This window comes from Nocardia sp. NPDC059229 (genome assembly GCF_042754165.1).
Classification (GTDB): domain Bacteria; phylum Actinomycetota; class Actinomycetes; order Mycobacteriales; family Mycobacteriaceae; genus Nocardia.
Genome location: NZ_JBHZAK010000008.1, coordinates 223,573 through 335,490 on the forward strand (window position 1 = coordinate 223,573; position 111,918 = coordinate 335,490).

108 protein-coding genes and 5 pseudogenes (2 of these 113 cut by a window edge) are annotated in these 111,918 nt (G+C 68.1%); 58 read left to right on the top strand and 55 right to left on the bottom strand.

Translation table 11 applies throughout. The features are described from left to right. From ACFXHE_RS20435 to ACFXHE_RS20445, 3 genes and pseudogenes are all read left to right on the top strand, one after another. Positions 1-625, top strand: a pseudogene (locus ACFXHE_RS20435) (flavin-containing monooxygenase) (it extends 912 nt beyond the left edge of the window). A gap of 28 nt (positions 626-653) precedes the next feature. Then, positions 654-3,251, top strand: coding sequence for an SDR family NAD(P)-dependent oxidoreductase (locus ACFXHE_RS20440; protein WP_379385173.1), 2,598 nt, complete (start codon positions 654-656; stop codon positions 3,249-3,251). A gap of 10 nt (positions 3,252-3,261) precedes the next feature. After that, on the top strand, positions 3,262-4,812 hold the full coding sequence (locus tag ACFXHE_RS20445) for a flavin-containing monooxygenase (RefSeq protein ID WP_379385175.1): 1,551 nt from the start codon (positions 3,262-3,264) through the stop codon (positions 4,810-4,812). A gap of 25 nt (positions 4,813-4,837) precedes the next feature. Here the strand turns inward: ACFXHE_RS20445 and ACFXHE_RS20450 are convergent, their stop codons facing one another. After that, a complete protein-coding gene (locus ACFXHE_RS20450) occupies positions 4,838-5,296 on the bottom strand; it encodes an SRPBCC family protein (protein WP_379385177.1) in 459 nt (152 codons plus the stop codon). Between the two features lie 54 nt (positions 5,297-5,350). Further along, complete coding sequence (locus ACFXHE_RS20455) at positions 5,351-6,367, bottom strand: MFS transporter (protein ID WP_379385179.1); 1,017 nt, start codon at positions 6,365-6,367, stop codon at positions 5,351-5,353. Here ACFXHE_RS20455 and ACFXHE_RS20460 point away from each other — a divergent pair. The 3 genes and pseudogenes from ACFXHE_RS20460 to ACFXHE_RS20470 all read left to right on the top strand — a co-directional run. After that, a pseudogene (locus ACFXHE_RS20460) lies at positions 6,327-6,506 on the top strand (hypothetical protein); the annotation flags it as partial. The gene ACFXHE_RS20455 and the pseudogene ACFXHE_RS20460 overlap by 41 nt on opposite strands. 140 nt (positions 6,507-6,646) lie before the next feature. Next, complete coding sequence (locus ACFXHE_RS20465; protein WP_379385409.1) at positions 6,647-7,261, top strand: hypothetical protein; 615 nt, start codon at positions 6,647-6,649, stop codon at positions 7,259-7,261. Positions 7,262-7,347: 86 nt separating this feature from the next. Then, a complete protein-coding gene (locus ACFXHE_RS20470) occupies positions 7,348-7,737 on the top strand; it encodes a RidA family protein (protein ID WP_379385181.1) in 390 nt (129 codons plus the stop codon). A 29-nt stretch (positions 7,738-7,766) separates the two neighbouring features. Here the strand turns inward: ACFXHE_RS20470 and ACFXHE_RS20475 are convergent, their stop codons facing one another. Beyond that, positions 7,767-8,423: a hypothetical protein gene (locus ACFXHE_RS20475; protein ID WP_379385183.1), complete on the bottom strand. Its 657-nt coding sequence runs from the start codon at positions 8,421-8,423 to the stop codon at positions 7,767-7,769. A 19-nt stretch (positions 8,424-8,442) separates the two neighbouring features. Beyond that, positions 8,443-9,105: a lysophospholipid acyltransferase family protein gene (locus ACFXHE_RS20480; protein ID WP_379385185.1), complete on the bottom strand. Its 663-nt coding sequence runs from the start codon at positions 9,103-9,105 to the stop codon at positions 8,443-8,445. A 263-nt stretch (positions 9,106-9,368) separates the two neighbouring features. Between ACFXHE_RS20480 and ACFXHE_RS20485 the strand changes: the two genes are divergently transcribed. Continuing rightward, the gene (locus tag ACFXHE_RS20485; RefSeq protein WP_379385187.1) at positions 9,369-9,581 is read left to right on the top strand and encodes a hypothetical protein; all 213 of its coding nucleotides are present in this window, start codon (positions 9,369-9,371) and stop codon (positions 9,579-9,581) included. Between the two features lie 240 nt (positions 9,582-9,821). Continuing rightward, positions 9,822-11,546: an amidohydrolase family protein gene (locus ACFXHE_RS20490; protein WP_379385389.1), complete on the top strand. Its 1,725-nt coding sequence runs from the start codon at positions 9,822-9,824 to the stop codon at positions 11,544-11,546. A gap of 15 nt (positions 11,547-11,561) precedes the next feature. Here ACFXHE_RS20490 and ACFXHE_RS20495 read toward each other — a convergent pair whose 3' ends face one another. After that, positions 11,562-12,518, bottom strand: coding sequence for an AraC family transcriptional regulator (locus ACFXHE_RS20495; RefSeq protein WP_379385188.1), 957 nt, complete (start codon positions 12,516-12,518; stop codon positions 11,562-11,564). A 510-nt stretch (positions 12,519-13,028) separates the two neighbouring features. Here ACFXHE_RS20495 and ACFXHE_RS20500 point away from each other — a divergent pair. Beyond that, positions 13,029-13,844 carry an SDR family oxidoreductase gene (locus tag ACFXHE_RS20500; RefSeq protein ID WP_379385190.1) on the top strand — a complete coding sequence of 272 codons (816 nt, stop codon included), beginning with the start codon at positions 13,029-13,031 and terminating at the stop codon, positions 13,842-13,844. Positions 13,845-14,161: 317 nt separating this feature from the next. Here ACFXHE_RS20500 and ACFXHE_RS20505 read toward each other — a convergent pair whose 3' ends face one another. The 8 genes from ACFXHE_RS20505 to ACFXHE_RS20540 all read right to left on the bottom strand — a co-directional run bounded on the left by ACFXHE_RS20505 (position 14,162) and on the right by ACFXHE_RS20540 (position 22,882). Next, entirely contained in the window at positions 14,162-14,338 is a 177-nt protein-coding gene (locus tag ACFXHE_RS20505; RefSeq protein ID WP_379385192.1) for a hypothetical protein, read from the bottom strand. A 170-nt stretch (positions 14,339-14,508) separates the two neighbouring features. Continuing rightward, on the bottom strand, positions 14,509-15,429 hold the full coding sequence (locus ACFXHE_RS20510) for a hypothetical protein (RefSeq protein WP_379385194.1): 921 nt from the start codon (positions 15,427-15,429) through the stop codon (positions 14,509-14,511). 64 nt (positions 15,430-15,493) lie between these two features. Then, entirely contained in the window at positions 15,494-16,783 is a 1,290-nt protein-coding gene (locus tag ACFXHE_RS20515; RefSeq protein ID WP_379385196.1) for a DUF222 domain-containing protein, read from the bottom strand. An 82-nt stretch (positions 16,784-16,865) separates the two neighbouring features. Beyond that, on the bottom strand, positions 16,866-18,029 hold the full coding sequence (locus tag ACFXHE_RS20520; RefSeq protein WP_379385198.1) for an acyl-CoA dehydrogenase family protein: 1,164 nt from the start codon (positions 18,027-18,029) through the stop codon (positions 16,866-16,868). Positions 18,030-18,107: 78 nt separating this feature from the next. Further along, positions 18,108-19,283 carry an elongation factor Tu gene (tuf, locus tag ACFXHE_RS20525; RefSeq protein ID WP_379385200.1) on the bottom strand — a complete coding sequence of 392 codons (1,176 nt, stop codon included), beginning with the start codon at positions 19,281-19,283 and terminating at the stop codon, positions 18,108-18,110. A 93-nt stretch (positions 19,284-19,376) separates the two neighbouring features. Beyond that, positions 19,377-19,526: a hypothetical protein gene (locus ACFXHE_RS20530; RefSeq protein WP_379385202.1), complete on the bottom strand. Its 150-nt coding sequence runs from the start codon at positions 19,524-19,526 to the stop codon at positions 19,377-19,379. Between the two features lie 15 nt (positions 19,527-19,541). Beyond that, the gene (locus ACFXHE_RS20535) at positions 19,542-22,037 is read right to left on the bottom strand and encodes an MFS transporter (RefSeq protein WP_379385204.1); all 2,496 of its coding nucleotides are present in this window, start codon (positions 22,035-22,037) and stop codon (positions 19,542-19,544) included. A 71-nt stretch (positions 22,038-22,108) separates the two neighbouring features. Further along, the gene (locus ACFXHE_RS20540) at positions 22,109-22,882 is read right to left on the bottom strand and encodes an RsiV family protein (protein ID WP_379385206.1); all 774 of its coding nucleotides are present in this window, start codon (positions 22,880-22,882) and stop codon (positions 22,109-22,111) included. Between the two features lie 231 nt (positions 22,883-23,113). Here ACFXHE_RS20540 and ACFXHE_RS20545 point away from each other — a divergent pair, with 231 nt between their 5' ends. Beyond that, a complete protein-coding gene (locus tag ACFXHE_RS20545) occupies positions 23,114-26,011 on the top strand; it encodes a BTAD domain-containing putative transcriptional regulator (RefSeq protein WP_379385208.1) in 2,898 nt (965 codons plus the stop codon). Positions 26,012-26,208: 197 nt separating this feature from the next. Here ACFXHE_RS20545 and ACFXHE_RS20550 read toward each other — a convergent pair whose 3' ends face one another. Together ACFXHE_RS20550 and ACFXHE_RS20555 are read right to left on the bottom strand one after the other, a co-directional pair. After that, positions 26,209-27,288: an acyl-CoA dehydrogenase family protein gene (locus ACFXHE_RS20550; RefSeq protein ID WP_379385210.1), complete on the bottom strand. Its 1,080-nt coding sequence runs from the start codon at positions 27,286-27,288 to the stop codon at positions 26,209-26,211. Between the two features lie 16 nt (positions 27,289-27,304). Further along, on the bottom strand, positions 27,305-28,489 hold the full coding sequence (locus tag ACFXHE_RS20555) for an acyl-CoA dehydrogenase family protein (protein WP_379385212.1): 1,185 nt from the start codon (positions 28,487-28,489) through the stop codon (positions 27,305-27,307). Between the two features lie 99 nt (positions 28,490-28,588). Between ACFXHE_RS20555 and ACFXHE_RS20560 the strand changes: the two genes are divergently transcribed. The 6 genes from ACFXHE_RS20560 (at position 28,589) to ACFXHE_RS20585 (ending at position 35,038) form a co-directional block, all read left to right on the top strand. After that, entirely contained in the window at positions 28,589-29,293 is a 705-nt protein-coding gene (locus ACFXHE_RS20560; RefSeq protein WP_379385213.1) for a hypothetical protein, read from the top strand. 133 nt (positions 29,294-29,426) lie between these two features. Beyond that, the gene (locus ACFXHE_RS20565) at positions 29,427-30,425 is read left to right on the top strand and encodes an LLM class flavin-dependent oxidoreductase (RefSeq protein WP_379385215.1); all 999 of its coding nucleotides are present in this window, start codon (positions 29,427-29,429) and stop codon (positions 30,423-30,425) included. Between the two features lie 73 nt (positions 30,426-30,498). Further along, positions 30,499-31,770: a condensation domain-containing protein gene (locus ACFXHE_RS20570; protein ID WP_379385217.1), complete on the top strand. Its 1,272-nt coding sequence runs from the start codon at positions 30,499-30,501 to the stop codon at positions 31,768-31,770. Beyond that, positions 31,767-33,017: a glycosyltransferase gene (locus ACFXHE_RS20575; protein ID WP_379385219.1), complete on the top strand. Its 1,251-nt coding sequence runs from the start codon at positions 31,767-31,769 to the stop codon at positions 33,015-33,017. The genes ACFXHE_RS20570 and ACFXHE_RS20575 overlap by 4 nt, the downstream gene beginning before the upstream one ends. A 162-nt stretch (positions 33,018-33,179) precedes the next feature. After that, entirely contained in the window at positions 33,180-34,343 is a 1,164-nt protein-coding gene (locus ACFXHE_RS20580) for an MlaD family protein (RefSeq protein WP_379385391.1), read from the top strand. Between the two features lie 179 nt (positions 34,344-34,522). Further along, positions 34,523-35,038, top strand: coding sequence for a L,D-transpeptidase (locus tag ACFXHE_RS20585; protein ID WP_379385221.1), 516 nt, complete (start codon positions 34,523-34,525; stop codon positions 35,036-35,038). Between the two features lie 88 nt (positions 35,039-35,126). Here ACFXHE_RS20585 and ACFXHE_RS20590 read toward each other — a convergent pair whose 3' ends face one another. After that, entirely contained in the window at positions 35,127-35,525 is a 399-nt protein-coding gene (locus ACFXHE_RS20590) for an SgcJ/EcaC family oxidoreductase (protein ID WP_379385223.1), read from the bottom strand. Positions 35,526-35,625: 100 nt separating this feature from the next. Between ACFXHE_RS20590 and ACFXHE_RS20595 the strand changes: the two genes are divergently transcribed. Further along, positions 35,626-36,615, top strand: a complete 990-nt coding sequence (locus tag ACFXHE_RS20595) for a sigma-70 family RNA polymerase sigma factor (protein ID WP_379385393.1) — start codon at positions 35,626-35,628, stop codon at positions 36,613-36,615. Between the two features lie 3 nt (positions 36,616-36,618). Here the strand turns inward: ACFXHE_RS20595 and ACFXHE_RS20600 are convergent, their stop codons facing one another. Continuing rightward, on the bottom strand, positions 36,619-39,636 hold the full coding sequence (locus ACFXHE_RS20600) for a helix-turn-helix transcriptional regulator (RefSeq protein WP_379385225.1): 3,018 nt from the start codon (positions 39,634-39,636) through the stop codon (positions 36,619-36,621). A gap of 130 nt (positions 39,637-39,766) precedes the next feature. Between ACFXHE_RS20600 and ACFXHE_RS20605 the strand changes: the two genes are divergently transcribed. Further along, positions 39,767-40,960 (top strand): hypothetical protein, encoded by a 1,194-nt coding sequence (locus ACFXHE_RS20605; protein WP_379385227.1) that lies wholly within the window; start codon positions 39,767-39,769, stop codon positions 40,958-40,960. 40 nt (positions 40,961-41,000) lie between these two features. Here the strand turns inward: ACFXHE_RS20605 and ACFXHE_RS20610 are convergent, their stop codons facing one another. Beyond that, entirely contained in the window at positions 41,001-41,630 is a 630-nt protein-coding gene (locus ACFXHE_RS20610) for a TetR/AcrR family transcriptional regulator (RefSeq protein ID WP_379385229.1), read from the bottom strand. Between the two features lie 159 nt (positions 41,631-41,789). Between ACFXHE_RS20610 and ACFXHE_RS20615 the strand changes: the two genes are divergently transcribed. Continuing rightward, the gene (locus ACFXHE_RS20615) at positions 41,790-43,049 is read left to right on the top strand and encodes a PucR family transcriptional regulator (protein WP_379385231.1); all 1,260 of its coding nucleotides are present in this window, start codon (positions 41,790-41,792) and stop codon (positions 43,047-43,049) included. Here the strand turns inward: ACFXHE_RS20615 and ACFXHE_RS20620 are convergent. The 7 genes from ACFXHE_RS20620 to ACFXHE_RS20650 form a co-directional block, all read right to left on the bottom strand. After that, the gene (locus ACFXHE_RS20620; protein WP_379385233.1) at positions 42,980-44,305 is read right to left on the bottom strand and encodes a lipase family protein; all 1,326 of its coding nucleotides are present in this window, start codon (positions 44,303-44,305) and stop codon (positions 42,980-42,982) included. The two genes, ACFXHE_RS20615 and ACFXHE_RS20620, sit on opposite strands and share 70 nt — an antisense overlap. 92 nt (positions 44,306-44,397) lie before the next feature. Further along, positions 44,398-45,459: an esterase/lipase family protein gene (locus tag ACFXHE_RS20625; RefSeq protein ID WP_379385235.1), complete on the bottom strand. Its 1,062-nt coding sequence runs from the start codon at positions 45,457-45,459 to the stop codon at positions 44,398-44,400. A 150-nt stretch (positions 45,460-45,609) separates the two neighbouring features. Further along, positions 45,610-46,266 carry a TetR/AcrR family transcriptional regulator gene (locus tag ACFXHE_RS20630; protein ID WP_379385237.1) on the bottom strand — a complete coding sequence of 219 codons (657 nt, stop codon included), beginning with the start codon at positions 46,264-46,266 and terminating at the stop codon, positions 45,610-45,612. Between the two features lie 33 nt (positions 46,267-46,299). Next, positions 46,300-47,424 (bottom strand): AAA family ATPase, encoded by a 1,125-nt coding sequence (locus ACFXHE_RS20635; protein WP_379385239.1) that lies wholly within the window; start codon positions 47,422-47,424, stop codon positions 46,300-46,302. Between the two features lie 34 nt (positions 47,425-47,458). Next, a complete protein-coding gene (locus ACFXHE_RS20640; RefSeq protein ID WP_379385241.1) occupies positions 47,459-47,716 on the bottom strand; it encodes an Ada metal-binding domain-containing protein in 258 nt (85 codons plus the stop codon). 12 nt (positions 47,717-47,728) lie between these two features. Further along, positions 47,729-48,454 (bottom strand): 2OG-Fe(II) oxygenase, encoded by a 726-nt coding sequence (locus ACFXHE_RS20645; RefSeq protein WP_379385243.1) that lies wholly within the window; start codon positions 48,452-48,454, stop codon positions 47,729-47,731. Beyond that, positions 48,451-48,936, bottom strand: coding sequence for a methylated-DNA--[protein]-cysteine S-methyltransferase (locus tag ACFXHE_RS20650; protein ID WP_379385245.1), 486 nt, complete (start codon positions 48,934-48,936; stop codon positions 48,451-48,453). Before ACFXHE_RS20650 ends, ACFXHE_RS20645 begins: the two co-directional genes overlap by 4 nt. Before the next feature lie 137 nt (positions 48,937-49,073). Between ACFXHE_RS20650 and ACFXHE_RS20655 the strand changes: the two genes are divergently transcribed. The 5 genes from ACFXHE_RS20655 (at position 49,074) to ACFXHE_RS20675 (ending at position 52,931) form a co-directional block, all read left to right on the top strand. Beyond that, a complete protein-coding gene (locus ACFXHE_RS20655) occupies positions 49,074-50,147 on the top strand; it encodes an alpha/beta hydrolase (protein ID WP_379385246.1) in 1,074 nt (357 codons plus the stop codon). Between the two features lie 24 nt (positions 50,148-50,171). Then, positions 50,172-50,624 (top strand): MarR family winged helix-turn-helix transcriptional regulator, encoded by a 453-nt coding sequence (locus ACFXHE_RS20660; protein WP_379385248.1) that lies wholly within the window; start codon positions 50,172-50,174, stop codon positions 50,622-50,624. A 33-nt stretch (positions 50,625-50,657) separates the two neighbouring features. Next, a complete protein-coding gene (locus ACFXHE_RS20665; RefSeq protein ID WP_379385250.1) occupies positions 50,658-51,236 on the top strand; it encodes a hydrolase in 579 nt (192 codons plus the stop codon). Positions 51,237-51,414: 178 nt separating this feature from the next. Further along, positions 51,415-52,587: a hypothetical protein gene (locus ACFXHE_RS20670; protein ID WP_379385252.1), complete on the top strand. Its 1,173-nt coding sequence runs from the start codon at positions 51,415-51,417 to the stop codon at positions 52,585-52,587. Further along, the gene (locus tag ACFXHE_RS20675; RefSeq protein ID WP_379385254.1) at positions 52,584-52,931 is read left to right on the top strand and encodes a hypothetical protein; all 348 of its coding nucleotides are present in this window, start codon (positions 52,584-52,586) and stop codon (positions 52,929-52,931) included. Before ACFXHE_RS20670 ends, ACFXHE_RS20675 begins: the two co-directional genes overlap by 4 nt. A 33-nt stretch (positions 52,932-52,964) precedes the next feature. Here the strand turns inward: ACFXHE_RS20675 and ACFXHE_RS20680 are convergent, their stop codons facing one another. The 3 genes from ACFXHE_RS20680 to ACFXHE_RS20690 all read right to left on the bottom strand — a co-directional run bounded on the left by ACFXHE_RS20680 (position 52,965) and on the right by ACFXHE_RS20690 (position 57,695). Then, positions 52,965-55,796, bottom strand: coding sequence for a hypothetical protein (locus ACFXHE_RS20680; protein WP_379385256.1), 2,832 nt, complete (start codon positions 55,794-55,796; stop codon positions 52,965-52,967). 109 nt (positions 55,797-55,905) lie between these two features. After that, a complete protein-coding gene (locus ACFXHE_RS20685) occupies positions 55,906-56,274 on the bottom strand; it encodes a hypothetical protein (protein WP_379385258.1) in 369 nt (122 codons plus the stop codon). Beyond that, positions 56,274-57,695, bottom strand: coding sequence for an ammonium transporter (locus ACFXHE_RS20690; RefSeq protein ID WP_354846267.1), 1,422 nt, complete (start codon positions 57,693-57,695; stop codon positions 56,274-56,276). The genes ACFXHE_RS20685 and ACFXHE_RS20690 overlap by 1 nt, the downstream gene beginning before the upstream one ends. Positions 57,696-58,055: 360 nt before the next feature. On the opposite strand from ACFXHE_RS20690, the gene ACFXHE_RS20695 reads away from it, so the two are divergent. From ACFXHE_RS20695 to ACFXHE_RS20730, 8 genes are read left to right on the top strand one after another with little or no spacing between them, the layout of a single operon-like run. Next, entirely contained in the window at positions 58,056-59,282 is a 1,227-nt protein-coding gene (locus tag ACFXHE_RS20695; RefSeq protein WP_379385260.1) for a hypothetical protein, read from the top strand. 5 nt (positions 59,283-59,287) lie between these two features. Next, on the top strand, positions 59,288-60,247 hold the full coding sequence (locus tag ACFXHE_RS20700) for a glutamate ABC transporter substrate-binding protein (protein WP_379385395.1): 960 nt from the start codon (positions 59,288-59,290) through the stop codon (positions 60,245-60,247). A gap of 7 nt (positions 60,248-60,254) precedes the next feature. Then, positions 60,255-61,436 (top strand): hypothetical protein, encoded by a 1,182-nt coding sequence (locus ACFXHE_RS20705; RefSeq protein WP_379385262.1) that lies wholly within the window; start codon positions 60,255-60,257, stop codon positions 61,434-61,436. Continuing rightward, positions 61,433-63,856, top strand: coding sequence for a tetratricopeptide repeat protein (locus ACFXHE_RS20710; protein ID WP_379385264.1), 2,424 nt, complete (start codon positions 61,433-61,435; stop codon positions 63,854-63,856). The genes ACFXHE_RS20705 and ACFXHE_RS20710 overlap by 4 nt, the downstream gene beginning before the upstream one ends. Next, on the top strand, positions 63,853-64,956 hold the full coding sequence (locus tag ACFXHE_RS20715; protein ID WP_379385266.1) for a phosphatase: 1,104 nt from the start codon (positions 63,853-63,855) through the stop codon (positions 64,954-64,956). The genes ACFXHE_RS20710 and ACFXHE_RS20715 overlap by 4 nt, the downstream gene beginning before the upstream one ends. After that, positions 64,953-66,242: a VWA domain-containing protein gene (locus ACFXHE_RS20720; RefSeq protein WP_379385268.1), complete on the top strand. Its 1,290-nt coding sequence runs from the start codon at positions 64,953-64,955 to the stop codon at positions 66,240-66,242. The genes ACFXHE_RS20715 and ACFXHE_RS20720 overlap by 4 nt, the downstream gene beginning before the upstream one ends. Beyond that, positions 66,242-66,931 (top strand): FHA domain-containing protein, encoded by a 690-nt coding sequence (locus ACFXHE_RS20725; protein WP_379385269.1) that lies wholly within the window; start codon positions 66,242-66,244, stop codon positions 66,929-66,931. Before ACFXHE_RS20720 ends, ACFXHE_RS20725 begins: the two co-directional genes overlap by 1 nt. Before the next feature lie 60 nt (positions 66,932-66,991). Further along, entirely contained in the window at positions 66,992-67,990 is a 999-nt protein-coding gene (locus tag ACFXHE_RS20730; RefSeq protein WP_379385270.1) for a phosphatidylinositol-specific phospholipase C, read from the top strand. Between the two features lie 360 nt (positions 67,991-68,350). Here ACFXHE_RS20730 and ACFXHE_RS20735 read toward each other — a convergent pair whose 3' ends face one another. Next, complete coding sequence (locus tag ACFXHE_RS20735) at positions 68,351-69,097, bottom strand: TetR/AcrR family transcriptional regulator (RefSeq protein ID WP_379385271.1); 747 nt, start codon at positions 69,095-69,097, stop codon at positions 68,351-68,353. Positions 69,098-69,184: 87 nt separating this feature from the next. On the opposite strand from ACFXHE_RS20735, the gene ACFXHE_RS20740 reads away from it, so the two are divergent. The 3 genes from ACFXHE_RS20740 to ACFXHE_RS20750 all read left to right on the top strand — a co-directional run bounded on the left by ACFXHE_RS20740 (position 69,185) and on the right by ACFXHE_RS20750 (position 72,336). After that, positions 69,185-70,048 carry an NAD(P)H-binding protein gene (locus tag ACFXHE_RS20740; protein WP_379385272.1) on the top strand — a complete coding sequence of 288 codons (864 nt, stop codon included), beginning with the start codon at positions 69,185-69,187 and terminating at the stop codon, positions 70,046-70,048. Positions 70,049-70,168: 120 nt separating this feature from the next. Next, the gene (locus ACFXHE_RS20745; protein WP_379385273.1) at positions 70,169-71,452 is read left to right on the top strand and encodes a GDSL-type esterase/lipase family protein; all 1,284 of its coding nucleotides are present in this window, start codon (positions 70,169-70,171) and stop codon (positions 71,450-71,452) included. Between the two features lie 164 nt (positions 71,453-71,616). Next, positions 71,617-72,336 carry a hypothetical protein gene (locus tag ACFXHE_RS20750; protein WP_379385274.1) on the top strand — a complete coding sequence of 240 codons (720 nt, stop codon included), beginning with the start codon at positions 71,617-71,619 and terminating at the stop codon, positions 72,334-72,336. A gap of 203 nt (positions 72,337-72,539) precedes the next feature. On the opposite strand, the gene ACFXHE_RS20755 is transcribed toward ACFXHE_RS20750, so the two are convergent. The 4 genes from ACFXHE_RS20755 to ACFXHE_RS20770 form a co-directional block, all read right to left on the bottom strand. After that, a complete protein-coding gene (locus tag ACFXHE_RS20755) occupies positions 72,540-73,406 on the bottom strand; it encodes a MinD/ParA family protein (RefSeq protein ID WP_379385275.1) in 867 nt (288 codons plus the stop codon). A gap of 542 nt (positions 73,407-73,948) precedes the next feature. Then, positions 73,949-74,116 carry a hypothetical protein gene (locus tag ACFXHE_RS20760; protein WP_379385276.1) on the bottom strand — a complete coding sequence of 56 codons (168 nt, stop codon included), beginning with the start codon at positions 74,114-74,116 and terminating at the stop codon, positions 73,949-73,951. Between the two features lie 45 nt (positions 74,117-74,161). Then, complete coding sequence (locus ACFXHE_RS20765) at positions 74,162-76,537, bottom strand: beta-glucosidase (protein ID WP_379385278.1); 2,376 nt, start codon at positions 76,535-76,537, stop codon at positions 74,162-74,164. Then, a complete protein-coding gene (locus ACFXHE_RS20770; RefSeq protein WP_379385280.1) occupies positions 76,534-77,379 on the bottom strand; it encodes an alpha/beta fold hydrolase in 846 nt (281 codons plus the stop codon). Before ACFXHE_RS20770 ends, ACFXHE_RS20765 begins: the two co-directional genes overlap by 4 nt. 150 nt (positions 77,380-77,529) lie before the next feature. Here ACFXHE_RS20770 and ACFXHE_RS20775 point away from each other — a divergent pair, with 150 nt between their 5' ends. Next, positions 77,530-78,129 (top strand): TetR/AcrR family transcriptional regulator, encoded by a 600-nt coding sequence (locus tag ACFXHE_RS20775; RefSeq protein ID WP_354843674.1) that lies wholly within the window; start codon positions 77,530-77,532, stop codon positions 78,127-78,129. Between the two features lie 48 nt (positions 78,130-78,177). Here ACFXHE_RS20775 and ACFXHE_RS20780 read toward each other — a convergent pair whose 3' ends face one another. Further along, on the bottom strand, positions 78,178-78,570 hold the full coding sequence (locus ACFXHE_RS20780) for an NUDIX hydrolase (protein ID WP_379385282.1): 393 nt from the start codon (positions 78,568-78,570) through the stop codon (positions 78,178-78,180). A 32-nt stretch (positions 78,571-78,602) separates the two neighbouring features. Then, entirely contained in the window at positions 78,603-79,097 is a 495-nt protein-coding gene (locus ACFXHE_RS20785) for a hypothetical protein (RefSeq protein ID WP_379385284.1), read from the bottom strand. A gap of 135 nt (positions 79,098-79,232) precedes the next feature. Here ACFXHE_RS20785 and ACFXHE_RS20790 point away from each other — a divergent pair. Next, a pseudogene (locus ACFXHE_RS20790) lies at positions 79,233-80,354 on the top strand (serine/threonine-protein kinase). Between the two features lie 133 nt (positions 80,355-80,487). After that, positions 80,488-80,691: a PASTA domain-containing protein gene (locus ACFXHE_RS20795; RefSeq protein ID WP_379385397.1), complete on the top strand. Its 204-nt coding sequence runs from the start codon at positions 80,488-80,490 to the stop codon at positions 80,689-80,691. An 83-nt stretch (positions 80,692-80,774) separates the two neighbouring features. On the opposite strand, the gene ACFXHE_RS20800 is transcribed toward ACFXHE_RS20795, so the two are convergent. Further along, on the bottom strand, positions 80,775-81,227 hold the full coding sequence (locus ACFXHE_RS20800) for a winged helix-turn-helix transcriptional regulator (protein ID WP_379385285.1): 453 nt from the start codon (positions 81,225-81,227) through the stop codon (positions 80,775-80,777). 88 nt (positions 81,228-81,315) lie between these two features. Between ACFXHE_RS20800 and ACFXHE_RS20805 the strand changes: the two genes are divergently transcribed. Continuing rightward, the gene (locus ACFXHE_RS20805) at positions 81,316-82,665 is read left to right on the top strand and encodes an MFS transporter (protein ID WP_379385287.1); all 1,350 of its coding nucleotides are present in this window, start codon (positions 81,316-81,318) and stop codon (positions 82,663-82,665) included. Between the two features lie 218 nt (positions 82,666-82,883). On the opposite strand, the gene ACFXHE_RS20810 is transcribed toward ACFXHE_RS20805, so the two are convergent. Next, positions 82,884-83,117: a hypothetical protein gene (locus tag ACFXHE_RS20810; RefSeq protein WP_379385288.1), complete on the bottom strand. Its 234-nt coding sequence runs from the start codon at positions 83,115-83,117 to the stop codon at positions 82,884-82,886. A 31-nt stretch (positions 83,118-83,148) separates the two neighbouring features. Here ACFXHE_RS20810 and ACFXHE_RS20815 point away from each other — a divergent pair, with 31 nt between their 5' ends. Continuing rightward, positions 83,149-83,631: a hypothetical protein gene (locus ACFXHE_RS20815; protein WP_379385290.1), complete on the top strand. Its 483-nt coding sequence runs from the start codon at positions 83,149-83,151 to the stop codon at positions 83,629-83,631. A gap of 346 nt (positions 83,632-83,977) precedes the next feature. On the opposite strand, the gene ACFXHE_RS20820 is transcribed toward ACFXHE_RS20815, so the two are convergent. After that, a complete protein-coding gene (locus tag ACFXHE_RS20820) occupies positions 83,978-84,430 on the bottom strand; it encodes a GbsR/MarR family transcriptional regulator (protein ID WP_379385399.1) in 453 nt (150 codons plus the stop codon). Between the two features lie 141 nt (positions 84,431-84,571). Further along, positions 84,572-84,694 (bottom strand): annotated as a pseudogene (locus ACFXHE_RS20825) (helix-turn-helix domain-containing protein); the annotation flags it as partial. A gap of 226 nt (positions 84,695-84,920) precedes the next feature. Here ACFXHE_RS20825 and ACFXHE_RS20830 point away from each other — a divergent pair. Continuing rightward, a complete protein-coding gene (locus ACFXHE_RS20830) occupies positions 84,921-85,820 on the top strand; it encodes an alpha/beta fold hydrolase (protein WP_379385291.1) in 900 nt (299 codons plus the stop codon). Between the two features lie 225 nt (positions 85,821-86,045). Here ACFXHE_RS20830 and ACFXHE_RS20835 read toward each other — a convergent pair whose 3' ends face one another. Then, on the bottom strand, positions 86,046-86,519 hold the full coding sequence (locus ACFXHE_RS20835) for a hypothetical protein (RefSeq protein ID WP_379385293.1): 474 nt from the start codon (positions 86,517-86,519) through the stop codon (positions 86,046-86,048). Positions 86,520-86,887: 368 nt separating this feature from the next. Continuing rightward, positions 86,888-87,760: an aldo/keto reductase family oxidoreductase gene (locus tag ACFXHE_RS20840; RefSeq protein WP_379385295.1), complete on the bottom strand. Its 873-nt coding sequence runs from the start codon at positions 87,758-87,760 to the stop codon at positions 86,888-86,890. Between the two features lie 128 nt (positions 87,761-87,888). On the opposite strand from ACFXHE_RS20840, the gene ACFXHE_RS20845 reads away from it, so the two are divergent. Then, positions 87,889-88,332, top strand: coding sequence for a winged helix-turn-helix transcriptional regulator (locus tag ACFXHE_RS20845; RefSeq protein ID WP_379385297.1), 444 nt, complete (start codon positions 87,889-87,891; stop codon positions 88,330-88,332). Between the two features lie 221 nt (positions 88,333-88,553). On the opposite strand, the gene ACFXHE_RS20850 is transcribed toward ACFXHE_RS20845, so the two are convergent. Both ACFXHE_RS20850 and ACFXHE_RS20855 read right to left on the bottom strand, forming a co-directional pair. After that, positions 88,554-88,937, bottom strand: a complete 384-nt coding sequence (locus tag ACFXHE_RS20850; protein ID WP_379385298.1) for a hypothetical protein — start codon at positions 88,935-88,937, stop codon at positions 88,554-88,556. 182 nt (positions 88,938-89,119) lie between these two features. Continuing rightward, a complete protein-coding gene (locus tag ACFXHE_RS20855; protein ID WP_379385299.1) occupies positions 89,120-89,491 on the bottom strand; it encodes a winged helix-turn-helix transcriptional regulator in 372 nt (123 codons plus the stop codon). A gap of 49 nt (positions 89,492-89,540) precedes the next feature. On the opposite strand from ACFXHE_RS20855, the gene ACFXHE_RS20860 reads away from it, so the two are divergent. Next, the gene (locus ACFXHE_RS20860; protein WP_379385300.1) at positions 89,541-89,897 is read left to right on the top strand and encodes a DoxX family protein; all 357 of its coding nucleotides are present in this window, start codon (positions 89,541-89,543) and stop codon (positions 89,895-89,897) included. Between the two features lie 648 nt (positions 89,898-90,545). Here the strand turns inward: ACFXHE_RS20860 and ACFXHE_RS20865 are convergent. The 6 genes from ACFXHE_RS20865 to ACFXHE_RS20890 all read right to left on the bottom strand — a co-directional run bounded on the left by ACFXHE_RS20865 (position 90,546) and on the right by ACFXHE_RS20890 (position 96,307). Continuing rightward, positions 90,546-90,734 carry a hypothetical protein gene (locus tag ACFXHE_RS20865; RefSeq protein ID WP_379385301.1) on the bottom strand — a complete coding sequence of 63 codons (189 nt, stop codon included), beginning with the start codon at positions 90,732-90,734 and terminating at the stop codon, positions 90,546-90,548. 135 nt (positions 90,735-90,869) lie between these two features. Next, on the bottom strand, positions 90,870-91,388 hold the full coding sequence (locus tag ACFXHE_RS20870; RefSeq protein ID WP_379385303.1) for a hypothetical protein: 519 nt from the start codon (positions 91,386-91,388) through the stop codon (positions 90,870-90,872). Between the two features lie 346 nt (positions 91,389-91,734). Next, positions 91,735-92,109 carry an inositol monophosphatase family protein gene (locus tag ACFXHE_RS20875; RefSeq protein ID WP_379385305.1) on the bottom strand — a complete coding sequence of 125 codons (375 nt, stop codon included), beginning with the start codon at positions 92,107-92,109 and terminating at the stop codon, positions 91,735-91,737. A gap of 78 nt (positions 92,110-92,187) precedes the next feature. Beyond that, positions 92,188-94,152 carry an acetoacetate--CoA ligase gene (locus ACFXHE_RS20880; RefSeq protein WP_379385307.1) on the bottom strand — a complete coding sequence of 655 codons (1,965 nt, stop codon included), beginning with the start codon at positions 94,150-94,152 and terminating at the stop codon, positions 92,188-92,190. Continuing rightward, positions 94,149-94,895, bottom strand: coding sequence for a 3-hydroxybutyrate dehydrogenase (locus ACFXHE_RS20885; protein ID WP_379385401.1), 747 nt, complete (start codon positions 94,893-94,895; stop codon positions 94,149-94,151). Before ACFXHE_RS20885 ends, ACFXHE_RS20880 begins: the two co-directional genes overlap by 4 nt. 17 nt (positions 94,896-94,912) lie before the next feature. After that, positions 94,913-96,307: an MFS transporter gene (locus tag ACFXHE_RS20890; RefSeq protein ID WP_379385309.1), complete on the bottom strand. Its 1,395-nt coding sequence runs from the start codon at positions 96,305-96,307 to the stop codon at positions 94,913-94,915. 140 nt (positions 96,308-96,447) lie between these two features. On the opposite strand from ACFXHE_RS20890, the gene ACFXHE_RS20895 reads away from it, so the two are divergent. From ACFXHE_RS20895 to ACFXHE_RS20905, 3 genes are all read left to right on the top strand, one after another. Beyond that, a complete protein-coding gene (locus ACFXHE_RS20895) occupies positions 96,448-97,368 on the top strand; it encodes a LysR family transcriptional regulator (RefSeq protein ID WP_379385311.1) in 921 nt (306 codons plus the stop codon). Positions 97,369-97,612: 244 nt separating this feature from the next. Further along, positions 97,613-98,029 carry a nuclear transport factor 2 family protein gene (locus ACFXHE_RS20900; RefSeq protein ID WP_379385313.1) on the top strand — a complete coding sequence of 139 codons (417 nt, stop codon included), beginning with the start codon at positions 97,613-97,615 and terminating at the stop codon, positions 98,027-98,029. 155 nt (positions 98,030-98,184) lie between these two features. Next, positions 98,185-98,799: a class I SAM-dependent methyltransferase gene (locus ACFXHE_RS20905; protein ID WP_379385315.1), complete on the top strand. Its 615-nt coding sequence runs from the start codon at positions 98,185-98,187 to the stop codon at positions 98,797-98,799. Positions 98,800-99,066: 267 nt separating this feature from the next. Here the strand turns inward: ACFXHE_RS20905 and ACFXHE_RS20910 are convergent, their stop codons facing one another. Both ACFXHE_RS20910 and ACFXHE_RS20915 read right to left on the bottom strand, forming a co-directional pair. Continuing rightward, the gene (locus tag ACFXHE_RS20910) at positions 99,067-99,483 is read right to left on the bottom strand and encodes a DoxX family protein (protein ID WP_379385317.1); all 417 of its coding nucleotides are present in this window, start codon (positions 99,481-99,483) and stop codon (positions 99,067-99,069) included. Positions 99,484-99,550: 67 nt separating this feature from the next. Then, the gene (locus tag ACFXHE_RS20915; RefSeq protein ID WP_379385319.1) at positions 99,551-100,141 is read right to left on the bottom strand and encodes a TIGR03086 family metal-binding protein; all 591 of its coding nucleotides are present in this window, start codon (positions 100,139-100,141) and stop codon (positions 99,551-99,553) included. Positions 100,142-100,474: 333 nt separating this feature from the next. Between ACFXHE_RS20915 and ACFXHE_RS20920 the strand changes: the two genes are divergently transcribed. From ACFXHE_RS20920 to ACFXHE_RS20950, 7 genes are all read left to right on the top strand, one after another. Next, on the top strand, positions 100,475-101,248 hold the full coding sequence (locus ACFXHE_RS20920; RefSeq protein ID WP_379385321.1) for an SDR family NAD(P)-dependent oxidoreductase: 774 nt from the start codon (positions 100,475-100,477) through the stop codon (positions 101,246-101,248). Between the two features lie 332 nt (positions 101,249-101,580). Then, positions 101,581-102,366: a class I SAM-dependent methyltransferase gene (locus ACFXHE_RS20925; RefSeq protein WP_379385403.1), complete on the top strand. Its 786-nt coding sequence runs from the start codon at positions 101,581-101,583 to the stop codon at positions 102,364-102,366. An 86-nt stretch (positions 102,367-102,452) separates the two neighbouring features. After that, positions 102,453-103,367 (top strand): D-alanyl-D-alanine carboxypeptidase family protein, encoded by a 915-nt coding sequence (locus ACFXHE_RS20930; protein ID WP_379385323.1) that lies wholly within the window; start codon positions 102,453-102,455, stop codon positions 103,365-103,367. Between the two features lie 229 nt (positions 103,368-103,596). Then, positions 103,597-103,884: a thioredoxin family protein gene (locus tag ACFXHE_RS20935; protein WP_379385325.1), complete on the top strand. Its 288-nt coding sequence runs from the start codon at positions 103,597-103,599 to the stop codon at positions 103,882-103,884. Next, positions 103,811-103,984: a thioredoxin family protein gene (locus ACFXHE_RS20940; RefSeq protein ID WP_379385411.1), complete on the top strand. Its 174-nt coding sequence runs from the start codon at positions 103,811-103,813 to the stop codon at positions 103,982-103,984. Before ACFXHE_RS20935 ends, ACFXHE_RS20940 begins: the two co-directional genes overlap by 74 nt. A gap of 47 nt (positions 103,985-104,031) precedes the next feature. After that, the gene (locus ACFXHE_RS20945) at positions 104,032-104,589 is read left to right on the top strand and encodes a hypothetical protein (RefSeq protein WP_379385327.1); all 558 of its coding nucleotides are present in this window, start codon (positions 104,032-104,034) and stop codon (positions 104,587-104,589) included. Next, the gene (locus ACFXHE_RS20950; RefSeq protein ID WP_379385328.1) at positions 104,590-105,264 is read left to right on the top strand and encodes a cytochrome P450; all 675 of its coding nucleotides are present in this window, start codon (positions 104,590-104,592) and stop codon (positions 105,262-105,264) included. Between the two features lie 17 nt (positions 105,265-105,281). Here ACFXHE_RS20950 and ACFXHE_RS20955 read toward each other — a convergent pair whose 3' ends face one another. From ACFXHE_RS20955 to ACFXHE_RS20965, 3 genes are all read right to left on the bottom strand, one after another. Beyond that, complete coding sequence (locus tag ACFXHE_RS20955) at positions 105,282-105,899, bottom strand: nuclear transport factor 2 family protein (protein ID WP_379385330.1); 618 nt, start codon at positions 105,897-105,899, stop codon at positions 105,282-105,284. Positions 105,900-105,979: 80 nt separating this feature from the next. Beyond that, positions 105,980-106,696: a cation transporter gene (locus ACFXHE_RS20960; protein ID WP_379385405.1), complete on the bottom strand. Its 717-nt coding sequence runs from the start codon at positions 106,694-106,696 to the stop codon at positions 105,980-105,982. Then, entirely contained in the window at positions 106,696-107,025 is a 330-nt protein-coding gene (locus ACFXHE_RS20965; protein WP_379385332.1) for an ArsR/SmtB family transcription factor, read from the bottom strand. Before ACFXHE_RS20965 ends, ACFXHE_RS20960 begins: the two co-directional genes overlap by 1 nt. A 242-nt stretch (positions 107,026-107,267) precedes the next feature. Between ACFXHE_RS20965 and ACFXHE_RS20970 the strand changes: the two genes are divergently transcribed. The 5 genes and pseudogenes from ACFXHE_RS20970 to ACFXHE_RS20990 all read left to right on the top strand — a co-directional run bounded on the left by ACFXHE_RS20970 (position 107,268) and on the right by ACFXHE_RS20990 (position 111,492). Further along, positions 107,268-107,636: a nuclear transport factor 2 family protein gene (locus ACFXHE_RS20970; protein WP_379385334.1), complete on the top strand. Its 369-nt coding sequence runs from the start codon at positions 107,268-107,270 to the stop codon at positions 107,634-107,636. Between the two features lie 91 nt (positions 107,637-107,727). Next, a complete protein-coding gene (locus tag ACFXHE_RS20975) occupies positions 107,728-109,170 on the top strand; it encodes an MFS transporter (RefSeq protein WP_379385336.1) in 1,443 nt (480 codons plus the stop codon). A gap of 227 nt (positions 109,171-109,397) precedes the next feature. Next, positions 109,398-109,895 carry a pyridoxamine 5'-phosphate oxidase family protein gene (locus ACFXHE_RS20980; RefSeq protein WP_379385338.1) on the top strand — a complete coding sequence of 166 codons (498 nt, stop codon included), beginning with the start codon at positions 109,398-109,400 and terminating at the stop codon, positions 109,893-109,895. 48 nt (positions 109,896-109,943) lie between these two features. Continuing rightward, entirely contained in the window at positions 109,944-110,351 is a 408-nt protein-coding gene (locus tag ACFXHE_RS20985) for a YciI family protein (RefSeq protein WP_379385339.1), read from the top strand. After that, positions 110,348-111,492: pseudogene (locus ACFXHE_RS20990) on the top strand (RNA polymerase sigma factor). The gene ACFXHE_RS20985 and the pseudogene ACFXHE_RS20990 overlap by 4 nt, the downstream one beginning before the upstream one ends. Positions 111,493-111,851: 359 nt before the next feature. On the opposite strand, the gene ACFXHE_RS20995 reads toward ACFXHE_RS20990, so the two are convergent. Beyond that, positions 111,852-111,918 carry the 3' portion of a hypothetical protein gene (locus ACFXHE_RS20995; RefSeq protein WP_379385341.1) on the bottom strand. Its footprint extends 125 nt past the window's final position, so 67 of the gene's 192 nt are visible here — the last part of the coding sequence; the start codon falls outside the window, past its right edge; its stop codon occupies positions 111,852-111,854.

The window sequence follows — 111,918 nt, forward strand, 5'->3', positions numbered from 1 at the left end:
GACCTTGAACACCGGGTATCTGCTGGCGTTCAACCGGGACAATGTCGACCTGGTGGCCACGCCCATCGAACGATTCACCGCGCACGGCATCCGCACCACCGACGGCGTCGAGCGCGAATTCGACATGATCGTGCTGGCCACCGGCTATCACGTGTTCTCCGACCCGGAGACCTACACGCCCGGGATGGTGGTCGGCCGCAACGGTGTCGATCTCGGAAAGTATTTCACCGAGCAGGGATTGCAGGCCTACGAAAGCGTCTCGCTGCCCGCGCTGCCCAATCGGTGGACGCTGGTCGGACCGTATTCGTGGACCGGCAGCGGCTGGCACGCCTTCGTGGAGATGACCGCCGACCATGCGGTGCGCGCCATTTCGGAGGCGCGGCGACGCGGGGCGACGTTCGTGGCCATCCGCCAGGACGTGCACGACGCCTATCACCGCCGCATCTACCGGCAGGGCGCGGCCATGCGCTACTACCTGGCCGAATTGAATGCGCACGTGCCCACCTACTACCGCAATTCGCAGGGCGACAGCACCTATATCCGGCCCACCGGATTCTTCTCGGCGCAGCGGGCGCATCGTCACTTCCCGTTCGCCGACTACGAATTCGAGCGGTTGCCCGCCTGACCCCGCCGTTCGACAAGGAAGTCGAGCCATGATGGAACTGCCGAAATCGGTCCGGATCGCACTGGGCGCGGCCGGATACGGCATCAGCGACCGCCGCCTGGCACCGGCCGTGACGGGCCGGGTGATCCTGGTGACGGGTGCGTCCTCGGGCGTCGGACGGGCCACCGCGCGCCGCCTGGCCGCCAATGGCGCGACCGTGCTCGCGGTCGCCCGCCGCGAGTCACTGCTGGCGGAATTACGTTCGGAGACCACGGAATTCCCGGGAACCGTCCACCCCTATCCGGCGGACCTCTCGGATACCGAGGCCTGCGCGGCACTCATCACGCGTGTGCTGGCCGAGCACGGGCACGTGGATGTCTTCGTCAACAATGCCGGTCGATCGATCCGCCGCTGGCTGTCGGATTCGCTGGACCGTTGGGACAATTTCGACGACACCACGCGTATCAACTTCCTCGGCCCCATGCGCCTGGTGCTGAGCCTGCTGCCGTCCATGCGGGCGCGCCGGCAGGGGCACATCGTCACTATCAGTACCGCCGGTGTGCACGGCCCGGGCGTCGGCTGGACGGCCTATATCGCCTCCAAGTCCGCGTTCAATTCCTGGATGCGCGGCGCCGCACCGGAATTGCGGGCGGACGGCATCGACGTCACGACCGTTCACCTGCAGCTGGTGCGCTCGGAGATGCTGGGTCCGTACCGGATCTATCGCTACACCCCGAGCATGTCGACCGAGGAGGCGGCGAGCATGGTGTGCCGGGCGATCGTGGACCGTCCCCTGGCCATCCGGCCGTGGTGGGAGCGGGCGGGCGCGCCCCTGTCCTATGCAATGGACAATTCCCGTGCGGCGCAACGGCTGCTGACCACGTACGCGAAGGCCGGGAACTGGAACAATCGGCCGGTCGACTGGGCCGGGCCGATCGGGCGGGTCGAGCGGGCCGCCAATCTGCTCGACGACGCGGTGACGGTGGCCGGGCGGATTCCGGCCAGCGGCGCGCTGAACCTGGTGCCGCCCACCCGGATTCCCCAGCTGGCCCGGGCATTACGCGGTGGGATCGGACTGGCCACGGCGCTGTCGGTGTGCGCCGCACGGTTCCCGGATCGGCCCGCCATGATCGACGACGACGGCCCGATCACTGCGGCCGAGCTGGATCGGCAGGTGCAGCGGCTGGCGGCGGCGCTGCGAGCGCGCTGGGATGTTCGGCGCGGGCAGCGGGTGGGGGTGCTGTGCCGCAATCACCGGGGATTCGTGATCGCGGCCTATGCGGCGGCGCGGCTCTCGGCGGATCTGGTGCCGTTGAACTACGGCTTCGCCGGGCCGCAGATCGGTGAGGTGCTCGACCGCGAACGCGTGGAATTGCTGATGTACGACGGCGAATTCCATACCGCGATCGACAAATCCGGCTATCGGGGTCGGCGGGTGGTGGTGCGAGGCGCCGCGGTCGGCTTGCCGACCGTCGCGGACCTGGTCGCCGCGGGTGGGCCGCCGGTGCGCGAACCCGCGGGCGGGGGCTCGATCATTCTGCTCACCGGCGGCACCACCGGAGTGCCCAAGGGCGCGCCCCGCACACTCGGCGCGCGGTCCGTGCTGGCCGGGCTGAGCCCGCGCATGGTGCTCGCGCTCGGCGACCTGGCCCGGATCGAAACGATTCCGCGGCTCGGACGGCCCATGGTGATCGCGCCGCCGCTGCATCACACCTACGGGTTCCTGGCGCTCGCCGCGGCGTTCCTGCTCGGGTCGACTGCCATCGTGCACGACCGGTTCGACGCCGAAACCGTGCTCGCCGATATCGAGCGGCACAGTGTGCAGATCGCCTGCCTGGTGCCGACCATGATCAAGCGGATCATGGATCTTCCGGCGGCGGACTGCCGCGGCCATCACCTCGAGAGCCTGCGGATGGTGGTGTGCGGCGCCGCTCCCCTGCCGGCCTGGCTGGCCACCGCCTTCATGGACGAGTTCGGCGAGGTGCTGTTCAACGCGTACGCCTCCACCGAGACCGGCGCGGGGACCTTCGCCACGCCCGCGGATCTGCGGGCCGCGCCCGGGACCGTGGGCCGGCCGCTGACCGGGATCGTGGACATCCGCATCGTCGACGGCGACGGCCGCGAGGTGCCCGCCGGTGTCACCGGCCGCATCGTCAACAAGAACCCGAGCGTGTTCGCCGGCTACAGCGACGGCCGGACCAAGACGATGGTCGGACAGCACATGGACTCCGGTGACCTCGGGCATGTCGATGCCGAAGGCAGGCTGTTCGTGGACGGCCGCTCCGACGACATGATCGTCTCCGGCGGCGAGAACGTCTTTCCGCAGGAGGTCGAGGAGGCACTGCTGGCGCATCCGGCGGTGGCCGACGCCGGAGCCGTCGGGGTGCCCGACGACGATTTCGGGCAGCGGCTGGCGGCTGCCGTGGTGCTCCGGGCCGGGGCGCGGGCCGGGGCACGCACTCTGCAACGGCACATCAAGGCCACGCTGGCCGGCTACAAGGTGCCGCGCGACATCGTGTTCGTGCCCGAACTGCCGCGCACGACCGCGGGCAAGCTACGGCGGCAACAGCTTCCGGAGGTCATCGCGCGGGCGCGCGCGGCGGCCGAGTCCGGCGTCGCTCTCGAATCCGATCCATCCAGGACGTGAGGTCTCAGTCATGAGCGCTACCAATGGTTCCCAGCCCCGGCCCACCCATGAGGTCGTGATCGTCGGCGCGGGCCTGGGCGGGATCGGCGCGGGTGTCGCACTGCGCCGCATCGGGGTCGAGAACTTCGTCCTGGTCGACAAGTGGCCGAAGGTCGGCGGCACCTGGCTGGCCAATACCTATCCCGGTGTGGCCGTGGACATTCCGTCGCCGGTGTACAACTTCTCGTTTCAGCCGCGGTCGCACTGGTCGCGGTTCTTCGCGCCCGGCGCGGAATTGCAGCGGTACGCGGAGGAGGTCGTCGATCGGCAGGGGCTGCGCGGCAACCTGCGGCTCGGATCGGGCGTCGTACTCGGGGTTTTCGACGAGGAGCGGGATCTGTGGCGGATCACTCTCGAGGACGGTACGGAGATCACGTCACGCTATGTGATCGGCGCGGTCGGCGGGCTGGAGCAGCCGCACAATCCGGATATTCCGGGGATCGGCGACTACACCGGCAAGATCATGCACAGTTCCCGGTGGGACCACGACTACGACTACCGGGGTAAGCGGGTGGCGGTGATCGGCACCGGAGCCACGGCGCTGCAGGTGATTCCCGAACTGGCCAAGGAGGTCGCGCAGCTGACCGTGTATCAGCGGCGGGCCATCTGGATCGGGCCCAAGGTCGACTTCCCCATGGGGCCGGTCGCGAACGCGGTGCTGAACTTCGCGCCGCTGCAGCGGACGGTGCGCTTGCTCGGCAATGTGGGCGTGAACGCGGGGCTGGGGGCGGGGCTGGCCATCTCCAACTATCCGCGGCTGACCTCGATGGGTATGACGGCGGCCGAAACCGCCATGAAGGCCTTTCTTTTCAGTCAGGTGCGCGATCCCGAGCTGCGCCGCAAGCTGACGCCGGACTACCGGTTCGGGTGCAAGCGGCCGTCGATCTCGAACTCGTACTTCAAGACGTTCACGCTCCCGCATGTCGATCTGGTCACCGAGGCCATCGAGCATTTCACGCCTACCGGCATCGTCAGCGCCGACGGGCGGGAGCGGGAATTCGATATGGTGCTGTGCGCCACCGGATTCAAGGTGATGGAGAAGGGGTACACGCCGCCCTATCCGATCTACGGTCGCGACGGCCTCGAACTGGGCGAGTTCTGGGACGAGCACCGCTTCCAGGCCTATCAGGGGGTGTCGGTGCCCAGGTTCCCCAATGCCTTCCTGATCGTCGGGCCCTACGCCTACGCGCCCGGTTCGTATATTCCGCTGATCGAATCGACCTCGGCGCATGCGGCCCGGGTCATCGGGGAGGCTCGCCGACGCGGCGCGACCCGGGTGGAGGTGCGGCAGCAACCGCACGACGAGTACTTCGCGCGGATGGACAGGCGGGCCAAGCGGACCCACCTGTTCACCCAGGGCTGTATCACCTCGAACACCTACTACATCAACTACCAGGGCGACGGCGCGGCCTTCCGGCCTTCGACCCAGCTGGAAATGTATTGGGAGAACCGGCATTTCCCGCTCGACGACTACCGCTACAGCACCGCCGCGGTGCGCGAGCCCCAGGAAGCGGTCTCCTGAGAGCCCCGGGCGCCCGGCCGGGCGATCACTCCTCTTCGGCCAGCGCCGCCAGCCGATCCACCGATCCCCGCAGCATCTCCGAGGTGGTGGCGCGCGCCCGGACCAAGCGCCTCTCATCGGACAGATCGGTCCAGTCGAAGGTGTGTGTCACGCGGGTCCGGTTGTCGCCCAACGGCTCCAGCTCCCACCGCCACAGGTGCCCGATCGGCTGCGCCCCGGTTTCCGAAGGCATCCAGGCGATTCGGCGCGCCTCCTCGAATTCGACGATCAGGTTCTTCCGGACCGCTCCATGGGTGAGCGTCATCTCGAAGACGTCACCGACCGACCGCACCCGCTGCCCGGGCTCAGCGTGTGCGAGGTTGTCGTTCGCATCCCAGCGGGGCTGCTGCGCCGGATCGGCGATCAATTCGAATATCCGCGCGGCCCCCGCGGCTACCTCACGCTCTGCGGACACAACTCGCCTGGCTTCTCCACCGTCGCTCATACCCCCGATCGAACCACCCTCGGGCAGTCCACCGCGATCGGGGGGCCGGACCGGCTAGGCGGTGGCGAGCCGGGGAGTCCGGGCTCGGCCGCCGAGGATCAGCAGGGCGGCCAGGATCGAACCGCCGCCGAGCCAGAGGACGCTGAGCGGGCCCGCGTGGTCGACCGCGATGCCGCCGGCCAGCGCGCCCAGGGCGATCGAGAAATTGAAGGTCGCGACGAACAGGGACGACGCCGCTTCGGTGGTGTCCGGGGCGGCCCGCAGGATGCGGGTCTGGAAGGTGACGGGGACGGCGCCGTAGCCGAGGCCCCAGAGCATCAGGATCGCCCCGGCGGCAACGACATTCGTGTCGAAGAGCGCGAGCGCGGCCATGGCCGCGACCAGCAGCACCCCGATGCCGGGGGTGGTGCGCCGCAGGCTCTTCGCGACCAGGGCGCCCGCGAGGAAGTTGCCGCAGATGCCGGCGATGCCGAACACCAGCAGCAGCACCCCGGTCGCGCGATCGTCGACGCCGTGCTCGTGCAGGATCGGGCGCACGAAGGTGTAGGCCAGGAAGTGGCCGGTGATCACCAGGAAGGTCAGGGTCAGCGCGAGGCGCAGGGCCGCATTGGCTTTGAACACCGCCGGCAGGTCCCGCAGGTGGACCGACTGCTCGGCCGGCAGGCTCGGCATCAGGAAGACCATGCACACCACCGAGGTCAGGCCGAGCACGCCGACCGCGGCGAAGGCGGTGCGCCAGCCGCTCAGGTCGCCGAGGAACGTGCCGGTGGGAACGCCCAGCACCGAGGCGGTTTCGACACCGCCGAAGATGACCGCGGTGGCGCGGGCGACCTGATGCTCGGGCACCAGCCGCAGCGCGATGCCGCCCGCGATGGACCAGAAGCCACCGACGGCGATGCCGACCAGGAATCGGGCGATGAGCACGACCGCGAAACTCGTTGCGAGACTGGAGGCCAGGTTGGCCGCGCCCATCAGGCCGATGAGGGCCGCCAGCACGATGCGGCGGTCGACGCGCCCGGTGAGCACGGTGATGATCGGCGCGGACAGGGCCGGGAACGGTGACCCGCGCACCGACTGGGCGGCCTCGACCCGCCGGTCGCTGGCGGCCGCACCCAATGACGCGTTCGGCGTGGGGGATCCGCGCGGGCGGGTGGAATTGCGGCGCACGGTGGCGGAGTATCTGAGCCGGGCGCGGGGCGTGCGCGCCGAACCCGAGCGGATCGTCATCTGTTCCGGGTTCGCGCACGGGCTGCAGCTGCTGTGCGATGTGCTGGACGGGCCGATGGCCATGGAGGCGTACGGACTCAGTACCCCACGGGCGGCCCGCTGCATCCGGAACGCCGGGCGGCCGTGCTGGATTGGATACGCGCGTCCGGTGCGGTGCTGCTCGAGGACGACTACGACGGCGAGTTCCGTTACGACCGGCAGCCGGTCGGCGCGCTGCAGGGCCTGGACCCGGATCGGATCGTCTACCTGGGTTCGGTCAGCAAGAACCTGTCCCCCGCGCTGCGGCTGGGCTGGATGGTGCTTCCCAACTCGCTGATCGATGATGTCCTGTCCGCCAAGGGAAGTCGTGAAATGTGGGCCAGCGTGGTCACCCAGCTGACCCTCGCCGACTTCCTCTCCTCCGGCGCATACGACCGCCACCTCCGCCGCACCCGCTCCACCTATCGCCGCCGGCGCGATCTCCTGGTTCGCACCCTGGCCCAGCGGGCCCCGCACATCCGGGTCAGCGGCATCGCCGCCGGACTGCACGCGGTCCTCGAATTGCCGGGCGGCACAGAGGATTCCACCCCGCATGCCGCCCGACGCCGCGGTCTGGCCCTCGACGGCCTGCGCCGCTACCGTCACCCCGCCGCCTCCATGCCGCACCGCGACGGTCTGGTCATCGGCTACGGCACTCCCTCCGACCACGGTTTCGGCCCCGCACTCGAAGCCCTGTGCCAGGCCCTGCCTGACCGATGACGCACCACTTCCGCAACGGCGTCGGCCTGTAGCGCGGAGGTAGCTCCGGTCTGCTGCACACTCCCGGCAGTGTGCAGAATAGGACGATGACCGTTCGACAGCTTGTTTCCTCAGGTGCCCAATGGGAGCCGATCGTCGGCTATTCGCGCGCGGTCCGCGTCGGCCAATGGATCGCGGTGGCCGGCACCACCGCCGCCACCCCCGACGGCCCGCCCGTGGGCGGCGACGATATCGCCGAACAAACCCGCGAGGCTCTCCGCCGAATTGCCGCCGCCCTCACCGAAGTCGGCGCCTCCCTCGAAAACGTCATCCGCACCCGAATCTATGTCACCGACATCTCCCGCTGGGAAGAAGTGGGCAAGGCCCACGGCGAAGTCTTCGCGCACATCCGCCCCGCCGCCACCATGCTCCAAATATCCCAGCTGATCGACCCGGAACTCCTGGTCGAAATAGAAGCCGACGCGATACTCCCGTAGCCGCGTTCTTCCTGCACGCGTCGGAAATCTCAGTCGGCCCTTGGAGTTCGGATCCAGGGGCTGCCCGGTGCCGTACGAGTGGAGTGGGAGCCCGGCTCGAGGTTCAGGACATCCATGAGAGACGGGTCCTCGTCGATCGCGTGGTAGAGGTGCCCGGCGGGGCCGTCGACGGTTGCGGCTGTGCTCCCGGTCAGGTGCCAGAGGTTATCCGCGGCGCCATTGGTGACCGAAAGAATGGGCTCTTGCTTTTCGAAGACCTCGGTGGATTCGATGCACTGCGTCCCGAGGAGCCAGTGACGCATCCACCAGGCCCTGGGGTCCCGGTCCATGACATTGTCGACCACCCACCAGACGAATGGGAGGTCGCCGTGGGCACGGGCCTGGTCGGCGGTCAGGTCGGGGCCGCCCTCGGGAACATTCTCGAACGGGTCGTCGACGAGGGCGAAGGCATGCGTGTTGTCGTGCACGAAAACCACCGCATGAAAGGTCCCACCGCCAGGATTCCCCGCCCCGATGCCGACGGTGAACCGGGCGGCGTGCGGGTCGGCTCCAACCGTCCAGCCGAACGCGTAGGACGCGAGTTCGCCTCGGGGACCGATGAATTCGCCGAAGGCCCGGCGGTCCATCCCGGTCGCCCCGGGTGTCGGTGCTTCGAGCAGTCGGCCTGGGATCACTTGCACAGTCACGCGGCGACCTTAGCCGGAGTCAAGGGGTTTGGAGAGCTTCGATTTGGTGGCGGAGGTGGTCCAGGAGTTTTTCGGGATTGTCGAAGTCGGCGGGGTTGATGGGCGTGCCGAAGTGGATGGTTACCGGGTGGCGGCGGTTGAAGGGGCGGGCGGGGGTGGCGGCGCGGCGGATGGGGAGGACATTGTCGGTGCCGGTGGTGGCTACCGGGATGATGGGGACGCCGGTTGTCAAGGCCAGATTGGCTACGCCGGGTTTGTAGGGTTCGTGGTCGCCGGGCGGGACCAGGCGGCCTTCCGGGTAGATGATGAGCACACCGCCGTGGTGGAGAATTTGCTCTGCTTGGGCCATGGCATTGCGGCCGGAGTCGGAGTCGCGGCGAATGACGGGAATCTGGCCCAGGCGGCGGACAAGCCAGCCGATAACCGGCCAGGACCACAGTTCGGCCATGGCAATGGCGATGGCGCGGCGGCGGAGCGCTCCCCAGAGGAAAGCCGCGTCGAGCATCGAGATGTGGTTGCTCGCGATGATGACCGGGCCGGTTTTCGGAATCCGGTCGCGGCCGATCACGGTGACGTGGACGAAGTTCGACCACGCCAGCGTGCGGAGAATGCGTCGGACCAGGTGCGTTGTCAGCCAGGCTCGTTTGCCCAGCCCTTTGGGGCGTCGTGCATCGGTGTTCATCGCTCTCCCACATGGATAGTCCGGCAATGGTTTTCATACTCGCCGGGCGGCGGGGTGCGCGCCACCGCAGAACTACTCAGTGGCCGAGCGGAAATCGTGCAATAGCAGATTGCTATGGCGATTTTTCGGGCGTAGCCTGGAGATTGCTGTACTCACGGCAGTATCCCAACAGAATTCAGCAAGGGGCGAGTGCTGCCATGACTGGAAACTGGTGGCGTCACACCGTTTTGTCCCAATTGTCCCGATCGCCGGGGAATGCCGCGGTGCTCTTCCTCGTCGTCGAAGACGGTACCAAGGTCATCACCTTCCCGAGACTCAACTGGGGATTCGTGGCGGTCGCGTCCGCCTTGGTGCTCGTATTCGCCATCGCAGTCCTGCTGCTGGTGAATTCCGCGCACTTCGACGAACCACAGACCCCGGCACCGGCACCAGCATCACCCGCATCATGCGAACCGTTCTGTCTCACGCCTAACTGAGCGCTGTTCACCGATCGCGAAGATGAGGATGAAAACCATTACGCCGGAATCCGATTCGACCTCCGGCATGACTTCATGGAGCGCCGCGGCCTGGGACACGATGGACAGTCCCAGGCCGTGGCCCTATGGCGTGGGCCGCGACGACAATTTTCCCGCCGCAATGAACCGTGACCAACCGCACATTTCGGTTATAGCCTGTAAAAAGCCCTCAACGGCGAGCTGAGGAACAGGGTGATGGCGATGGCTCGGTGCGACTTGGTGATACGCGGTGGCACGGTGTTCGACGGCACCGGGAAGCCGCCGGTCCGCGCGGATGTCGGGGTGACCGACGGCAAGGTCACGGTCATCGGCGGCGAGATTCCGGACGGGGAGCGCACAGTCGACGCCACCGGCAGATGGGTGATGCCCGGCATGCTCGATGTGCACACCCACTACGACGCCGAGGTGCTCGGGAATCCCGGATTGGGGGAATCGGTCCGGCACGGGGTCACCTCGGTCGTGCTCGGAAACTGCTCGCTGTCCACCGTGTATTCGGAGGCCGAGGACTGCGCCGACCTGTTCGCTCGCGTCGAGGCACTGCCGTGGGACGCGGTGCATTCGGCCGTCAAGGAGCACAAGGACTGGGACGGCCCGCACTCCTACGCGAAGGCCATCGCCGACCGCCCGCTCGGCGCGAATGTCGCTGCGTTCCTGGGACATTCGGATATGCGTGTCACGGTGATGGGCCTGGCCCGCGCGGTGGATGCCGCCGCACGGCCGACGGAGGCCGAGCTGACCCGCATGTGCGCCATGCTCGACGACGCCCTCGACGCCGGTTTCCTGGGGCTGTCCACGATTCGCAGCTCGTTCTCCAAGCTGGAGGGCGTCCGATTCCCCACCCGGCAGCTGCCGTCCACGTATGCCACCTGGCGGGAGTACCACGCCCTCAATACGATCCTGCGCCGCCGCGGCCGCGTGCATCAGAGCACGCCCAACCTCACCGCCCGCGCCGAGATCGCCCGCTACTTCGCCGAGAGCGCGGGCCGTTTCCGCAAGCCGCTCAAGACCACCCTCATCGCGGGCATGGACGTCAAGGCCGACCGTACCGTCGCCCGTGCCGCCACCACCGCGGCGTGGATCGTGAATACCGTTGGCGGAGCACGCTTCCGCTGGCAGCACCTGCCGGTCCCGTTCGAGGTGTACGCCGACGGAGTGGATCTGGTGGTGTTCGAGGAGTTCGGTTCCGGGGTCGCCGCACTCAATATCCGCGATGTCATGAAGCGCGGCGAACTACTGGCAGACGAATCCTATCGCCGCGATTTCCGCAAGGACCTGGCCAAGAAGTACGGCCCGCGCGTGTGGAATCGCGACCTGTACGACGCGGTGATCGTGTCCTGCCCCGAGCCCGAGGTCGTCGGCAAGCCCTTCGGCGCGGTAGCGGACGAACGCGGCATCCATCCCGCCGACGCCCTGCTGGATCTGGCGGTCACGCACGGCCCGAAGCTCCGGTGGCGCACCGTCATCGCCAATGACCGCGAGGAGGTGCTGGACCGGCTGCAGCGCTCGCCCATGATGCAGGTGGGTTTCGCCGATTCCGGTGCGCACCTGCGCAATATGGCCTTCTACAACTTCGGGCTGCGCCTGCTCGAACGCGCGCACCAGCGCGGATTCCTGCCGCTCGAGACCGCGATCCACCGGGTCACGGGCGAGTTGGCGGACTGGTACGGCCTGGACGCCGGCCATCTGCGAGTCGGCGCCCGCGCCGATATCGCCGTCATCGACCCCGCCGGTTTCGACGGCTCCAGCAGCGCCTACGCCGAGGCGCCGTTCCCCGGCGTCGCGGGCCTGCAGCGCATGGTCAACCGCAACGACCGTGCGGTGGCCGCCACCGTGGTCGGCGGCCACCTGGTCTACGAGTACGGTGAGTTCGCGCCCGGTTTCGGCACCACGCTGCACGCGGGCACCTTCCTGACCGCGCAGCACTGATACCGAGCGCCGCGGCTACACCAGCTCGGGCATCCTCCCGCGCGCGCGATACTCCTGGGGCGGACAACCCTGCCATCGCCGGAAGGCCCGGATGAAGGAGGCGGCCTCGGCGTAGCCCAGCCGCCCCGCCACCTGCTCGGTGGTCATATCGGTCCGGTCGAGCAGTTCCTCCGACAGCGCCTGCCGCACCTCGTCGAGCAGTGTGCGGAAGGAGGTGCCCTCCTCGTGCAGCCGCCGCGACAGCGTGCGCGCACTGACATACATCTCGGCCGCCACCGCCGACTGATCCGGAAGCACCCCCGGATTGCGGATCAGCAGATCCCGCACCGCGCCCGCGACGCCGGTACGAGCGTGGCGGCGGGCCAGCAGGTCCCGGCACATCTGCTCGCACCGACTGCGCGCCCACTCGTTGGCCTGCGGCAGCGCCACATCCAGGTGGGCGGCGTCGAATGCGAGCTCGGTGCCGGCCGCGCCGAAGTCCGGCTCCACCCCGAAGACCGACCGATATCGCGCGGTATCGGCGGGCGCGCCGTGCCGGAAACTCAAGCGCCGCACCGGAACTCCCACCGAGAACAATTCCCGAGCGATCACCTGAACACCGGTCATGACCCGCTCGCCCAGAAAGGCGCGGACCTCCTCGGGAAACTCCCAGTCATCGAACCGCAGCCGCCCTTCGCCGTCCGCCTCCTCGAAGCTCAACCGCCCGAAGGCGAAGGCCGGCTCCACACAGTGCAGGGCAACCTGCACGGCGTCCCGCAGCGTGCGGCTGGCCAGCAGCGCCAGCCCCCACGGTCCATGCAGCGAGACGCGATAGCGGAGCCCTGCCTCCACGCCCAGCCCCGATTCGTCTCCGAATCGGGCGAGCAGATTGCGCACCACCGTAAGTTCCTGCCGCGCAGACAGTTCCGCGTATCTATCGATCACCGCCTCGGGCGGCACTCCCGTGCCGACCAGGCACTCCCCCACCGGCATCCCCCGTTCCTCCGCAAGCCGCGCCACGATGTGCACGCCGGAGGTGTTCCTGACTAGATCCCAGTCGAACATGTACGCGTCGTCCTCTTCGACTACTCCCGACCAAATGTCTGTTCCCCATCGGGTTGGCGAAACATATCAACGAGAGACCGTCCGGTGTGGCGCAACCGACAGATTCGAATACGACACATGATGCGTTTCGGTCGACACGCGATTCGTCACGTAACAGCCGGTGCCCCCGTGCGATTCATCCACATCCGGTCCGGACGACGACCAGCAATCGAGGCCTGCCCACCATGAGCTTCACCGCCATCCTGCTAGTTCCCGCGCTGGCGGCACCCGCCTTCGGCATCGGCGTTTGGCTCGGCATCCGGTCGGTTACCAGCGAGTCGGCTGCGGAACGCCGCCAGGCCCACTGCATCGAGGTCCTGCGTTCATGGCCCGAGGTCCAAACGCAACGCCGACCCACTACCTGGCCGGAGTCCCGCCGAGCCCGATAACGTCTGCCGTATGAGCAGCAACACGACCCGTACCGTGGTGGTCACCGGCGCGTCCTCCGGCATCGGCAAGGCCACCGCCGCTGCCTTCGCGGCCCGCGGCCACAAGGTGATCGGCACCAGCCGCAACCCCGACTCCATCGCCGCCGCCGACCGCGTGGCCGGAGTCGAATACCGCGCACTGGACATCACCGACCTCGACTCGATCGACCGTTTCACCACCGAACTCGGCGCGATCGACATACTGATCAACAATGCCGGAGAGAGCCAGGCCGGACCGCTCGCCGAACTGCCCCGGGAAGCGATCGAAAGGCTGTTCCAGCTCAACGTGTTCGGTGCGGTATCCCTGACACAGGCGGTGCTGCCCGGAATGCGCGAACGAGGCTACGGGCGGGTTGTCATGGTCGGTTCCATGCTGGGCAGCTTCCCCATGCCCTACCGCTCCTCGTACGTGGCGACCAAAGCGGCACTGCGCGGGTTCGCGACCGCCGCTCGGTTCGAAGAGTCGCCGTACGGGGTGTGGATCACCACCGTGGAACCCGGCCAGATCGACACCGGCCTGAGCGAGCGACGGATGAAGTACATCGCTGAAGGCTCTCCGCACGCCGCAGAGTTCACCAAGTTCATGGCCAAGCTCGACAGCCAGATGAGCAAGGGGATCCCACCCGAGAAAGTCGCGGAAACCATTGTGGCAGCAGCCGACTCGGACCGGCCGAAGCCGCTGTATGCGGTAGGAAGCAATGCCCCGCTGATGTTCACGATTCGCCGCATCCTGCCCCGCACTGCGATGGAGCGGCTGATCGCTACCGCCCAAGGGCTCAAACGATAAGAACGAAAAGCCCACAGAGACAAAGGATTAAAAGATAAAAGATGCCTGGAGGAGAGAGGGGCCGAGCTTGCGAGGCCGATCTCACCTTCCGGCCCTCACCATTTTGAACCTTGACGTCGGTGTGTCTGTAGAAGGTGGTCCGTGCAGTCTGTCGGCCGGGATCGGCGGGTAGCGGCTCCCAAACCCGGCGTCAGCCCCAGTCCGGTAGGGCGGGCAACGCAACCATGCCTCCCGTCCCTGCGCACGCCGGCCGAGCATGAGCAGCCGGGGGTGCAGGCAGCCCGAAGGGCCGCACCTTCGGTGAGGCTCGACGGGTGTTAGGGGCGTGACCACCACCGCACGGGTGGGCGGGTGCGTTCGCGGATCTGGGCCAGTTTGGCGGCCATCAGCTCACCGGCGTGGTGGCGGTCGTTGACCTGCGGGGTACGGGATCGGTCGATATGCGCTGGTGCGATCCACCCCGTCCGGCCCGCGTGTTCGGAATCGGGGGGCATCACAATGGTTTTCCAGCCGCCCGGCCCGTCGTGGATCATCGCGTGGCAAGCATGGCAAGCCAGGGTCGGGTTACTCGTCCTGTCCGAACCCCGCCCGCCTGCCAACGCTGCGCAATGGGCCAGCCGACAGGGATGGGCTTGCGCGGCTTCGGGGGCACGGGACTGCATGGTCATGCCACTTCAAACAGCGGCGTCCAGTGGTTGCCGTCCCACTCGTACAGCTGGCGCGGGCCGACCGACCAAAGCGCCTGGTCACCGGCAGCCGACAAATGGCCGGAGCCAGTGGGCAGGATCAAATCGGACGCTTCCAGCGGGACGAGCTGGCGCCCATCCAGGACCAATTCGTAAATGAGATGGGAAGATGCGCAGTACAAGCGTCCCTGGAAGCGGCAGATCGACCACAAATCTTCGAAAACATCCACATTCTCCAGCACCTCCAGCGTATCGCGCGAGGCCAGGACCACCGTTCCAGCCTGACCGCAAATCGCCAACTGGCCGCCAACGCCGGTACTGCAGCCATCTAACAAGTCGACGGAAGTCGGTGAATCGGCTTGTGTCCATTGTCCCTCGGCAGAGCTCCAGATTTCACCGTCCCAGCCAAAAGTAAGCATGTGCGAGTCGCTCACCCGTGCGGCATGTTCGAATGCGCGCCTGGCCAATTCCATCTTGCCGGCACTTGCCACCACGGGCGATCGGCACGACCATTCGCCATTTTGGAAGGCAAATACCTGAAGCAGCGTTCCGACCGCGCATACGTCCCTTCCTGTGTCCGCCATCAGCCCGCGCAGCGGGCCTGCCAGCTTCATATCGATATTCTTCTCGAGCACAAGGGTCGTGCCAGCGTAGATTCTGAATTCGCCTCGGTCGCCGAGCACTGCTGCGGTCCCGTCGGGCATGCGCTTGATGTCACACACATTCCAGGTCAGGTTGTCGGAATAGACGTCGCCGCCTTGCACAAACACCAGGATCGTGTGGGGAATGCGGTCAGCGAGCAGTTCATCGACCTGTGCGCCGAAGTAGCCGTGTCCGGGTCCCAGGACCGCGCCCTTTGTGAAAGTCACGTCGCTAAGATCAAGAGTCGATTTCTGCACGATTTTCCTTTAACTCTGATTAAGTAAAGATTGCATGGCTTTCCATTTTATGACCTCTTCTGCCTCACGCCTCCGCGCTTTGTCTGCGGTTTAGGGATACTCCCCTCACGTTACCCAACAAGTATTGCGCAGCGTTCACGGCGACGCGCAGAGCTGCGGCGAACCTTGGGCCAGGGGTGTTGCTTGCGAGATGCGACCTTCTCGATGTCGGTGCCGCGGCCGTGGGCCCATTCGGTGATGTGATGCACGGCGGTGATGGTGGCGGGGGCGTTGCAGCCGGGCGGGTGCAGCCGCGTTCGGTGGCGATCAACGCCAACCGCTGCGCCGAGTTCGCCAGCCGCTCACTGCGTCCCAGGTGCAGGGGCATGCCCGCGTGGTCGAAGATCGCGAGGAACGGCTTGGACCGCTGCGCCAACCGCAACGCTTCTGTCAGCGGGACGGTGCCGCCGGAGGCGGTGGTGGCGACCCCGGCGGCGGCTTCGACCTCGGCCAACGACATGGTGATGATCGTCGAGACCGGCAGCCCGCGGTGCTTGCCGAGCTTGGCCGGGCCCATTTCCGGGCGCAGGAACGCCACCAACGCGTCGTGGTTGCGTTGCGCGGGGGTGCGGATGTCACGCTTGGCGGCCGCTTCCAACGCGTCGGGGTCGAGTCCTTCGACGCTCCAGGGGCTTTCGGGGTCGGCGGGGTCGCACATGCCGGGCCGGGCCAGGTCGGCGAAGATCGGATCCAACAGCGCTCGTGCGGTGGGGGTGAGGTCGGCGGTCATCGTGGACATGCCGTCCACACCCTGCTTGGTCAGGGTGATGCCGCGGCGGCGTTGCCGGTCCACGTGTTTGGTGAGGGTGCCGTCGGGGTCGAGGTAGCCCAGGATCCGATCCCCGACCTTGGGCAGATCATCCACGGTGGATTGGGTCGCGAAGTGCGCCAGCTGGAACTCGGCGCGGTCGCGCAGGTCGGCGTCGACGCTCTCGGGGATCCGGTCCATGATCTTGCCGATCATGCGTGCCGAATCCACTGACACCAAACCGATTTCCTGCATGGCGGCGGTCCAGGTCAGCCACGGCTCCAACACCCGGCCCGCTTCCTGACGCACACCCAGCAACTGCGCGGCGTTGCACCGCGCGCGTGCTTCGGCGTGTCCCAGGCGCAAGGTTTGAGCGAGGAATGTCGAAGTCTGCCTCACCCCGGCTTTTTCGGGCAGGTTCCGGTTCTCGACCTCACGAATCAGTTTGTGCTCGAACGCGGCCATGCGACGGCGGTGGCTTTCCCATTCCCGCATCACATCCAGCAGGTCGTCATCACCGATCGGCCCCAGCGAATCCTGAATCAGCACATCGAGCGCGTCACCCACCACAATTCATACCCCCATTCTACCGCTCGAAGATCATCCACGGAATCCGAATTGTCCAGTATCGCAATACAATTCGCCACCTTCAACCCCGAGACCGATCGGTCAAATGCAGGTCGCGGCCGATTATCTCGCGCATGATTTCGGAGGTCCCGCCATACACGCGAGTAATACGCGCATCAGCCGCCGCCCGCGCAATCGGATACTCGCGCACATACCCATACCCACCGAACAACTGCTGACACCGATCGATACACCGGAATTCCATCTCCGAAGCCCATAGCTTGGCTTTGGCCGCATCGGCCGGCGTGAGCCGACCGGAGTTCAGCTCGAGAACGCACTTGTCGATGAACGCCTCGGCAACCGAGACTTCGGTGGCAACATCGGCGAGGGTGAACTTGGTGTTCTGAAAGCCCCCGATCGGCTGCCCGAAAGCCTCACGGCCGCTGACATATTCGATGGTCATGCGCAGTGCGACCCGCGCCCGCGCCAGACAGGCCACCGAGATCTGCATGCGCTCCTGAGCCAGATTGCGCATCAGGTATTCGAAGCCGCGTCCCACCTCACCCAGCACGTTCTCTTTGGGCACGCGAACGTCGGTGAAGCTCAACTCGGCCGTGTCCTGCGAGTGCAGCCCGAGTTTGTCGAGGTTGCGGCCCCGTTCGAAGCCCGCCATCCCGCGTTCCAGCACCATCAGCGTCACCCCCTTGTGCCGCTCGGCGGAGGTCCGCACCGCCGTGATCACCAGATCGGCATTGATCCCATTGGTAATGAACGTCTTCGCACCGTTCACCAGAAAGTGATCGCCCATATCCACCGCGGCCGTCCGGATTCCGGCGACATCCGACCCCGCGCCCGGCTCGGTCATGCCGATGGCGGCGATCAGCGTCCCCGCCACGAATCCCGGCAGCCACTGCTGCCGCTGCTCCTCGGTGGTCAGTTCCACCAGATACGGCGTGCAGATGTCATTGTGCAGCGCGAAATTCAGCCCGACTCCCGCGCCGTTGCCCTCCATGAATTCCTCGATGAGGATCTGATTGAAGCGGAAGTCCGCCACCCCCAGACCGCCATAGGTCTGCGGTACCGCGAATCCGAGCAGTCCCAGCTCGCCCGCCCGCGCGAAGACCGAGCGCGGCACGATCCCCGCCTCTTCCCACTCCAGATAGTGCGGCGCGACCTCCTTGCGCACGAAACCCCGTGCCAGTTCGGCGAATGCCCGATGGTCGTCCCCATAGTGCGCACGTTCCATGGACCCCATCGTCGAGGACGATTCGCACGCCGGATGAGAGAATCCCGGCCACACTGGGTGGCCGGGATTCGTTCACCACTAGCTGTCGACGGTGAGGACCGTGCCCGCGGCGACCGTCAGGTTGCCCTCACGGACCGCGAAGCCGAGCCCAGGCTCCAGCGGGATCGCGCGGTCGAGCGTGATCGCCACCTCGACGGTCTCGCCCGGCATCGCGCGGCCCTCCGGCACCGCCACCTGACCGGAGACGTCACCGGTGCGGACGAAGAACTGCGGCCGGTATCCGGTGACGATCGGCGTGCGCCGACCGCCCTGGGACGCCGTCAGCAGCCGCACCCGCGCGGTGAACCCGGTGTGCACCGCGATACTGCCGACCGCCGCGACCACCTGGCCGCGCGCCACCTGACCGCGTTGCACGCCGCGCAGCAGCAGCGCCACATTGTCGCCCGCCTCGGCCGATTCCATGGTCCGGCCGAAGGTTTCGAGGCTGGTGACCACCGACTCGATCGTGCCGCCGAAGCCGAGCACCGCGACGCGGTCGCCCACCTGAACGCGCCCGCGCTCCACCGCACCGGTCACGACGGTGCCGCGACCGGTGATGGTGAGCACGTTCTCCACCGGCATGAGGAACGGCGCGTCGAGGTACCGCACCGGCATCGGCACGTAGTCGTCGACAGCGTCGAGCAGACGCAGCAGCTGCACCGACCAGTGCTCGTCGCCCTGCAGCGCCCGCAGCCCCGACACCGGCACCACGGGAGCGCCGTCGCCGTCGTATCCGTTGGCGGACAACAGCTCTCGCACCTCGAGCTCGATCAGCTCCAGCAGCTCGCCGTCGGCGATATCGGCCTTGTTGAGTGCGACCACGATGTGCTCGACACCCACCTGCCGGGCCAGCAGCACGTGCTCGGCGGTCTGCGGCATGACGCCGTCGTCCGCCGACACCACCAGGATGGCCCCGTCCAGCTGGGCCGCGCCGGTGATCATGTTCTTCACGAAGTCGGCGTGCCCCGGCATGTCCACGTGCGCGTAATGCCGTGTGGCCGTCTCGTATTCGACGTGCGCGATATTGATGGTGATGCCGCGCTCGATCTCCTCCGGCGCCCGGTCGATGCGGTCGAACGGTACGAAGGCGGTGCCGCCGCGCTCGGCCAGCACCTTGGTGATGGCGGCGGTCAGTGTGGTCTTGCCGTGGTCGACATGCCCCATGGTGCCGATGTTGAGGTGCGGCTTGGTGCGGACATAAGCCTGCTTGGCCATGATTGGTTCTCCAACCGGGAGTCAAGGTTTCGAGGGGACCTCAGCAGCGAGCCGACCTTCCCCGTCTGAGGTCCCGGGACGTCCCGGAGAAGGTCAGCGTCGTGCGCCGTCGAATGCGAAGACCACCAGGGCAGCAGCCATCGCGCCCGCGACTGCGGGGAATGCGGCGATGGACTGTGCGAACATGCCGACGATCGTGCCGGGCGGATCGGTTCGGGCGCAATCGGTTTTCCCGATCACCATCCGGCACACCGTCACTCAGAGATCCGACGCCCCGGTGAGCTGAGTGGGCTCGGTACGGCCGGGCCGGCGGGTCGCGGCGAGTTCCGCCGCGACGAGCAGCCAGACGACGATCGCCACCACGAGCAGCACACGGCCGAGGGTCCGCGCCCAGGACAGCGACAGTCCAGCGCCGGTCGAGAGCGCCGCGACCGACGTCATACCGAGCGGGAACACCGTCGCCCACCGCCGCACGTTGTATCCAGGGCGGAAGCGCATCACCTCGGCCCCGACCAGAATCGCGTAGCAGCCGAGGGTCACGACGAGCAGCGCCAGCGTCACTGCCCCGAGCACTGTGTGCGGGGTTCCCGTCCACTGCTGCCACGCGGTGAGTTTCGAGGCGGCCAGGGTCGAGATCGCGAGGGCACCGGTCATGACCCACTGGTCGCCCGCACCCCGCCAGGTCTCTGCGATGTCGAAATGCGCGAATGCCACCGGATACAACAGCAATCCGAGCATGAAGCACACCAGTGCCGCGGCGGCGAGCCAGTCGCCGGCGCCGTCCTGCGCCAGGGTGGCCGCCAGCACCGACAAACCCTCGGTCGACACGCAGACCAGGAACACCGCGCCGGGCATCCGCCGGTTCCAGTGCCGGATCACCATGACCAGCAGCACCGGCCACACCACCGTCGCGACCACGAGCAGGGCGATGGCCACCACCTGCCAGCCGAGCAGGCACAGCCGGGTCCCCAGTACGGTCGTCGCGGCCACCGCGGTCAGGGCCGCCGGGGTGTCGGCGTCGGATACCCAGCGGTCGTGATCCCACAGCTGCCGGGAGACGAAATCGGCGGCCAGCACCAGCCAGATGATGCCCGCGAGCGCCAGCAGCAGCCGCGAGACCGTCTCGTATCCCGTGAGATGCGTTCCGACGGAAAGGATTCCGGTCGCCATGACGAAAGCCCCCATGGCCGGGGGCAGTTCGCGCCACACGCGCATGGAGTCGGCGTCGTGCCCGGTGAGCGCGGTGAACGCCCCGGCCGTCAGGATCGCCAGCGCCGAAACCACCAGCGCCACATCGAGTCCGTGCCGGAAGGCCACGGTCGCCGTCTGCAGGACCTCATGGACGTGCGGTGCGTACTTTATGGCCGTGGCCAGGTCGAGTCCCGGTGGGATGCGGCCGCGTTCGACCGCGTCGATGGCGATGGGTTGCAGGTCGGCGGGCAGGCCCAGCTCGGTGAGGCGGATCCGCAGATCGGCGGTGAGGAAACCGTTGACCAGCGAGCCGAGGACCGCGACGCCCACCGCCGCCCCGACCTGGCGCATGGTGTTGGTGGCCGCGGCCGCCATGCCCGAATGCTCGGCGGGTACACCGGTCAGCACCGCCGCGGTGAGCGGCACCACGGCGACGCCGAACCCGAGACCGGCGACGGCCAGGGTGGCGGCCAGCGGCGCGAACTCCACCGTGCCGTCCAGCGCGTGCCGGGTCAGCAGAATGCCCGCCGCACCCACGACACAGCCGACGAACATCGGCGTGCGGGCGTCGGTACGTGCGACCCAGAATCCGGCGGCCAGCGCTCCGATCATGATCGCCACGGCCATCGGCGCGAACACCGCCGCGGTCCGGCCGGCCGAGTAGTGGATCATCACCTGCAGATACAGCGCGGTGAAGAAGAAGATCGAGAAGACCCCGAAGTAGACCGCGAAGGCGACGAACAGTGCGCTGCGCACCGGCGGGAGCCGTAGATAGCGAAAGTCGAAGACGGGGTTGCGAACCCGGTTCTCGACGGCGACGAACGCGAGGAACGCGAGCCCGCCCAGCACGAACAGCGCGACCACCGAGCGCGCGCCGTATCCGCGGTTCTCCCCGCTGATCGCCGCATAGATCACCGCACCGAGGAAGATCGCGCCGAGCAGCGAGCCGAGCCAATCCAGCTGCCCCGGTTGCGGATCCGCGCTCTCGGGCACATACCGCAGCGCGGCGGCCAGCACTACCACGCCGAGGATCAGGTTGAACCAGAAGATCGATCGCCAGCCGTACGCCCCGACCAGTACGCCGCCGAGCACCGGCCCGGCGGCCAGGGCGAGACCGGACACCGCCGCCCACACCCCGAGCGCCTTGGCGCGGGCGCGGGGATCGGGGAAGACCTGCCGCAGCACCGACAGGGTGCCCGGCTCGGACGCGGCAGCGCCCAGTCCCATGACCGCGCGGCCGGCGATGAGCATCGGCACGCTCGCCGCCAGCGCCGAAATCACCGATCCCGCACAGAAGATCGCCAACCCGGCGACCATGACCCGCTTGCGTCCCCACCGGTCGCCGAGGGATCCCGCCGCCAGCATGAGGCTCGCGAAGACCAGGGTGTACGCATTGACCACCCACTGCAGCAGCACGACATCGGTGCTGAGCTCCGACCGGATGTCGGCCAGCGCGACGGAGACCACGGTGGTGTCGAGGAAGGTCACGAACAGGACCGCGGTGACGGTGGCCAGCGCGATTCCGGGCCGCGCCGCGCCGCGCGACGTGTCACCGATTGCCACGTCCACAGGTTACGTGGCAGGCAGGACCGGCCGTCCGGTTTCGATCGGCGTGGCGGCCGGCCGGACCGGCGCTAGCTCGACAGCACCGCGAGCATGCCCGGCTTCAGCACGCCGTTCAGGTCCGACCACGGGACGGTGACGTCGACGACGCCGGCCGCCTCGGGCCCGATCTGCCCCTGCGGGAAGTACACGTGCAGTCCCGCCTGGGTGGCGGTCCAGACCTGGAAGGTGGCGGCGGCGGCCTTGACGTCGTCGAACCGGACGACATCGGCCACCCGGGTGCGGGCCAGCTGTGTCTTCGTCTGCGCCGCCAGCACATTCAACCCCTGCTGCTCGTTGGTGAACAGGCTCGCGAGCGTGATCTCCTGCGCGGTATCGATATTCGTGACATGCGAGAACAGCCGGTCCTCCGGGTGCGCGCCGTGGAAGTCGACGCGCAGGTACAGCACCCCGCTGAGCGCGTGCGTCCCGATGCGCTCGACCGTGCTCGACTTGTTCGGGTCGGTGATCATCGCGGGATCCTGGTGCTGGTCGACGTAGGTCCACATCCCCTGCACCATGGCGTCGTTGAATTCCCGTCCGGCGGACCAGTTCACGCCCGTGCCCTCGACCCGCACCTGCGGCACGTCGATGTCGAAGCCGACACTGCCCTTGCCGCTGCTGGTCAGGTGCTCCGTGGTGGCGACGAAGCGCCCGTGCCCGCGCTGCTGGTCGGCGGCGGGTTCCACGGTCGAGGCCGGCGTGCCGACGCCGCCCGGACCGGTGGACGCGTGCTGCGCCTCGCAGGCGGCCAGCCCCAGGGCCAGGGCGCACACGGCGATGACGATGGCGGACTTCAGCCGCATGGGGTGCCTCCAGACGATCGGGGGCGGCCGTCCCGGTGCGGCGCCCGCGATCAGAGTCGGACTCGCCGCTTGGAACCGGCCAATGACCCACCAATGGCCGATGCGACGCGCAGGATGGGTGACGGTCCGGACCACGGACCCATTCCCCGAGGGAAGGCGTGAATCGGTGCAGGATAGTCGGCGAATCGTCGCTGTCTCGACCCCTCTAGACTCCCGAACGGGGAGGTCGGTTTGCTGAGATTTGCCGTACTGGGCGAGGTCCGCGCATGGCGTGGGGACACGCCCTTGGATCTGGGTCCGCCACAGCGGCGCGCCGTGCTGGCGGCACTGCTCCTGCGCGAGGGCAAGGCGGTCACCGCCGCCGAGCTCGTCGAGGGGATCTGGGGCGAGGACCCGGTGCTGCGCGCCGTGCCCGCGCTGCGCACCCACGTGGCCAAACTCCGGCGCGAACTGGAACCCGACCGCGTCAACCGCGGACCCTCCACCCTGCTGATCTCCATCGGCGACGGCTACGCCCTGCGACTCCCGGCCGGGCGCACCGATATTCACGACGTCGAGGACGAGGTCGCCGCGGCCGAGCGGCTGCGCTACGAGGATCCGGGCAGCGCCCGCGACACCCTGGAGTCGGCGCTGGCCCGCTGGCAGGGCGCCGCGCTGGGCGGACTGCCGGGGCCCTATGCCGAGCGGCAGCGGGCCCGGCTCGAACAGTGGCGGCTCTCGATCCTCGAGGACCGCCTCGCCCTCGATATCGAAACCGGCCGCAGCGCTGAGGCGGTCGCCGAACTCGGGCCGCTCATCGAGGAGCATCCGCTGCGGGAACGCTTCCGCGCACTGCTCATGACCGGGCTGTACCACTCCGGCCGCCAGGCCGAGGCACTCGAGGAATACGGGCGCGCCCGCCGCGCCCTGGTCGACGGCGTCGGCGTGGAGCCCGGACCGGAACTCAGTGATGTGCACGCGCGGATCCTCCGCGCCGAGCTGCCGCCCGTACTGCGGCCCGCCCGCGCGGTGGTCACCCCGGCCCAATTGCCGCCCGACATCGCCGATTTCACCGGCCGGTCCCGGGTCGCGGAGGAGATCGCGGCCCAGCTCACCGGCGGAGGACCGGCGGTGGCCATCTCGGCGGTCGGCGGCATGGGCGGGGTCGGCAAGACCACCCTCGCCCTGCACATCGCCCATCAGGTGCGCGACCGGTTCCCCGACGGGCAGCTGTATGTGAACCTGCGCGGCGTCGACCCCGAACCGATCCCGCCCGGGGACGCGCTGGGCGGATTCCTGCGCGGGCTCGGGGTCGCCGAGGGCGATATCCCGCCCGCCGTGGACGATCGGGCCGCGCACCTGCGAACACTGTTGAGCGACAAGCGGATTCTGGTGGTGCTCGACAATGCCCGCGACAGCGCCCAGGTGGCGCAGCTGCTGCCCGGCACGCCGGGTACCGCGGTGCTGATCACCAGCCGCTCCGCGCTCACCGAACTGCCCGCGGTGCGGCGCACCCGCCTCGACGTGCTGGAGCGCGAGGAGGCCATGACGCTGCTGACCCGCATCCTGGGCGCCGAACGCGTTGCGGCCGAACGGGATGCGGCCTACGCGGTGATCGAGCAGTGCGCCTGCCTGCCGCTGGCGGTGCGCATCGTCGGCGCGCGGCTGGCGGTGCGGCCGCAGTGGACCATCGCCTCGCTGGCCGAGCGGCTGGCCGATGAGAGCCAGCGCCTCGAGGTGTTGCAGACCGGCGACCTCACCCTGGAGGCGGCCTTCCGCCTCGGCTACGGACAGCTGAACACCGAGCAGGCCAGGGCGTTTCGCATGCTGGCCCGCGCCGATGTACCGGACTTCCCGGTCGACGGGGCCGCGGCGCTGCTGGGCGTTCCGGTGGCGCGGGCCGAGCTGGTGTGCGAATCGCTGGTGGATCTGAGCCTGCTGGAGACGCCCGCGCCCGGCCGCTACCGCTTCCACGACCTGCTGCGGCTGTTCGCGGCCCGGCTGGCCGGGACCGCCGCGAACCGCGATCTCGGCGAACGGGAATCGGAGATCGTGGTCCGGCTGCTGGACTACTACCTGGCCAGCACCAAGAACCTGCTCGGCGCACTGGATTACAGCAACACCACGCTGCTGCTGGTGCCCACCACCGTGCCGGGCCACACCTTCGCCGGCGGGGCGGAAGGCCAGTCCTGGAACGATGTCGAGCGGCCGGTGATCATCGCGCTGCACCGCCAGGCGGCCCGGCTCGGCGGGCGGGCGGTGGCGCTGGCGGCCGATCTGGCCTGGGTGATGTCGGAGCTCATGGACACCGGCAGCCGCGCCCGCGAGCTCGCCGACGGCCTGAAGGCCCTGCTGGACACCGCGATCCGCGACGGCGACCACGCCAGCGCGCGACGGCTGCGGGTGGCGCTGGGCGCCATGATGCAAATCGGGCTGGGCGAGGTGGAGGCGAGTCTGGAGTTCCTGCAACCGATTTCGCAGCCCGCCGACAACGCCGAGCGCCGGTTGCAGGTGCTGGCCGAGATCCTGCTCGGGGTGGCGGATCGGCGCACCGGCAATACCAAGGACTCGCATCGCCACTACGCCAATGCCATCGCCTGGACCCGCGCGCTCGACGATCGGTCGCTGGAGGCGTGGATCCTGGCCCTGGCCACCCGCACGCTGTGCGAATCCGGCCAGTACGCGGAGGCGGTGGCGGTGGCCGAGCGGGCCATCGCGCTGGCCCAGGAGTCGTCGAACGCGGTGGCGCTGGGCTGGGCAACCCACGAATTGGCCTCCACCCGTTCGATGCTCGGCGAGCACGCGCTCGCGCTGGCACTGGCCGAGGACGCGGTGCGCATGACCCATCGCAATGGCGTGCGCCTGTGGGAGGGCTGGGCGCGCACCCGGCTGGCCCAGATCCACCTGCGCGCCGGGAACGACGCCGCCGCGGAAAGCGAGGCCACCCAGGCCCTGCGACTGCTGAGCAAGGCGGCCGATCCCCTCGACCGGGCGCGGGCGCTGTCCCTGCGCGCCACCGCCCGCACGGCCCGCGGCGATCACGAGGCCGCCGCCCGCGAGCACGCCGACGCGGCCGAGATCTTCCGCCGCGCCGGGCTGCCCGCACCGACACTGGCGACGCTGTTCGCACCGGGACCGGCCACCGGATAGAGAACGTTTATTCGCTTTTTATCGGCCCGTGGGAGCGTGCAGACACGCGGGTTCCCCGGGTCTGCAACACCCGGGGTACTCGCGCGCGATGAGGTCATGTCCGCGTGCGCACGAGGGGTGCGCATCCGGCTCATGCAGATCGGATAGCCGCCGCCGGCACCGGCCGGCGGCGCCTCCGGCCCCCTTCCCCGAATCTCTCAGGACACATCCGCGTCGAGGCGCGCACCCAGTGTGCGCAGGTGCGCGGTGGCGCCGCCCGCCTCGAACTCGGCGCGTTCGGCCGCGGTGAAGTAGCGCTGCATCGGATAGTCCAGGTAGATTCCGGTGCTGGCGTGGATGTGGACGGCGGTGTGGGCGACGCGGTGACCGGCCTCGGCCGCCCAGAATTTCGCCACGTCCACCTCGGATTCCGCTGGGAGCCCGTGGGATTCGCGCCAGGCGGCCTGCCAGAGGGTCAGGCGAACGGCTTCGACATCGATATAGGCGTCGGCCAGGCGCTGGCGCACGGCCTGGAATGAGCCGATGGGTTTGTCGAATTGCTTTCTGGTGCGGGCATATTCGCAGGTCATTTCCAGAGCGCGTTCGAGGATGCCGAGTTGCAGCGCACAGGCGGCCACCGCCGCGCGGCGCTGGGCCCAGGCGGCGGCCTCGGGCGCGGCGATCACATCCCGATCCGGGACCTGCACATCACGCAGTTCCAGCACCGCCGCGTCCGTCCCGTTCACCACGTGCTGCCCGGTCACGGTGACGCCGTCGGCGCCCCGATCCAGCAGGAGCAGCATCGAATTCGCGCCGCAACTGGCCTCGACGAGGAATCCGTCCGCGAAGGCCGCGGCCGCGACGACCGACTGCGAACCCCGGATGCGCCAGCCGTTCCCGCCGCGCTCGGCCTCGAACGCGACGAACTCACGCGCGAGCGCCGGCGCCAAGGTCGTCTCGCCGCGCAGCAGCGGCCGCACCCAGCGCTGCACCTGCGCATCGTCGCCGAACTCGGCCAGTGTCGCCGCGACCACCGCGACACTCGTGGAATACGGTGCGGGAGCGACGGTCCGGCCGATCTCGGTCATTACGCCACACTGTTCCAGCAGCCCGTAGCCGCCGCCGTTCACACGCTCGGGCAGCGCCGCGTCCAGCAGGCCCGCGCCCGCCATGGCCCGCCACAGGTCCGGATCGAATCCGGTGTCGCCGGGCCGGGGATGGCGGCCGGCCCAGTCGGCGAGCAACTCGCGAGCCAGTCCCGACAGTTCCCGCTGTGCGTCGGTGTATTCGAAATCCATGGTGCTACTCCTCTTCTCAACGGGTGACGGGCAGGCCGAGGGCGGTCTTGGCGATGATGTCGCGCTGTACCTCGTTGACGCCGCCGCCGAAGGTCAGGATGAGCGCGGACCGGTGGCAGCGTTCGATGCGCCCGCGCAGCAGCGCGCCCGGGGAATCGGCGCGGATCACCGCCTCGGCGCCGAGCACCTCCATGAGCAGCCGGTATCCCTCGATGGCGAACTCGGTCCCGAAGACCTTGGTGGCGGAGGCATCCGCCGGGCCGAGCGCACCGCGATCGGCCGCCCACGCGGTCCGCCAGTTGCGCAGCTTCAGATATTCGGTGTGCGCGTGCACGCGGGCCAGGTGCAGCCGCACCCATTCGGCGTCCATGACGCGGGAGCCGTCGGGGCGGACGGTGGCGCGCGCCCACTCTGTTACCTGCCGCAGCGATTCCTGCAGGGGTGCGGCAGAGGCCAGCGCCACGCGTTCGTGATTGAGCTGATTGGTGATCAGCGCCCATCCCTGGTTCTCCCCGCTCACCAGATTGGCGGCGGGCACGCGGACCTCGGAATAGTAGGTGGCACTGGTGCCGACCCCGGCCATGGTGTGCACCTTGGTCCACGAAAACCCCTGGGCCGCCGTCGGAACGACGAAGATCGACAGGCCGGCGTGCTTGCCGGCGCTCGGGTCGGTGCGCGCGGCCAGCCACACGTAGTCGGCGTATTCGATGAGGCTGGTCCACATCTTCTCGCCGGTGATGACGTACTCGTCCCCGTCGCGCACGGCGCGGGTGCGCAGCGCGGCCAGATCCGTCCCGGCGCCCGGCTCGGAATAGCCGATGGAGAAGTGCACGTCGCCGCGGGCGATCCTCGGCAGGAAGTACGCCCGCTGCTCCGCGGTGCCGTAGCGCATGATGGTCGGCCCGACCGTGTTCACCGTGAGATAGGGCACCGGCACGCCCGCGGCGGCGGCCTCGTCCAGGAAGATCAGCTGATCGAGCATCGGACGGCCCTGTCCGCCATGCTCTTCCGGCCAGCCCAGGGCCAGCCAGCCGTCGGCGCCCAGCCGGCGCACCACCTCCTTGTAGACGGTCCCGTCGCCGTACTCGCCGCCCGGACCCGAGCGCAGCGACGCCCGCACCTCCGGGGTGAGGAGGTCGGCGAAATACTCGCGCAGCCGTTTGCGCAGCCGGTTCTGTTCATCGCTGAAACTGATGTGCATAGGCTGAAAGGTAGAAAGCCGCGAGGCCGGATCCGCCCGGCTGGCAGGAAGCTGCCAGATCCACCGGGAGCGACCGGTGCCCGTGTCACGATCGGGGAAGTGATGCAGCGACAGCAGACCGGCGCCCTGGCCACCGGCATCGTCCGGTTCAGCCAGGAGGGGCACTGGGATCAGGACGTCCACCACCTGCTCCGCCATGCCCGGCGAGAGGCGGTGGTGGCGGTCTCCAATCCCACCCACTCCAGTGATCACCTGCGGCTCGGGCAGGTGGTCGTGGACGACCTGCTGGCCGCGGGCAAGCAGGTGCGGCTGCTCTACTCCCCCGACTATCTGGAACTGCGCGACCGCCGGCCGCTGCTGCGGCATTCCTCGCAGGGCGCGCAGATCCGGGTGACCGACAACGACTTTCACAATGTGCTGATCATCGACCGCACCGTGGCGGTGCTGTGGAGCGGCGCGGGAGCCGACCACCCCTACGCCTACCTGGTCCGCGAACCCGCCCTGCTGCGGGCCCTGCACCAGTTCGCCCTGCTGAGCTGGCAATCCGGCCACGGCCTGGCCGGACACCTCGACACCGCGGGCGTCGAGATCACCCCCACCGGCCACGCCGTGCTCAATACCCTCAACCTCGGACTGATCGACGAGACCGCCGCCCGCCGGCTGGGCATGTCGCTGCGCAGCTACCGCCGCCACATCGCCGACCTCATGATCCGCCTCGAGGTGCGCAGCCGCTTCCAGATCGGTGTCCGCGCAGCGCAACTCGGTCTGCTCGACAACACCCCGCACCCTGTCGCATCCCCCTGACGCTCCCGGTACCCCTGCCGATAGCACCGGTGGACGGCGAGCCTCTCGCGGTGGTTGCGGGCCCGCGTCGAGTACCTGGCTGGGGCGGCGAAGAGTGTTGCCGGACAGCGGTTTCGGCGTCGATATTGGCTGAATGAACGTGGTGGCCGCGCTCCGGCTCAATATGACCAATGTCAACGACCCGGCGGCCGGGCATCGCGAGCGGTACCGGGCCGCGCTGGAGATGGCGGAGTACGCCGATCGGGTCGGGTTCACGGTCGTCAATTGCGAAGAGCACCACGGGTCGGGGACCGGGTGGCTGCCCGCGCCGCTGCTGCTGGCCGCCGCGGTGGCGGCGCGGACCGAGCGGATGCGGATCAGCATCGGCGCGCTGCTGGTGCCGCTGTACGAGCCGGTGCGGCTGGCCGAGGACCTGGCGGTGCTGGACAATCTGTGCGGCGGGCGGCTGACCGTGGTCGCCGGAATCGGTTACCGGCCCGAGGAATACGCCGCGCTGGGCCGGGATTTCACGCGTCGGGGCAAGCTCATGGACGAGGCCCTGGAGATCATGATCGCGGCCTGGCGGGACGAACCCATCCGGATCCATGGGCAACCGTTCGACGTCACGCCCAAGCCCTGCACCACACCCCATCCGCAGCTGCTCATCGCCGGGATGAGCGCGGCGGCCGCGCGCCGGGCGGCGCGGTTCGGGCTGCCGCTGTCGCTGCCGATGTTCATGCCGGAGGTGGAGGAGCTCTACTACCGGGAGCTGGCGCGGTGCGGCACAGCGGGTTTCGTCCACAAGCCCGAACCCGGCAGCAGACTCACCCTGCTGCACACCGATCCGGACGCGGCCTGGCACAGCTACGGCCCGCACATTCTGACCGAGATCCGCGAGTACGCGTCGTGGCGGCGGGACGGGGTGCCGCGCCCGCACGAGACGGTGCCGGATTCGGTGGATGCGCTACGGGCGCACGGTTACCTGGAGATCCTCACCCCCGGCGAGCTGCGGGACCAGATCGCGGGCGGCCGTACCGAAATCCTGATCAACCCCCTGATCGGCGGGCTGCCGATCAAGAAGAGCTGGGCCGCCCTGCGCCTGCTCGGCGACGAGGTGCTCTCACGCATCGAACTCGCTCCCACCCTCGGCTAGCCCACCGGCATCACCTGATCACCGTGGCCCGCACCATTTTTCGCTTCCGAAGTACCCGATCGCTAGGACAAGCATGACCGATCTGCGCCCCGGCCGTCTCACGGCCGCCGCCAAGAAATTCCTGACCTGGGACCCGAACCCGGCCGTCTTCGGTGTCACCATTCCCTGCCCGGTGCCGGTGGCAATGGGGCTGGAAGAGGCTCAGCGGCTGGTCAATACCCTGATGGACACGCACGAGGCACTGCGCAGTCGCTACAGCTACGGCGAGGGCGCGGCCTGCGAGATCGAACCCGAATCCGGTGGCGTCATCGACCCGGCCCGCGTCGACGTGCGGACCATCGATATCGAGACCCTCGACCCCGGCGCGCTCATGGAGCTGATCGAGGCGGAGTCCGCCCGGGCCAACCTGCGCCTGGACCCGCCCGCCGGGAAGGTCGTCACCGCGGTACTGCTCACCCGCTCCTACGACGTGAACATTCTGCTGTTCACCGCCCACCACGTCGCCATCGACGGCGTCGCCATGTGGGTGCTGTGGGACGACATCGCCACCTATGTCCGGCAATGGGAAGCGGGCGAGGCGATCTCGCTACCGCCCGAGACCACCACCGGCTCGGAGTGGGCGGAGTTCCTCGACGGCCACGCGCCCACCCGGGTGGGTGAACGGGACTACTGGCTGGCGGCCTCCGACAGCGAACCCAATCAGCAGATCCGTTCGGCCACACCGAAATCGGCGCATTTCGACGGCGTCATCGACGGCGCGCTCGCCCAGCGGCTGCTGGTGGAGCTGCCCGCCGCCTACGACGCCAGCTACACCCGGATCCTGCTCGTGGCACTGGGACTGGCCATCGAGGACGCCACCGGCGTGGCACGGCCCATCCAGGTGCAGAAACACGGCCGCTACAGCCGCCTGCGGCCGGGCACCGACCTGTCGCGCACGGTCGCCTGGATCTCCGACGACTACCCCTGGCTGCTGCGGCCGGTATCGGGCAGCCTCGAAACGCGCCTGCGCGACGCCATCGCCACCTATCCGCCGCACCCGGAGGACTTCACCCTGCTGTGCTGGCATCACCCCGAAAGCTGGCCGCACTTCCTGACCTTCAACTTCCCCAAGTTCTACTTCAACTTCCTCGGTGATGTGGGCGTGTGGATTCCGGACGCGCAGTCGCGCGAACAGTCCCGGCTGACCATGTTCGATCTGAGCATGTTCCTCGGCACGAGCAAGCCCGAAGGCGTTGAGCAGGTGCACTATTCGGTGCACTCGCCCGACGGGGGGCTGGGGGCCGAGCGGATGCGGGCCATCGTCACCCGGTGGCTGTCGATCCTCGAGACCGCGGAGGTGCGATGAGCAGGATCATCCTGGTCGGCATCGGCAGCCGCGGTGACATCGCCCCGCTGACGGGACTGGGCGTGGGCCTGCGCGACGCCGGGCACGAGGTCGTGGTGGCCTCGCACTGGATGTTCGCCGAGCAGATCACCGGGTGCGGGCTCGAATTCCGGCAGATGCCGCTCAATATCGACATCGATATGACCGACACCGATATCAACCGCCTCGCGGCGGGCTGGAAGTTCTCCTCCCCCAGCGGCGTTCGCAGCATGGGACTCGGCATGATCGAGACGCTGCTCGACGAACCCGCCGACGTGCTGCTGCTGCCGCCGCCCACCGAGTACGCGGGCCTGCCGCTGGCCGAGGCCAAGGGCATCCCCTCGATCGGCCTGCGATTCCAGCCGCTGTCCGCGACCGCCGCCCACGCCCCGGCGGCCCTGGGCGCCTACGACTTCGGCGCCCGCGGCAACCGGCTGGCCGGCGACTTCGGGGCCTGGTTCAACGACCGCTTCTACGCCGCCACCATCGCCGGGTTCCGCCGCGAACTCGGACTGCCGCCGATCTCGGCCTTCGACCTGCGCCGCGGCCGGACCGCGGCCGAATGGCCCATCCTGAACGGCTTTTCGCCCAGTGTCGTGCCGCGCCCGGGCGACTGGCGGCCCGGCCTGGAGGTGACCGGGTACTGGTGGCCGCCACGCCCCGACGACTGGCAGCCGCCCGCCGACCTGGTCGACTTCCTCGACGCCGGACCGGCTCCGGTCTTCCTCGGCTTCGGCAGCATGGTCGACAGCGCCGCGGGCAGCGCCAGGATGTCGGCGATCATCAGCGCCGCACTGCGGCGGGCGGGCGTGCGCGGCATCGTGCAGACCGGCTGGCTGCAACTCGATGTCGCCGGCGACGATGTGCTGACCATCGGTGAGGTGCCGCACGATTGGCTGTTCCCGCGCATGTCGGCGCTGGTCCATCACTGCGGCGCCGGCACCACGGCCGCGGGCCTGCGCGCGGGCGTGCCGGCCATCGGCGCGCCGGTGTACGCCGACCAGCCGTTCTGGGCGCAACGCCTGATCGATGTCGGCGTCAGCCCGGCCACCATCCCCTACTCGAAGCTGTCCGAGGACGGGCTCACCGCCGCGCTGAAGCGCGCCACCACCGATACCGCCCTGCGCGACAATGCCACTCGGCTCGCCGCCCGGATCGCCACGGAGGACGGCGTCGGCCTCGCCGTGAAGGCCATCGAGGCCCACCTGGCCGCCCACGGGAAGGGCTGATCCACCACTCACCCGGTGCCCGAGGGCGGTCCGCCCCGCCCGGGCCCGCCCACGCCGGATTCCACGCCCCGACTGTGGTTAGATAGCGCGCAGTTTCGCCTGGTGTTTGCTATGCATCGATCCTATTAGCGCTGATCAGCGGTGGAGGCGGGCCATTTGAGCGTGCTGCGCGGGCACAAGACACTGATCTCGAACCTGGCTCTGATTCTGCTACTCGCAGTCGGGGCGGCGTATCTGGCGATCCATGTGGCGCGGGTGCGTGCACCGGGCAGCACCTACACCGTCACCGTTCAGCTGAATCGCTCCGGCGGTTTGCAGGCGGGTAACGACGTCACCTGGCGCGGGTACCGGGTGGGATCGGTCAAGGCGATCGAGATCAGCGACGGCGGCGCCATGGTGTCGGCGGTCGCGGAAATCGACAAGCGGTACCGGATTCCGGCCGACTCCCAGATCGCGGTCTCGGCGCTGTCGGCGGCGGGCGAGCAGTACATCGACTTCCGGCCCAACACCGACAATCCGCCCTATCTGCACGATGGGCAGGTGGTGCGGTTCAACCCCGGCAAGATCACCACGCCGACACCCGTCTCCGAGACGCTGACGAACACCAGCGAGCTCATCGCGCAGATCGATCCGGACAAGCTCGCGGTGATCCTCGATAATCTGGACACCGCGCTCAGCGGTGGGCCCGATCAGCTGCGCGGACTCATCGACGGATTGAGCATCGCCACCACGGGTTTGGACAACCGGCTGCCGCAGACGGTCAGCCTCATCGAGAATCTGCGCGTCATCGCGGGCACCACCTCGCACGCGCAGCCCGATCTCGGCACGCTGACCCGCAATGCGTCGGTCGTGGTCGACCAGGCCCGCATCGCCGACGCCGAGTTGCGGCAACTCCTCGACCGCGCACCCGGACAGCTGCGCATCGCCGATGCGGTACTGGACCGGAACATGGATCCGATCCAGAGCCTGGCCACCACCATGTCCGCCATCGTGCGGGCCGCGCTGCTGCGGCAGCCCGCGCTGCGCGCCCTGTTCCCGGCGCTGGTGGTCGGCTCGTCCGCCATGGGAGTGCCCGCCCACGACGGCGAGTTCTACACCATCGTGGACGCCTGGCTGCGGCCGTGGTGCAACTATCCGACCCGGACCGTGCCCCCGTTCATCGCCACGGTGCCCGTCTTCAGCAGCTGGAACTACTGCGACAATCCGCCCGACGACCAGCAGATTCGCGGATCCGCGAACGCGCCGCGCCCGGATGTCGCCAACAATGGCGCGCACCGGCCGACCGGAGTCGACCCGAATCAGCGCACGCTGCCACCTGTTCGGTGAATTCGGGCGTGTCGGCGCGCCTGTCGCGGTTTATCCCGCGAATCTCGATTTCCACCAGTCAGAATGATCACCGGTACCCAGTGGTCCCATGCTTGTGCCAACGAACAATGTCCCTTTGCCCTGAGAGCGGCATCGAACAGGGTGGCGGGCCAAGGTTAGGAGAGGGTCGAAACTCGATGATGAGCAGAAGTTCCCTCGGCTTGGCGGCGCGATCGGCGGTCATCGCCGGTATGGCGGTCGCAGGATTCGCGGCGGCGCCCGCGCAAGCCGAACCATTGTGGCCCGGTGGTCCGGACATTCCCGGTGTTCCGGCGATCGTCCCCGGCATCGCACCCAGCGATGTCAACGCGCCGTGCCAGACGGCGGGTGCTCGTGCCTGCCTCAAGCTCGGCAGCAACGAAGCGTGGCTGATGGACAACGGCAAGGTCGTCTTCGGCCCCACGCCCATCTCGCACGGCATGCCCGGATTCGAGACGCCGCCGGGCGTGTTCCATGTGTCGTTCAAGAAGCCGTTCCACTGGAGCACCATGCACAACGCTCCGATGGAATACGCGGTGTTCTTCAACGGGGACATCGCCTTCCACATCGGACCGGTGGACAAGAAGTCGCACGGCTGCATCCGCATGACGCCGGATGGGGCGCGCGAGTTCTTCAACTACCTGAACCCGGGTGACACCGTCGAGGTCGTGCCGTAACGGCGACGCGAATGCGTGTGCGAGCCCCCTCCGGCGCCTGCCCGGAGGGGGCTCGCTCATGTCCGGGTCGCGCCGGACATTCGGGCGGCTACGCCGGGCAGTTGTGGTACGAGGTCACCAGCCAGCGGCCGTCGCGCTGGATCAGGGCCCAGGTGGCCACGATCCAGCCGTCGGCCGGCGGCTCGGTCTCCCCGGCGGGCACCACCGCGCTGCGGCTGACCACGATGGCGGTGCCGGGGGCCGGGAAGCGGACCGACTGCGGTTCGTCGACGGTGTGCGAATCCCGCAGCGGGCCCGCGAAACCGGCGGCCATGGAGGTCCGGACCGCCTCGCGGCCCACGTTCACCACGCCCCGCACGACGGTGGTGGCGTCGGGGTCGTAGTCGGCGACGAAGGCGTCGGCGTCATTGGCGGCCCAGGCGCGGTAGAGGTTGGTCAGGACGTCGAGGACGGCCTCGCGGTCGGTCTGTACGGCGGTGTCGGTCATGGTTTCCTCCTCGGATCGCGGCCGCGATGAGCGGCTCACGAGTACCTACCGGCGGGCGGTGCCCGATTCATCGCCGCGGGTGTAGAAAGTTCGGCAGGGCCTGGATTCGAGGAGCAGGGGCCCGGATTCGAGGAGCAAGAGCATGGCGAACGTGGACTTCGAGGCGGACACCGGCCGCTACCGACGGGAATTGCTCGCGCATTGCTATCGCATGCTCGGGTCGGTACAGGACGCCGAGGATCTGGTGCAGGAGACCTACCTGCGGGCCTGGCGCGCACGCGACAGCTTCGACGAGAAGCGGGCCGGGATGCGGACCTGGCTGTACCGGATCGCGACCAATGCCTGCCTGACCGCGCTCGAACAGCGCGGCCGGCGGCCCATGCCCTCCGGACTCGGCCACGAACCCGGTGACGATCCGCGCGAGGCACTGGTGCACGGCGGGGAAATCCCTTGGCTGCAACCGATTCCGGATGCGCTGCTCGGCGATCCGTCGGAAGCCGCGGTGGCCCAGGGCAGTCTGCGGCTGGCACTGGTCGCGGCCATGCAGCAGCTGCCCGCCCGGCAGCGGGCGGTGCTGGTGCTGCGCGAGGTGCTCGACTGGCCGGCCGCCGAGGTGGCGCGGGCGCTGGACATGACCCCGGCAGCGGTGAACAGCGCGCTGCAGCGGGCTCGGAAGACGCTGAGCCAGAGCGGTATTCGCGAGGACGAGGTGTCCGAGAGCGCCGAGCAACGGGCCGTGGTCGACAGCTATGTCGCCGCGTTCCGCAATGCCGATCTGGCGGCGCTGGAGAAGCTGCTGTCCGACGACGTGATCATGGAGATGCCGCCCATGCTCAATTGGTACGTCGGGCGCGCGGACTACATCGGGTTCATGGCGCGTGCCTTCGACATCAACGGCAGTGATTGGCGCCTGGTGCCGATCGGGGCCAATGGCCAACCGGCACTGGCGGCCTACGTCCGCGACGGCGACGGGTACGCCCTGCACACCCTGCAGGTCTTCACGATTCGTGACGGCCTGGTCGCCAACCTGATCGCCTACCAGGTCGAGGAGATCTTCCGGCTCTTCGACCTGCCGGCCCGATTGCCCTGAGCCTCAGTCGTTGTCACCGGAGGACGCCAGCAGGCCGTGGTCGTGTGCGAAGGCGGCGGCCTCGGTCCGGCTGGCCACGCCGAGCTTGGTGAGAATCCTGGAGACGTGCACACCGGCGGTGTTGGCGCTGATGAACAGCTCTGCCGCCAGGCCGCGATTGCTCATGCCCTTGGCGACCAGTCGCAGCACCTCCAGCTCGCGCGGAGTGAGGCCGTGCCGGCCGGGCACGGTGCCGCCGTGCGGTTTCGGCGCTTCCGCCGTTCGCCCGGCGGTGAGGCGGGCCCGGTCGGCCAGCCGTGCGGCCCCCTCCTGCAGCGGCAGTGCACCCAGCCGCGCCGCGATCTCGGCGGCCTCGCGCACGGCCAGGTCCGCAGCCGCTCGATTCCCTTCGGCCGCATACGATTCCGCCGCGTCCAGCAGCGCGGCGGCGATCTCGTGCGGCCGCTCGACGGCGCGCCAGGCGGCGACCGCCACCGACCAGCGCGCCGCCGAACCGGTCAGCCGCGCGGTGAAGACGGCACGATAGGCGGCATCGACCGGCGACACCGCGGGCAGCGTGTCACCCAGGGCGAGCAGTTCCGCGGGCGCTCCGGCGGTTCGGGCGGCCAGCGCCACCAGCGGCCATGCGTCGTGCGGATGCGCGAACAGGGTTGCGGCACCGTCCCCTTGGGCGAGCACGCCGGCCAGCACCGCCGCCGCCCCGGTCTCGTCGCCCGCCGCCGAGTCCACGGCGCAGGTCAATGCGACGAGTTCGAGCCGATATTGCGCGGCCCACCGGCTGTCACCCAGCAACCGCCCGGCCTCGGTCGCCGCTTCCCGCGCCGCGCCGATGTTCCCTTCCGCCAGGGAGATTCGGGCGAGACACAGGGTCAACGCCGCCCGGCTGAGCGGCGGCAACTGGTCGAACTGCGTCTCGTCGACCACGGCCCGGGCCTCGTCCCAGCGGCCGAGCGCGGCGAGCGCCTGCGCCCATTTGACGAACAGGATCGGCGCGGACTCGGAGAACCGGAACGACTCGTGCGCGGCCCGCAGCCCCTGCCGGACGGCGGCGATGGCGGCGTCGTACCGCCCGGCCGCGACCAGCACCGCCGATTCCCAGGTGGCGACATCCACCACGATCCGCGCGTCCCCGGCCGCGGCGGCCGCGCGATGAGCTTCGGCGAAATGATCCAGCGCCCAGTCGGTTTCGTTCGCGGCCGCCGATTCCGGCCCGGATGAACCATCCCCCGCCACCTCCGCGGCGGCGGCCCCCGCCAGCCCGAGATGGGCGTGCGCCCGCGCCACGAGGGCGTCCGCCCCCAGTCGCTGGGCGATAACCAGCGCCGCACGGGCGTCCGACGCCGACCCGGCGGCGTCCCCTCGGAAGATCCGCGCGGAGGCCGATTGCACCAGCGCCTCCGCCCGCTCCGCACCGGCACCCGCCACCGGCAACAGCTGCAGTGCCCGCACCAGATCTGTTCCCGGTCCGGCTCCGGTGGTCCCCCGCAGGTACGCCCGCCGCCGATACATCCGCGCCACCCGCTCGACCTCGCACCGGCAGGCGTCCGCATCGGTGGCGCGCTCGCCGTCGTCCCGGCCGGCCGAGCGGCGGCCCGACCTCGACTCGGCACTTCCGGTGGCGGACTCGGCCGGGGCGATGTCGCCGGTGGGGTCGAGCAGGGCCAGCGCCGCGTCGGCGGCGGCGATGCCGCGCTCGGTCGCGCCGCAGGCCACGGCGACGTCGACGATCTGTTCCAGGACAGCCAGTTTCGTGGTGGGCAGGATCTGTTCGGCATCGGGCACCCGATCCCAGAGGACGAGGATCTGTTCGAGGAGCCGGAGGCGTTCCGGGTGGGTGGCGGGGACGGCGGTGGCGGCCGACCAGTAGGCACGCAGGGCCTGCTCCAGATCCCCGGCGGCGCGGGCGTGGCGGGCCAGGTCGGCGCGGGATTCGGCGTCGAGGGCCTCGCCGTGGGCGCGCAGCGCTGCGGCCGCACGGGCGTGCAGGCGGGTGCGCTCGCCGGGCAGCAGCCGGTCGTAGATGGCCTGGCGGATGAGGCCGTGCCGGAATTCGTAGCCGGTCTCGGTGGTGTGCAGCAGGTGGCGGTCGACCAATTCCCGTAGGGCGCGGTCCAGTTCGTCCGGGGGTAGGTCGACGATGGCGGCCAGCAGTTCGTGGTGGATCGGGGAGCCGAGGACGGCGGCCGGGGGGACCACGGCGAGAGCGTCTGCGGAGAGGCCGGATTGGAAGCCGAGCAGCAGATCGGTCAGATCGGCGGGCAGCTGGTCGGGGCACTGGCCGAGCGCCTCGACGAACAGCGGGTTGCCGCCGCTGCGTTCGAAAACCTTGGTGATGAGCCGGGGTTCGGGTTCGCGGGCGAGCAGGGCGGCGAGCTGGCGGCCCACCTCGTGGCGGGTCAGCGGGTGCAGTTCCAGCACCCGCACGCCCGGATTGCGGCGCAGTTCGGCGACCAGGCCGCGCAGCGGTCCGGCCTCGCCGGGACGGTAGGTGCCGACCAGCAGGGCGTCCGCGTCGGCGAGATTGGCGGCCAGGAAGCTCAGCAGTTCACGGCTGGCGTCATCGGCCCAGTGCAGATCCTCGAGGATGAGCACCACCGGCCGGGTCATGGCCAGTTGCTCCAGCAGCGTGAGGATTTCGCCGAACAGGCGGATGCGGTCGGCCTCCGGGGCGGCCCCACCGGTGTGAACGGCCAACTGCGGCAGCCAGTTCGCCAGCGCCGGATGCGGCGGCAGCAGCGTGGCCACTGCCTCGCCGCCGAGCTGCCGCACCAGCCCGCGCAGCACCGCCAGGAACGGCGCGTAGGCCACGCCCCCGGTCCCCAGCTCCGGGCAGCGACCGAGCAGCACCATCGCCCGAGAGTCCAAACGCTCGGTGAACTCCCCTACCAGCCGGGATTTCCCGATCCCGGCCTCCCCCGCGATCAATACCGTCTGTGTACCGGGATCACCCACCGCCTCGACCAGCGCGGACACCTCTGCCGCCCGCCCAACGAGGACACTGCTGCCGGGAAAACTCACCACTCCCCGATCATGCCGTGACTGTCACAATTCGCCCACTCGACAGGCCATTTCGCACCCCGTTCACAGCTTCGGGCGGCTTATAGTGCACGCGGCGCTAACGCGTGAGCTATCGGTATGTGGATGGGCAGGAATGAAAGTCGAGAACCCGGCAGTGGAGTCGGTGCACGGAATGTGGGCCGCGGCGGATCCCGGCGATCGCCGGCGTTGGTGGCCGGTGATCCTGTTCCTGGTCGTGGTCCTGGTGGCGGGTTTCGCGATCGCGGGATGGTTGCTCATCGGACAGTCACACCGGTCGCCGGCGGCGGCCACGCGCGCGGATCTGAACAGCGCCCGGCTGGCCCTGATCAATGCGCCCGGAGTGCACTACACCGGCCGCCTGACCGGGCAGGACGGCAAGCAGGCGACCGTGGACCTGCGGGTCACGAATGTCGGTGACGCGTCCGGGACTCTTGAATTCGCTCCTGGAAAAGCCTTGTCGTACCAGCGAATCGGCGACAAGACCTTCGTGCGGGGCAACACCGAGGCCTGGATCGCCTACGGCTTCTCCGCCGACGACGCTGCCCGTTCCGACGGCCAGCAGCTGCTCGAACCCCCGGCGATCGGCGGCCTCGACCTGCCGGCGACCCTGACTCCTTCGACCCTCGGGCGGCATCTGGACCCGAATGAGGAAGCGCACCGGCCGGTCACGGCGGGCGTGCCCATCACCATCGACGGCCACCGGTCCACCCCGATCATCAGCGGCGCCGTCACCACGTATGTGAGCTCCGGCCAGGTCGATCGAATTACCGAGCCGGCCTTCGACATCCGGGTGGCGCCCCTGAGCGCCGACGAGGTGGCCGGGCTCTACCGCGACCTCCGGACCGCGGCCGCCGCGACCGAGAACGCCACCGACTCGGAAACCAAGATCACCGTCGCGGGCGGCTGGAGCGACCCGTGCGGACCGGACTGCACCGCGATCGAAACCCTGACCAGCGCACGGCAGCCTTTCGGCGCGGCGACGATCCCCGCGTCGCACCCGGACGACATCTCCGTGTGGTACCAGATGGTGCTCAGTGTCAACGGGATCGTCATGCCCACACCGCTGTGCACCGGCGTCCAGCCGATGCCGGGAAACGGAATGGCGACGGTGTCCTGCCCGTTCACCATCGACGCGGACGGCGGCACCGTCGACGCGGTCCTGAAGAATCACCCGCTGATGGGCCGGGCCCGCGCCGACGCCCTCGTGAGCACGGTCGACAGCAATGCCGGACGCAGCCGGGACAAGACCGCATGCCCGGTAGTGCAGGTCGAGGGCACGGCGTTCTGGACCAAGCCCGGCTGCTGATCGTGCGCGGGGCCCGAAACCGAAGGGCCGCAGCCGCTGATCAGGGTGTGGCCAGGAAGCCCTCGACGGTCCGGCGCACCTTCGAGACCGCACTGTCGTCCCCCAGGCGCAGTGCGGTATTCGCCGCTGCGAGCACCGCGTCGATCTGGAAAGCCGCCAGATCGGCGTCCAGAGCGGCGATTTCGCCGTGGTCGCAGGCGTAGGACAGCTCACCGGCCAGCAGGTCCAGCCAGTCCTGCTGATTGGCCACCAGCGCGTCGCGCACCGGCCCGGGGCGGCTGTCGAATTCGGCCAGGTTCGCGGACTGGAAGCAGCCGCCCTCGAAGCAGGGGCCGGCGGCGTAGTCGATCCACAGCTCGATCAGGGCCCGCAGGCGTTCGGCGCCACGGGGTTTCGCCCGGGCGGGCCGGGTGACGGTGTCGATGAAGACCGTGCGGAAGTAGTCGATGGTGGCGAGCTGCAGGGCTTCCTTGGTGCGGAAGAGGGTTTGGATGCCCGCCTTGCTGAGGCCGGTGTCGGTGGCCAGGCGACCGAAGCTCAAGCCCTCCAGACTGTCCAGCGAGGCGATGTCCACGGCCCGGCCGAGCACCACCTTGCGGGTGCGCGAGCCGCGCAGCAGTCGCTTGTCGGTGATCTCGGTGGCGTCCGCTGCCGGAACCAGGCTTTCCATACGGCCGATCGTACTCCTGACGCGCGCCGGAAAAGGTCCTGACAATGGGCCGGCCGCGGCGGAAGCGGTCAATCGATATTGCCGCGCCAGGTGACCCACGCTACTGTTACGGGCCAGTAGGAACGCTTGCGTTCCCAGACAGCTGTGGAGGATTCGCGCATGATCAAGGAAACGCAACCCCTCACGGCCGCACCGATTTCCGGACCGCTCCGCGATGCGCGCGGCCTATCCGCCGCCCTGGTCGCGCACTTCGCCGAACACGTGGCCCGCTGCGGCACCCTGCCCGGGGACGCGCTGCGCGGGGAGGTCACCGCCGTCACCCGCACCTGCCTGGAACTCGCGGCCGGGGTGCTGGAGGGCCGTGACGTGAGCGCCAAGGTCGAACGGCTGCAGCGCGCGGGCGCGGACTGGGCGCGCGAGGGTATTCCCATCGGGACCATCCACCGCGCCGTGCACGACGGCTTCGCCGTGGGTTTCGATCTCATCGTGGACGCCACCGGACCCGAGGACTACGCCCGGCTCGCGGTCACCGCGCGCCGGCTGTTCGAGGTGCTGGCCATCGTGGATTCGGCGTTCGCGGTGTCCTATGTGCGCGAGCACCGGGCGGTGGTGGCCGAGCATCACACCGCGGTGCACACGGTGGCGTCGGCCCTGCTGGCCGGGCATCCCGCCTCGACCATGGCCCGCGCCGGCGGCATCGAGATCGACGAGTCGTATTACGTCCTGGCACTGAGCATTCCGTCGCATCCGGGCGAGGACGATCCCCGGGTGGACGGTGAGGTGGTGGCCCGCCGCAAGCTGCGGCGGGTCCAGTCCGAGCTGGCCCGCGGCGGTCGGGGCCGGGCGCTGTCACTGCTCAGCGCCGACGGCGGCACTGTGCTGCTGCCCGCGGCCGACGTGACGCCCGCCGAGATCGGCGACCTGGTCGACGGATTGTCCACGGCCGCACAGGTTCCGGTGACCGCCACCGTCATCCACACCGAGACGCACCGCATTCCGGAGGCCGCCGAGCAGGCGCACGAGCTGCTGGACATGGTGCACCGCCTGGAGTGCGCGCCCGGCCTGCACCGCTTCGACGACCTGGCCATGGAGTACCAGCTGACCCGGCCGGGCCCGGCCCGCGAATACCTCGGCACCCTGCTCGATCCGCTGGACGCCTACCCGGAACTGCTGGAAACCCTACGCCGCCATATCGGCAACGACCTGAGCCGACGGCATACGGCGCGCGTGCTGGGCGTGCACACCAATACCGTCGACAATCGGCTCAAACGGATCGGGCAGCTCACCGGATTCGATCCGGCCCAGCCGTCCGGGCTGTGGTACCTGCGGTCCGCGCTGGTGGCCCGCAGCTACCGGAAGTCCGAGCGGGTGCGGATCGGGCGGCCGGACACCATGGTCGCCAGCAGCGCGGCGAAGTGACGGTGCTCGGACAGCGCGCGCCGCGAGGCGGCCACCGACCAGACGGTGCGCACCTCCGACGGCGGCAGCGGGCGGTCGGCCAGGCGGTCGGCCAGCCAGTCCACCATCACCGGAATCGCGATGAACTGCAAGGGAAGATGCGTGCTGAGCCGGTCGCGCAGATAGCGGACATGCGCGCCGCGCGCGTGATAGCGCCGCACGTGCGCATCGACATCGGCGACCGCGATCACCTCGTCATTGACGCCCTGGACCACGAACAGCGGCATGGCGGGCGCCTGCGCGCCCGGCTGGATGTCGTCGAGCACCGCCCGCATCTCGGGCCGGGTCAGCAGCGCGCCGAGGCCACCTTTGATGTGCCGGTTGGCATTTCGCCCGGCATAGCGGGCCAGCAGTGGGAACGTCGCGATCGATTCGGCGCGGTCGAGCAGTTCGAGGTACTCCGCCGACACCAGGCCCTGGACGCAGCCATCGAGTTCCGGGTAGGCGCGGCGCAGCCCGGAGGTGAACACCATCGCGAATCCCGCGAAGGGAGAACCGTTCAGGCGCACGAAGGCCGAGGCAGGATCGCCCACGGGTGAGCCCGCGACCGCGCCCACGATATCGAGTTCGGGGGCGTAGCTCGCGGCGAGTTCGGCCGCCCACACCGTGGCCAGACCGCCACCGGAGTAGCCCCACAGGCCGATTCGAGTACGCGGATGCAGACCCAGCGGTGCGAAGCGCAGGGCGGCGCGCAGGCCGTCGAGGGCGCGGTGGCCGGGCTCGCGGGCCGCGCCGAAGTGGCCGTTGATGCCCTCGTGGTCGGGCACCGAGACCGCCCAGCCGCGGGCCAGTGCGGCGGCGATGAGCGGGAACTCCACCTGCGGGATGGCGCCCAGCGCGCGGGCGCGGTGCTGTAAAGCGTAGGAGGGGAAGCATTTCGGCGCGACGGCGTCGATGGCGCACTGGAACGACACCAGCGGGCGGTCAGCGGACGGTTCCGCGTCCCAGGGCAGCAGGACGGTGGTGACCGCCGCCTCCGGCCGGCCGTTGAGATCGGTGCTGCGGTACAGCAATTGCCAGGCTCGGACGCGCTGCGGAATGCGCCCGAACAGGCCGAGCCGCACCGGCCGCGACCGCAGGATCGTGCCCGGCGCAACCGATCCCGGGTCGATCGGCGAACGGTAGAACGGATCCTGACCGGGTAGCAGGGGATGCCCGCGCGGCGGGTCGGATTCCATTGTGAAACTGCCGGTTTCGACGGCATCGCCGATCGTCATCGTGATCCTTTCGGAGAGAAGCCAGAGGGCCGGGGCAAGTCCCCGGCCTCCCTCGTGCTGGTGATTCGGGAGCGAGAGCCCCCGGACGTCGCTCAGATGTGCCCGCTGCCGCCGATCATCCAGGGGTTGAAGGTGCAGACCAGGTCGGGATGGGCGGCCGGGTCCAGGGCGTGCAGCGCGATGGAGGCCGCCCGGGGCGAATACACGATGGTGAGGTGATCGGAGACGTCCTCGGGGCAATCCTCTTGCAGCGTGATGTTTTCCACGGGGGCGTCGGGGCCCGGGGTGAGGAAGGTCCACTCGTAGGGGTTGGAGATCTCGTCGTGAGTGGTGCCGACGGCGGTGTACGCCACGCCGGGCACGGTGTCGCCGTCGGCATTCAGCTTGGCATAGAACGGCGAGCCGAGGACCTGCTCGGTATTGGCCTGGCCGATCAGCGGCTCGTAGAAGCCGAGGATGTTCAGGCCGAGATCGGTGATGATGCGCCCGAGGGTGGCGATGCCGAGCAGCGAGGTGCCGTGGGTGGTCGCGCCGAAGCTGATGACCTTGCCGACTTTCCCGAGGCCGCCCTCGAATTTCAGGTACTGGCTGGTGACCGGTCCGCCCTGGGAGTGGGCGATCACATCGACCGCGGGCGCGCCGGTGGCGGCCAGCACCCGATCGATGAACTGACCGAGCTGCCGGGCGGAGTCCTCCATCGGCCCGACACCGTAGCGGCCCGGCAGGATCGGCCCGACACCGCCGCCGGCCAGCGGCGTCTCACGGCCGAAATTGAAGGCGTAGACGCAGAATCCGGCGCGGGCGACCTGCGGGGACAGGAACGAGAAGCTGTCGTAGGTATTGAGCCAGGTGCCGTGCACCAGCACCACGGGGTTGGGATGCTCCGGGGTCGGCTTGCAGTTCCAGTCGTTGGATCCGGGCGGCGCGGCATCCGGGTGGGTCAGGCCGTAGCCGAAAGCGGCCAGGAAGGACGACATCTCCGGGCCCACGCCGACGGTGTCGGAGGCGGTGCTGACGGTCGCCGAGCCGGAACTGCTGCCGGAGTCGGCGACCGAATCCGGCTCGGAGCGCGCCACACCGGTCGAGAACGCGACAGCGAAGGCGGTGGCACTGGCGAATACAGCACTGCCGAGGGTACGGATGGTCGGCCTCATGAAATCTCCTACTGCGTCCGGCGGATCCGACCGAACGCGTCGAATCCGATTGCGACCGTAGGAGCGTGCTGTGGCCCGTGTCACGTGCGCTGTGCCAGGTGACAGCGCGGCCCGGCGTGGATGCCGGGCGATTGTGGCGACCAACAGCCGTCAGGGGGCGGGTGTGCTCACAATGGCCATGGCCGTGCGGGTGAACAACGGCGCCAGTTCGGGCAGCGCCTGGGCGCCCTTGGTGTGCAGGCAGGCGCGCACCCGATCGTCGATGCCGCCGAGCAGCATGTCGACCAGCTGCCGATCGGGTTCGGCGGTCAGATCGCCGTCACGCACGCCGACCCGGGCCACCGCCATGATGTAGTCCGCGAATCGCTCGTGGACGCGCAGCCGGTGTTCCACCAATCCCGGTCCGGCCGCGAGGGTTTCGACATACAGCGCGCGGGCCGCGCCGGGCTGCATGGACAGCACGCCGAGATAGATCTCGAAGGAAATCCGCACCCGGTCGGCGAAATTCACACCCTCGAGGCCGGTGACGGTCTCCTGCAACTGTTCCAGCGCCGCGCCGACCGCGAGATCGTATGCGGCGGCGAAACATTCGTCCTTCCCGCCGAATACGGCGTAGAAGGTGCGGCGCGCCACCTGCGCCCGGGTCACGATATCGGCGACCGTGGTGGCCGCGAAGCCGAGCTCACCCACCGCCTCCAGCACGGCGGTGCACAGGCGCCGGTACTGCGAGGCCTCCACCTGTTCGCGGGTCAGCCCGTGCCGGCCACGCGGCAGCGGTCCCGGTTCACCGATGGTTTCCACACTCACGTCCCCAGAATAGGTTTCCACGTCACCGAGCGACTAACGGTCCGGCCAATACCAGGGCGGTTCATCCGCTGTTTCCTGTCCCGCCACCGTCGTCACGCCTTCCTGTTTGAGCAATTCGATCATGGTCGCGTCGTCGGCGTACTCGTCGATGACGCCGATCAGTTCGTCCGAATGGCTCACCACCACGAGCTGGGTGTCCTCGGCGGCGCGGGCGATGAGCCGGCCCAGCGGGGCGAGCAGCTCCGGATGCAAGCTGGTCTCGGGCTCGTTGAGCACCAGCAGCTGGGGCGGGCGCGGGGACAGCAGAGCGGCGGCCAGCAGCAGGTAGCGCAGGGTACCGTCGGACAGTTCCGGCGCGGCCAGGGGGCGGAAGAGCTTGGGCTGGTGCAGCAGCAGTTCGAAGCGGCCGTCACGATTCACGATCTCGACGCGGCTGCCCGGAAAGGCGTGGTCCACGGTCTCGGCCAGCGCCCCGGCGTCACCGATCTCGAGGATGGTCCGCAGGGCCGCGGCCACATCCGCGCCGTCGTGGGCCAGGGCCAGGGTGCGGGTGCCGATCTGTGGTGCACGCGCGGGGGCCGCGGCGTCGGTGCGCAAATGGTCGTAGAAGCGCCACGAGCGAATGCGCTCGCGCAGCGCGAGCAGGTCCGGCGCGCGTTGCGGATCGGCCAGCTCGGACAGCATGGAGTCGTACGGTTTCATCGGGTGCGGGACCATGCCCCAGCCGCCGGCCTCGTCGCGCAGGCGAACCACGGGTCCGCCGCGATCGGCGAGCACGGTCGAAGGGCGCAGCACGGGACCGGCCCAGGCGGCCTCGGATTTGATCTCGGGGTCGGCATTGAACATCGATTGGCCCGGAATCGGCAGGCCCAGTTCGGCGGCGTAGCCGAAGTCCTCGCCCGCGAAGCCGACCCGGAGTACGAGCGGGGTGTTCGGTCCGGAGCGGCCGGGTCCGGCGAAGATGGTCGATTCGAGCCCGCCCTCGCGGGCCAGGCCGGCGACCGCGCCATTGCGGGCGAAGTCGGCCAGCAGGCGCAGGACGCGGTAGAGGCTGGATTTGCCGCTGCCATTGGCGCCGGTGACCACGTTCAGGCGGCCGAGCGGCACCCGCAGTTTGCGCAGGGACCGGTAGTTCTCCACGGCCAACGTGGTCAGCATGGGGTCCAGCGTATTAGCTACCAACCGGTCTCGATCAGTCAGTGAGTCCGGCCCGCCACTCCCGATAGGCCGACCGCGAGCACACCGCGCAGGGGCGATAGCCGGCCGCGACCGCGGTGGCCTCGTCGGCGAAGAAGACCCGGTGGGCGGTGTAGCCGCCGCGGGCGAGGGCACGCAGCGCGGCCGGACAGTCCAGGCGGCCGTAGATCTTCAGGCGCCGATGGCCGCCCAGGACGCCGGGGGTCCGGCTGGCATACGGGCGGCCGTCCGCGCCGAGCAGGGTGTACGCCATCGCCCTCCCCCCTCAGGCGTCGTGGAAGACCAGGCCCAGGGTGTGGCGCTTACCGGACCGCACCAGGCTCACCCCGTGCCGCATGGGCGCGGCCGACCAGCCGCGCGTGCCGCGCACCGGGCGATCGCGGGTGGTGAAGATCAGGCCGTGCCCCTGCGGCAGCGCCATGGCCGCGCCGCGGGATTGCGCGCGCGGGCGCTGCTCGACCATGAGGAATTCACCACCGGTGTAGTCCACGCCCGGTGCGTCCAGGCCGATCACGACCTGGAGCGGAAACACCATGTCACCGAACAGGTCCCGGTGCAGGGCATTCCAGTCGCCGGGACCGTAGCGCAGCAGGATCTGCGAGCCCTTCACCTGACCGGCCCGATGACACTGGGCGATCCACTCGTCCAGGCGTTCCCGCCAGGTGCCGGGCCGGCCCAGCCGGGCGGCCCAATCCCGGGCTATCGGAAGCAGTTTCGGATACAGAGCCCACCGCAGCTCGGCCACGATCTCCGGGAGGTCATGGGTGAAGTAGCGGTATTCGCCCGAGCCGAAGCGGTGGCGGGCCATGTCGACCGTCGAGCGGAAATGCTCCTCCTCGTCGTAAAGCCCTGCGAGGGTCCGGCATTCGGCGGCGGTGAGCAGCGGACCGGTGAGCGCGTGGCCGTGGTCGTCGAGCTCACCGGCCAGGGCCGCCCATTCCTGCTGGGCGACCCGGCCGGCCCACACCGAGCCGAGGGCGGCGGTGGTCATGCCGCCCGCTCGAGGTCCAGCAGTTGCTGCTTACGCTCCACTCCCCCGGCGTAGCCGGTGAGCGAGCCGTCGGACCCGATCACGCGGTGACAGGGTCGCACGATCAGCAGCGGATTCGCGCCGATGGCCGAACCCACCGCGCGCACGGCTGCCCTGGGCGCGCCGATGCGCGCCGCGATCTCCCCGTAGGTGGTGGTGGTCCCGTAGGGGATCTCCTCCAGGGCACTCCACACGCGCCGCTGGAAATCGGTTCCGGCGCTGCCGAATCGGAGATCGAACTCACTCCGCTCCCCGGCGAAGTAGGCGGTCAGCTGCCCCACCACCTCGGCGAACGCTTCGGCGTCCGCAGTCCACTCCCCCTCCACGAGCATGCTCTTGCTCCCGGCCATCGACACCGCGGTCAGTTCCACCGAGTCGCCACGCAGCTCCCCTACCAGCAGCAACTCGCCAACCGGGCTGGCCATCGTGGTGTACACGCGCATCGCTTCCTCCTTCGTCGTCTTCTCTCTTCCTCACCTACTCTGGCCCAGCCGATCCCCGATGACCGGCGGGAATCAGCCATCGCGTTGGCGGCATTCGGACAGACGTCAGCCGGGCCCGCGGCCCGGAACGGGAACATTTGTCCAATACCTCCGGCGGCGCGCCGCCGATGCTGAGGGGCATGTTCAGATACGACAGGACTGACACGAACCGGGCGGGCGAGGGCGAGCGGCCGCCGTTGGGTATCCGGCTGCTGCACGCCCTGCGCAAGGACCCGGATTGGGAGACGCTGACGGCGGCGGAGTTGGCCACACACAGTGAGGCGGCCAATCGTCTCTTCGGGTCGCGGGCACTGCGGGTGATCACCGGTTTTCCGAAGCGCGGCACCACTATTGATTGGGAGGAGGTGGCGCTGGGTGATCGCGTGATCCCGGTCCGGGTGTACCGGCCGTCGGGCGAACGCGGCGGCACGCTGCCACTGGTGGTTCACGTCCACGGTGGCGGGTTCGCGGGGACGGCGGCGCAATGCGATTGGGGGAACAGTCATCTCGCGGCGCGGCTGCCCGCGGTCGTCGTGTCGGTCGAGCATCGCCTGCTCGCGCCGGGGATTCCGCTGTCGGCGGCCGCCGACGACGGCTGGGATGTGCTGCGGCACATCGTGAATCACGCCGGAGAATGGGGAGTCGACCCCGCACGGGTGGCCGTCGCCGGGGAGAGCACCGGCGCATTGATCACCGCGCTGTCCGCGATCCGCGCCAAGACGTCCGGCCTGACGCTGCGGGCACAGGTATTGGTCAACCCCGCGAGCGATCTGGCCGGGTCGTTCGATGACTACGCGTCGATCTCCCGGTACGCGGACAGTCCGACGCTCAGCCTGCCGAAGCTGAACCTGTTCCGGCAGTTGGCCGTACCGCCCGGCTCCGATCCTCGTGCGGTATCGCCTCTGTATGCCGACGACCTCGGTGGGCTTGCCCCGGCGCTGGTGGTGGTGCCGATCCTGGACCCGCTGGCAGACCAGGGCCGACGCTATGCCGAGCGGCTGCGCGAGTCCGGTACGCCCGCACAGCTTTCCGAGTATCCCGGCGCGACACACGCGTTCATCACGATGCCCGGCCTGGTTCCACAGGCCAGAGCGGCGCGCGCGGAGATCACCCGCTTCCTCCGCGACCACTTCGCCGGATCGCAAATTCGACAGGCAAACTTGCAAGTTTGACTTTGTTTGTGGCACTCTGGGCCGGTGAGCGCGAACGGAGAGGACAGGTCGGCCGCAGCAGTGGCCGCCGCCGCGAGCGAACTGCGAGTGGCCGCAAGTCGGCTGCTGCGGCAGTTGCGGACGGCCCGGGCCGGAATCGAGATGACGCCCTCCCAGGCCGTGGCACTGAGCCGGCTCGGACACGAGGGGCCGATGTCGGTCGCCGATCTGGCGCGGGCCGAGCGGGTGCGGCCGCAGTCCATGCGCACCACCCTCGCCGTGCTGGAGGAGCGCGGGCTGGTGGTGCGCGCGCCGCATCCGACCGATCAGCGGCAGGTGCTGCTGTCACTGTCCGAGGCGGGACAGCGGTTGCTGCGGCTGGCGCACGACGCCAAGGAAGACTGGCTGGCCACCGCGATCACGACCAAACTCTCTCCCGGCGAACAGGATTCGCTCATCGCCGCGATCCCGCTGCTCGCCCGGCTCACCGAAGACTGACCGGAATCACCGCTCCCAGAGAAGGATTGCACCTTGACCGACACCCTGCTCGATCCCAACACCGCTCTGGTCCTTATCGACCTGCAGCGCGGTATCGTCGCCGCCCCCACCCAGCCCTACCCCGCGGACGAGGTGGTGCGCCGGGGAACCGAGCTGGCCAAGGCCTTCCGCGACAAGGGCCTGCCGGTCGTCCTGGTGCGCGTCACCTTCGCCGCGGACGGCAGCGACATGCCGCCCGGCCGCACCATGCAGCCCGCCGGCGCGTTCACCCCGCCGCCCGGCTGGGACGAGCTCCTCTACGAACTCGACATCCAGCCCACCGATATCCGGATCACCAAGCGCCAGTGGGGCGCCTTCCACGGCACCGACCTCGACCTCCACCTGCGCCGCCGCGGCGTCACCGCCATCGTCCTGGGCGGCATCGCCACCAGCATCGGCGTCGAATCCACCGCCCGCGCCGCCCACGAACACGGCTACCACGTCATCGTCGCCACCGACGCCGCCGCCGACCGCGACCCCGCCGCCCACACCCACTCCGTCGAGAAGATCTTCCCCCGTCTCGGCGTCACCGCCACCACCGAGGAAGTCCTGGACGCCGTCACCAAGCTCTGACCGTATCAGGAGCATCCAGCAACCAAGATCAGGGAGCTCACTGCGGAAATCTGTCCGACTTCCCTCGCTGAGAGCTCCCTGATCTTGTTGCCGACTGCGCACTGAGGTCCCGGGCTGCCGATGGATCGGGGCGAAAACGGTTGTCGCAGTGGGTCTGGCGGGGATGTACGTTCGGCTCATGGGGAGTCCGATCGAAATACTTCGAGCACACAGGTTTCGGCGTTGGGTTGCGATTCTGGCCGGGCTGCTGGCTGCGTCGTCGGTGGCGGCGTTGGTGCCGGGCTGGTGGTGCGGGCGGGATGCCGATGCGTGGTTCGATGGGGATTCGGGGCGGGTGCGTGGGCTTGCGGAGGAGTTGGTGGCGTTCGAGCATGCCGATGATCATCTGCGGGAGGGCGGCGCGGGTGAGGAGATCACCGGGATGTGGGGACTGCTCGCGCATCAGATGACCGCCCTGGGGTTGGCTCAGGTGTGTCTGACGCACCCGGAATGGCGGGAACGGTTCGCGCCCATCGCGACTCGTGCAGCCGCGAAGAGTCTGCGGCCGGAGATGCGGGACGTGTTCACCGCGGCCTGGAACGGCGAGGATGGGCTGGCGGTTCCGGACAGTCCGCACGGGCACGCGTATCTCTCGTATCCCGCGCTCGCGCTCGGGATGGCGCGACTGGTCGACCCGGCGTTCCCGCCCAACCTCGCAGCCCAGGATGACGCACTGGTCGCCTCCTACGAGCGCCGCCTGCTCGCCTCGCCCACCGCTTTGCTGGAAACCTTTCCAGGCGAGGCCTATCCCACCGATGTGGCGGCGGTCGCCGCAGCCATCGCGGTGCACGGCCGGGCGACCGGCGTCGACCACACGGCGGTGCTCGCCCATTGGGCGCAACAGGTCCGCGCGGTCCAGATCGATCGAGGCACCGGACTGCTGGTGCAGCGCATGGGAGTCGACGCGCACGCGCACGATGCCCCACGCGCCTCGGGAACCGGGTTGGGGGCCTATTTCGCCGGTTTCGCGAACCGCGCACTCGCCGAGGAGTTGGCGACCGGACTGTTCCACCAGGAGCGAAACATCCTGGGTTTCAGCGCCATCCACGAGTACGGCCAGGCTTCCGATGGCATCGGCGACATCGACAGCGGTCCGGTCATACTCGGAATATCGGTCTCGGCCACCGGCTTCGCGCTCGCCCCGGCCCGCGCCTTCGGCCACCGCGGCATCTTCACCCGCCTGTTCCGCACCACCGACCTCGCCGGCCTCCCCCTGCGCAGCGGCAACCGCCTGCGTTTCGCCAACGGGGGCGTGATCGGCAGCGCCCTCCTACTCGCCTTCCTCACCTCCGGCCCGGAGCTCGCCGCATGAGAATTCCCGCCACCCAGTGGCTGCGCGCGGGATGGCGTCTCATCCGGCTCCCGCTGATCCCGATCGTCCTGTACCTCGCCCTGCGCCCCGTCCTGGCGGCACTGTCGGAGCGACATGGATTCGGCTCCCCCGACGGCATGAGCGTGGACTATCTGGCGGTCGCCGCCACCCTGATGGCGCTGCGCATCGTGTTGCTGGTGATCGTGCCCGCCTACCTCTCGTACCGCGTTGTGGCATACACGGTTACGCGCCTCCTACGCCGAGGCGATTCGCAGAACCAGTCCGAAGCTGTCGACCGGTCGCCGGATGCGATCACGGCGAACAACAGCAACCAGCAATCGTGAGCGCGGTCCGAGTATCTGCGAGGGAGGGCGACGCTATTCCCGGTGGGCTCGTGACCAGAGGGCGGGCCAGCCGCCGGAGCCGAGCCAGGCGGTGGGGATGAGGAGGCCGTGGTCGGCTATGTGGGACCAGAAGGTTTCGTGGTCGGGGCCGGGGTCGGGGGTGCCGAGTTCGAGGGCGGCGGGCCAGGCGGTGAGCCAGGGGCCCTCGGGGGCGGAGAGGGAGGTGGCGGGGTAGCCGGGGACGGTGGTGGCTCGGGGGGCGCTGATCGCGGTCACCGGGGTGGAGTGGGTGGGGGTGCAGGTGGTGGCGAGGATCAGGGGGCAGAGGAGGTCGGGGGTGGGGTGGCGGGTGATGGCGTGGGTGAGGGCGGGGTCGCCGCGGCGGGCGAGGCGGCCGAGGGCGGCGCGGACGCGCTGGGCGATCAGGTCCACGCTGCGGGCGGTGGCGATGTCCGGCTCTTTTATCAAGGCGCGCAGCCGTTTCGACGGTACCGGTGCGTCGGCCGTGACGGTGGGCAGGCGGGGGTAGCGGGTCAGCAGGGCGGCGTCCAAGGATTCGATCGCGGCGGCGAGGGGGCGGCTACCGCCGGCGGTCCAGAGAGCGGGCAGAGCGGCGGGGTTGGCGTCGAGGAAGGTTGCGCACAGGGCGGTGAGCCGGTCGGTGCCCGAACGGCGCAGGGCGGTCAGCGTTTTGGGATCGCCGTCGGTGTCCCCGGCCAGGGCGGCGAGGACGCGCAGGGCGGCTTCCGACTCGACCATCGCCTTGCGGACCGCTTCGTGCAGTGCGGGACCGACCTCACGGACCGGATCAGATTCCGAACGCCGGGTCCGAGCGGGCGGCTCGGCAGTCACCAACTCCACCGGATCAGGTTCCGGCTCCTCGACGCGGAGGGTCGCGGCCCAGTCCCGGACCGCCTGCCGCACTGCGGGATCGGCTTCCTGGTTGAATCGTCCGGCGATCTCGCTGACCGCCCACCCGCGGCCGGCGCGGCGCAGTTCGGCATTGACCTGAAGGTGGTCGTGCTCGTCGCGCAGGCCGAGCAGAATGCTTCGCCCGCGCACGGCCTGACTCTGATACCACTGTCCCGCAATGCAATTGCCCATATGGTCCGACCATTCCGCGAGCCGGGTGGCGGTGCGGGCGATCTGAATCCGCAGCGACGTCCCGGGCAACCCGGCACCGTCGTGGGCGAGGACCGGTTCGGCGACCTCGAATTCGCTGGTGAGCGCAGCGGCCACGACACCGCTGCCCACCAATCCGGCGCACAGGCGCGCCCAGTCCCGGCACCGGGCAGGGACGGTCGCCCCGAGGTCGACCAGCTGGGCGGCTCCGGCGACCGCGAGCGGTATGGAGTCCGACCGCGGCGTCAGCGGATCCGGTTGCGGTGCCGCCGGATTCGTCTCGAAGTCGGGTACCCGGTAGTAGTTCGTCGGCACGGCGGCCTCATGTCCGCGCGCCCGTGCCACGGCATCGGCGAAGTCGGCGAGCCACAGCAGGTCGGAGGCATGCTCGGCCGCGGCGGGATCCCCCGCCAGCCGGACCGCGAGGCCGGGCTGACCATGGACGCGCACCATCGGGTCGAAACGCCAGTCCTGGGGCGGCCGCTGCGCGGTGTAACCGGCGACCGCGCGCCAGGCCCGCAGCGAGCTCGAATCCCAGTGTTCCGCCGGGAACGACCGTGCGGGGATATCGATGCCGAGCAACATCCGGCACCGCTCGTCGACCACGATCGCGGAGGCCAGCGCGGTCCGCATCCGGGCGCGCACGAACCGTTCGTAGGCGGCGTTGCGCGGCTGCTGCTGCCGCAGCCACGCATCGATCTCGCGAACATGGACACCGGGCCGCACGGGCAGGGCGTTCAGCTCGCCGACGGGATACCTGGCCGCCTTGATCTCTCGCGAGGTGAGCATCCCGGAGACCACGGCGATCTCCTCGCGCACCCGGTCGATGCCCGCGACCACCCCGAGTTCGTGCACCGCGACCGCGGCCCGCAGCAGCACGGTGGCCGCGAGCGCGTCCTGGATCATCCGTTCGACGCAGTGCTTCCAGAGATTGCGCCAGGTCGGGCGAAATCGAATGGCTGCCGGCAGGGTGAGCGGCCCCGGGGTCGATCCCTGCGCGAGTTCGATCAGCTGCTGCTCGTAGAACCGGTTCGAACGTTCGCGCAGCGACTCCAGTCCGCTCAGATCATGGCTCGCCAGCAGCCGCTCGCGGTCGAGCACGGCCCGCTGCCGCGCGCAGACCTGCTCCCACAGATCCAGCACCAGCTCCAGCCGCCGTGGGCGCGAACAGGGTTCGAGGACCCGGGCCAGATTCGCCGCCAGCACCGACGCCGCGCCGTCGGGCACCGGATCGATGCCGTCGGGCGCGCGCAGCTCGAGCACACGCACCAGTTGCTCGGGTCCGAGCAGATCCGCCGCTGCGGACGCCAATACCACTGCGGCCCAGCGCCCCTCGCCGATGGCCTGCTCGGCGGCCGCGCCCACAGGTTTGGTGGCCGTCACCCCGAACAGCGCGACCAGGGTCGCCGTCCGCTCCCCCAGCCGCCACCCGCCGCCGACCTTCAGCACCCGCAGTGCCGCCAGCACCGCGTCCCGCCGGTCGCCGCCGGCGCCCGCCAGCCGCGCGGACACGAAGCCGTCGCCGAGATCGATTCCGGCCCCGGCGATTACGGTGCCGCCGAGCTCGATGAGCCCGGCCAGGTCGGCGCAGGCGATGGCCACGCGGGCGGGATCGCTGTCCCGTGCGCCCAGGACGACCGCCGCACCCTCGGGCCCGTCGTGGTCGATCGCCTCCCCCGTCTCGACCAGCCAGGCGCGCCGATCACGTTCCGCGACCATGCCGAAGGCCAAAAGCACTGCCAAACCCGAACTCCCACCGATGAATTGCCGCGCCGCCCCGAATCAGCACGGCACACTCCCGCCCCGACCATACGATCGGGGCGGGAGCGCGGCAATCGAGTTTTCCGGCCGTTCACAACCGGCGGGCGTCGATCATCCAGATCTGGATATTGGAGGCTTTGTGGTTGGAGCCGATCCGGCCGATCATGCGCACCAGATCGGTGACATCCTCGGTCCGGGCGAGTAATTCGACTCGCAGGCCGGCGGAGACATCGGTTTCGAAACGTTGTCCGCGATAGCTTTCGACGCGGTTGTCACGGTCGTCCACGCGATAGACCTGGGTGACCACCATGTGCCGCACACCGAAGGCGGCGAGGGCCTGTTTGATCTGATCGAACAGGCCGGGCGGCACCACCAGCGTGAGGAGTTTCGCGTCCGCACCGCCGCCCGGGTCCATATTGTGGTAACCGATCATGCCGCCGAGGTGCAGCGGCGCCGACATCAGGATTCCTTGGCCGGAATCTCCGCTCCGTCCTGCCGCACCGCCGCTTCCGTTCGCACCGCTTTCCGCACGGACGGTTGCGCGTGGACGAGCGTGTCGTCCGGATACGCCTCTTCCTCGTGTGCTCCGACGTCACCGGTCTCGAGCACTTCGTCGGGCATGCGCAGGCTCATGAACAGGCTCAGTACCTTGAGAATGACGAAGGTGACCAACGCATCCCAGACGATCACCGTCGCGGCCGCACCCGCCTGCCAGAGCAGCAGTTTGGGATTGTGCCCGTAGAGCCAGCCGCCGTAGGTGGCGTCGGCCGCGCCGCCGGTGCCCAGGTACACCCGGATGTTCGGGTCGGCCAGCACACCGACCAGCATGCCGCCCGCCAGCCCGGCCACGCCGTGGGTGTGCACCACGCCGAGGGTGTCGTCGACCTTGCGGAACAGCCGGGTGCGCCCGAGCTTGTTCCAGGACAGCCACACCAGGGTCGAGGCGATCAGACCGATCACCATGGCCCCGAAGCTGTTCACGAAGCCGGCCGCCGGGGTGATGGCGACCAGGCCGGCGATCATGCCGTTGACCGCGCCCAGGAAATTGGGCCGCCGCGACGGACCGGCCAGCATGTCCCAGATCACCCAGGTCAGCACCGCGACCGCGGTGGCGAGATTGGTATTGATCACCGCGAGTGAGGCATCCGCACCCGAGAAGTACGGGTCGCCGCCGTTGAAACCGTTCCAGCCCAGCCACAGGATGCCCGCCCCGGCCGCGGCCATGGGCAGGTTGTTGGGCACCGCCCGTTCCCGGTCGCGGGTCAGCCGCGGGCCGATGACCGCCGCGGCCACGAAGCCCGTGGTGCCGGCGGCCAGGTGGATGACATATCCACCCGAGTAGTCCAGAGCACCCATTTGCGACCACCAGCCGCCGCCCCAGATCAGGAATGCATTGACCGAATACGCCAGCGTCGACCAGAGCGGGACGAAGATCAGCCACACCTTGAAATTGATGCGCCCGATCACGCTGCCCAGGAACAACAGCGGTGTGATGCCGGCGAACACGAACTGGAAGTAGGCCAGCGTGGTCTGGGAGAATCGGAACTTGGGCATGAGTCCATCGAGCAGCGGAATCACGGCCTGCTCTTGATTATTGGAACTCAGAATTGTGTGCGGCTTGCCGATTGCGGCCCGCAGTATTCCTGGGCCCAGTTTGACGGGCTCGCCGAACCCCATCTTGAAGCCCCACAGCACCCACACCACCAGGACCAGCGAGAATCCGGTGAACGCCATGAGCATGGTATTGACGGCCCATTTGCGTTGCACCAGACCGCCGTACAAGATCGCGATACCGGGAATGCTCATCAGGCCGACTAGAGTCGCGGCTACCAACTGCCAGGCATTGTCGCCGGGATTCAGCCAGTCGGGATACGGTGACATGGTTCAGCGCTACCTCACCGCGGAGCGGGCAGGCACCAGACTCGCTCCAGCACTAAATTACGTTGTGACATAAGGTGTCTAAGGTCACATCGGGTGAACCAAGTGTTGTGCCGGAACATTTCCCGGCGATTACACGCGGTTAAATCTGGATTTCATGGTTCGGTCATGAATGCACGTGCATTCGAAATGATGGACCCGCTCAGCGAATTCCGACCGGTTGGAACTCGATCGACAGGGTGCGATCGCTACCGTACGATCTGGCTACGGGGAGCACCGGCCGGTCGAACGGGGGAAACGGAGTTGAGGAGTCGCTTACCGGCGACCATTCGCAGTCGCTCAGCGGCGATCACTCGCGGGGGCATGCAATGGACGCGACGCTTCGTGCGCACCGCGCCCGGCGTCATCGGTGCGGTGGGCGCTGCCCTCGCACTGCTGGCCCTGATCGGCGGCCTGGTGACCGCCGATCAGCAGAGCACCAAGATCACGCGCCACGACACCGTCCTCGCACACACCGAACCTCTGGCCAATGCTGCACAGCGGCTGTACGTGGCACTGTCCACGGCCGACGCGGCGGCGTCCACGGCCTATCTCTCCGGCGGCATCGAGTCGCCCGAGGTGCGGATCCGCTACGAGAACGCGCTGACCGACGCGGCCGCCGCGCTCGCGGAGGCCACCACCGGCGCCGCGGACGCCGAGACCCGTACCATCCTGGGCCGGATCTCGGCCGAATTGCCCAGTTACACCGGCTATGTCGAGGCGGCGCGGGCCAATAACCGGCAGGGCCTGCCGGTCGGCTCCGCGTATCTGCGGCAGGCGTCGGCGCTCATGCAGGGCTCGATCCTCGAGGACGCGGGCGACCTGGAGCACATTCGCCTCGCACAACTGCACAGCGATCAGGGCGCGATCACCGGGCTGCCCTGGTGGAGCGCGGGCACGCTGGTGCTGCTGCTCGCGGCCTGCGGCTACGTCTCGTGGATTCTGGTGCGGCGCACCAACCGCTGGATCAATCCGGGCGTGGTCACGGCCGGCGGTCTGACGGTGGTCGCGCTGCTGTGGGTCCTCGCCACCACGGCCGCGACCAGTGCGGCCATCGACACCGGGGCCACCGCCCGCTTCGAAAAGCTCGCGCAGGCAAGGATTCTCGCCCAGCAGGCGCGCACCGAGGAGACGCTGCAGCTCATCACCCGCGGCGACGTCGACGCCAGCGAGCAGCGCTTCACCGTCGGCAGCGACCAGCTGCGGGCGGATCTGGCCGGCTTGCTGAGCGGCAATTCCGCGGCGTCGAAGGCCTTCTCGGGCTGGCAGGACGGCCACCAGAAGGAGCTCGCCGCCTACAAGTCCAACGACTATCGCGGGGCGGTCGACCAGTCGATCAAGACCGACGGCGCGGGATCCGCGGCCCAGTTCACCGCCCTCGACGACGCCTTGAAGACCGAACTCGAGCGCACCCGCCAGGAAGTGCGCGACGATGTGAACACGGCCGGAAATGCCCTCACCCTGAGCCCACTGGGCACGCTGGTGCTGCTGCTGGCGGCGGCGGGATCGATCGTCGTCGGGGTGTGGCCGCGGTTGAAGGAGTTCCTGTGAAGCGGATGCGGATGCTGATGGTGGCAGCCGTGGCGCTGCTGGCCGCCGCGTGCGGGTCGACGCCGGAGGCCGCGCCCTTCCAGCTGCCGTCCGGCAGCCGGCTGCCGGCGGGCGCCACCGTCCTCGCCACCGCGCCCAATCAGCGCGCCGACCAGTCCTGTAACCCGACCGCGAGCCTGCGGCCGCTGAGTCCGCAACCGCAGCCCGGGTCCATGCCCGCCCGGTCGACGATGGCGAACATCGTCGCCGGCGGGAAGATCCGGATCGGGGTGGACCAGAACCAATTCCTGTTCGGTTACCGCAATCCGTCGACCGGCGAGCTCGAGGGCTTCGATATCGATCTCGCCCACGAGATCGCCCGCGACCTGTTCGGCGACCCGGGCCGGGTGGACCTGCATCCCATCGACTCCGCCCACCGCGCGGATGCGCTGGCGAAGAACGAGGTCGACCTGGTCGTGCAGAACTTCACGCCGACCTGCGCACGCCGCCAGCAGGTCCAGTTCTCGGCCGTGTATTTCGAGACCGACCAGCGGGTGCTGGTGACCAAGGGCTCGGGCATTCGCTCGGCGGCCGATCTGGGCGGCAAGAAGGTGTGCGGTATCCCCAACTCGACGACGCTGGACGCGGTGTTCGCACTTCCCCAGCGCCCCATCGTGATCGGGATCGAGAACTGGCTGGACTGCCTGACCGCGCTGCAGCAGGGCGAGGTCGACGCCGCCAGCACCGACCTGCCGCTGCTGTACGGCTTGAAGATCCAGGACCCGAATCTCGAGGTGGTCGGCGACGCCATGGCCACCGATGTGTACGCCATCGGAGTCCAGAAGCAGAACACGGATCTCGTGCGGTTCGTCAATGGCGTGCTGGAGCGGGTGCGCGCCGACGGTACCTGGCAGCGGATCTACAACCAGCGGCTGAGCGTGCTCGGGCCGTCCAACGGTCCCCCGGCGCCCAAGTACAGCGATTGAGCCGGTCATGCACGAGAATCCTGGGCACATTCTCAGCGTCGCCGAGATAGATCGTGAAATCGCCGAGCGGGCACGCGAAATCGAGACCATCGCCGCGACCCTGGTGGAGCTGGACAAGCATCCCGGGCTGGTGCTGTTGCGCCGCTTCCCGCCGACCGGTGTCACCGAGCAGCGCTGGGCGCCGGCGCGGGCGGCGCTGGAACTCATGTGGGAGGACTTCGGGCGGCTGGGCACGGTGCTGGACCAGGCCCGGACCGCGCGCGGGCGGCGACGCCTGGACGCGCTGGACCGGGAGGAGCTCACGCGCCTGCTGCGCGGACAGCCGGTCGAGGTGTCGCGCAGCACGATTCCGATGTCACAGCGTTCGCTGAGCGGGCCGCGCGAGCAGATCGAACTGATCGGTATCACCGAGATGCTGGACCGCATGCGCGCGGCCTTCCCGACCGTGGTGCGGGTGCTCGACGCGGTGGAGGCGGTGCACACCCGGGTGATGACCGATGTCGCGCCGCTGCAGGCGGAGCTGACCCGCACCGGCATGTCGATTCCCGAATTGCAGTCGCTGACAAGCGATGTCGACGCCCTCGCCATGCAGGTCGCCACCGATCCCCTGGCGCTGGCACCCGATGCGCTCGACCGTCGCCTGGGCGAGCTGTCCCGGCGCATGCGCGAGGCCGCGACTGTACTGACCGAACTGCGGGCCATCTCGACGGATTGGGACACGGCGATCGAACGGTCCCGGGCCCGGGTCGAGGCGCTGCGCAGGACCTGCGAGCGGGCCGATCGCGCCCGCGCCGAGGTGGAGCACACCATTCTGGCCGCGCCGCTCCCCCGGCATCCGGACGACAGTGCCGTGTACAGCGCGGAACTGACTGCGCTGGAAGCCAATCCGTCCGTGCCCACGGTGCTGTGGGAACTGCGGCAACGCATCACCGGGGCGCTCGCCGCGGCGACCCGCAATGAGCAACTCGCGCAGGGGCTGCTCGATCGGCGGATGGAACTGAAGGGAAGGTTCAGTTCCTACCGGGCCAAGGCCGCCCGGCTGGGGGTGGCCGAGGACCAGGATGTGCTCGCCGCCGCCCGCATCGCCGCGGGGCTGCTCTCGCGCCGACCCTGCGATCTGGCCGCGGTCACCCGCGCCATCACCGACTACCGCCAGCTCATCGACCAGAAATCGGGGAGGCGATCATGAACTGCACCGAACCCGGCTGCACCGGGACCATCGAGGACGGCTACTGCACCGTCTGCGGCACCGCCCCGAGCGCGGCGCCCGCGGCCACCGGGGGCGGGTCGACCATGTCGACCGGGACCAGCGCTTCCGGCGCGGCGAGCGCTGTCGTCGGCTCCGACCGCTGTGCCGAACCCGGTTGCACCGGAACGATTCTCGACGGCTACTGCGATGTGTGCGGCAGCGCGCCCGCGTCGCCGACGGCGCTGGCCACCACCGCGCGCGACACCGGGCACGCGTCGGCGATGAGCACGGGATCGACGGTCAGCGGCCGGTCCGCCCGCAGCGGGCGCTCGGTGCGCACCGGACGGTCGGGAGCCTCCGGGGCCAGCCGCGGCCGGCTGGGCGCGGGCATGGTCAAGGTGCCGTCGGTGCCGCGCCGGGATCCGGCCGAGGCCGTGCTCGTCGATCCGGAGGTGCCGGAAAACCATCGCGAATGCGGTAGGTGCAATCGGCCGGTCGGGCGCAGCCGCAATGGTCAGCCCGGTCGCGCCGAGGGCTTCTGCGCCCACTGCGGGACGCGATTCTCCTTCACCCCCAAGCTGTCCGGCCGGGATGTGGTGGGCGGCCAGTACGAGGTGCTCGGCCCGCTGGCGCACGGCGGCCTGGGCTGGATCTACCTCGCGGTGGACCACAAGGTCGACGACCGGCCGGTGGTCCTCAAGGGCCTGCTCAATACCGGCGACGCGGACGCCATGCGGGCGGCCGTGGCCGAGAAGCGGTTCCTCGCGCAGGTCGATCACCCGAATATCGTGCGGATCTACAACTTCGCCGAGGACACCGGGCCGGACGGCAAGCCGGTCGGGTACATCGTGATGGAGTACGTGGGCGGCAAGTCGCTCAAACAGCTGCTGCGCGAACAGCGCACGGCCGATCAGCGGTATCTGCCGCCCGCGCGGGCCATCGCCTACATCCTGGAGATGCTGCCCGCGCTCGAATACCTCCATGACCGCGGGCTCGCCTACTGCGACTTCAAACCCGACAATGTGATGCAAACCGAGGAGCAGCTCAAGCTCATCGACCTCGGCGCGGTCGTCGGCCTGCACGATCAGAACGAAACCATCTACGGCACACCGGGTTACCAGGCCAAGGAGATCGCGCAGACCGGGCCGACCGTCGCGTCGGAGGTGTACACGGTGGGCCGCACGCTGGCGGCGCTCATCATGCGGATCCCGCCGGTGAACAACGAACTCGGCCCGCTACCCGGTCCCGAGCTCGAACCGCTCATGGCCCGCCACGAATCGCTGTACCGATTCCTGGTGCGCGCCACCGATATCGAGCCGGACGCGCGCTTCACCTCCATGACCGAGATGGGCGATCAGCTCACCGGCATTCTGCGCGAGGTGCTGGCCACCGAGGACGGGCGGCCCCGGCCGGGGCTGTCCACCCGGTTCGGCCCGCCGCGCGGGGTGTTCGGCGTCGGTGACCAACTGCCCGGCGATCCTCGTGCCCTCATTGCGGCGCTGCCGGTTCCGCTGGTCGACCCGAGCGACAGCGGCGCGGCACTGCTGGCCTCGACCAGCGCGGTCACGCCCGAGGACCTGGAGCGCGAGATCACCGCGGGCCTGCAGTCGGTGGTCACCGGCCGCGAGGAGTCGGTGGAGATCCCGCTCCGGCTGATCCGCGCCGCACTGGAATTCGGCGATCCGGACGACGCGCTGCGCCGGCTGGACGCGGTGGGCGAGACGCTGTCCGGCGACTGGCGGCTGACCTGGTTCGCGGGCCTGGCCCGCCTGCTGCAGCGCGATTGGACCGCCGCCGCAGCCGAATTCGACGCCCTCTACAGCGCCCTGCCGGGCGAGGCCGCACCGAAGCTGGCCCTGGCGGTCACCGCCGAGCTCATGGCCGCGGACGGACTGGATCCCGAGACCGCACGCGAGCGGGCCGCCCGCTACTACGACCTGGTCTGGCGCACCGACCGCTCCTTCACCAGCGCCGCCTTCGGCGCGGCCCGGCTGCGGCGCGCGACCGGCGACCGGGCGGGCGCGGTCGCGGTGCTCGATCAGGTCGACGCCGCCTCGGCGGTGCACACCGAGGCCGGGGTCACCGCCGTCGAGACGCTGCTGGCCGTCGCCGAGCCCGCGGAGCTGACCGAACAATTGGTTCGCGATGCCGGCAAACGCATCGATAGTCTGACCCTCGACTCGAAACGCCGTGCCGCGCAGGCTCGTCTACGAGTCCTGGACGCGGCGCTGCGCTGGCTGCGCCTGGGCAGGGTGCCCACCGACCACTCCCCGCTGCTGGGGGTGGCGCTCGATCAACAAGGGGTACGCACCGGTTTGGAACGCTGTTATCGCGACCTGGCGCACGAAACCGAGGACATGTGGGAACGGATCGCCCTGGTGGAGCAGGCCAATGCGGTGCGCCCGAGGACGCTGCTGTGACGGCCCGCTGCCCGCACTGCGGCACCTTCGCCGCCGACACCGACCGGTTCTGCGAGGCCTGCGGCCGCAAACTCGGCATCCGGGTGATCGCGCTGCCGCCCAAGGAATTCCGGCCCGGCTCCGGCTCGACCGTGCCGGTGGCCCAGGCGGCACGCAGTGCCCGGCTCGAACCCACCGGCACCACGGCCACCGTCGAATCCGGTCCGCCACCCGACTGCGCCGGCTGCGGCGGAAGCGAATTCGACCCGGACGGCTACTGCGCCACCTGTGGTGAGCTCGGGCCCGAGCGGGATCGCTTCGAATTCGACCTGGGCACCGCGTGCCTGATCACCGATCGCGGCCTGCTGCACGCCCGCAACGAGGACGCGGTCGCGGCGGCGGTGTTGGAGGGCGCGGTGCCGAATCGTCCGGCCGCCGCGGTCATCACGGTCTGTGACGGGGTGTCGACCTCCGAGGATCCGCAGGCCGCCTCGGGTGCGGCGGCCCGGGCGGGGCTGGACGCCTGCCTGGCCGCCCTCGCCGCGGACCAGCCCGCCGAGTACTGCGTCATGGCCGGGCTCACCGCCGCCGCCGACGCGGTCAAGGCGGTCGGCTCGCCAGATGGGAAAGCACCGTCGTGCACCTATGTCTCGGCGATCGTGCAGTTCGACGCCGAGGGCGGCGCGGACATCACCGTCGCGAATGTCGGTGACAGCCGCGCCTATTGGCTGCGCGGCGACGACTCCGACCGGCTCACCGTCGACGATTCGCTCGCCCAGGCCATGGTCGACAACGGCGTGCTGGACGCGGCCACCGCCATGGACGGCCCGCACGCGCACGTGCTCACCCGTTGGCTCGGTGCCGACAGCGAACACCAGTGGTCGCCCACCTGCGTGCGCACCCTGCACACCGACGCGCCCGGGGTGCTGCTGGTGTGCACCGACGGGTTGTGGAACTACCTCCCGGAGGCAGCGGCCCTGTCCCGCTTCACCGGCTCGCTGGCGCCGTTGCCCGCGGCGCGCGCCCTGGTGGAGCACGCACTCGGTGCGGGCGGCAAGGACAACATCACCGTCGCCCTCGTACCCGTCCCGTCCCTCGCACCATCAGGAGACACACCGTGACTTCCGCTGAGAACAAAGGCATTTCGGTAGCCATCGACCAGAACGCATTCCTCGCCGAGGGGGTGCGCACGGTCGACGCCATCGTCACCGTCGAGGCCACCGGCGATCTGGTGGTGTCGGTGGCGCCGCCGCCGCGGGTCGAGATCCTGATCATCGACACCTCCGGGTCCATGGGCGCGGCCGACAAGTTCGCGGGCGCCCGGCGGGCCACGCTGGCGGCGCTGGACGTCATGCCCGACGGCACCCGGTTCGCGATCGTGGAGGGTACCGACAAGGCTCAGGTGGTGTTTCCGCATCGCGGGCCCTCGGCGGTGGCCAGCCCGCAGGAGCGCGCCAACGCACGGCGAGCGCTGGACAAGCTGGTTCCGCACGGCGGCACCGCGATCGGCACCTGGCTGGGACTGTCACGGCTGATCGCCCAGCAGCACCCGGGGGCCATGGTGCACGCCATCCTGCTCACCGACGGCAAGAACGAGCACGAGACACCCGAGCGGCTGGCGGAGGAGATCCGCCAGTCCATCGGTGTCTTCACCTGCGACTGCCGTGGCGTCGGGGTGGACTGGGAGCCGAACGAGGTGCGCCCCATCGCCTCCGCCCTGCACGGGACGATCGACACCGTGGCGACCGCGGACCTGCTGGCCCAGGATTTCGCGGCCACGATGGAATCGTCGATGGAGAAGGCGATTCCGGATCTGACCATGCGGGTGTGGACACCGGTGGGCGCGAAGATCGTGTTCCTCAAGCAGGTCGCGCCGTTCATCGAGGATCTCACCGCGCGACGCACCGAGGTCGGGCCGCAGGTGGGCGAATATCCGCTGGGCTCCTGGGGCGCCGAGGATCGCGACTATCACATCCAGCTGGAGCTCGAGCCGGCGGCGCCGGATCGGGAGAAGCTGGCCGCGCGGGTGAGCGTGCTGGCCGAGGGCGATGTACTCGGGCAGGGTCTGGTCAAGGCGGCCTGGACGACCGATACCGACAAGTCGGCGATCATCAGCCGCCGGGTCGCGCACTACACCGGACAGGCCGAGCTGGCCCAGACCGTCCAGGAGGGCCTGACCGCGCGCAAGCAGGGCGACTTCGCCACGGCCACGGCCAAACTCCAGCGCGCGTACCACCTGGCCAGCGAGTCGGGCAATGAGAACACCGCCAAGCTGCTGCTCAGTGTCGTCGACGTGGTGGACGAGCGGACCGGGACCATCCGCCTGCGCAACAAGATCGATCCCGCCGACGAGATGGCCCTCGACGTCCGCTCCACCAAGACCGCCCGAGTCCGCAAGGAGCCGTGATGGCGCTCTGCATCGAGGGGCACGAAACCACCGCCACCGACTACTGCGATTTCTGTGGTGCGCCGGTGGGCGGTCAATTCGGTGGTGCCACACCGCAACTGGCGGTGTGCCCGTCCTGCGGGGCGCCCTCGGAGGGGCGGTTCTGCGAGAACTGCGGACACGACTCGGCGCTGCCGCCGCCTCCGCCCTCGCCACCGGTGAGCGCGGAGCCGGCGACGACCGGCGGTGAATCCGGGGCGATCGAGGGCGAATCCGGGGCGGTCGAGAACGGAGCCGCAGCGCCGGTCTGGGTCGCCACCATTTCCGCCGACCGGGCACACTACGCGCGCATGCAGGCACAGAAGGGGCCCGATCTGGAGCGGGTCGACTTCCCCAACTACTATCCCGACCGCCGAATCCCCTTGCAGGGGCCCAATATCCTGATCGGCAAGCGCAGCGTCTCGCAGGGCGTGCACCCCGATATCGACCTCTCGGTCGCGCCCGCCGATATCGCGGTGTCGCGCTCGCACGCCATCCTGCACATCGACGGCGGGACGCTCACGGTCACCGACCTGGGTTCCACCAACGGCACCTGTCTCAACGACAGCCCGCAGCCGATCCCGCCGAAAACGCCTGTGCCACTGCAGGAGGGTGACCGCATCCACGTCGGCGGCTGGACCACCATCACCCTGACCACCGAACCGGGGTGACCACCCAATTCGGGCAAAACGGCGATCTTGGTCCATTGTCCAGGTTAGGCTCCCCGCTCTATGAGCTTGACCCGCCGAGACTTCGCCCGCACCACCCTGGCCGCCGCCGCAGGCGCACTCGCCACCGGCCTGAGCAGCCCTGCGGCGCAGGCGATCCCGCACGCGCGAACCGTCGGCGCACCGCCGCAGGCGTGGATGTCCGTGCTCCCCGACGCCACGTCACTGCTGCGCCTCACCATCCCCGGCACCCACGACTCCTGCTGCACCAGCGCCGCCAACGGCACCGAGTGGGCGCACACCCAGAACTGGTCGCTCCTGGACCAATTCGCGCACGGCATCCGTTTCCTGGACATCCGCTGCAACGGCCTGCAGGACCACACCGCCGACTCCTTCGGCGTGTACCACAGCGCCTTCTACCAGGGCATCACCTTCGATACGGTGCTCGACCAGTGCCGGGCCTTCCTGGCCGGCAATCCCGGCGAAGTTCTCGTCATGCGGGTCAAGAAGGAGGACGGCACCAATAACGACGTGGGCGCCGATTTCGCGCGAATCTTCAACGGCTACCTGGATACCAAGGGCTACCGCTCACTGTTCTGGCTGGAGAACCGCTTCCCCGCGCTGGGTGAGGCCCGCGGCCGCATCGTCCTCATCGCCCAGTTCGCCAATTCACTGGGCTGCCTGCAATGGCCGGGCGGCGACAACGGCGTCTTCACCACCGACCGGATCTATCTCCAGGACCACTACAAGGACCACGGCCTGGCTGGCCTCGACTCCGGCTCCTCGAACTTCGGCTCCTCCGGCGGCGACAAATTCGATTACGTCAAAGCCTGTCTCGACAAGGCGGCCGCCGACCCCGCCAACAACCTCGAGTACATCAACTTCACCAGCTTCGCCGACAATGCCTGGCCCAAGGACAACGCGGCAGCGATCATGCCCAAACTCGCCGACTACCTGACCACTCACACCACCCAGTCCGCCCACTACGGAATCGTCCCCATGGACTTCCCCGACCAATACACCCGGGTCCTCGACCTATTGCTCGCCAAGAACTCCGGTTAAGGCTCGACCTTGGCGAGAATCGTGTCGCCGTCTTCGTCGTGGTGGGCGATCACGCCATAGCCAAAGCGGGCGTGGCACTTCTGGCGGCGACAGCCCTCGTGGCCATCACCATGTTCATCCGCTGGATCTCCACCTACCGCTACCTCGCCCCGTCCAATCCGGGCCCGAGCGCGGCCCACTGAGCGACCCGCGAATCCAATCTCCCGCTCCGGGTCGTGCTGCTCCACGGGTGCCTGGCCGTCTCCACCGCTGCCATCGCCACCCTGGTCCTCCTCACGAAACCGCTGAGGCGCAACCCCTTTCGGGGTCGACGAGTGGATGGCAGCGCCCGGTCGAGTCCCAACGACGCTGCGTGGACGGTCAGTGGTCGGTTGCGAGACGGTCCAACCACTCTCGGAGTAGGTGTTGCTCGGCGGCGGTGAGCGTTGTCTCTTCGGGGAGGACGGCGCGCAGAGCGCGAGCAGCGCCCGCCGGGCCGGCGTCTCGAACGGCAGGCTGTTCGGTGGTGACCGCGGCGACCATGGCCTCTCGGAGAGCGGTGAGCAGGGCCGGGTTGCGGGCGGCTTCCGGGAGCGACAGCCAGGTCAGGACCGCACCCCGGCCGGTGGCGTGAATGATCCCGGCCGCTAGCTGCTCGTCGACACGTAGCCAGCCGCCCGCCGCGAGCCGACGAACGCGCCCGCGCAGGATCTCCAGTCCGACCTGGAACGCGGCCGACTCGGCGCCGGCGGGTTCGCTGTACATGAGGGTATAGAGCGCGGGGTTGGACAGGCCGAACTCGACCGCGAGGTCCCACCCTGCCCGGAGGTCTTGGATGAGATCAGCCGGGTCGGGGTCTATGCGTTTTCCAGCAACGAATTTCGCGAAACCGTACTCCGCGACGGCGTCCAGCAGCCCGTCCTTGTCACCGAACAGCCGATAGATCGCCGGTGGCTGCAACCCGGCCGCGTCGGCGACCGCGCGAGTGGTCACCGCGTCCCTGCCCCCACGCTCGAGCAGATCGGCCGCGGCTTCGATGACACGCTGTCGATGCCGATCGCGAGCCGACGCCGTGCCGTCGGATTCGACGTTGGTCGTGGCGCTCGTACGTGGCGTGGGCGATGTCATGAATCAACGATAACGCTTGACTGTTTCCAGCGGAAGTATCACTGTTATCGACATGATGTTTCCATTGGAATCGACAGGGAGAACAGCATGATCATCGTGACCGGAGCCACCGGGCTGCTGGGCCGCCGGATTGTCGAGAGCCTGCTGATGCGGGCGCCCGCGGACCAGGTGGGTGTGAGTGTCCGCGACCCGCGACAGGCACAGGACCTCGCCGACCGCGGAGTACGGGTGCGACAGGGCAACTTCACCGACCCCGACAGCCTGTCCCACGCTTTCGAGGGCGCCGACCAGGTGCTCGTCGTGTCGGTCGACAAGCTCGGCGCGGAGGCCATCCGACAACACCGCGCAGCCATCGACGCCGCCGCGGCGGCAGGCGCGCGCCGCATCCTCTACACCAGCCATATGGGCGCCAGCCCAGCCTCCCGCTTCGAGGCCTGCCGCGACCACGCCTCCGACGAGGAGGCGCTGCTCGTCCGCGGCGTGCCATTCACGTCGCTCCGCAACGGTTTCTACGCGGCCAGTGCCTTGCGGTTCTTCGGCCAGGCCGCCGAGACCGGACAGCTAGCGCTGCCCGCGGATGGAGCGGTGAGCTGGACCGCGCACGCCGACCTTGCCGAGGCCGCCGCGGCGATCCTCGCCGAGGAAGGTCGATTCGACGGTCCCACACCGCCATTGACCGCCGCACAGGCCGTGGACTTCGACGAGATCGCCGCCCTCGCCTCCGAGCTCACGGGCCGAACCATCAAGCGCGTCACCGTTTCCGACGAGGAATTCCGGCAGCAGATGGTGGGCTACGGCGTTCCGCTATGGCAGGCGGACATGATGGTGGATATCTTCGCCGCCGCCCGAGCCGGTGAATTCGCCACGGTCGACCCGACATTGGCGGAGTTGATCGGCCGCGAGCCGATCGGCTTCGATATGGTGCTGCGCGAGGCGTTGTCGGTGAGCTGACCTTCTTGCCGAAAGCTCTGTAAGGAATTACAGGGATTGCTAGGGTCGGCCAGCATGACACCGCGATGCCGTCCAACCTCTCCGTCTGGTCTCGCAAACGCCGGCAGGAGGGGTGGCGCGGTGACGGTGGCGATGCTGGCGGCGATGGCCTGGCACGGGATCGTTCCGGCTGCGGCCGAGCCATCCTCAGGCGAGGCGGGCGATGGCGGGCACTGGGTGAGCAGTTGGATGGCGGCGCCGTCGGATTCGTTCGGCGTCGTGGATCCGTCCGAGGCGCCGCAGCTGCACCTGTCCGACCAGACCTACCGGCTGATCGTGACCCCGCATCGGGGCGGAGCGACGGCGCGGATCCGCCTCACCAATCGCACCCGCCCCACGCCGGTCGAGTTCGCTCATGTCACCATCGCCAAGCAGTCCGAAGGTCCTGCGGTGCAGCCGGACTCCATGCGCGAGGTGACCTTCGACGGCAGCTCGAGCGTGACGGCCGCCGCGTGGGGTGAGGTCGTGAGCGATCCGATCGACCTGTCCTTCGACGCTTTCGAGTCCCTGGCCGTGAGCGTCTATGTCGCCGGTCCGGACGTCCTGCCCACCGAGCATTTCGACGCGAACGCCACCAGTTTCTACAGTCTCCCGGTCGCCGGAGACACGGCCGACGACCCCGCCGGGGCGAGTTTGCCGCTGCACACCACCTCGATGCCGTTCCTGTCCGGTCTCGATGTCCGAGCACCCGGAACGGTGAGCACCATTGTCGCCCTGGGTGATTCGATCACCGACGGCTATGTCGCCTCGAACGTCCTGGGCCTCCCGCAGGACCCAGGGGTGGTCGACCGTGCCCAACGCTACCCCGACTTCCTACAGCGGCGGCTCGATCAGGCCGGTCTGCCGTACAGCGTCGTCAATGCCGGTATCTCCGGAAACCGGGTCACCAGAGACGGATTCATCCCCCAGTTCGGTCCCGCCGCCACCGCCCGGCTCCAGCACGATGTGCTCGACCAGCCCGGCGTCACCGACGTCATCATCCTCGAGGGCATCAACAACCTGGGCATCCCGATCGGCGCCGACTACAACCAGCTGGTCAGCGGCTACACCGAGCTCATCGACCGACTCCACGCCGCCGGTCTGCGAGTCCACCTCGGCACCATCCTGCCCGCCGCCAACGCCCTCAACGACGGCATCCTCACCTTCCCCACCGCCGACCCCGTTCGCCGGCAATTGAATTCCTGGATCCGCGGGCAGCAGCTCGCCGACAGCGTCATCGACTTCGACGCCGCCCTCCGCGACCCGGCCGACCCCGCCGTCCTGGCCCCGCGCTATGCGGGTCCCGACAACCTCCACCCGAACGCGGCCGGATACCAGGCCATGGCCGATGCCATCGACCTCACCACCTTCGGCGGCCAGGGCTGATAATTCGCCGCATTGCATCGAGAAACAATCGCATTCGGAAATGCCACCCCATGGATTCGTGCTCGCCAGTTCGATTGCCGCACAAATGGTCTCGGTTAGATTACGATGATCTTGTGAGTTATCCGATTCCGCCGGCGAAGGTGCTGTTGGAGAGCCGCCTGCGGATGGTGCTCGACGGCAGCCCCTATACCGTGCGCTCGGTCCACGACGGCCTGCGGGTCGAACGGCCCTACGACAAGGACCGCACCCGGACCCCCTACAGCTATTCCCTGCGGCTCAATGAAAAGCACAGCCGCGCACAGTTCTTCCGGTACTACTGGCCCAACAGCGAGGGCGAGGCCCCGCACCACTGGAACCGCGATCCCGACCGGATCGGCGAATCCATCAAATCGGAACTGGCCACGATGGGATGGCAACTCGGCCGCAGCCCCGCGGAATGGTTCTCCGCCATCCTCGGCACCATCATCTGGCTGGCGGTCCCGGGCACCATTGCCGCGTTCTCCGGCCAGACCTGGTTCCTCGCGGTGTTCGGTTCGGTCCTCCTCGCGGTCGGCATCGTCATCGTCGTCGGGGCAGTCGTTCTGCTGCGCCGATCACGTACCGGAGTGCGAACCCCGGGCCGGGCTGCGCCTGGCCGTCCAGAAAATCCAGGATCCGGCCCCCAGCGTGAGTGCGATGAAGGTCGCCATTCCGATCAGTGCCGCGATTGCCCCCGGCCCGGTGGCCCCACCCCCGCTCGCCTCGATCAGGAAACCTGCGGCTACCGGCCCGATGAGCACCAGGCCGAGCGCCGTCAGCAGGAATGCGACGTATGTCGCTCCCGCCGGCAATCGTGTTCGCGCTGCCGAACGCGCATGTCCCCCACCATCAACCTGCTGCTGTAACCGCCGAGCATTCGTCATATGCCCTCGAATCCATGTCTCGTGAGATGCATTCGAACAGGGAATTACGCCAACACCGTGAACTTCTCAGCGGCTGTACCGCAATCGAACGGTCACCGCCACCTCGAATGCGTTCATGGCGTAATCCTGCCAGCAAGAGCCGCGCCGACGGATCAAGCCGCACAGGCATTTCGAAATGTCGTCTACTAGCGGAGCAGGTTCACGAGTTGGCGGTAGGCGGCGCGGGTGGGCGGCGCGAGGCGGCGCCAGCTGATGGGGCCGCCGGAACCCAGGTGGGCGTCATAGGGGATTTCGGCGACCGCCCGGACCACGTCACCGAGATATTTGCGGACGTGTTCGGTGACCAGCGGCCCGTCCTTCGGGTGCTGGCGCGTGACGACGATGACCGCTTCGGCCAGGTGGTACTGGCTGTAGTTGTCGTCGAGCCAGATCAGGGCGGGTTTGAGCCGATTCACGGCGTCGGGGCGGGCGGCGAGGGTGATCACCAGCGAGATCCGGGAATCCGACAGCAGCGGGGCGACCATGCGGTTGGTGACGGGCGCGCCGCCGTCGTAGACGGGCAGGCAGCCGGCTTCGACCAGGTCGCGATGCACCGACGAGTAGGTCTCGCGGCGGGGCAGCGCCTCGGGGCCGCGGGGCAATACGCCTACGCCGGAGCTGTTTTCGCCGCAACTGTCGATCACGGTGGACGGCAGGCTGCGGTGGGTCATGCTCAGCCAGGACTGGACGGTCCCCGCGGCGTCGATGGTGTCGCAGCCGCGGGCGGCCAGGTCGCCGCCGGTGGTGGTGGCGTCGACGACGATCGGCGAGTGTTCGCCGTAGTCGTAGGCGGCCGCGCCCGCGATGCCCAGGGCGGTGGTGGTCGCGCCGGAGCCGCCGGAGCTGCCCAGGACGAGAACGGGTGGCAGGTCGGCCCACAGCAGGTAGCCGTTGCGCGGCTGCATGCGCACCATGTCGGTGGGCGCGCCGGGCGGGGCCGGACGCAACAGCAGGGAAAGGTCGGTGGGAGTGGAAGAAAGAGCGGCGGGATGATCCGGGAAATTTTCGGACACTCTAGATTCCTTTGATGCGAGCGGCAGACGATGCTGCGGAATCTTCTGGTCACCACGTCGCGGAGGACGGCTACGCCGGCGTCATCCATCGCGTGCACGATCGGTGGCGCAGCCGGCCCTCTGTCATTTCGCCGTCAACACCCCCACCGCGTCGACGAGCGGCCCCTGCGCCTCGACAACTTCGCTGAAGCCTCGAGTTCTGTCCCCCGGATACCCCCTACCCGCCTAGCTGTCGATCAAGAGAGCAAAAGGGTTGCCGTGCAGTCCCTTTCAGTGTGGCCAGATATTACCTGATCTTGGCATGCAAGCAGCAATATCCATAGCCCCACCGAAACTCCGGCACTGAATGTCAGCGCACCGCCCGAATCGGCACAACCGCGGCCGCCCCCAGCACCGAATGCAGGCCACCGACCAGGAATAGCGGCGGGTACCGCCGAAGCTCACCACCGCCGACGCCACGAAAGGCCCGACGATTTGGGGACCCGCATTGGCGATATCGAGCACCCCCACGTCGCAGACGGCATCTTCGGCATTGGGCAGCATCATGGTGACAGCGCGGTGTCCACGGCCATGAAACAGCCGAAGGCCAGTCCGTTCACCGCGGCGAAGGCCAGCGTGCCGGGCCAGGTCGGGGTGCACAGCGGAATGAGCTGGGCCCCGGCCGCCAGCGCCGCCGAGAGGCCGACGAAACCAGAGCGTGCGAAGAGCACGGGTTCCGGCCGTGGTGCGGCCGGAACCCGTTGCGGTCGAGGCGATCAGCCGATGTCGGCGGTGAGGGGGAGGGCGGTCACCGAGGTGCCGACGTGCAGGGTGAAGGTCCCGGGTTCGATCGCCCAGCCCTGATCGGTCCAGTGCTCGAAGGAGCGCTTGGGCACGTCGATGGTGGCGGTGACGGATTCACCCGGGTTCGCCTCCACCACCGCGAATCCGGCCAGCCAGCGCACCGGCCGGTCGACGTCGCTGTGCTCGCGCGACAGATACGCCTGCACGACCTGACGGCCCCGGCGGTCACCGGTATTGCGGACGGTGACGGTCGCGGTCCGGCCGGACACCGTCAGCTCGTCGAGCTCCCAGGTGGTGTAGCCGAGACCGTGGCCGAAGGGATAGGCCGGGGCCACACCCGATTTCAGCCAGGCGCGGTAGCCGATGTGAATGCCCTCGCCGTAGGGCAGCGCATTGTCGGGTGCGGGCTTGGTGTCGAGCACCGGCACGTCGGCCATCGTTTCGGGCCAGGTGGTGGGCAGGCGGCCGCCGGGTTCGGCGGCGCCGGTGAGCACGTCGGCGAGCGCCGCGCCGAATTCCTGCCCGGGGAACCAGGCAAGCAGCACGGCCGCGACGTCGTCGCGCCACGGCATCTCCACCGGCGAACCGGAGTTCACCACCACGATGGTGCGCGGGTTCACCGCGGCGACCGCGGCGACCAGATCGTCCTGCCTACCGGGCAGCCGCAGCGTGGTGCGGTCGAAGCCTTCGGATTCGATCAGCTCGGTCGTGCCGACGACCACCACCGCCACCTCGGAGGTCCGCGCCAATTCGACTGCGGCAGCGAACTCTTCGTCGTCGGATCGGCGCGGACGGCCGACCGCACAGGTGATGCCCATGGCAGGGAAGCCGTTGTCCGGCATCATGCGCACCAGCACGTCGACCTCCTGCCCCTCGGCGAGGGTGCGGGTCACGAACCGCTGCGGCGGATTCAGCAGCATCTCGACCGGATCGGCGCCGGCGGGCACCACGGTCTCCGCGAGCACCTGCTCGCCGTCCAGTGTCAGGGTCAGCGTGCCCACACCGGCGAACCCGATGCGCCACTCCCCCGCCACGTCGGCCCGCAGTCGTCCGCGCAGCTCGATGGCCTTGGCCTGCAGGGCATTCGGGTTGCCGAAGAGCATGAGGCTGCCCGCCCGCCGATGCTCGGTATCCAGCACGGCGTCGCCGTCGAGGTACCGCAGCGACAACCCCGGCTCGCCGGTCTCGGGGTCGGTGACCAGGTCCAGCGGAACCGGAATCATGTTCTCGCTCAGGTGCACACCCGGTGTGTGGACCACCGGCAGCACCTCCGACAGCCCCTGCAGCGGGGAGGTGGTGTGCGCCGGAATCACGGTCGCACTGCCGCCGCCCATGAAACGCGGTTCGGCGGCGGCGGATCCGAGCAGCGCCACCTGCGCGGGCTTGCCGAGCGGCAGGGTGCCGTCGTTGGCGGCGAGCACCATGGCCTTGGCCGCGGCCTCGCGCACCAGGCGCTGCGACGCCTCGTCGCTGAAGGTCGGAACGGGCTCGGGCGTTCCGTTCAACGCGCCGACCCGGACGGCGAATCGCAGGATGCGCCGCACCTTCTCGTCGATCGCGGACTCGGGCACCTCGCCCTTGCGGACGGCCGCTTCCAGCGGCGCGCCCCACAGCTCCCACGGACCGGGCATGGCCAGGTCGTTGCCCTTGGCCGCGCCGAGGGTGGAGCGCACCGCGGTCCAGTCCGACACCACCACGCCGTCGAAGCCCCACTCCCCCTTCAACGGTTCGTCGAGCAGGTCGTTCTCGGTCATGGTGACGCCGTTGACCGAGTTGTAGGCGGCCATGATCATCCACGCACCCGCCTCGACGGACCGCTCGAACGGGTACAGGTACAGCTCCCGCAGGGTCCGCTCGTCCGCGACCACATTCGCGGTGAACCGCTCGGTCTCGGAGTCATTGGCGACGTAGTGCTTCGGGCACGCGCTCACCCCGTGCGCCTGCACCGCCCGCACGTAGGCGTCGGCGATCTCGGCGGTCAGCATCGGGTCCTCGGAGAAGCATTCGAAATGCCTTCCGCCGAGCGGGGATCGGTGCAGGTTGATGGTCGGCCCGAGTACCGCGTACACATCCTTGCGGCGGGCCTCGGCGGCGATGAGCGCGCCGATCTCGGTGAGCAGGTCGCGATCCCAGGTGGCGGCCAGGGCAGTACCCGAGGGCAGGCTGACCGAGGGGTCGCGCTCGTCCCACTGCTCTCCGCGCACGCCGGACGGGCCGTCGGAGACCGGCATCTCGGCCAGCCCGATGCTCGGTTCGCCCGCGAAGCGGAAGAAGCCCGCGCCCGAGATCAGGCGAATCTTGGCGGGAAGATCCAGCTTCCCGAGGAGGTCGTCGATGACGTCGGTCATTCCTGCTCCTTCCAGAAGGTCACCAGGTCCGCGCTGACCTGTGCGGGCACATCCTCGTTCGGCACATGGCCGGAGCCGTGATAGACGGCGGTCTTCGCGTTCAGCTGCTTCGCGAACCGCTCGTGCACCTCGGGCGCCCACAGGTCATTGGTGTCGCCGTAGGCGACCAGCAGCGGCACACCCGAATCCCGCAGCACCGCCGGATCTTTCACCGGCGGCTCGGCCATGCAGGTCAGGATGCCGATGATATTGGCCTTCTTGGTGCGCAGGATCCGCTCCCGCAGGAACTCCCGGCGCTGCGGCGCGGGCTGCTGGTCGGCCTGGGCCATGACCGCGTTCATCTGCTCCCAGATGACCTCCTGCCCACCGGCTTCCACCGCCTGCGCGACCAGCAGTGGCGGCGGGAAATTGATGTCGGCGACCGAGGAAGGGCCCGACGCCAGCAGGGTGAAGCTGCGGAACCGCTGCGGCCGCTCGATCACCGCGACGCGGGCGACGTAGCCGCCGAAGGAATGCCCGACCAGGTGGATGGGCTCGGCCGGTGAGATCTGGTCGACCACGCCCTGCAGGTCGCCAACGAAATCGGCCAGGGTGTACCCCGAAACCTCCTCGGGCCCTTCGGACTCCCACTGCCCGCGCTGGTCGTAGGCGACCGCCCGGTACCCGGCCGCCGCGAGCAGCGGCAGCATCTCCTCGAAGTCCTCCTTGGAGCCGGTGAAGCCCGGCACCAGCAGCGCGGTGCCGCGGCGCTCGATCCCGGCGGGCGGCTCGACCTCCCATGCGGCCAGCTTCCCGGCTGCTCCGCGCAGCGTGATCGGCGTGATGATCGGGGCCTGACTCATCGGCAATCCCTTCCCTCGTACTGCCCTGTACGGCTGGCACGAGTGTGCCAGTGGAAATCCAGTTTACCGAGTGGTCACTAGGTAATGTTATCGTTTCGTAACCATGATCCGGTTTTGCCTGATCAACCCGCTTGACTAGTGTCCCACCTCATGACGCCCCACCCCCGACGCCGCAGACGGGGCGACGACCGTCGCGAGCAGATCATCGACGAGGCACTGAAAGCCTTCGCCGACAACGGCTATCGCAGTGCCTCCATCGCCGAGATCGCCGACCGCTGCGGTCTGTCCCAGCCCGGGCTGCTGCACTACTTCCCGAACAAGGCCGCGCTGTTGTCGGCGGTCCTCGACTACCGCGACCGCCTCGACTACGACCGCCTCGGGTTCGACCAGCAGCTGCGCGGCAAGGACGCCCTCGTCCGCCTGGCCCAGCTGGTCGAGCACAATATGCACGTGCCCGGGCTGGTCCGGCTGTTCACCGTGCTCACCAGCGAGGCGGTCACCGCCGACCATCCGGCCCACGAGTGGGCATTGAACCGCTACCGCCTGCTCCAGGACTACCTGGCCGGAGCGCTACAGGCGGGCATCGACGACGGCAGCATCCGCAAGGACATCGACCCCGCGGCGATAGCCCGTCAGGTCTTCGCCATGATGGACGGCCTGCAGCTGCAGTGGCTGGTGGATCCCGACACGGTCGACATGGCCACCCTCTTCCGCGCCTACGTCGACGAACTCATCGCCTACATCTCCTAGCGCGTCATCGGGCATCTCGCAGCGGCTCGTCCGGCATTTCCTATCGCTTCATCCGGCCACCGCGTCGCGGAAGTGCTCGGCGAGATCGAGCCCGGCGGCCTGCTCCGGCGTGACCCAGGCATGGTCGTCGTGCTCGTCCGGGTTGAGAATCACCGCGCCACTGCCGTTTTCGCGCACATCGAAGACGCGCGCGTGAATCCGCAGCGGGCGTCCGGCCACATCCATCCACTCGTGCGCCGAGCGCTCACCGAGGACGTCGATGGCCAGACCCGTCTCCTCCGCGACCTCGCGTACCGCGGCCTGTTCGGGTCGCTCCCCCGGCTCGACGCCACCGCCCGGCAATTCCCACCGCCCGGCCAGGAAAACCCTGGCGGCCCTGCGGATCAGCAGGATGGTGCCGGCGCGTTCGATCCGGCAGTACACCAAATGCTTTTCTTTCACCCGTCGATCATGCGCGAACCGGCGGGGACGGATTACGCGGAGTCCGCCGCGTACTGGTACTTCCCGCGATCGAGTTTGCGGACATTGCTGTTGTCGCGCTGCGCCATTCGCCCCAGCGCGACCGCGACGTGGTGGCGGGCGCTGATCGGCAGCTCCACGCCGCGACTCTGGAGCGCGGCGATCACCTCCGCCGGGGTCCAGGTCTGTTCGGGGTGTTCGGCGAGGAAATCGGCCACCACCCGGGGCAGCGAGCGTCCCTGCGACGGCCCGGCCGACTCGGCGGGCTCCGGCACGTCGGTCAGCTGCTCGTCACGGGCGGTGTCCAGCCAGTTCGCGACCGTGAGCAGCTTCGAGCAGGCCGCACGCAATTCGGCTCCGGGCGAACGGATGTCACCGAGGTTGTACATGGCCTGGTAGTAGCGACCGATATTGGTCAGCAGATCGATGGCTTGCTTCTCGGTGTCGGCGACGATGGCTTCGCTGCTGCGACCCGACTGCGCGGCCGCCGCCACTGCTCCCACGTCCACGTCCGACAATCCCCTTCTCTGTTGATCGACAGATGCACGGCTCACCCGACACTAGCCAAGCGGGGTGGCCGAATTGTGAAAGACTACAAGGTCATTGCCGCCTGCGCGCCCCCAACGGCGTTTCGCGTGACCGGAATGCCGGGTTCACTCTGTAAGAAGCGCTGGTTACCGCGGTCCCGCCCGATCGTCGCGAGGCCACCCACCCGCACCCGACACGCTGAACGTTTCGGTGCGGGCGCGTTGCGCGATATTCACTCCGTGGGGAGCACGCTCGAACCAGGCGAGGTCTTCGCCGGCTACCGGATCCTGCGGAAACTGGGGGCCGGCGGGATGGGCGCGGTCTACCAGGCGCGCGATCGGGACCTGCCGCGCTTCGTTGCTCTGAAGCTACTGACGTTGCCCGGCGGCGAGTCGCAGCACCGGGTGCGGTTCCGGCGGGAGGCCGATACCGTTGCGCGGCTGCAGCATCCGAACATCGTCACGGTGTACGCGCGCGGCGAGGAGGACGACCGGCTGTGAATCTCCATGACCTTCGTCGACGGCACCGATGTGGCGCGGGCACTGCGGCCGGGAGCCATGCATCCGGCCCAGGCGGTGCGGATCATCGCCGAGACCGCCGCGGCGCTCGACCACGCGCACGACACCGGGATTCTGCACCGGGATGTGAAACCGGCGAATATCCTGCTCTCCGACGGGCGGCCGGAACAGGCGCTGCTCACCGACTTCGGCATCGCCAAGGCGCTCGACGAGAGCAGGCAGCTGACCCAGCGCGGCGAGATCCCGGCCAGCTTCCAGTACGCCGCCCCCGAGCGACTGACCCGGCCGGGCGAGGCCGATCGACGCGCCGAAGTCTATTCCTTGGGCTGCACGCTCTATCACATGCTGACCGGCCAGCCGCCGTACCCGGGACAGAACGTCGGCCAGATCAAATACGGGCACGCGTACGAGCCGGTGCCGGTGCCGTCGGAGCGAAACCCCGATCTACCAGGGGGTTTCGACGAACTCATCGCGCGCGCCATGGCCAAGGATCCCGGCCGGCGCTGCGGCACCTGCACCCAGATGGCATGGTCGGCGCAACAGATCCTCCGACAACCCGCGCCAGGTGCAGGAGCCGGAGAGGTTTGCGCGAGTATCGGTGTCGAGCCGGTTCGAGTACGAGCCGGTGTCGGGCTGGTTCGCGCGGGTGCCGGTGTCCGGTCGACTCGACTGGGCGCCGGTGGTGCCTGCAGAGCTCCCAACCGGACTCGCTCGAACTGACCCGACTCCCACGCCCATTCGAAGCGGCCCGGCATCGGTGTCCGCGCGAACGGCTCCGGCCCCCGTACCTGCGCGAACCGAGCCCCCAGCCGGGCCCTGACCGGTCTCATGCCCGCGGCCGCGAACCATCACGCTGCAAGCCCTCGGCTGGCACGGAACCGTACAGCAATCCACAGTGAAGGTCACCGATCCCGCGAAGGTCGGCAAGGTGGTCGGCCAGAATCCGGCGGCGGGCACCACGGTCGCCGTCGACGCGACGGTGACCATCACGATCGGCGAGATCGGCACGTCCACCCCGGTGAGCTCATCGATCCCCGTCACGTCATATAGCCGGTGAGCTGACCTCGTATCCCGATGAGTTGACCTCGCGCACGCCGGGATTCGGCCGAGCCGCGCCCACGCCGACCCGGAATCGCTATGTCAGCGCACCTTTCGCACCCGGGTCGTCGTGGCGGTGACCGGTGCACCCTTCCGGTTCTCGGGGCGTAGTTCGGCGATCGGGTTGTCGTCGAGGTCGCGCAGGGTGGAGTGGGGTTCGTTGGCGGCGAAGGCATGTCGCTCACCCCACTGCCGCAGCGCCAGGATGGTGGTGAACAGATCCCGCCCGGCCGCGGTGAGTTCGTAGCTGTGCCGCTTGCCGCCGGGCGCAGTGCTGGTGGTGAGGATGCCGTGGTCGACGAGCCGGCGCAGCCGATCGGTGAGGATATTGCGGGCGATGCCGAGCCGCTGCTGGAACTCGGTGAACGTCGCGGCGCCGTCCATGGCGTCGCGCACGATGAGCAGGCTCCAGCGGTCGCCGACGAGGTCGACGGTGCGGGCGACAGGGCAGGCGGAGTCGGTCCACGGGCGGCCGGAGCCGAGCGTCGCGGTCATGGCACATCCTTCCTATCGGTTGCGATTCGAAACCATTATTGCCTACGCTGCGATTCGTTTCATTTTGCTACCGATTTCGGGAGGCGGAATGGCCCACGGGGTTTCGAGGGCGCAGCGCTGGCTGCTGGCCCTGGTCTGCGCGGTGGCGGTGTCGACGATCTACGCGATCCAGCCGGTGCTGGCGGAAGCGGGCACGGACCTGGGGCTTTCCCCCGGCGCGGTGGGATGGCTGGTGGCCGCCGGCCAGTTCGGCTATTTCGCCGGACTGGTCCTGCTGGTCCCGCTCGGGGATGTGCTGAATCGCCGCCGCCTCATCGGTGCGCAACTCGCGCTGACCGCGGTGGGGACCGCGCTGGTGGCCGCCGCGCCGAACGGTGCCGGCGCGGTGGCGGGACTGGTCGTGTCGGGGGTGTTCGCGGTCGTGGTGCAGGTGACGGTCGCCTATGCCGCCGCCGTGTCCGCCCCGGACGAACGCGGCCGGACCATCGGTGCGATCACCTCGGGTGTGGTGGCGGGCATCCTCGGTGTCCGGGTGCTCGCCGGCGTCCTCGGCGACGCGGCCGGCTGGCGCGCGGTCTACGCGGTACTCACCATCCTCTGCGCCGGGCTCGCCGTGGCCGTCGGCCACTGGCTACATCCGGATACTCGAACGGCCACAACCCGATACACGCGGGTGCTGGCGTCGATCGGACGCCTCGTGTCCGCGGATCGGCTGTTCCTGAGCCGGGGACTGATCGCCTTCTTCCTGTTCGCATCCTTCGGAACCCTGTGGAGCGGACTGGCGCTCCCGCTCGGCGCAGATCCCTGGAACCTGGACACCACCCGGATCGGCCTGTTCGGGCTGGCGGGCCTGGCCGGGGCGTTCGGAGCCGCCCGCGCGGGCCGGTGGGCCGATTCCGGTCGCGCACAGGCGATCACGGGCTGGTCGCTGGCTCTGCTCACGGCGTCCTGGCTGCTCATCGCCCAGACCGGTACCGCGCTGTGGCTGCTCGTCGCGGGAATCATCCTGCTGGACTTCGCTGTTCAAGCGGTACAAGTCAGCAGCCAGCATCTGCTGACGACCGCTCACCCGGCCCGCGCGAGCAGTGTCATCGGCGCGTACATGGCGTTCTACTCGCTGGGATCCGCGCTCGGAGCAGTGACGACCGCCTGGGCCTACCACCAGTGGGGATGGCAGGCGTCCTGCGCTGTGGGAGCGGCCTATTCGCTGTCCGCCCTCGCGGTGTGGGCGCTGACGACTCGACGACGACCGGCGGTACGTGACGGGCTAGGTGTGATGTCTCAGGGCGTTGGTTTCACGGCGTCGAGGTCAAGGACGAGCTGGACTGAGCGGTGTACCACGGCAGGTGTGGCGAGCATTGAGCAGTCGGCAAGCCCCTCCAGTCGACACACCGCCCCCCCAAGATGCTCGGAGGGCCGGTCATGGAAGTCCGCCTAGCCGTAGGCCGATCACCCTGGTATCGGGAAGCCATGGAGTTCCGGCAGGCCCTGAATGCCTGAAAGCCTCAAGAAAAGCTGATCTTTTGAACGCACGAAGAGAACGCGCGTCGCGTTCATCGAAGCTCAGAGGGAGAAGCCACAAGGCCAGTGAACGCAGAAAAGCGCCCCACAGGGAATCGAATCCATGTGGGGCGCTGGTTGGCCTTGTCGAGCCAGTCAAGGAGTTGAGTGTTGAAATCGGCTCTTGTTCGGCAGCTCCGACACCATCCCTGCCAGCATCTTCGCGGCCGTGTGGCGGGTTTCGACCCGGGTGAACCGTGCCCCGAGACGACCGGTCAGGTCCTCGAACTCCTCGCGCCAACGATCGGGGTCTACGATGCCAGGCGCGGCCACCGCCAATTCAGTTGTGTCACGGACAAACACGACTTGATCACCATCACCACCGGTCACGAAGCCCGGCTGGAGTACTAGGGTCGGGCATGTGATGGATGACGAGTTCTACGACTGGGTCGATCAGATCGCGATGGCCGAATCCATTGCCGTCGGACACATTCCACCCATCACGACACCCGTGGAGTTCACGCTCGGAGTCGTGCTCGACGACGGTGCTCCAGACGATTCCGAACGACCTCTACCGTACGTGTCGATACCGCTGCCGCTCGACGCCGAAACCGTGGAGCGCGCGATCGTCGATGCCGCGGCCGAGCTACTGCCAGCCGTCACCAGCGAAGGTTTGCGACCGTGTGCGCTCGCGGTGGACGTCGCAGGGCCGATCACCGATGGCGAGCACATCGCGTGCGTGCTGATCATGAATATGCGAGGACTCATCGAAGGGGTTGCCTACGGCCTCGAAACGGGCGACATGCGCTTCCTGAAAGAACGCGAAGTCATTCCCCCAGAATTCGCCGAAGGCCTACGCGCCGCGCTCCCGATGTTGCAAGAGTATGGGCAGGGTCGGTTCTGATCTGTCCATCGCGGCAAACCTATGACGCGTAAGGCTTCGCGGGTTCGAATCCTGCCGAGGGCATACCCTTACCTGCACTTTTGCGCACAGTTGTCGATGTTCGAAAGTCGATTTCAAAGATGGCCGAGTGCCTTCAGCGGGGGGCATGGCTCGGTCTGACTGCCGACTGCCGCTCGGCTGGAAGGCCCGGCAAACGCACTGAAATGCCGAATGCGGTGTGGTTCAGAGCGAGTATGGCTGCTGTTCGGCTCGTGGTCTGGCGGCTTGGGTCACGGGCGGACGCTCGGCGGGCGAGCACTGCCAGCGTCTTTGCGGACTCGCTCGCAGAGCAGTGAGCGGCTCTGTATCAGCGATCGTCGAGTTGCATCGGTGATGTGTGCCAGCGTTCAACGGCCTGGACCATCTCGCGTCCGAGGTAGTCGAGATATCGGCCGATCTCGGTCAGGCGGAGGCCCGCAGGGGTTGTTGCGCCGAGGATTTCGGCACCGAGGCGGGCTGCCTTGACCTTTTCATCGGAGGCGCGGGCAAGGTTGAGCGTGGTGCGGTACCAGGTGTGATCGTCGATGTAGTACCGGTCGCGGCGCGGCGAATCACGTTCCCGGCGAATGAGATCCCGCTTTTCCAGTGCGCACACAGCTGTCGAGATGGAGGCCGGGCTCACTCCGAGGCGGTGCACCAGCTCGGCGGCGGTGAGACTGCCGGAGTCGGTGAGATGCAGGCAGGTCAGCACCCGCGCTTGCATTCGAGGCATCCCGTCGTACACGAACAGGTCGGTGAACTGCGCCGCAAACGTGTTCACAGCATCGTCCGGGGTGGACTCGGCTGTCGGTGCCGTAGCCGATTGCGGGGGCACGGTTGTCTTGCCTCGTCGTGATCGTGTTGCGGTTGCGCGGTGTGCTCGGTCGGCGCGATACCGGCTGGGTCCGCCGTTGCGCGTTACCTCGCGGCTGACCGTGGAGGCGGGCCGCTCGAGTTGCCGGGCGATCTCGGTGTATCCCAACCCGTCGGCCAGTCCTGCTGCGATGCATTCTCGTTCCTGCAATGTAAGTCTGGCTCCCGGCATCGGTGCGGTTCCCTCTCGGTGTCGTCATGTCGTACCGGCATGCGTTCAACGGCATCTCATTGCAAACTCAAGGGTTCGTTCTTGCATTCTCTGACATGATCATTGCATTCAAGATATTCATTCAATCTGCGGAAACTGCAGTCTCCCACAACATTCTCGTTGAGCGCCGACGGCAGTCGACCTACTGTTCGGTCCCCACTGAACATTAGGTGCTGGAAGGAACCCGATGACCGAACCCGCTCACCACGATGCCGAAACAGCAACCACTGCTCCGACATTCGTGTTCGTACACGGCCTGACCGGTAACAGCTTCTATTGGGCGCCCGTGGTCCGCGAACTGGCCTTGCTCGGCCACCGCAGCCTGCCGGTGGATCTTCCCGGACACGGTCTCGATGCCTCGATACCACTGGCCTACCAGGCCCAGGACATTGCCGCGTTCGCAGCGTCACCGTCACCGATGGCCGCGATCACGGTGCAGGACAACGTCACCCACGTCATCGACGTGGTGCGGAAGGTGCGCCGGCACGGGCCGGTAATCCTGGCCGGGCACAGCCTCGGCGGCATCACGATCGGTTTGGTCGGCAACGCCATACCCGAGGCCGTCCACCGCCTGGTCTACCTCTCCGCATTCTGCCCATCCACTCCAGATGCACCCAGTGCAATGGCACTGAGTCAGACCCCCGAGGCCATGAAAGATGTGGCGGTCCCCAACACCGACCACTCGCTGTTTCTGGGAATGGAACCGGTATCCCGCGGCCTCATACGCTTCAACCTTCGTTCCCCTGATCCCGTGGCCCTGGAGGACTTTCGGCTGACCAACATGCCCGAAGCCACCCTGGAGCAGACATTGACGGTGATCAACTACGGCATGCAACCCGAAGACGGGGCACAGACCAGCTTCGCCGACGCCCGAGTAGAAGCCGACACGTGGGGACGGATACCTCGCAGCTTCATCCGCCTCACCCGAGACAATGTGATCTCTCCGGCGCTGGCCACGAAAATGATCGACGACGCCGACCGCCTCACACCGGACAATCCCTTCGACGTCCACAGTCTCGCATCCGGACACGTAGGTGTCGTCCTACAGGCCCGTGAGCTTGCCGCCATCCTCGACCGCCTCGCCTGAACCAACAACGACTTCTCGAAGATGCCGCCGTGTCCCGAACTCAACTGAGAACCCTCGAGTTTTCGGGGAGCGCCATACTGCGCCAACACATTGTCATGGCGCATGGTGCGCTGACCGAACCGGCCAGCGCGGGGCATCGGAAGATCAACGGGCAGAACGCCGTACGACCGCCAGTAATGCACGCTATTGCCGAGTTGCGGGCGTTCCAATGGCGCTCACGTCTGGTTAAACGACGTGGCAGGCGGGCCGTGGGAGCAGGCTGGAGACTGCACCGAGGATGGCGTCGGCCGCGGAACTGCCAGTGGAAGCAGTGTGAATGGACGAGGGGACAGTGTAATCGGCCGCCATCTGGCTGGCGGGTCCGCCTGTCGCGCTGTTCTGGGTCGCGACCACATGGAACGGGTTGCCGATGCAATCGAGGTAAAGCAAGACGTAATACGTCCCGCCTGACGACGGTGTGGGAGTGAACGGGCTTCCTGCCAGCACTGCACCGTTGATCGTGAACGACACCGGCGTCGAATCCGTCAGATTGGCGGAGACTGCGACGTAAGCGCAGCCGCCGGAGAGCGCGCCGCCGACACAGTCCGCCGTCAAGTTGGTGATTGTCGCCGACGCCGGTGCCGCGGCGACCGCGAGACTGGCCGCCGCAGCAGCGGCCGCGACCGCGAATCCCTTGCCGGTCAGTGATTTCAGAGTCATCGGTGCAGAACCTCTCTTGTTCGATCCCCCCGGAGATTGCTGCCCGGGCGCCCGCAGCCTAGCCACTGAACCAGCATTGCGAACCGAATTCATTTCACATCTTTTGGGGTATTGGCACCCGCCGCGTTCACGACGGTGCAGGGTCGTGTGGCCTCTCCGATCGACCGCCGACCAGTAGCGCGCACCAAGGCGAACCTTGGTGGTGGCCTATCCGAGTTGGGAGTATCCGCTACTGCCGCATACCGCGCTGACCGAACCGGCCAGCGCGAGGCGTCGGCGGCCGGAACCTGTTGCGGTGCAGAACGTCCGCTACTGCCGAGTTGAGTGTGTTCGTTGGTCACGGTCCGCGGTGGCAACGCGGGATTCGGCTAGTGGCTGATCTTTTCCAATTCGTCGATTTCGTTGTCGGAGAGCGACATTCGCGCGCCGACGAGATTCTCGCGCAGGTGGATCGTCGATGAGGTACCTGGGATCAGCAGGATATTCGGTGATCGATGCAGCAGCCAGGCCAGGGCCACTGACATCGGTGTCGCATTCAACCGGTCGGCGACGGCCGACAGCGCCGCGGACTGTAGTGGACTGAAGCCACCGAGTGGGAAGAAAGGTACGTAGGCGATGCCCTGCTCGGCGAGGGTGTCGATCAGTTCGTCGTCTCGACGGTAGGCAAGGTTGTACATGTTCTGCACGCACACGATCGGCGCGATCGTCTGCGCCTCGGCGACCTGTTCGGCCGTCGCGTTGCTCACGCCGAGGTGGCGGATCAGACCCTGCTGCTGGAGTTCGGCGAGGGTCTCGAACGGCCATGCGAGTGAACCGGACTGTGGCCCTTGAGCATTGCCGAGCCGGAGGTTGACCACGTCGAGCACCTCGAGACCGAGCGCTTCCAGGTTCTCGTGGACGGCGCGGCGCAATTCTTCGGGTCGTCGGGCCGGGGGCCATCCACCCTGCTGATCTCGGGTCGCCCCAACCTTGGTCACGATGTGCAGCTGTTCGGGGTAAGGGTGCAGTGCTTCGCGGATCAGCTGGTTTGTGATGCGTGGCCCGTAGGCGTCGGCGGTATCGATGTGGGTGATGCCGAAGTCGACGACCTCGCGCAGGACGGCGAGCGCGCCGTCACGATCGGCAGGCGGACCCATGACCCCAGGGCCGGCGAGTTGCATTGCGCCGTAACCGAACCGGGTAACAGTCAGGTCGCCCAGGGTCCAGGTTCCGCCGGGAAGCGAAGGGGAGGGTGCGTTCATACCTCTGTCTCTCATCTCGAGCCGGTTGGTCTCTGCTGGTGTCCTTCTCCATCATTGACCTGTAACTTCCCCATAGGAAGTAGGCACCTCGAAGTGCGTAACTCACCCACAGGTTGGAGAAGCCGCTGATGGCAACGATGACGGCAGCCCAGAAGAGAGCACAGTCCAAGGCCGAATACGACGCCTTCCTGGCGGCATGCCCGAGCCGCAAACTGCTGGAACGGATCTCCGATAAATGGGTCACACTGATCGTGACCGCGCTCGGCAACGGCGGGTCACATCAGCCCGGCACCCCCTGCGCCGGCGAGCCGCGCTCGATGCGCTACTCGGAGCTGTCGCGCCAGCTGGCAGGCGTCAGCCAGAAGATGCTTACCCAAACCCTCCGCTCCCTGGAGCGAGACGGTCTGATCACCCGCACGGCAATACCGACCGTGCCCGTGACGGTCTCCTACGAACTGACCGACCTCGGCCTCTCGCTGCACCGATTGGTTCGCGAGATCAAGGGCTGGGCCGAAACGCACATGGATGAAGTGCTCACCAACCGTGCAGCACACGACACCCCCGTCGACTGAACCACGCAACCCAAACCCGCCCTCTTCCCCCACTCCAGCAGGACTACTGAATATAGTGAGCGATAGTGAGCTCTCATGCCGCATGGCGCGCTGACCGAACCGGCCAGCGCGGGGCATCGGAAGATCAACGGGCAGCACGCCGTACAGCCGCCGGCAGTGCGCGCTATTGCCGATGAGCGAGCATTCGGCGGACAACCGGATGCCTCCCGGAGAAGTCGACACTATCGGTCGAAGGTGACCGGAATATCCATGCGCCACAGGGACACCGTGCTATCGCTGTACACCCACGTATCCGCGGTGAGTTCCACGGTCGACCCCACCCCGGACCGGCGCAGTGCCGCAACCAGTCGTCGAGCGATGCTGTCGCAGACGTTGGGCACATTCGAAAGCGGTATCTCCCACCAGTTGTCGTCCTCCCACTCGTCATCACCGGTTTGGTCGTAGAGCCATGAGCGTGAGATCCCGGCGTGGTCGGCGACGGATTCGAAGGTGATCCGCGCTCCGGCCTGGTCGAGGTCGTGGAGGGCCGCGATGGCCTCGGCGCGGGTGTTTTCGTGCCGTCGCGGGGCCGCGGTGCGCAGGTATTCGGTGTTGTCAGCGCGCATCGGTGCCGGAATCTGTTGTATCCGTGCCCGAAGGCTTGGGCGTAGCTACGGCGACCCGGTGCAGACCGGGGGCGGTCTGGCCGTAGATATGAGAGCCTGGGGCGTTCAATCCGGCAACCGACAGCATCAGGGTGTCTCGTGAACGTTCGTTCGCGAGACACAAGGTGTGGGCTGTCCGGAACCTAGTGCGCCTGGTTCGCGGCTGTCGATTCCTGGAAGTCGAGGAGTGCTTCTCCGTGCGCCTGCGCCCACTCCGTCAGCATCGCTATCGGTTCCTGGAGCGTCCGGCCGAGCGGGGTCAGGCTGTATTCCACCCGTGGGGGCGCTTCGGCGTACCGCTGTCGGTCGATGAGGCCGTTGCTCTGCAGGCGGCGGAGGGTCTGGGTCAGCACTTTTCGGGAGATCCCGCCGGACAGGGCGACCAGTTCGCTGTGTCGCTTGGGACCGTCTTGGAGCGCATACAAGGTGACTACCGACCACTTGTTCGCGATGACTTCGATTGCTGTGCGCGCAGGACAGTCAGACATGAACATGATTCCTGCAGGGGCACTCACGATCCGAAGGTTACCAAAGGGTACCTATGGGATTCCTAGCGTTGCCATCATGCACATCGCAGCCCTGATCCTGTCCGTCCTGCTCGCTCTGGCGATGCTCCAGTCCGGCGTGATGAAGTTCGTCCGGCCGGCGTGGATACGCCAATTCGCGGAAGCGGTCCACCTCACCACGTCCCAGCTCACCGTACTCGGGAGCCTGCAGATCGCCGCGACGGTCGGTCTCGTCTGGGGCATCTGGTTCCCGCCCTTCGCGATCGCCGCCGCGATCGGGCTGGTGCTCTACTTCGGCGGCGCGATCGTCGCCCACATCCGCAGCGGCGACCGGAACATGCTGGGAGCCGTGGTCTTCCTCGCGTTCTCGATCGCGACTTCAGTCGTGCTCGTTCTCAATGTTCTCGTCGCCTGAGCTCGCGTCTTTACCTCGGCGGCTGGCTGAAGTCGCGGAGAAGTTCCCCACGGGAAAACGACAAGGCCATGTACTCACGAATCTTTCTGCGAACCATAGGCATGAAGCTGCCGATGATGTAAGGCAACGAAGACAGGTCAGAAAGAGACGCCTCAGCCGAGCGGCTGGGGCAGCCTCTCTGTTCGCGCGCGCAGCGCACCATCTCGCCGCGAAATCACCGCCACATTCCGCCGCGAGTCACACGCGAGGCATGTACTGAGAGCCGGGCGCCCGTGCGCGACGCCTGGCTCGGCAGGGCCGAACATCCGACATTGCCGCTGACCGCGCTGACCGAACCGGCCAGCGCGACCCTGCGGAAGATCAACCGGCCGTAGTCATCCGGGACCGGCCACCGACCGCTAGGGGTTCGTGACACCTTGTTCTGATCGACACCCGGCGCGCCGATCGGAACAAGAATCTGGAGAACTACTTCTCCTTCGCTATCCCCGAGCTGACCGCGGGCCGGTCGTCAACGGCGTCGGTCCCGGAAGGCACCGAGGCGGATACTCGTGAAGACCTTCGCGGCAGCATCAGCGCGGGCACGACCGCGACTGCGCCGATCGCGAGTGCCCACCAGTAGGTTTGGGTGAACGCGTGAGTCAGGCTGGGTCAATAGTCCGGCGGGGGCCCGCGGCGCCCGGTCGCGGTGATCTCGCGGGCGAGGCGGCCTAGGTACTCGTCGCCATCGGTGACCCGGTGATCGCCGGTTTCCGGGTCGCGGGTGAGGGTGACCAGTTCCCGCACCGGCACCTCCGGGCGCAGGACCCGCGATGTGTGCACGAATTCGGCGAGTTGCACCGGGGCATAGCTCGCGGCAGCGGCCGGTTCCCGGCCCGGGAGGCAGTCCCTCTCACCGGACGACGTTGCAGACAGTGAAAGCCGCAGGTTGCTGACCTGCGGCTTTCTCAATGGTGGACCCCAGATAGTGCTGCGCTATTTCCCAGACTCGAAACGCCAGCGCTGGTGTGCACCACCGCGAGGGGCCATGATCAGCTCGGTCTTGCCGAACAGTCCTTCATTGCCCGGTGCATAGGTGATGACGTTCTCGGGCTGACCCTCCAGGTAGATATATCCGTCGTTGGTCTGTAACTGAGCGGCCTCGATAGAACCAATACCGACCATCTCCACGTAGTCCGGGTTGTTGCCGTCGCCGAGGCGACTCATGAGATCGGGGCTGATGCGGAGGGCGAAGTTTCCGCGGACGTCTTCTTTGACTGTGTTGATCAACAGGGCGCCGTCGGTGTACCAGCGTTGTCGTGGCTCCCCGGTGACCGAGAGCACCTCGACGGCGGGGTTCCCGGTTTGAGTGGCCATACCGTGACGCTCGTTGTACTCCTGGTTGCCGTCGGTCCTGCTGGTGACGCCGGGCTTGGTGGTGAGGCATAGTCCGGAATCCACCTCGACGATCCGAAACTCACCCGAAGGAAACCCGTTGGTCTGTGGACTGGTCATGACAATAGCCTCCCACCTGCGCAGACGTGCTGTCCGTAGGCGGAGATCGCGTGTCCGTCATCGCAGCTGGGGCGCTGGCACGGCTCTGCCGCTATGTTCTGACGGCCTGTCCGTCGATGTAATAGCCGAGCAGGCCGATCAGCGCCTCATCTCGGGTTTTCCACGGGCCACGGCCTGTGAGGCGGGTGCCGTGGCGTTCGCAGGCTGTCCATCGGCCCCCTGCCGGCGCCGACACGAACTTCTCTGAGCAGGGTTCCAGGTGGGTGCCGTCGTGGTCGGCGAGAGGCGTGGGGAACATCGGTGCGAAAAGTAGCCACCGATGGATTGTGCTGGCCGACAAGGGATATCACGACGCCGAGGGTGCGATAACGCAACCGGCGACGGGCTTGCCACCGCGGAGCAGTGCCGCCATCACCGCATATTCGCAGCGCCCGGCCACGAAGTTCGATGTGCCATCGATGGGATCCACCAGCCGGCAGGCCTGCTTGCCCAATGCTGCGAGAAGGGACGGATCTTCGGCGACGGCTTCCTCGCCGACTACGAGGATATCGAGGATCTCCCTCAGCCCGCGTGAAATCAGTTGTTCGGCTTCACGATCGGCCACGGTCACCAGATCCCCTGGTCCTTTTTCTGTCACATCTCCAGCGGTCAAGCGGCGGAATCGAGGCAAGATCGCTGTCTCGGCAGCGCAAACGAGGACTTGCGCCACTTCATCGATCATGCGGTGAGACCAGACCGAGTCTCGAACAACTCTCCTTCGAGATAGACATTGTGGAACCAACGTCATGAGACACCACAGCTAGGCGGGCGCTTGGCCGAGATACCAGGACAGCAAGCCGGGGTCGTCGACCGCGGCAGGGTCGACGACGCGACCGGGGTCTGCGCCCTGTAGCAGGCGTTTGAGCGGGACTTCGAGCTTCTTGCCGGTACGGGTGTGCGGGATGCCGGGGGCGGCGATGATCACGTCGGGGACGTGGCGGGGCGACAGCGCGGTCCGGATGGTGGCAGCGATCCGCTGCCGCAGCTCATCGGTGAGCTCGCGCCCAGGAGCGAGCACCACGAACAGGGGCATCCAATAGCCGCCGTCGGGCTGTTCGATGCCCAGCACCAGGGATTCGGCGATCTCCGGCAGCGCCTCGACGACCTCGTAGATGTCGGCGCTGCCCATGCGAATACCGTTGCGGTTCAGGGTGGAATCGGACCGCCCGTGCACGATGACGCTGCCGTGCGGTGTGCGGGTGATCCAGTCGCCGTGCCGCCAGACGCCGGGATACATGTCGAAATAGGCGTCGCGGTAGCGGGCGCCGTCGGGGTCGTTCCAGAACGCGACGGGCATGGAGGGCATCGGCTGAGTGACGATCAGCTCGCCCACCGCATCGTGAACGGGGTGACCAGATTCGTCCCAGGCTTCCAGTGCCACCCCCAGATACGGGGCGGACAGCTCGCCGGGCCAGACGGGGACGGTCGGTGTGCCGCCCATGAAGGCCGAGACCACATCGGTGCCGCCGCTGATCGAGGAGACCGGAATGGCACCGACATTGTCGCGCAACCACATCGACGAGGATGCCGGGAAGGCCGCACCGGTGACGCCGATCTGCCGGAGCGCACGCAGATCATGGGCGAGCGCCGGACGGGCGCCCGCCTTCTCACACGCCAGCACGTACCCGGGGCTGGTGCCCAGGACCGTGGCGCGGGTGCGGGCGGCCAACGCCCACAGCACATCCGGCGCGGGATGGCCCGGACTGCCGTCGTAACAGACGATGGTCGCGCCGGTCAGCAGCCCGGAGACCTGGAAGTTCCACATCATCCAGCTGGGGCTGGTGTACCAGAAGAAGGTGTCGTCCGGCCCGATATCGGAGTGCAGGGCAAGGGCTTTCAGATGCTCCAGCAGCACGCCGCCGTGGCCGTGCACGATGCCCTTGGGCTTGCCGGTGGTGCCGGAGGAGTAGAGCACCCAGAGCGGATGCTCGAAATCGACGGGCTCGGTGGCGAGCGCGGGCGGTTGCGGCGCGAACAGATCCTCGGTGGCGTCGTTCCAGTCCAGGACGTCGGGCAGCGTCCGGCCGAGCCGCGACACCAGCACGGTCCCCCGCAACGAGGGCAAACCGTCACGGAGAGCGGCTATTTCGGCGATCTTGTCGTGCGCCTTGCCGCCGTAGCGGTAGCCATCGGCGGTGATGAGCACGACCGGCTCGAGCTGGCCGAGGCGGTCGAGCGCCGCCGCGGCCGTATAGTCCTGTCCGCACGCGCTCCAGACGGCGCCGATACTCGCGGTGGCCAGGAAGGCGATCACGGCTTCGGGAATGTTCGGCAGGTAGCCCGCCACCCGGTCGCCGCGACCGACACCCAGTTCGCGCAGTGAGCGAGCCAGAACCGCGGTGCGGGAGAGCATTTCCGGCCAGGAGAGTTCCCGCGGCGGGTTGTCCTCGCTGAGCGCGATAATCGCGGGCCGGTCGGTGCGGGCGTGCCGGATGATCTGGTCGACGTAGTTGACTCGGGCGCCGGGGAACCATCGCGCCCCCGGCATGTCACTGGAAGCCAGGACCTCGGCGGGCTCCTCGCCGAGCTCGAAGTACTCCCACACTGCCCGCCAGAATCCGGCGATGTCGTCCACCGACCAGCGCCACAGCTCCGCGTAGTCCTCGGTGTGAATCCCGTAGCGCCGCTCGGCAAACCGACCGAAGTCGGTGATCCGCGCCGCCGCCATTGCGCGCTCGTCCGGCACCCACTGCGGCACCGCCGCGACCGCTGCGATCTCGGTCATCGGGCGCTCCACCCGCCGTCCATGGTGTAGGAGGCCCCGGTCACCATCCGCGCGGCATCGGATGCGAGCCAGCCGACCAGCGAGGCCACCTCCTCCGGCTCCACCAGCCGCTTGATCGCGTTGTCGGTCAGCATGATCCGCTCCACCACCTGCTGCTCGGGGATACCGTGCGCTGCGGCCTGATCGGCGATCTGCTTGTCCACCAGCGGGGTTCGCACGTAGCCGGGATTCACGCAGTTACTTGTCACCCCGTGCGGCCCGCCTTCGAGGGCTGTCACCTTCGACAGCCCTTCCAGCGCGTGCTTGGCGGTCACATAGGCCGATTTGAACGCCGAGGCCCGCAGCCCGTGCACCGACGAGAGATTGATGATCCGGCCGTACCCCTGGGCGTACATGTGCGGCAGAGCCGCGCGGGTGAGCAGGAACGGGGCCTCGACCATGAGCCGCAGCATCATGCGGAACCGTTCCGGCGGGAAGTCGGTGATCGGGCTGACGGTCTGGACTCCGGCATTGTTCACCAGGATGTCGGTCTCCAGCCGGAGGTCCTCGAGCGCGGTCACGTCCGACAGATCCACCTGCCATGTCCGCCCGCCGAATTCGGCGGCCACCTTCTCCGCGCCTTCGCCGTCGATATCGGCGACGGTCACCTGCGCGCCGCGGGCGGCGAGCTCGCGGGCGCAGGCCGCGCCGATCCCGCTCGCCCCGCCCGTCACCAGTGCCCTGCGTCCCGCCAGTTCACCCAGAGGTCCGGTCGTCTCGGTCATGCCACCTTCACCTCTGCACTGTCGGGCGTCGAATTGCGCTGCGCTGCGAGGCTTTCCGCGTCGGCCCGGTCGATGGCTGCCAGGTCGGCGCCCTTGGTCTCGCGGGCGAAGAGCACCGCCACCACGGTCACCGCAGCCGAGGCAGCCAGGTACCAGGCGATCGGCACCGAGGATTTGTAGGTCTCCAGCAGCCGCACCGCGATGATGGGCGCGAGCGACCCCGCCACCAGCGAGGTCACCTGATAGCCCAGGGACACACCGGAATACCGCATGCGGGTGGGGAACATCTCGGCCATGATCGCCGGCTGCGCCGAGTACATGAAGGCATGGAACACCAGGCCGATGATGACGGCGCACAGGATGACCGCGTTGTGCTTGCTGTCCATCATCGGGAAGGCGAAGAAACCCCAGGTCGCCGCGGCCACGGCACCCACCAGGTAGACCGGCCGCCGTCCGATGCGATCGCTGAGCCGTCCGACCAGCGGGATGACCAGGAAGTGCACGGTGTGCGCCGCGAGCAGCCACCACAGGATCACCTTGGTGTTCGCTCCCACATGGACTTTCAGATACGTGATGCTGAAAGTGACCACGAGATAATAGAAAACGTTCTCGCCGAACCGAAGTCCCATGGCGGTGAACACACCTCGCGGATAACGCTTCAGCACCTCCAGCGCGCTGAAGGAGTTCGCCTTCTCCTGCTCGGCCAGCTGTTGCGTGGCCACGAAGATCGGCGCGTCGGTGATCTTGGTGCGTACGTAGTAGCCGATCAGCACCACCACAGCCGACAGCCAGAAGGCCACCCGCCAGCCCCAGGACAGGAACGCCGCGTCCGACAGTGTCGAGGTCAGCACCAGCAGCACGATGGTGGCGAGCATATTGCCCACCGGCACCGCCGCCTGCGGCCACGACGCCCAGAACGCGCGGCTGCGGCTCGGACTGTGCTCGGCGACGAGCAACACCGCGCCGCCCCACTCTCCTCCGACCGCGAAGCCCTGGATGAACCGCAGCACCACCAGCAGTACCGGGGCCAGATAGCCGACCTGCCCGAAGGTCGGCAGGCAGCCCATCAGGAAGGTGGCCGCGCCGACCAGGATCAGGCTCAGCTGCAGCAGCTTCTTGCGCCCGTACTTGTCGCCGAAGTGCCCGAAGACGATGCCGCCCAAGGGCCGTGCCGCGAAGCCGACGGCGTAGGTGATGAAGGCCGCCAGGATGGCGTCCAGGTCGCTGGTGCCCTTGGCGAAGAACACCTTGTTGAACACCAGCGTCGCCGCGGTGCCGTAGAGGAAGAATTCGTACCACTCGACCACGGTCCCCGCCATGGACGCGGCGACCACGCGCCGTAATCCGGCCAGGCCGCCGCGGGCTTCCGGTTCGGTATCCGGGAGGCTCATCGCACAACTCCTTCACGCTCGGGCCGCCTCACCCCTCATCTGTGATGCGGCCCACATACTTCGATGCCAAGGAGTATTCGTGCACATTCGGCGCGCCCGCAATGACCAGATCCGCAGCCACAATCTGCAAGAATGCAGAAATGAGCGTGACCTCCACCACAACCCGCCTCAGCCCCGACGATCTACTGGTGCTGCTCGCGGTGGGCCGCACCGGCCGCTACGTCTCGGCGGCGGAGGAACTGGGCATCAACCACACGACCATCTCGCGGCGCATCGCGGCGCTGGAGCAGGCGCTCGGCGGCCGGGTGCTGATTCGCGGTGCGAGCGGATGGGAGCTCACCGATCTGGGCCGGGAGGCGCTCACCGCGGCCGAGGCCATCGAATCCGCGGTCCGCTCGCTGACCTCCGACACCCCGGAACTCGAAGGCGTGGTGCGCATGTCGGCCACCGACGGGTTCAGCGCCTACGTGGCCGCGCCCGCCGTCGCGAGGATGCAGCGCCGTCATCCCGGGCTGTCGGTCGAGATCGTCACCGCCACCCGGCTGGCATCCCTGCAGCGGTCGGGCTTCGATATCGAAGTGGTGGTGGGCAAACCGCAACTGCGCCGCGCCCGCGCCATCGCTCTGGGCGATTACACGCTCGGGCTCTACGCCTCCCACGGCTATCTCGCCGACCACCCCGCCCCGGAGGCTCTCGAAGACCTGTCCCGCCACCCGCTCGTCTACTTCATCGACTCCATGCTCCAGGTCGACGACCTCGACCTGGCCCCCACCTTCGCGCCCGCCATGCGCGAATCCATCTCCTCCACCAATGTTTTCGTGCATGTGGAGGCGACCCGGGCGGCCGCCGGGCTGGGACTGCTCCCCTGCTTCATGGCCGACCGGCACGCCGACCTGGCCCGCGTGTTGCCGGAAATCGCGGTGCGCCTGACCTATTGGCTCGTCGCGCGCCCGGAAACCCTGCGCCGCCCCGAAGTCGCCGCCCTCGTCGAGGCGCTGCGCGAGCAGGTGGACACCCACCGCGACATGCTCATGGGTTCAGCCACCTCACCGGATCACTGACGGCGAACCGGTATCCGAACCACCGGGCACGACACCTCGACAGATCACGCCATGGGAGAACCAGGAACTTGATCCGCCGAACGGGTCGGCGTAGGGCCCACCGCCGATCGGACCCGCCACCGGCCCCCGAATTCGGGTATGGAGCTGGATTCGGTGACCACGCCGCGAATTCACTCACGGGCATAGCGACACCGCGGCCGATTCTCGCCAGCGTGGGCAGTGAGCGTCGATGACCATCGTGAGCATGACAACGGATGCGATGACCACCCTGCGGGCCTTCTATGCGGCCGAGGCCGCCTACCTCACCGAGGGAGCCGAGTTCGAGGAGGTGGCTCGGTATCTGGCGCCGGATGTCGTGATGCACCAGGCCGCGAGCCTGCCTTACGGCGGGCAGTGGCACGGGCACGACGGCATGCGCGAATTCCTCGCCGCTATGGGAGACAGCTGGGACGGCCTGTGGTTCGACGAGCAGCACTTCCTCAGCGAAGGGGAACGGGTCGTCGCCTACAGCCGAGGCCAGCTGCGTGCCCGGCGCACCGGACGGGTACTGGAAACCTCGCTGCTGCAATGGATCAGCTTCCAGGACGGTCTGATCACCGAATTCCGGCCCTACTATCACGACACCTCGGCGGTCCTGGCCGCTCTGGCCGAGAACGCCTGATCACCGGGGCACCGGCCCACGATCGCGACGACGCAGCCCGGGTCGAAGGAGGCGACACGGCGTGGGTCGAAGGAGGAACTGGGACCGACCGGTTGGCCTCGGAACGGCGGTGGCACAGTGGACCGGGCACGGACCCGACCGAGGAGGAGCCATCCATGAGCGGACGTACCCCCAGCCGTTGGGAGGAGCTCACCGCTGCCGACCCTGCGCATTCGAAGTGGTACGTGGAGCGGTTCCGGAGATTGGCGGCCGAAGGGGCGGATATCGTCGGGGAGGCGCGGCTGATCGACGCGATGCTCGACCGCGGTAGCCGGGTCCTGGATGCGGGGTGTGGTCCGGGGCGTGTGGGTGGCTACCTGCACGACGCGGGTCACGTCGTGGTCGGGGTCGACATCGATCCGGTCTTGATCGCTGCCGCAGAGCACGACCATCCCGGCCCGACCTGGATTGTCGGTGATCTCGCCGAACTGGGCCTGCCGGCCCGCAACATCACCGCCGACTTCGATGTCATCGTGTGCGCGGGGAACGTGATGACATTTCTGGCGCCCTCCACCCGAGAGGCGGTGCTGGCCGGTTTCGCCCGCAACCTCGCCCCGGGCGGCCGGGTGGTCACGGGTTTCGGAGCCGACCGCGGCTACGAGTTCCCGCAGTTCCTGACCGACGCCGAGAATGCCGGACTCACAGTGGATTTGCAGCTCTCAACATGGGACCTACGCCCATTCACCGACCAGTCCGACTTTCTGGTGGCGGTGTTCTCGCGCGCAGACTGAAACCTGCTCTGCCCCAGAAAATCCCAACCCGGACCGGTGGAATTTGGTCCGCTGCAACATCGAACATCCTGTAATTCAGGTCCAGGGCATCCATCTCCGGTGCAGTGGCGCGCGGCTTTACGGTCGGAGATGCCGGGCATACAAGATGGTCGCGGCCGGAACCCCGACCTAACGATGGCTCTGGCCCACTTCGGCGTGATTCACCCAGACGCTGACATACGGGAATGTTGCGGTGGGCGAATCCCATTCGGCCACCGCGACATTCAGCTACACCCACTGCCCGGGCCGAAGCACGTCCATCCAGTGGGTCGGCCACGTCGCGAGGGCGACGATCACCATGATGACCAGGTGCACCGGTGCCGCGAAACTCTCCTTGGGCCCGTGGTGGTTGATGATGTGCGTGACCACGGCGCCGGTCAGCACCAGTATCAGCACCGCGGCGCCGAGGAATCGTGCCTCGTGGAACGGGACCACCAAGAGCAGCGCACACACCCCCTCGATCCCGCCGACCACAAACCGGAACCAGGCGGGCCACCCCCACTCCGCGAACTTGATCGAGTACGCAGGCCCGAAAAACGTCGGCCCGGGCCAGAACTTGGTCACCGCCCCCATCATGAACTCGAGGGCGAGGAACCACAGGAAACCGGTCGCGACCCATCCGGGCCAGGTGTGAGCGATAGTCATACCGCCATGACCACCCGCGCAGCTGAAATGTGACACGCCCAGTGTGCAGGCGGGATGGGTTCACCACCTACGCTCGAATACCGGCCGCCCACTGCGGATTTCGCCCGGATGCGGCCACAGCCCGCACGAACGGCTCTGCGTCATCGGCCACCTCGACTGCCGCGACGAACATGCCGTACGAGCGGTATTCCTCCGCACTCGAGTCGATGATCTCCCCGATCGTCGTGGCCGCCGACGCGGAGATCCGGAACTCTTGTCCGGTCGCAGCGGCCACGTCCCACCCGTGCAGAGCGAGCTCGGCGAGCAGCATTCCCGCGACGTCGGATGCGGGCATCGAGGACCAGCCGAGGTCGATCTCGCCCTCCCACACGGCGGGCTCGGACCAGGCCTGCACTGCTCGATCCAGCTGCGCCGCATACTTTTCGGCCCAATCCGCCGTCGCCGTGAAGTCACGGCCACTCAGATCGTCGGGGATCGCCCGCCGCAGCGCCCGGCACTCCAGCCCGTAGGCCGAGTAGAGCACCCAGTGGTTGATCAGCGTCCGCACATCGAATTCGGTACACGGCGTCGGCGCCGGCAACTGCTCCGGTCGAACTCCCCGAGCCACTCGTCCAGCCTCAGCGGCACACTCGGTCATCGCTGAAAGTATCTTGTTCATGCCGGGGACGCTATGCCGAGGCCGGCCGTGTGATCTTGGAAAAATACGTCACGGCGACCGCGCCCAGTGGCACAGGCGAATATCCGCAACGGCTGCACCTGGCGGTCCGCGATGCCCACGCGATTCGACACCGCTTCCGGTCGCGGCGTGTGAAGGATGCCGTCGGCGCCGCAGAGAAGGACGCCGAAGCCGGCGCTTGACTCGTGCGAGTGGAGCGAGACGATTGTGCTGGGCCGGGTAATGGACGTGGCGTGATGTCGGCGGCGGGACGGTGCCGGGCATCTCAGGTTGGAACCACCATCACCGCAGATTCTGATTCAAAGGCAGGCGGACATGAGCGACGTCTTCGGAATTGCAGGTAAGACAGCATTGGTCACGGGCTCGGGGCGGAATATCGGGCGGGCGATCGTGCTCGAGCTGGCAGGCTGCGGCGCGAACGTCATTGTCAATACCCGCAGCGATCAGACGGAAGCCGACTCGGTGGCGAAAGAGGCCGCGGATCTCGGCGTCGGCTCCCTGGTGGTGATAGGTGACGCCGCCGACAAGGCGACCGTGGAGCGGATGCGGACCCAGGCCGAGGCGACATTCGGTGGCGTGGATATCTACGTCAGCAACGCAGCCCGACGGCTTTACAAGGACTTCTTCGAGATCACCGATGAGGAATGGCACTACCACCTGAACCAGCAACTCACCGCCTCGTGGTACCTGGCCAAAGCGTTCGTACCCGGCATGCGTGAGCGCGGCTGGGGCCGGGTGGTGCATATCAACGGCGAGGATGGCTGGCTGGGCGGCTGGACCCGGGTCCCCCACTCGGTCGGCAAGGGCGGCCTGCGCACCCTGACCAAGTCCCTGGCCTCCGGGCTGGGCCAGTACGGCATCACTGTCAACGACGTCTCTCCCGGATTCATCGACACCGCCCGCGACATGCAGACCCATCCCGAGGTCACCCCGGAAAGAACGGAGACTTTCCTCCCGACCATCCCCATCCGACGACAGCCGACGCCCGAGGAGCTGGCATGGGCGTGTGCCTTCCTGTGCTCGACGCGTTCAGCCGCCATCACCGGTGCGGTTATCCACGTCAATGGCGGTCAATGGATGTTCGGATAACAAGGGCAATAGCGATCGTCGCGGAGGGCCTCGGTGCTGGTGTTCCGTTGGTCGGGGGGTCTTACGGAACACCAGCCGAGGGCGATGCATCAGATGCGACATTCGTCCATCCGATGCAAGCGTCGAATGCGTTGGTCTTTTCTCTTCTTACGTATCAGGTCGGCCGGAGGTTCACTCGAAGCCTGCGCGTCCGACTCGCGTATCCAGGTGTCGGCGGTAGCATCACGTGCCGTGAGTGGCGATCCGAGGCCGGGTTCGTGACCACGGCCGGACGCGGGGACGCCTCCTTCACCGGGTCGATCCCCGAGATTTACGACAGCCTGCTGGTTCCGATGATCTTCGCGGAACCGGCTCGGCTACTTGCGGAATCGGTGGCCACGGCGGACGCTGTCGACATTCTCGAAACGGCTGCCGGGACCGGGGCGCTGACGAGGGAACTCGCCCGGCTGGGCGGTCACAACATCGTGTCAACCGATCTGAACGAACCCATGGTGACAGCGGCCGCAGCCCGGCTCGTTTCCGAGCGGGTGCATTGGCAGGTGGCGGACGCCCAGAGTCTGCCGTTTCCCGACCGCTCCTTCGATGTGGTCGTATGCCAATTCGGTGCAATGTTCCTGCCCGACAAGGTACGCGGATACGCCGAGGCTCGACGGCGGAGACCGGTGCGGTGGCGTTCTGCCAGGGAACCCCGCTGCGTGGCGAAATCGAACACCACTCGTCCCTCGACGTCGAATCCGCAACCGCGATCGCAACCACGGAATTGCGCCGGCGGTATGGGCCGGGCGAGTTCGACGCGCCAATCCGATGGCTGCAGATCACAGCCCGGCGGCCAGCCCATTAAGCAGCATTCCGCCACAGCGTGCCCTATGCCGAAACCGACACGCCCACAGCTTCCTCGCCGGCACCGATACCGCCAGAGCGCCATTCACTCAGCAGCATGGTTCACCCGGCACCGAATCGATCCGATGCACCTGGCCGACGAATTGGCCTCAGTGACAACGAAACTCGGCATCCACGAAACCAGGACATGCGCGATCAGCGCCGACTCGAACAGCCCTGCTCGCAGCGTCGGGCGGGCGGGCACAAACGAGAATTGCGGCGCCGGAGCATCCTGTTAGCTATACGTCCGCTACGGCCCGAGTTTTGCGACAATCCCGGCAATGAAATCCCTGAGATCAACGGGATTGAAAGGCAGAATGTCGCCATGCCCACATTTGCTCGATTGTTGCAGACTGCCGTCGCAGGGGCGCTGATTGTGGCGGTCAGTCATGGCGTCACGGCCGCTCCCGCCGCGAGTGCCCCGAATGGCCTGTTGCCCTGGCCTCGTTCCGAGCCGGACGGAATACAGGCGCCGGGGGCTGAACTGGCAGACGGAATTACCGGCACGATGCTGTGGTCGCGAGAGCCGGACACGCCGGTCCCGATAGCCAGCATCGCAAAGGTGATGACGGCACTGGTCGTGATCAATGCCGGCGACCTCGACCGGACTGTCACCGTGCCGCAGGAGGCCATGTCCTATTGCGCCCGGAACGACGGAAGCAGCGCAGGCCTTGTCCCCGGAGAAGTGTTCACCACGCAACAGGCCCTGTACGCGATGATGCTGCCGTCGGGCTGCGACGCCGCGTATACCCTGGCAGAGGCATACGGGCCCGGCCAAGACGGCTTCATCGCCAGAATGAACGACACCGCGGGCCAAATGGGCCTGGCGGGAACACATTTCGCCGACCCGAGCGGACTGCCCTCCCCCGACGATTACTCCACCTACTCCACACCGGCGAACTTGGTGACCCTCGGCTTGCGCGCGATGAGCCTGCCGATGTTCCGCGAAATTGCCGGGTCGGAGAACTATCACCTGCCCGCCGGCTCAGGCAATCGCGAGCACCACTGGCAAACCACGAATCTGCTGCTGCACGAGTATCCCGGCACCATCGGCATCAAAACCGGATCCACCGACGCCGCGGGAGCCTGCCTGCTGTTCGAGACGGTGCGGGCTGGAATACCGCTGATCGGTGTGGTCCTGCACAGCTCACCCGGCAGCGGCCGCGCCGCGAAGGAAGACGCTGAGCACCTGCTGAACTGGGCCTACGACCCCATCTTCAGCGCGCTGCCGATCCGTTAACGCCGACTACCGCAAACCACCTGCGAATCCCGGCCCCACGAACGCCAACGGCCCGAAATCAACTCGGACCGTTGGTGTTCCACGGCATCGAGAGGCATCACATTCGTACCGCCAGGTCACGGCAGCCCGTCACCCGCGGCAAACATTCCTCAGAGAACCTCTGATACCCGATACGCGACTCCGTCGTCGACCAGATATCCCGATCCCACGGCAACAATGTCGTTGAGCCATGAGTAGTTCCGCTGATCCATACATCCTGCGGCAGGAAGGAGGGGTGCGCGCACCCGACGAGACCTTCGAGCGCGAGGTACTCGAACACCCGCGACCGGTGCTGGTCGAGTTCGGGGCCGAATGGTGCCCACCGTGCCGGATGGTCTCACCCGTCCTGGCCGCCATCGCTCGTGAGCGCGCTGACATGCTCAGCGTCTGCAAGGTCGACACTGATGAAAAATCCTTCCGTCACAGCCACTTACCGGGTCATGTCGGCGCCGACCCTCATCCTCTTCCGGGGTGGTAGGCCGATCCTCACCGTGGTCGGCGCGCGCTCCGAGGCCAAGCTGCTGTCCGAGCTCGACCATGCGCTCGCTTCTGCCCCTCGGAATCCTGAAAGCTGGTGAGCGCAGGCGTTCGGCACGGATTTCGACGCGCCGGACGGGCTGACTCCGTGCGGCTGCCGGGCGCACCATCAGCGCACTGCTGCTCAGGGTGGGAAGGGGTTGCCGTGACCGACAGCCATCAGGAGTTCTTCGATCATCTCGACTGGTTCGATGAGGGCCACTGCGCGCGGCTGGACGATCAGCTCACCTGGGCGCGTGGGCAATGTCCGGTCGTGCATTCGGGATTCGGTGGTGGAATGCATGTGGTGACGCGGTATGAAGACCTCGTCACTGTGGCCGCGCATCCGGAGATCTTCAGCTCGACCATGCCCGGATTGACTTCTGTACCAGTCGCTTTGCCGCCCATCGACGTCGATCCGCCTCTGCATCACGACTTTCGGGCGTTTCTCAACGGGCCGTTCTCGCGATCGGCGTTGCAACGATACGCGCCGGTGGTGCAGCAGCTCGCCGACGAACTCATCGACCGGTTCGCCGGCCGCGGGGAGGTCGAGTTCGTCAGCGAGTTCGCGATCCCGTTCACCGCGGGCGCGCTGGCGAAGATCGTGCTCGACGACGACAACCAGGAGCGGCTGGCGCGCGCTGTCGATGCCGTCACCCAGGTGTAGGTGCAGAACACGCCCGAAAGTTTCGCCGCCGTCGCGGCATTGGCCGCCGAGCTCATGGCCGAACGCGAGGCCGCGCCGCGCGCGGATCTGCTGCAGTCCATCGTCGATGCCACCGTCGCGGGCGGCCGACCGCTCACCATGGAGGAACGGCTCGGCGTGGTCACCGTGCTACTGCTGGGCGGGCTCGACACCACCCGCGGCGCACTCGCCTACATCGCCGAGTTCCTGACCGAGATACCCGGCCTCGAAGCTCGCCTGCGTGAACCCGATTGGGCCGCACGCGATCTGGACGAGCTGCTGCGCTACACCTCGACCGTGAGCGTCATGGGCAGACTCGTCATGGAGGACAACGACCTGCTCGGCGTCCCGATCGCCAAGGGCGACCGCATCGCAGTGCACTGGCGTTCGGGCAACCGCGACAGCGACCGCTTCGACAACCCGGACCAACTCGACTTCGGCCGTAACCGCAACCCGCACTTGGCTTTCGGCATCGGCATCCATCGTTGCGTCGGCCGCCATTTCGCCCGCATGCAGCTCGACATCGGCATCACCCGCCTCCTGAACCGCCTCACCGGCTTCCGCCTCGCCCCCGGCACCGAAGTGCACCGGTCGGTCGGCATCAGCGTCGGCGCACCTCGCGAACTACACCTCCGATTCGACCCCGTCACGCCCTGACCTGCCCGGAGTCTCGCCTAGGCGCGGCCGAACACCTCGGGGCTCCCGACCTCGTGGGTGACCTCTTGCCGCCAGCCCACGATCCGCCACCCGTCCGAGGTGTAGGCAGCCTCGGCGTGGTACCAACCGAACACTTCGAACATGAGATCCGGTCGATTCGCACCGATATGGTGGACCCGCATCTTCGCAGACATCGTGGCACGCTCGCCGTCGACAGTCGCCTGCTCGTGCCCCATCAAATGCTGTGTGGGACCGCACTTGTCGAGGTATCCACGAATCATCCGGACGAGATTGTCTCGGCCGTCGACGATTTCGGCCCCCGCGTAATCCGCCTTCACATCGGGCGCGAACACGCCGTCGAGGCCCGCCCAGTCACGCCGGTCGAGCGCATCGGCATACCTGTGAAGCAGGGCGATAACTGCGTGCCGTTCGCTGGTCATTGCCGGACCGTAACGGCCGAACCCACGTCCCGACTGGTGGTCGTCTCGCTGATCGGGACGATCACCCGGACCGGCAACCGAATGAGTCCACAGGCCAACCAAGCGGTCGATACCACTCGTGCCGCTTCCCGCGCCGACCGAACGGGACAACACTGGCCGACGAAAGGTCGACCTGTCCGAGGAGATGCTGCGCATTGCCCGCAACCAGGTACCGGCCGACGACGAATCCTATTGCGGCGGCCGATGTTCATCGGTTGGGCCGGGCAGATTGCGGGTCAGTCGTCGCAGCAAGCGCAGTCGTGCGCGGCGGTGCCGGGGTTCGTGGCGAACGCGGCCGGTGACGGGCAGCAGGTGTCGCCGCGCCAGGCGTTGACGCCTTCCTTCACCGCGATTCCGGCGATGACGAGTGCGGCGATCGGGTCGGCCCACGACCAGCCGAACAGGCTGTTGAGCAGCAGCCCCACCAACAGCACCGCCGACAGGTAGGTGCACAGCAGCGTCTGCTTGGAATCGGCGACCGCAGAAGCGGATCCGAGTTCACGGCCGGCGCGGCGCTGAGCCCACGACAGCACCGGCATCACTGCCAGGCTCACCGCTGCCAAGGTGATGCCGATCGGGGAATGGTGGGCCTCCCCGACTCCGAGCAAGCCGCTGATCGCGTCGACGCTCACGTAGGCAGCCAGGGCGAAGAACGAGAACGCGATGACCCGCAGTGCGACCCTCTCCCGCTTCTCCGGGTCGCGGCCGGCGAATTGCCACGCCACCGCAGCAGCAGAAGACACCTCGATCACCGAGTCCAACCCGAACCCGATCAACGCCGTCGACGACACTCGCGCGCCTTCACTCAGCGCGATGATCGCCTCGACGACGTTGTAGGTGATCGTCGCGGCCGCGAACCAGCGAATACGACGCGCCAGCAACGCCCGCCGCTGCGACGCGGGCCCCACCGCCTGCGCCGCAGGCAGCGACGGCATTCCCAGCGATTGCGACATCAGCAGCACCCCTCGGTGCCCGAGTCCGGGCAGCACGCCGGATCGACGGCCAGCACCAGCCCCGTCAGATCATCGAGAGCCCGCCCGATCCGAGCGTCGGCCAGCTCGTATCGCGAGCGCCGCCCTTCCGGCACCGCCACCACCAGCCCGCAACCCCGCAGGCACGCAAGGTGATTCGACAGAATCTGACGCGACACCCCGATCTTCTCGGCCAGATCGGACGGATACGCCGGCGCCCGGCGCAGGCTCAACAAAATCTGGGTGCGAGTCGGGTCCGACAAAGCGTGCCCGAAGCGGGCCAGCGCATCGCGATGCAGCAGGGTATCCACACCATGACAGTACATCAGAATCTGTATTCAGAAAATCATGAATCGTGAGAAGGCGCGACCAACGCAAGCTCATGCCGCGAGCCGCCCGCTGCGGAACGGTCTATAGCCGGGCACCGTGTGACAGCACCGAAAATCAGCGACAGGTAGTCAGTACTTAAGTACGACAGATTTGCGGCCGGCCGGATCTCCATAACGTTGTGGTCGTCGAGTTCGACACATCGAAACCACAAGGGAGAGAAGCCATGAGCGATATCAACGAGCTGGTCGAGCGCTACCTGAGCACATGGAACGCCACCGACCCGAGCGTTCGCGCCGCGCTGGTCGCCGAGGTGTTCACCGAGGACGCCGAGTACACCGATCCGCTGGTCTCGGTGCGCGGCCACGATGGGCTGGCGGCCACCATCGCCGCGGTGCAGGGTCAGTTCGCCGGGCTGGAATTCAGCTCCGGCGGCACTGTGGACGCCCACCACAATATCGCTCGGTTCACCTGGCACCTGGGGCAGCCTGACGCCGAGCCGCTGGTCATCGGGTTCGATGTGGCGGTACTTGCCGAGGACGGTCGAATCAGCCAGGTACTCGGCTTTCTCGACCAGGTTCCGACGGGCGCCTGACCTATTCGCTGTTCCGGTGGGCGCCCCGATGCGGGGCACCCACACGAAAGACCCTGCAAGCATTCGATTTCGAAGAATCAGGACAGCTGTCATGTCGTCATCCACCCTCCAGAGCCCGGTCGCCACACCGGCCCGGGCGACGCCCGACCACGCGTCGTGGGGCACCTTGCTCGTTCTGCTGGCCGGAATCTTCATGGCCACCCTCGACTTCTTCATCGTCAATGTCGCGCTCCCCGGCACTCAGGCCGATCTGCACGCGAGCAGCGCCGCCATGCAGTGGGTGGTCGCCGGTTACGGACTGGCCGTCGCGGCAGGGCTGATCACCGGCGGACGGCTGGGCGACATGTACGGGCGACGCCGTATGTACGGGCTCGGCATGGCGCTGTTCACCATGGCGTCCATCGTGTGCGCCATGGCCGGCAGCGCGGGTGAGTTGATCACCGCGCGGGTCGTGCAGGGCGTGGGTATGGCACTGCTCATGCCACAGGTGCTCGGCATCATCAGCGTGGTGTTCACCGGGGCCCGGCAGGCCCGCGCCTTCGCGGCCTACGGCGTGACCATGGGATTGGCCGCGGTGTTCGGCCAGCTGATCGGTGGTGCGCTGATCCAGGCCGACATGTTCGGACTCGGCTGGCGGACCATCTATTGGATCAATGTGCCGGTGGGCCTGATGGCCCTGGCATTGCTGCGGCGACTGGTTTCCGAGTCACGCGGCAACGCGGGCACCCGCCTGGATCCCTACGGCGTCGACCTGATTCTGGCCGCTCTGGTCGCACTGTTGCTGCCGCTGATCCAGGGACGTGCGCAGGGCTGGCCGCTGTGGACCTGGATGTCGCTGGCCGCCGCCGCGGTGCTGCTGGGCGTATTCACTTGGTACCAGCGGCGATTGGCTGCTCGCGGTGCCGCACCGCTGGTCGATCCGAACCTGTTCCGGGACCGTTCGTTCACGGTGGGCGTGGTGCTCTCGCTGGCCTATCAGATGACGATGGGTCCGTTCTTCCTCTTCCTGGCGCTGTACCTGCAGCATGGCCGTGGCATGACGCCGCTGGCCTCTGGTGTGCTCTTCTTGTCGATCGGCGGCCCTTACATGCTGACCTCGGCGGTGGCCGAACGGCTCGCCGCACGGCTGGGGCGACAGGTGATCTCGCTCGGTGCGATGCTGCAGGGCGCGGGATTCGTACTGCTGGCCTCGGCGGCCGAGCGCGCCGACGGGCATGTGGCCCTGGAGTGGCTGATGCCGGGGCTGGTAATCGCCGGTGCGGGTATGGGTTTGGCGCTGGTGCCGGTTCCCGGCATCGTGCTGGCGGGCGTGGCGCCCGAGCATGCCGCCGCCGCGGGCGGTGTGCTGGCCACGGCGCAGCAGGTCGGTGGTGCGCTGGGCATCGCGGTGGTCGGGATCGTGTTCTACGACCGGCTCGGCGGCACTGCGAATCTGGGACCGGCCTTCGTATCGAGCCTGGTGCCGATGAGCCTGCTCTGCCTGATCACCGCGGGACTGGTGCAACTGGTGCCGAGAGCGCGCAAGCAGAGCTGAACTGCGGCAGACCGATTCACCCCGGGACCCGGAAAGGGTTCCGGGGTGCAGTGCTTTCGCGAGCCGCGTGGATGTCGCCGGCTTGCAGTCGTAGGGTTGGCGGCCGCCGCGCTCTGGCGGCTCGGTCCGGAAATTCATGGGCAGTGGATGTCGAGAACGCTCGGGCGGCTCCGTCCCAGGGGTACGAGGAGGCGAACAGGCCTCGACGACACCGACGAAGGAGCATCATGCAAGCGAACGAGATCACGGCGATCCTGAACCTCCCGATCAGCCAGGAGCTGCTGGCTCGCGACCTGCTGCGGATGGCCTATGTCGCCAAGGACGGCACGCCTCGCAACATCCCGATCGCATTCACCTGGAACGGCTCGGAGATCGTCGTCTGCACCACGAAGAATGCTCCGAAGCTGCCCTCCCTGCGGCACAACCCGGAGGTCGCGCTGACGATCGATACCGAGGTGCATCCGCCGAAGATCCTGCTCATCCGCGGTCGCGCGGAGATGGATGTGGTGGATGGCATCCCGGACGAGTATCTGCAGATGAATGGCAGCTACGAGATGACCCCGGAGCAGCGGGTCGAGTGGGAGGCCGAGGTTCGCTCGCTGTACGACGGCATGGTCCGGATTGTCATCACGCCGACGTGGGTCAAACTCATCGACTTCGAAACCACCCTCCCGACCGCGGTCGAAGAACTGGTCCGGCAACGGGCCGAGCGTCAGAGCGCCTGAACCGATCCAACACGGCCAGAATGGGCCGTGCGAACCGAGGAGAACATCATGCCGAAATACCTGCTGCTCAAGCACTACCGGGGTGCGCCGGCCGCGGTCAACGACGTGCCGATGGACCAGTGGACGCCGGACGAGATCTCGGCCCACGTGCAGTACATGGAGGACTTCGCCGCGCGACTCGAGACCACCGGCGAGTACGTCGACAGTCAGGCGCTCTCGCCGAAGGGCACGTTCGTCCGGTCCGACGGCGAGGGTCGCACGCCGGTCACCGACGGCCCGTTCGCGGAGACCAAGGATCTGATCGCCGGGTGGATGATCATCGACGTCGAGACCTACGAGCGGGCGCTCGAGCTGGCCGGTGAGCTGTCCGCGGCGCCGGGCGCGGGCGGGAAGCCGATCCAGGAGTGGCTCGAGCTGCGACCGTTTCTCACCGCGTCACCCACTGTCACCGAGTGAACGAGTCGCTGCTACGCGAACTCGTACCCGCGGTGATCGGCGTCCTCGTCCGCCGCGGAGCCGACTTCGCCGCGGCCGAGGATGCGGTGCAGGAGGCGCTGATCCGGGCACTGGAAACGTGGCCGGACGATCCACCGCGCGATGCCAAGGCGTGGCTCGTCGCGGCCGCCTGGCACAAGTTCCTCGATGCCGCCCGCGCCGAAACATCCAGGCGGGGAAGGGAACTCGCCATGGAGGTCGAGCCTCCGGCAGGTCCGGTCCCCGCCACGGACGACACGCTGTGGCTGTATTTCCTGTGCGCGCACCCCTCCCTGTCCCCCGGGTCGGCCGTCGCATTGACCTTGCGCGCTGTCGGCGGCCTGACGACCCGGCAGATAGCCACGGCCTATCTCGTCCCCGAAGCGACTATGGCGCAACGGATCAGCCGCGCTAAACGCCGGATCGCAGGACTGCCACTCGACCGACCCGGCGACCTCACGACGGTGCTGCGCGTGCTCTACCTCGTCTTCAACGAAGGCTACAGCGGGGACGTCGACCTGGCGGCCGAAGCCATCCGCCTCACCCGCCAGCTCGCCGCCTCGACCGACGAGCCCGAGGTCGCGGGGCTGCTCGCGCTGATGCTGCTCCATCATGCTCGCCGAGCGTCTCGCACCGGCCCGGGTGGTCGCCTGGTGCCGCTCGCAGCGCAGGACCGATCCCGTTGGGACACAGGCCTTATCGCCGAGGGGGTGGGGATTCTGCAGACCGCGCTGGCCCGCGACCGGCTGGGCGAATACCAGGCCCAGGCCGCGATCGCCGCCCTGCACGCCGATGCCCCGAGCACCGCCGAAACGGATTGGGTACAGATCGTGGAGTGGTACGACGAACTGCTACTCCTCACTGACAGCCCGGTAGTGCGGCTGAACCGCGCAGTGGCAGTCGGCGAGGCCGACGGACCCCGAGCCGGCCTGGCTGCGCTGGCCGAACTGGACCCAGAACTCCCCGCCACACCGCAGTCCGCGCCTACCTCCACGAACGCGCCGGCAACCTCGAGCAGGCCGCCACCCTGTACGCCGAGGCATCCCGCGCAGCCACCACTGTGCCCGAGCGCGACCACCTCACCCGCGAGGCAGCCCGGGTACGGCAGCTGCTGCGCTCCTGAGCCCGGTTGCCGCACAACCACACTCGACCTGCCGGGTGGCAGCACCGCCCGGACGCGAGCAGCCAGCACGGGTTTGGCCGGCGCACGGAACCGACTGCGGCTGAGAACGTCCTCTACTGCCGACTAGGTAATGCGGCAGGTGTCAGGATTGCTCCCCGAAGGCTGCGTGACGCCACCGCTCGAATCTGCTGGTGATTCGGCCACGCAATGCCAATCGGGCACGACGAACACACGGGAATGCGCAATGACGACGAATGAACTCCTTGTACAGCAATTGATTTCAGCAATCACTGCTCTACCGGGAGTTCACTCGAATCTCGGGCGTCATGCACCCAACACCGGAGTTCTCAGACGCTCACTCAGATGCACCAGACGACACTGCCGAGGGGAACACACCACGTAGCTGATCCGAACGATCCGTCGACC

What these genes read in the sequence shown, in the direction of transcription:
- ACFXHE_RS20775 (WP_354843674.1), top strand. Translation starts at nt 77,530, where the DNA reads ATGACGCCCCACCCCCGACGCCGCAGACGGGGCGACGACCGTCGCGAG.
- ACFXHE_RS20905 (WP_379385315.1), top strand. Translation starts at nt 98,185, where the DNA reads ATGAGCGGACGTACCCCCAGCCGTTGGGAGGAGCTCACCGCTGCCGAC.
- ACFXHE_RS20730 (WP_379385270.1), top strand. Translation starts at nt 66,992, where the DNA reads ATGAGCTTGACCCGCCGAGACTTCGCCCGCACCACCCTGGCCGCCGCC.
- ACFXHE_RS20440 (WP_379385173.1), top strand. Translation starts at nt 654, where the DNA reads ATGATGGAACTGCCGAAATCGGTCCGGATCGCACTGGGCGCGGCCGGA.
- ACFXHE_RS20920 (WP_379385321.1), top strand. Translation starts at nt 100,475, where the DNA reads ATGAGCGACGTCTTCGGAATTGCAGGTAAGACAGCATTGGTCACGGGC.
- ACFXHE_RS20840 (WP_379385295.1), bottom strand. Translation starts at nt 87,760, where the DNA reads ATGAACGCACCCTCCCCTTCGCTTCCCGGCGGAACCTGGACCCTGGGC.
- ACFXHE_RS20975 (WP_379385336.1), top strand. Translation starts at nt 107,728, where the DNA reads ATGTCGTCATCCACCCTCCAGAGCCCGGTCGCCACACCGGCCCGGGCG.
- ACFXHE_RS20705 (WP_379385262.1), top strand. Translation starts at nt 60,255, where the DNA reads ATGCACGAGAATCCTGGGCACATTCTCAGCGTCGCCGAGATAGATCGT.
- ACFXHE_RS20930 (WP_379385323.1), top strand. Translation starts at nt 102,453, where the DNA reads ATGCCCACATTTGCTCGATTGTTGCAGACTGCCGTCGCAGGGGCGCTG.
- ACFXHE_RS20900 (WP_379385313.1), top strand. Translation starts at nt 97,613, where the DNA reads ATGACAACGGATGCGATGACCACCCTGCGGGCCTTCTATGCGGCCGAG.
- ACFXHE_RS20540 (WP_379385206.1), bottom strand. Translation starts at nt 22,882, where the DNA reads ATGCGGCTGAAGTCCGCCATCGTCATCGCCGTGTGCGCCCTGGCCCTG.
- ACFXHE_RS20640 (WP_379385241.1), bottom strand. Translation starts at nt 47,716, where the DNA reads ATGGCGTACACCCTGCTCGGCGCGGACGGCCGCCCGTATGCCAGCCGG.
- ACFXHE_RS20890 (WP_379385309.1), bottom strand. Translation starts at nt 96,307, where the DNA reads ATGAGCCTCCCGGATACCGAACCGGAAGCCCGCGGCGGCCTGGCCGGA.
- ACFXHE_RS20695 (WP_379385260.1), top strand. Translation starts at nt 58,056, where the DNA reads ATGCAATGGACGCGACGCTTCGTGCGCACCGCGCCCGGCGTCATCGGT.
- ACFXHE_RS20690 (WP_354846267.1), bottom strand. Translation starts at nt 57,695, where the DNA reads ATGTCACCGTATCCCGACTGGCTGAATCCCGGCGACAATGCCTGGCAG.
- ACFXHE_RS20970 (WP_379385334.1), top strand. Translation starts at nt 107,268, where the DNA reads ATGAGCGATATCAACGAGCTGGTCGAGCGCTACCTGAGCACATGGAAC.
- ACFXHE_RS20585 (WP_379385221.1), top strand. Translation starts at nt 34,523, where the DNA reads ATGAGCAGAAGTTCCCTCGGCTTGGCGGCGCGATCGGCGGTCATCGCC.
- ACFXHE_RS20490 (WP_379385389.1), top strand. Translation starts at nt 9,822, where the DNA reads ATGGCTCGGTGCGACTTGGTGATACGCGGTGGCACGGTGTTCGACGGC.
- ACFXHE_RS20550 (WP_379385210.1), bottom strand. Translation starts at nt 27,288, where the DNA reads ATGGATTTCGAATACACCGACGCACAGCGGGAACTGTCGGGACTGGCT.
- ACFXHE_RS20470 (WP_379385181.1), top strand. Translation starts at nt 7,348, where the DNA reads ATGACCGTTCGACAGCTTGTTTCCTCAGGTGCCCAATGGGAGCCGATC.
- ACFXHE_RS20445 (WP_379385175.1), top strand. Translation starts at nt 3,262, where the DNA reads ATGAGCGCTACCAATGGTTCCCAGCCCCGGCCCACCCATGAGGTCGTG.
- ACFXHE_RS20520 (WP_379385198.1), bottom strand. Translation starts at nt 18,029, where the DNA reads ATGGAACGTGCGCACTATGGGGACGACCATCGGGCATTCGCCGAACTG.
- tuf (WP_379385200.1), bottom strand. Translation starts at nt 19,283, where the DNA reads ATGGCCAAGCAGGCTTATGTCCGCACCAAGCCGCACCTCAACATCGGC.
- ACFXHE_RS20845 (WP_379385297.1), top strand. Translation starts at nt 87,889, where the DNA reads ATGGCAACGATGACGGCAGCCCAGAAGAGAGCACAGTCCAAGGCCGAA.
- ACFXHE_RS20620 (WP_379385233.1), bottom strand. Translation starts at nt 44,305, where the DNA reads ATGACGATCGGCGATGCCGTCGAAACCGGCAGTTTCACAATGGAATCC.
- ACFXHE_RS20700 (WP_379385395.1), top strand. Translation starts at nt 59,288, where the DNA reads ATGCGGATGCTGATGGTGGCAGCCGTGGCGCTGCTGGCCGCCGCGTGC.
- ACFXHE_RS20870 (WP_379385303.1), bottom strand. Translation starts at nt 91,388, where the DNA reads ATGACCAGTCCACAGACCAACGGGTTTCCTTCGGGTGAGTTTCGGATC.
- ACFXHE_RS20635 (WP_379385239.1), bottom strand. Translation starts at nt 47,424, where the DNA reads ATGCTGACCACGTTGGCCGTGGAGAACTACCGGTCCCTGCGCAAACTG.
- ACFXHE_RS20960 (WP_379385405.1), bottom strand. Translation starts at nt 106,696, where the DNA reads ATGTCGCAATCGCTGGGAATGCCGTCGCTGCCTGCGGCGCAGGCGGTG.
- ACFXHE_RS20805 (WP_379385287.1), top strand. Translation starts at nt 81,316, where the DNA reads ATGGCCCACGGGGTTTCGAGGGCGCAGCGCTGGCTGCTGGCCCTGGTC.
- ACFXHE_RS20450 (WP_379385177.1), bottom strand. Translation starts at nt 5,296, where the DNA reads ATGAGCGACGGTGGAGAAGCCAGGCGAGTTGTGTCCGCAGAGCGTGAG.
- ACFXHE_RS20565 (WP_379385215.1), top strand. Translation starts at nt 29,427, where the DNA reads ATGAACGTGGTGGCCGCGCTCCGGCTCAATATGACCAATGTCAACGAC.
- ACFXHE_RS20850 (WP_379385298.1), bottom strand. Translation starts at nt 88,937, where the DNA reads ATGCGCGCTGACAACACCGAATACCTGCGCACCGCGGCCCCGCGACGG.
- ACFXHE_RS20935 (WP_379385325.1), top strand. Translation starts at nt 103,597, where the DNA reads ATGAGTAGTTCCGCTGATCCATACATCCTGCGGCAGGAAGGAGGGGTG.
- ACFXHE_RS20875 (WP_379385305.1), bottom strand. Translation starts at nt 92,109, where the DNA reads ATGATCGATGAAGTGGCGCAAGTCCTCGTTTGCGCTGCCGAGACAGCG.
- ACFXHE_RS20800 (WP_379385285.1), bottom strand. Translation starts at nt 81,227, where the DNA reads ATGACCGCGACGCTCGGCTCCGGCCGCCCGTGGACCGACTCCGCCTGC.
- ACFXHE_RS20740 (WP_379385272.1), top strand. Translation starts at nt 69,185, where the DNA reads ATGATCATCGTGACCGGAGCCACCGGGCTGCTGGGCCGCCGGATTGTC.
- ACFXHE_RS20735 (WP_379385271.1), bottom strand. Translation starts at nt 69,097, where the DNA reads ATGACATCGCCCACGCCACGTACGAGCGCCACGACCAACGTCGAATCC.
- ACFXHE_RS20980 (WP_379385338.1), top strand. Translation starts at nt 109,398, where the DNA reads ATGCAAGCGAACGAGATCACGGCGATCCTGAACCTCCCGATCAGCCAG.
- ACFXHE_RS20530 (WP_379385202.1), bottom strand. Translation starts at nt 19,526, where the DNA reads ATGGTGATCGGGAAAACCGATTGCGCCCGAACCGATCCGCCCGGCACG.
- ACFXHE_RS20880 (WP_379385307.1), bottom strand. Translation starts at nt 94,152, where the DNA reads ATGACCGAGATCGCAGCGGTCGCGGCGGTGCCGCAGTGGGTGCCGGAC.
- ACFXHE_RS20750 (WP_379385274.1), top strand. Translation starts at nt 71,617, where the DNA reads ATGGTGCTCGACGGCAGCCCCTATACCGTGCGCTCGGTCCACGACGGC.
- ACFXHE_RS20570 (WP_379385217.1), top strand. Translation starts at nt 30,499, where the DNA reads ATGACCGATCTGCGCCCCGGCCGTCTCACGGCCGCCGCCAAGAAATTC.
- ACFXHE_RS20650 (WP_379385245.1), bottom strand. Translation starts at nt 48,936, where the DNA reads ATGCGCGTGTACACCACGATGGCCAGCCCGGTTGGCGAGTTGCTGCTG.
- ACFXHE_RS20895 (WP_379385311.1), top strand. Translation starts at nt 96,448, where the DNA reads ATGAGCGTGACCTCCACCACAACCCGCCTCAGCCCCGACGATCTACTG.
- ACFXHE_RS20985 (WP_379385339.1), top strand. Translation starts at nt 109,944, where the DNA reads ATGCCGAAATACCTGCTGCTCAAGCACTACCGGGGTGCGCCGGCCGCG.
- ACFXHE_RS20670 (WP_379385252.1), top strand. Translation starts at nt 51,415, where the DNA reads ATGGGGAGTCCGATCGAAATACTTCGAGCACACAGGTTTCGGCGTTGG.
- ACFXHE_RS20625 (WP_379385235.1), bottom strand. Translation starts at nt 45,459, where the DNA reads ATGAGGCCGACCATCCGTACCCTCGGCAGTGCTGTATTCGCCAGTGCC.
- ACFXHE_RS20590 (WP_379385223.1), bottom strand. Translation starts at nt 35,525, where the DNA reads ATGACCGACACCGCCGTACAGACCGACCGCGAGGCCGTCCTCGACGTC.
- ACFXHE_RS20835 (WP_379385293.1), bottom strand. Translation starts at nt 86,519, where the DNA reads ATGACTCTGAAATCACTGACCGGCAAGGGATTCGCGGTCGCGGCCGCT.
- ACFXHE_RS20940 (WP_379385411.1), top strand. Translation starts at nt 103,811, where the DNA reads ATGAAAAATCCTTCCGTCACAGCCACTTACCGGGTCATGTCGGCGCCG.
- ACFXHE_RS20765 (WP_379385278.1), bottom strand. Translation starts at nt 76,537, where the DNA reads ATGACCGACGTCATCGACGACCTCCTCGGGAAGCTGGATCTTCCCGCC.
- ACFXHE_RS20915 (WP_379385319.1), bottom strand. Translation starts at nt 100,141, where the DNA reads ATGAACAAGATACTTTCAGCGATGACCGAGTGTGCCGCTGAGGCTGGA.
- ACFXHE_RS20480 (WP_379385185.1), bottom strand. Translation starts at nt 9,105, where the DNA reads ATGAACACCGATGCACGACGCCCCAAAGGGCTGGGCAAACGAGCCTGG.
- ACFXHE_RS20555 (WP_379385212.1), bottom strand. Translation starts at nt 28,489, where the DNA reads ATGCACATCAGTTTCAGCGATGAACAGAACCGGCTGCGCAAACGGCTG.
- ACFXHE_RS20645 (WP_379385243.1), bottom strand. Translation starts at nt 48,454, where the DNA reads ATGACCACCGCCGCCCTCGGCTCGGTGTGGGCCGGCCGGGTCGCCCAG.
- ACFXHE_RS20615 (WP_379385231.1), top strand. Translation starts at nt 41,790, where the DNA reads ATGATCAAGGAAACGCAACCCCTCACGGCCGCACCGATTTCCGGACCG.
- ACFXHE_RS20710 (WP_379385264.1), top strand. Translation starts at nt 61,433, where the DNA reads ATGAACTGCACCGAACCCGGCTGCACCGGGACCATCGAGGACGGCTAC.
- ACFXHE_RS20955 (WP_379385330.1), bottom strand. Translation starts at nt 105,899, where the DNA reads ATGCGCAGCATCTCCTCGGACAGGTCGACCTTTCGTCGGCCAGTGTTG.
- ACFXHE_RS20685 (WP_379385258.1), bottom strand. Translation starts at nt 56,274, where the DNA reads ATGTCGGCGCCGCTGCACCTCGGCGGCATGATCGGTTACCACAATATG.
- ACFXHE_RS20610 (WP_379385229.1), bottom strand. Translation starts at nt 41,630, where the DNA reads ATGGAAAGCCTGGTTCCGGCAGCGGACGCCACCGAGATCACCGACAAG.
- ACFXHE_RS20495 (WP_379385188.1), bottom strand. Translation starts at nt 12,518, where the DNA reads ATGCCGGTGGGGGAGTGCCTGGTCGGCACGGGAGTGCCGCCCGAGGCG.
- ACFXHE_RS20925 (WP_379385403.1), top strand. Translation starts at nt 101,581, where the DNA reads ATGATCTTCGCGGAACCGGCTCGGCTACTTGCGGAATCGGTGGCCACG.
- ACFXHE_RS20500 (WP_379385190.1), top strand. Translation starts at nt 13,029, where the DNA reads ATGAGCAGCAACACGACCCGTACCGTGGTGGTCACCGGCGCGTCCTCC.
- ACFXHE_RS20605 (WP_379385227.1), top strand. Translation starts at nt 39,767, where the DNA reads ATGAAAGTCGAGAACCCGGCAGTGGAGTCGGTGCACGGAATGTGGGCC.
- ACFXHE_RS20575 (WP_379385219.1), top strand. Translation starts at nt 31,767, where the DNA reads ATGAGCAGGATCATCCTGGTCGGCATCGGCAGCCGCGGTGACATCGCC.
- ACFXHE_RS20505 (WP_379385192.1), bottom strand. Translation starts at nt 14,338, where the DNA reads ATGCCCCCCGATTCCGAACACGCGGGCCGGACGGGGTGGATCGCACCA.
- ACFXHE_RS20910 (WP_379385317.1), bottom strand. Translation starts at nt 99,483, where the DNA reads ATGACTATCGCTCACACCTGGCCCGGATGGGTCGCGACCGGTTTCCTG.
- ACFXHE_RS20830 (WP_379385291.1), top strand. Translation starts at nt 84,921, where the DNA reads ATGACCGAACCCGCTCACCACGATGCCGAAACAGCAACCACTGCTCCG.
- ACFXHE_RS20675 (WP_379385254.1), top strand. Translation starts at nt 52,584, where the DNA reads ATGAGAATTCCCGCCACCCAGTGGCTGCGCGCGGGATGGCGTCTCATC.
- ACFXHE_RS20770 (WP_379385280.1), bottom strand. Translation starts at nt 77,379, where the DNA reads ATGAGTCAGGCCCCGATCATCACGCCGATCACGCTGCGCGGAGCAGCC.
- ACFXHE_RS20860 (WP_379385300.1), top strand. Translation starts at nt 89,541, where the DNA reads ATGCACATCGCAGCCCTGATCCTGTCCGTCCTGCTCGCTCTGGCGATG.
- ACFXHE_RS20725 (WP_379385269.1), top strand. Translation starts at nt 66,242, where the DNA reads ATGGCGCTCTGCATCGAGGGGCACGAAACCACCGCCACCGACTACTGC.